Genomic DNA, 113,603 nt, shown 5'->3' with positions numbered 1-113,603 from the left:
CCTCCCCGATCTCGCCCCACAGCCCGAGCTGCAGCGCCCCCGCCGTGACCGTCTCCTCCGGCGTCAGCCGCAGCCACCGCACCGCCCCCGCGTTCCCGCGCGCGAGCCAGGCGTCGAGCTGCCAGCGGACGCGGTCGACGGTGCCGGAGGGGGTGAGCGGCTCGGCGCAGCGCCAGATGCGGTGCAGACGCACGTCGTCGCCCCGGGCGGAGATCCCGAGGCGGGTGCAGGACAGCCCGTGCCCGGCCAGTGCGGCGTGCAGCTGCTCGGCGAGCCCGCGGGCGGCGAACGCGGCGGCGTCGACGCGGTCGACCGGCGGGTCCAGCTCGATCTCGACGGCCAGTTCCTCGGGCGGGCGGCGGCGCAGCGGCGGGCGTGGGTCGAGGCCGCGGGCCAGGCGGTGGGCGAGCACGGCGTCGGCGCCGAACCGGGAGGCGACGTCGTCGGCGTCGAGCGCCCCGAACGCGCCGAGGCTGCGCAGGCCGAGGCGGCGCAGGAGATCGACGAGATCGGCGCGCCCGGCGTCGGGCTCGCGGTCGAGCTCCTCGACGCCGAGCGGGGCAAGGAACGGCGGCGTGTCGCCCGGGCCCACCGCGAGCCCGCGCCGGGCCGCGAGCACGGCGGCGAACAGCCCGTCGGCCACCCCGACCTGGCACTCGACGCCCGTGCGCGCGGCCACCTGGTCGACCAGCCGCTCCGCCGCGGCCTGCTCCCCGCCGAACCAGCCGACCGGCCCCTGCGCCGGCATCGCCAGCAGCCCCGGCCGGACGATCTCGACGCCCGGTGCCAGCTCCTCCACCGCGACGACGACGGGTTCGAACGCGCGCGCGTCGCGGTCGGGGTCGCGGGCCAGCACCACCAGTTCGGGGCAGCGGGACTGGGCCTCGCGACGTCCCAACCCGCGTCGGACCCCGTGCGCGCGGGCGACCGCCGAGCAGGCCAGCACCCGGTTGGCGGCCACCACCGCCGCGGGCCGGTGCGGCGCCACCCCCTCCGCGCGGGCGGCCGCGACGACCGGCCAGTCCGGCGACCACAGCGCGAGCACCCGCACCGGCGCGCTCATGATCGCCGGGAGTGGTGCGGAGGGTTCACGGGCGACACCTGTGGGCCGCCCCTGGCGATCATGAGCGGCAACCTTCCCGGATCCGCCCGCACACCCGGTCCCACCGCGCACCTCCCAGCGCCGCGCGCACCCTCGACCATGCGCGGAGCGACGGAAGGTGCGCGAGAGCCCTCATCCCGCCACCGCGGCGACCGGCGCCGGCACGACCATCTCGGGCGCGCCGCCCATGCCTCCACCGTCGGCCGGCAGCAGCAGCCGCCCACCCCTCCCCGGACCGAGCCCCTTCCCCCGCAGTTCCACCCGGAGCCGCCGCGCGCACAGCCGCCCGGCCCCGGTCCCCAGACCCTGCCACTGGGCGTCGGCGCAGCTCAGCTCGACGTCGGCACCCGGCCACTGCCCCAGCGCGACCAGCACCGCACCCCGCTGGCGGGCCCGGGCGACGAGCCGCTGCCGGTCGCCCGCGCGCACCCCACCTCCCGCCACCGCGACGACGTCCATCCCGTCGAGCAGGGCCACCGTGACGGCGAGCAGGTCGCGACCCGGCCGCGGCACCAGTGCCAGTCGGTCGAGCCGCACGCCCGCCTCGGACGCGGCGACCAGCCCGAGCTCCGGACGTCCGACGACCCCCACCCACGCCCCCTCCGCCGACGCCTCGGCGACCAGCGCCAACAGCAGCGAGGTGGACCCCGGACCGCCCAGCACCGACACCGCGGACCCCCGACGCAACCCGCCGGCCGGCAGCAACCGGGCCAACGGGCCGGACACCGGCAGTACGCGCCCGTCGGCCTCGGGACCCGCGACGGGCCGGACGCCGGCGGCCCGGTCCTCCAGGCCGCGCAGCACCCCGCGGGCCAGCTCCAACCGGCTCGCGGCGTCGGCCCGGGGAGGATCCCCGGGCATGCGTCGGACAGCGGCCTCGGCCACGACATGCCTCCCCGTCACGATGTAGCGGAACTCGCGCCGGGGGGAAGTCGGCGTGCTCGAACGTCTGTTCGAACAGTATCGAGAGATCGCACCTACTTCAAGTCCGGGTAGCGCACGCACGACGTAAGAACAAGTCTGGGAGTAGACCGAACAGCCGTACACAATGGACTGCATGGTTCAACGGGTCACGGCTCTCGTACCCGCGCACGACGAGGAACGCAGTCTGCCGGACACCCTCGCCTCGCTGCGGGCCCAGACCCCGCCACCCGACCGGGTCATCGTGATCGCCGACCGCTGCACCGACCGCACCGCCGCCGTGGCCGCCGCGGCGGGCGTCGAGGTCGTCACCACCGTCGACAACACCGACCGCAAGGCCGGCGCGCTCGACCAGGCCCTCGGGCCCCTGCTCCCGGTGACGACCGACGACGACCTCGTCCTGGTCGTCGACGCCGACTCCGCCCTGGTCCCCGGGTTCCTCGCCGCCGCCGTCACCCGACTGGCCGACGACCCCGGGATCGGGGCGGTCGGCGGGGTGTTCACCGGCCGCGACGGCGGCGGGCTCGTCGGCGCACTGCAGCGCAACGAGTACGCGCGCTACGCCCGCGAGGTCGGCCGCCGCCGGGGCGAGGCCCGGGTGCTCACCGGCACCGCGACCCTGTTCCGCACCCGGGTCCTGCGCGAGGTCGCCGACGCCCGCGGCCGGACGCTGCCGGGCCGCCCGGGCGCTGTGTACGACCCCGCCGCCCTCACCGAGGACAACGAGATCACCCTCGCGATCCGCACGCTCGGGCACCGCACCGTGTCGCCGCGCGAGTGCGTCGTCGTCACCGAGGTGATGACGACCTGGTCCGATCTGTGGCGCCAACGGCTGCGCTGGCAGCGCGGCGCGCTGGAGAACCTGCGCGCCTACGGGCTCACCCGCGTCACCGCGCCGTACGCCCTGCGACAGGCCGCGATGTACGCCGGGATCGTCGCCGTCGCGCTGTTCCTGCTGGCCACGACCCTGTTCGCGGCGCGCGGTGATCTGGGTCCGCCGCGCGGCCCGTGGCTCGTGATCACCGTGCTGTTCGTCGTCGAGCGGGTGGTGACGGTCCGCCGCCGCGGGGTGTGGGCGATGCTGCTCGCCGCGCCGGTCGTCGTCGAGTTCGGCTACGACCTGGTGCAGCAGGCCGTGTTCCTGCGCGCGGCCGTCGACCTGCTCGCCCGCCGTGCCGCGGGCTGGCACCACGGCGTCGCCCCGGTCCCGGCCGAGGCCTGAGCGTGTACGGCAAACTCGGCTCCACCGCGTTCCTCGCGCTCCCCGCCGGCGCGCTCGCGACCGACGGGCTCGGCACGCTCTGGTACGCCGTCGCCGCGTGCACGCTGCTGGCCGCGGGGTTCGCCGCGGTGCGCCTGATCCCCCGCCGGGAGCGCTGACCCGTCATCGAGCCGTCCGGTGCAGGGATGTCCGGTGCTCCGCGGTCAGGTCACGCGGCCGGACGCCGGTGACCGGGTCGGCCCGCCCGACGAGGTGCCGGGTCGGTGCCCCGGGTGTGACGAGTGCGGCGATGCGCCGGGTGAGGCGCTCGTCGACGAGGTGGTTCTGGCCGAGCTCGTGGCGGCCACCGGACGGGTGGGACCGGGACATGGGGTACCTGCTCCGCGTCGATCGGGAAGGGGATTCCGGATCGGACGTCGGGCACGGCGGAGGCCCGTGCGAGCGGGCGGATCAGCGGTGCGACGTCCGGGGGACGCGGCGCAGCCGTGTCGAGGCGCAACCCGTACCGACGACCCTAGGTGTTCTGTCCCGTGAGGTTGGGGACTCGGGTGGCGGGTGGGCCGCCGATCGCGGTGTGTCCGCGGTGATGGTTGTAGTAGTGCAGCCAGTCGGGCAAGGCGGCTCGTCGGGCGGTCTCGGTGCGGTAGGGCTGGGCGTAGGCCCATTCGTCGAGCAGGGTGCGGTTGAACCGCTCGACCTTGCCGTTGGTTTGGGGCCGGTAGGGGCGGGTCCGTTTGTGGACGGTGTCGGTGTTGTGCAGGGCTTGGGCGAAGTCGCGGGAGCGGTAGCAGGACCCGTTGTCGGTCAGGACGCGGGCGATGTTCTCGATGCCTTGTGCGTGGAACCAGGCCGCGGCGCGGGCCCAGAACTGTGCCGCGGTGGTCTTGCGCTCGTCGGGCAGGATCTCGGTGTAGGCCAGGCGTGAGTGGTCGTCCAGGGCGTTGTGCAGGTAGCTGTAGCCGATCTTTCGGCTACCTCTGTTGCGGCGGCCAGCGGCGCGGCCGAGGGTCTTGTGGCCGCCGCCGTCGGGGATGTTGCCCAGCTTCTTGATGTCGACGTGGACCAGGTCACCAGGCTGTTTGTGTTCGTAGCGGCGGACGGTCTGGCCGGTGGTGCGGTCGAGGTGGGCCAGACGGGCCATGCCGAAGCGGGTCAGGACCCGGTGCACGGTGGAGGAGGCGATGCCGAGCAGGAACCCGATCCGGGCCGGTCCCCAGCGGCGCAGGACCCGGACTTTGATGATGCGTCGCTCGGTGCGGGTCGGGGTTTGGTTCGGGCTGTGGTGCGGGCGGGAGGAACGGTCGACCATCCCGGCTGGGCCTTCGGTGCGGTAGCGGCTTGACCAACGCTTCGCGGTGCCGACTGAGACCTGGAACCGTTCCGCGGCGCGGCGCAGTGGCCACCCGTCCTCGACGACGCAGCGGGCGAGGCGGAGCCGGCCGGTCTCGGACAGCGGGGCGTTACGGTGGAGCACGAGGGCCTCCTTGGGTCGGGTGCAGATGTCGCTATCCACACCGGACCTGGAGGCCCTCCCTTACGCCAAGATCATCTGTCGCGTGTCGTTCTCAACCTCTGTGGGCAGTACACCTAGGGCGGCCGCCACCGGTTAACCGCGGCGCGCCAGCACGACGATCATGGGTAGGTCGATCGCCGTCATTGTGGGGGCCGCGGCGCTGGTCTGCACCGCCTGCTCCACGCCCACGGTCGCCGGGCGCCGGCGGCCGCAGCCACGCCGGCCACGTTCGACCCGGTCACCGTCCCGGGCCGCGAGGACGGGTGCGGGGTCGTCGTCGACGTCGCGCTCGCCGACGGTGCGCGGCTCGTCGGGCTGCAGGGGTCCGCCCCGGACACCGGGTTCCCGCGCGCGCTGCTCACCCGCGTCGTGCCCGGGGAGGGGCCGACACCGGTGGAGCCGGTCGAGTCCGCCTACGCCCAGGACGCCGCGTGCGGCGGGCAGACCTGCATCGTCACGTCCGGGGCGGGCGAGCAGTCCGTCGTCGCGGTGGCGGTGCGGGGCGGACCGGACGGCGCGAGGCGGGCGAGCAGGTGATCAGCGGCACCGGCGACCTCGACGGCGACGACTCACCCCGACGTCGCCCTGCGCCGGATCGCGGGCGAGGGCACCCCGACCACCCTGCTCACCGGCCCCTGCCCGACGGCCTGAGACCGGCGACTCACGAGCGGAAGAACAGCGACTCGCGGAGCGAGATCCCGCGAGTCGCTGTTTCCGGACCCGCGAGTCGCTGTTTCCGGACCCGCGAGTCGCTGTTTCCGGACCCGCGAGTCGCTGTTTCCGGACCCGCGAGTCGCTGTTTCCGGACCCGCGAGTCGCTGTGTTCAGTGCGCGAAGTGGCGCGTGCCCGTCAGATAGAGGGTGACGCCCGCGGCCTCCGCGGCTGCCGTGACCTCCGGGTCGCGCACCGAGCCGCCGGGCTGCACGACCGCCCGCACGCCCGCCTCCAGGAGCACCTCGAGCCCGTCCGGGAAGGGGAAGAATGCGTCGGACGCGGCCACCGAGCCCCGGGCCCGGTCGCCGGCGCGGGTCACCGCGAGGCGGGCCGCGTCGACCCGGTTGACCTGCCCCATCCCCACCCCGACGGCCGCGCCGCCCGCGGCGAGCAGGATCGCGTTGGACTTCACCGACCGGCACGCCCGCCAGGCGAACGCGAGATCGGCCAGCACCTCGGGGGATGCGGCGTCTCCGCACGCGAGGGTCCAGGACGCCGGGTCGTCACCGGGCGCGTCGAGGGCGTCGCGCTGCTGCAGCAGCAGCCCGCCGGTGATCGGCCGCAGCTCCGCACCGGTACGCGACGGGGCGGCCGGGAGGCGCAGCACGCGCACGTTCTTCTTGCGGGTCAGCACCTCCACCGCGCCGTCGGCGTAGGACGGGGCCAGGACGACCTCGGTGAAGATCTCCGCCACCTGCTCGGCCATCTCGACCGTGACCTCGACGTTGGCGGCGATCACCCCGCCGAACGCGCTGGTCGGGTCGGTGGCGTGCGCCTTGCGGTGCGCCTCGGCGACGTCGGCGCCGACCGCGATCCCGCACGGGTTCGCGTGCTTGATCACCGCGACGGTCGGGACGTCACCGTGGTCGTGCGCCGCACGCCAGGCCGCGTCGGCGTCGACGAAGTTGTTGTAGGACATCTCCTTGCCGTGCAGCTGCTCGGCCGCGGCGAGGCCGGGGCCGCCGGAGACGTAGAGCGCAGCGGCCTGGTGCGGGTTCTCGCCGTAGCGCAGCGTCGCCGCGCGCTCCCAGCTCGCGCCGACCCAGGACGGGAAGATGCCGCCGTCGGGGTCGGGGGCCAGCACGTTGCCCATCCAGGACGCCACGGCGACGTCGTAGGTGGCGGTGTGCCGGAACGCGTCGGCGGCGAGGAAGCGCCGGTCCTCCAGGGAGAACCCGCCGTCCTTCAGCTGCTCCAGCACCCACTCGTAGCGGGAGGGGTCGACGACGACGGCCACGCTGTCGTGGTTCTTCGCCGACGCGCGGACCATGGCGGGCCCGCCGATGTCGATCTGCTCGACGCACTCGGCCGGGGTCGCGCCCGAGGCGACCGTCTCGGTGAACGGGTAGAGGTTCGACACGAGCAGGTCGAACGGGGCGATCCCCAGCTCGGTGAGCTGCGCGAGGTGCTCGGGCTTGCGGGTGTCGGCGAGCAGGCCGGCGTGCACGCGCGGGTGCAGCGTCTTGACCCGCCCGTCGAGGCACTCCGGGAACCCCGTCAGCTGCTCGACGGGCGTGACCGGCACGCCGGCGTCGGCGATGCGCTGCGCGGTGGAGCCGGTGGACACGATCTCCACCCCGAGCGCGTGCAGCCCGGTGGCCAGTTCCAGCAGGCCCGCCTTGTCGTAGACGCTGATCAGAGCGCGTTTCACGGGCCTTCTCATCGAACGACCTCGCTGCGCTCGGTCGTCCCGCAGCGGGACGTCTCAGCGCAGAGTCGCTGCACTGATGGTTCGCTCGCAAGCTCGCTCACGGAATGGTCACCTCTCGTCCGGTCACGGTGGCCCCGTCTCGGGCCAGCGCGGCGACGGTGCCCACGAGCAACCGCCGCTCCTCGATCTTGATGCGTTCGTGCAGCGTGTCGACGGTGTCGCCGTCCTCGATCGGCACCGCGGCCTGGGCCAGCACCGGTCCGGTGTCCATACCCTCGTCGACGAGGTGGACCGTGGCACCGGTGACCTTCACGCCGTAGGCGAGCGCATCGGCGACCCCGTGGACCCCGGGGAACGACGGCAGCAGCGCGGGGTGCGTGTTGACGACCGGCACGCCGACGCCGGACAGGAAGCCCGGCCCGAGGATCTTCATGAACCCGGCGCTGACGACCAGGTCGGGGCGGTGCGCGACGACGGTCGTCGCGAGTGCGGTGTCCCACGCGGCGCGGTCGGGATGGTCGGCGACGCGCAGGACGAACGTCGGGACGCCTGCGCGCTCGGCGCGGGCGAGACCTTCGATGTCGGCCCGGTCGGCGCCGACGGCGACGACCTGGGTCCCGGCGTCGAGGAGGGCCTGCAGCAGGGTCCCGGACCCGGAGACCAGCACGACGACGCGGGCCGGATCCGGGATCTCGATCCTGCGTGGCGCAGAACTCGGCGACACGGACACGCAGGGGCTCCTCGCGGTTCGGCGGTGATCGGCGGGACCCGCCCAGCCTAGGCGGCGGCGCAGGTCACACCGATGCCGGAGCCCCCCGGCGTCAGCCCGCCGACCCGTCGCCCGACCCGTCGCGGGCCGCGCGCTCGGCGGCCTCCCGGGCCCGTTGGGCCACCAGTTCGCCGACCGTGCGCGGCGCCGGGCCCGTCGCGTCGGACGCCGCCGGGGACGTCGCGGGGGGCCGGGCGCGGTCGGGCACGGCGTTGTCGTCCCGGGCGGTGCCCCGCCCGCCGGTGTCCCCGCGGCGGTCGTCGCGTGCCGCAGCGCTGCGGCCACGGCCGAAGCGTCGGGTCGGCCGGGCCCGGCCGGGCCGTTCCGCGGCACCGGGCTGCTCCGTTCCGGACCGCCCCGCGCCGCGCCGCTCGGTATCGGACCGACCGGTGCCGGACCGACCGGTGCCGGGCTGCTCTTCGTCGGACCGATCCGGATCCGGGCCGGCCCCGGCCGGGGCCGGCTCGACCGTCCCGTCCTCCGTGCGGGCGGCGGTTCCGGACCGCTCGCGGATACCGCGGCGGTCGCGGACGGGGGGGCGCCGGCTGGTGATCCGGTCGACGGCCCGGCTCCGTACGGGGGCCTCGACGGGCGCCGCCTCCTCCGGGTCCGCCGCGGGGGTGACGTCCCGGCGACCCGAGGATCCGACTCCCCCGGCACGTGCCGCCGAAGGTGCGTCCGCCCCGCCCTTCTCCTCGGCCTCTGCGGCATCGGCGGTCGCGGCGTCCGCCACGTCACCGGACCCCACCACCTCGTCGGCCGGCTCGGCATCGACCGGCTGGGCATCGACCGGCTCGGCATCGACCGGCTGGGCATCGACCGGCTCGGCATCGACCGGCTCGGCATCGACCGGCTGGACATCGACCGGCTGGGCGACCCGCGAGCCCGTGACGGACGAATCGGCGACGGAAGAGGCAGCCGATGGGTCGGCGACCGACGGACCAGCCGGCGAGTCAAGGGCCGACGACTCCGGGGCCGGCCCGCCTCCGGCCTCCGAAACGGAGGACTCCGAAACGGAGGACCCCGGAACGGAGGACCCCGCGACGTCACCCGCTGCACCCTCGTCCTGCGACACGTCGCGCGACCCGGTGCCCGCCACGACTCGCACCCCGCCACCCCCGGCCGGCTCCCACACGAGGGCGTCGTCCCCGTAGTCGTCCTCGTAGTCGTCCTCGTACTCGTACGGGTCCTCCCCGGGCGCCCGGCCCTTCCCGAGGAACACCACCAGCAACGCGGGCACGCCGACCAGCAGCAGCACCGACGGCACCAGCAGCTCCACCGGGATCCGGACGGGGTCGTACGGTCCCGCCGCGAGCCGGCCACCGGCCAGCGCCCCCAGCAACCCGACGACGACGGTCGCGCCGGCGACCGCGACCCCGGCCACCGGCATCGCGTCGTCACCGGAGCGACGGGCGACGATCCCGGTCAGCACGCCGACGGCGATCGGTCCGGCGAGCACGAGCGCCGCCCACACCGGGGGCGATCCGGCGGGCAGTGCGGCGAGCAGCGGGAACACCGACGGCTCGCCCGCGGTCACCCCGAACGGCGACACCACGGCGGTCCCGACCGTGAAGCCGGGCCCCGCGACCCAGGACAGCCCGCCGATCACGGCGTTCGGCAGGTAGGCGAGCGCGAGCAGCGTGACCCCGACCCCGGCACCGAGGCCCGGAGCCAGGTCCGCGTAGGCCTCGCCGACGGCGGGGGCCCCGAGCAGGAGGGCGGCGAACAGGGCGAGCGCGCCGAGCGCGAGGAGCCCGGTGAGCGCGACGGCCCCCGACCGCAGGGCGTCGCCCGTCCACGCCGGTATCCGGTGGTCGCTGGGGCGGCCGCACACCCGCACGACACCGATCGTCGCGGCACCGCCGGCGACCAGCCCGGACGACACGAGGGCGGCCCACGGCGCCGCCGCCACCTCGGCGGCCCGGGGCAGCAGCGCGCTGCCCAGCACGGCGACGGCGGAGTGCGCCCCGGCGAACGTCGCGAGCACCGCGCCCGCGTCGGCCCGCCACCGCCCGCCGAGCCGGCGCACGGCCCAGCCGGCACCGGCGGCGACGACGCCGACCACGACCACGGTCGGGAGCAGCGGTAGCACGCTGAGCGGCTGGCCACCGAGCACCAGCGGGATCAGGTGGGCCGCGAGCCACAGCGGGATCGCCGCGGCGAACGCGCCGTCGATCGAGATCCCGGCCCCGGCGGTGAGCACCACGGCCGCCGCAGCGGGCACCAGCAGGGCGTAGCTGACGATGACCGTGCCCATCGCGCCGGCCATGAGGACGCGGAGCCGGTCGAACCCGTCGGCATCGGGCCGCGCGACGACGTCACCCGGTTCGTGATCGGGGGCGTCGAGGGTGCGAGTCACCCCAGCAGGGTCGCAGCGCGGCCCGCGCGGATCGAGCAGGCGCGCGGAGCGTCGGCCGGGTGATTCAGCTGGGCTTGGACTGCTCGCCCGGCGTGATGAAGCGCGTCTCCTCGACCCGGTCCTGACCGGGCTCAGCCGGCTGCTCGACGGTGGCGTGCGCCCCCTCGGACGGTGTGACGGGCGATCCGGACGCCGGCGTGCTGGCCGACGACGACACCTCGGGCGCACCCGACGGTGCGGCGGAACCGGTCCCGCTGTACCAGCCCTGACCCGCCTCGCCCGTGCCCGGAGCCGGGGTCGCCATCGACGTCGTGGCCTCCGAGGACCCCTGACCGGGGTCGGCCGGCTGCCCGGGCGCGCCGTACCCGGCCGGGTAGGCGGGGGCGCCGTAGGACTGGCCGTAGCCCTGGCCGTACGCGGGCTGGCCGGCCGGTTGGGCACCCGAGGGCTGTGCACCGGGCTGCTGTCCGTAGCCGGGTCCGTAGCCGGGCTGCTGGCCGTAACCGGTCTGCTGGCCGTAGCCGGGCTGCTGCTGCCCGTACGCCCCGTACTGGCCGCCGTAGCCGGGCTGCTGTCCGTAGCCGCCGTACTGCTGGCCGTAGCCGGGCGGCGTGGCCGGGCGGGGCGCCGGGGCCTTGATGATGCCGGCATCCATGAGCAGCGCGCCCACGGCCAGCGCCAGTGCGATGAACGACAGGACGAGGCCGACGATCAGGACCGCGCCCGGGCCGTCGCCGAACTCCTGGCCCGCAGTGCCGGTGACCGCCTGCAGCAGTTGCAGCGTGCCCGTCGCGAGCAGCACGACCGCCGGGACCAGCACGCGGCCGACCTTGGGCAGCACCGCGGCCCCGGCGAGCAGACCGCCGCCGATCACGAGCGCACCCGCCAGGCTGCCGGTGAACGTGAACTCGTCGAAGAAGCCGAGAATGTAGATCACCACCACGAGCGCGGCGGCGCCGAGCGCGAGCAGCCGCGCCGGTCCGGGTGCGAGCTGGTGGGTCTTCGGTGCGGCCGTCGTGCTCGACTCGGGCTGCTGCGTCATCGTCAGGTGCTCCCCTCCGTGCGGACTCCCGCGGTCCGGCGTACGGGCGTGCCGAACGCTAGACCATCGACCCCGGGCGCCCTCCCCTGACGCGGAGAGAGCCGCGCCCCGGATCGGGACGCGGCTCTCTCAGCGGAACGGGTGCGACTACAGGCCCGCGACGATCTCCCGCATCAGGTCGGCGGTCTCGCTCGGCGTCTTGCCGACCTTGACCCCGGCGGCCTCGAGGGCCTCCTTCTTCGCCTGCGCGGTGCCCGCCGAACCGGAGACGATGGCGCCGGCGTGGCCCATCGTCTTGCCCTCGGGGGCGGTGAAGCCCGCGACGTAGCCGACGACCGGCTTGGTCACGTGCTCCTTGATGTAGGCCGCCGCCCGCTCCTCCGCGTCGCCGCCGATCTCGCCGATCATGACGATCGCGGCGGTCTCGGGGTCGGCCTCGAAGGCCTCGAGCGCGTCGATGTGCGTGGTGCCGATGACCGGGTCGCCGCCGATGCCGATGGCGGTGGAGAAGCCGATCTCGCGCAGCTCGTACATCATCTGGTAGGTCAGCGTGCCCGACTTCGAGACGAGCCCGATCTTGCCGGGGCCCGCGATGTCGGCCGGGATGATGCCGGCGTTGGACTTCCCGGGGGAGATGATCCCGGGGCAGTTCGGGCCGATGATCCGGGTCTTGTTGCCCTTGGCCACCGCGTGCGCCCAGAAGTACGCGGAGTCGTGCACCGGCACGCCCTCGGTGATGATCACCAGCAGCGGGATCTCGGCGTCGATCGCCTCGATCACGGCGTCCTTGGTGAACTTCGGCGGCACGAAGGCAACGCTGACGTCGGCTCCGGTCTCCTTCATCGCCTCCTCGACGGTGCCGAACACCGGGAGGTTCTTCCCGCCGATCTCGACGGTCGTGCCGGCCTTGCGCGCGTTCACGCCGCCGACGATGTTCGTGCCCGCCGCGAGCATCTTGGTGGAGTGCTTGGTGCCCTCACCACCGGTGATGCCCTGCACGATCACCTTGCTGTTCTCGTTCAGGAAGATCGACATGTCTCAGGCCCCCGCCGCTGCGAGCTCGGCGGCCTTGTCGGCCGCGTTGTCCATCGTGTCCACCTGGGTGACCAGGGGGTGGTTGGCGTCGTCGAGGATCTTGCGGCCCTCGATGACGTTGTTGCCGTCCAGCCGGACGACGAGCGGCTTGGTCGCGCTGTCGCCCAGGATCTTCAGCGCCTCGACGATGCCGTTGGCCACCGCGTCGCACGCGGTGATGCCGCCGAAGACGTTGACGAAGACCGACTTGACGTCGGGGTCGCCGAGGATGACGTCGAGGCCGTCGGCCATGACCTGCGCCGACGCACCGCCGCCGATGTCGAGGAAGTTGGCGGGCTTGACGCCGCCGTGCTTCTCGCCCGCGTACGCGACGACGTCGAGGGTGCTCATCACGAGGCCCGCGCCGTTGCCGATGATGCCGACCTGGCCGTCGTCGAGCTTGACGTAGTTGAGGCCCTTCGCCTTGGCCTTGGCCTCGAGCGGGTTCTCGGCGCGCTGGTCGACCAGCGCCGCGTGCTCCGGGTGCCGGAAGCCGGCGTTCTCGTCGAGGGTGACCTTGCCGTCGAGCGCGATGACCTTGTCCTGCGGGTCGCGCACGAGCGGGTTGACCTCGACCAGCGTGGCGTCCTCGGAGACGAAGGTCTCCCAGAGCTTCACGATGACGTCGGCGGCCTCCTCGGCCACGACGGCCGGGTACTTCGCGGCCGCGACGATCTCGGCGGCCTTCGCGCGGTCGACGCCCGCGATCGCGTCGATCGGGATGCGCGCGAGCGCGTCGGGGCGCTCCACGGCGAGCTGCTCGATCTCCACGCCGCCCTCGGCGCTCGCCATGGCGAGGAAGGTGCGGTTGGAGCGGTCGAGCAGGAAGGAGAAGTAGTACTCCTCCGCGATGTCGCTGGCCTGTGCGACCAGGACGCGGTGCACGATGTGCCCCTTGATGTCGAGGCCGAGGATGTCGGTGGCCTTCTCGGCCGCCTCGTCCGGTGTGGCCGCGAGCTTGACGCCGCCGGCCTTGCCGCGCCCGCCGACCTTGACCTGGGCCTTGACGACGACCGCGGTGCCGATCTCGGCCGCCGCCGCCTTCGCGTCCTCGGCCGTCTCGACGGTCTTTCCCGGCAGCACCGGGACACCGTGGGCGGCGAAGAGGTCCCTCGCCTGGTACTCGTAGAGATCCATGGGCTGTCCCGCTCCCTCATCTGTCACGACGCTGTGCGTGCGAGCCGCTCTCCGGCTCGCGGAAACGCTGCTGCGACGACCCTAGCGACGCCGGCCGCAGGCGCCCTGACCTGCCCCGGTGACCGTTGTCACCCTGTCCCCCGTTCCACCGTGTCCCGTCCGTTCGGGGGGTCCGCGCCGTTCCCGACGGGCGTGTCGCCCGCGTCTCATCTACCGTCGGTCCATGGCGCTGGTCCGCACGGGACTCGACCGCCTGGCGACGGCCGCCGGGACGGTCGGTCGCACCGCGGCCGAGGTCGGCCGGGCGGGGGTCTACACCGCCCGCACCTTCGGAAGCCCCGCCGGACTGCGCGGCCTGGCCGTCGAGTGGGCCTGGCTCGCGGCGCACATGGCGGTCTACCCGGCCGGGCTCGTCCACGAGACGTTCGTGGCCACCGGCGACGGCTACCGCACCGACACGCTCCCGCCCGAGCGTCGCGGCCGTCTCGTCGCCGACGTGGAGGGCGCGGGCTACCCCGTCCTGCTGGTGCACGGGATCATGGACAACCGCTCGGTGTTCACGGTGTTCCGTCGCGCGCTGCGCCGTCGCGGGTTCGGCACGGTGCACGCGGTCAACTACAGCCTGTTCACCGGCGACGTCCGCACCGCGGCCCACGAGCTGCGCGGCCACGTCGAGCGGCTGCGCGAGCTCACCGGCGCCGAGCACGTCCACATCGTCGGCCACTCGCTCGGCGGGATGATCGCCCGCTACTACGTGCAGTGCCTCGGCGGCTCCGACGTCGTCGACACCCTGGTCACGCTGGGCAGCCCGCACACCGGCACGCTCAGCGCCTACCTCATGCCCACCCCGTTGGCCGCACAGCTGCGCCCGGGGTCGGACCTGCTCACGGAGCTCGCGGAGCCGGCGCCCGGCTGCCCCACCCGGTTCCTCGTGGTGTGGAGCCGCATGGACCAGATGATCGTGCCGCAGCGCAACGCCCGGCTCGCGCACGACGACCTGCATGTCGAACACCTGGAGTTGCGTGACGTCGGTCACCTCTCGCTCCCGATCGATCCCCGATCCGTGCACTGGGTGGTCAGCGCCCTCGCCCGTTCGGACCATCGACGTCACCCGTTCCGCCGAGGTCAGGCCGCCGATCGACGGCCGGTGACCACGTACGGCGAGCGGTCGTCGCCCGCGTCCTGAGTTCCGCAACTCGGATGCCGACACGCCGCCACCCGATTTGCCTACGGCGCGTGACCACCGCTACGTTTCGCCCGTCCGCATCACGGACCGGTCACGACGGCAGCAGGACATCCCCCGAGATGTCCGGCGGGTTCCCCAGCCCACGCCGACCGGGTCGCGGGGCGGGCGGACCACATCCGTCGAGAAGGGCAGGTCGTGGCGCGCCATCGCTCCCCCAGCGGCGCACCGGACCACCTCGCCGACGCGACCACGCCGTTGCGCGTGGTCGCCGTCGCAGGGGTGCACCGGTTGCCCTCGCCACCCACCGCGTCCATCCGTGGGCGGGTGACGGTCGCCGCCGTCGCCACCGGAGCCGTCGTAGCGGCAGGTCAGACCGCCGTCGCCCCCCTGCTCGAGGCCACCGAGGCCCCGCCCGTCGCGCTCAGCGCGCTACTCCCGGTCGCCGAGGTGAGCACCGCGACCTTCGCGGTCGACGCCATCGGCGGTGACCAGCTGCTCCCCGAGTCGCTGTCGGTCGCCGGGCTCGACGCCGAGTCCGCCGTCGACGTCGAGAACCTCACGAAGGCCGTGCAGATCGGTCAGGAGCTGGCCCGCCGCGACGCGATCCTGACCTCCGCGTTGTCCTTCGGTGCCCCGCTCGCCCACCTCGTCGGCGACCAGGCGTTCGTGCAGCCCGCGCTCGGCCGGTTCACCTCCGGGTTCGGTGGCCGCTGGGGCACCTCACATAACGGCATCGACATCGCCAACGCCATCGGCACTCCGATCTACGCGGTCACCGACGGCGTCGTCGAGAAGTCCGGCCCGGCGTCGGGATTCGGGCTCTGGGTCGTGCTGCGGCACGCCGACGGCACCAAGTCGGTCTACGGCCACATCAACCGCTCGCTCGTGCAGGTCGGCCAGGAGGTCTCCGCCGGCCAGCAGATCGCGGAGCTCGGCAACCGCGGCTTCTCCACCGGCCCGCACCTGCACTTCGAGATCCACGACGCGAACGACAATCCGATGAACCCGCGCCCCTGGCTCGACGAGCACGGCGTGGACGGCTACTGACCGTCCTGCACGATCACCGGGTGATCACGGGGTCGCGTCGCCGCCCCCGAACGACCGCGCCTCCCGGGCGTACGCGAGCCAGTCCTGCTCGGGCCCGAGTACGAGCCACGCGCGCAACGACCGCCCATGGCCGTTGTCGAACGGCGCCCCCACGCCATCGTCGATCAGCTCCGCCACGCGCGCGGCGTCGAGCTTGACGACGAAGCGCCCGTAGACGTCGAGCATCGCGAAGATCGACCCACCGGTGCGCAGCGCGTTCGACCCGAACCCACGGGCACCCGGCCGTGGTGGTTCGACGTGCGGGTCGCCGTCGAACGCCTCGACGACGGCGGCGTAGCGCGCGGCGGCGTCCGTGCCCACGTCTACAGCTTCTGCAACGGCACGCCGCCGATCAGCATGAGCCGCACGGTGCCCGAGCTGCCGAAGTCGATGGTGACGGTGGCGCGCGCCCCCGTGCCGTCGGACGCGGTGACGGTGCCGAGGCCGTACTTGTCGTGGTTGACGCGGTCGCCGACGTCGAGGCTCAGCGTGGGCGCCATCGACGCCTTCGGGACGTTCCAGCTGCCGCGGTCGGCGGCCCCGGAGCCGGCGGCGCCGCGACGACCGAAGCCGAACCGGCCCACCGGTGCCGAGCGCTCGGGCTCGGCGCGGCGCCAGTCGACCAGGGAGTCGGGCACCTCGGCGAGGAACCGCGACGCCGGGTTGGCGTTGGGCTGGCCGAACGAGGACCGGATCATCGCCCGGGACAGGTAGAGCCGCTGCCGCGCCCGCGTGATGCCGACGTAGGCGAGCCGCCGCTCCTCGGCCAGCTCCGCCGGGTCGCCCATGGCCCGCATGTGCGGGAACACACCGTCCTCCCAGCCGCTGAGGAACACGACGGGGAACTCGAGCCCCTTCGCCGTGTGCAGCGTCATCAGCGTGACCATGCCCTGGTCGTCGTCGGGGATCGAGTCGGCGTCGGCGACCAACGCCACCCGCTCCAGGAACGCGGCGAGCGACCCCGGGTCCGGGACGCCGGGCTCCGGCAGGCCGGTGTCGTACTCGGGAGCGACGGCGGCGTCGGCCACCGCTGCGTCGCCGGCGAACTCGCGCGCGACCGTGACCAGCTCGGCGAGGTTGTCGAGGCGCGAGCCGTCCTGCGGGTCCTCGCTGGCCTCGAGCTCCGCGGTGTAGCCGGTCTTCGCGTAGACGGCCTCCAGCAGCTCCGCGGTCTCCTCGCCGCGCTCCACCAGCTCGCCGAGCTCGTCGAGGATGCGGACGAACCCGGCGATGGCCCGCTGCGAGCGCGTGACCAGTCCGGGCACCCGCTCCGGCTGTTCGGCCGCGGTGCGCAGCGCCGAGGCGAAGGAGATCCGCTCGCGGTCGGCGTAGGACGCGACCATCTCCTCGGCGCGCTCCCCGATCCCGCGCTTGGGCACGTTGAGGATGCGGCGCAGGCTCACCGTGTCGTCGGGGTTGGACAGGACCCGCAGGTACGCGAGCGCGTCGCGCACCTCCATCCGCTCGTAGAACCGCACCCCGCCGACGATCTTGTACGCCATCCCGACGCGCGCGAACACGCCCTCGAAGACACGCGACTGGGAGTTGGTCCGGTAGAAGACGGCGATGTCGGAGTTGCGGAACTCCCCGGTGTCGACGAGCCGGTCGATCTCCTGCGCGACGAACGCGGCCTCGTCGTGCTCGTTGTCGGCGACGTAGCCGACGACCTTCTCGCCGTCGCCCGCCTCGGACCACAGGCGCTTGTCGCGCCGGTCGGGGTTGCGGGCGATGACGGTGTTGGCCGCGGTGAGGATCGTCTGCGTGGAGCGGTAGTTCTGTTCCAGCAGGATCGTGCGGGCGTCGGGGAAGTCCTTCTCGAACTCGACGATGTTGCGGATGTTGGCGCCGCGGAAGGCGTAGATGGACTGGTCGGAGTCGCCGACGACGCACAGCTCGGCCGGTGCCGCCCCCTCGACGGCCGGCGCCACCAGCGCCCGGACGAGCGCGTACTGCGCGTGGTTGGTGTCCTGGTACTCGTCGACGAGCACGTGCCGGAACCGGCGGCGGTAGTACTCCGCGACCGCGGGCAGCCGCTCCAGCAGCGAGACCGTCTCCATGATCAGGTCGTCGAAGTCGAACGCGTTGGCGGTGCGTAGCCGCGCCTGGTAGACGCCGTAGACCTCGGCGACCTTGCGCTCGTACTCGTTGGTGGCGCGCTCCGCGGCGTCGTCGGCGGAGAGCAGTTCGTTCTTGAGGTTGGAGATCTGGGCGCCGACCGCGCGCGGCGCGTACTTCTTGGGGTCCATCTCCAGGTCGCGCGTGACCATCCCGATCAGCCGACGCGTGTCGTCGGCGTCGTAGACCGAGAACGCGCTGCGCACGCCCAGGTGCTGGGCCTCGCGGCGCAGGATCCGCACGCACATCGAGTGGAACGTGGACACCCACATCGCGTTGCCGCGGCGCCCGACCAGCGCGTCGACCCGCTCCTTCATCTCGGCCGCGGCCTTGTTGGTGAAGGTGATCGACATGACCTCGCCCGGGTGCACGTCACGCTCGGCGAGCAGCCAGGCGATCCGGTGCGTGAGCACGCGAGTCTTGCCCGAGCCGGCCCCCGCGACGATCAGCAGCGGCGAGCCCGCGTGCACGACGGCGTCGCGCTGGCGCGGGTTGAGCCCCTCCAGCAGCGCCGCGCCCCGCTTCGTGCGGGGAGTGGTGACGGTGGTCTGGGGCAGTTCGAACAGCGCGCTCATCGTGTTCGAAGAGTACCGCCGCCCCCGGACAGCGCCCCGCTGTGGCACACTCCGACGGTGCGGTCGCAGAGCTCGCGATTTCCCTACGGGTGCCGGGTTCCGGTGCCCGTGGCAGCTCCGCGCTGAACGACCCACGAGCCCCGGTGTCCACGTGACCCGGGGCTTCTTCGTGTCTCGGGACCGAGCACCGGCGACGAGGAGGAGACCGTGACCATGAGCGTCGAACAGACCCCACCCCAGGACGACATCCCGGCCGAGGCCGAGATCCAGGAGCTGCGCAAGGAGATCGACCACCTCGACGCGGAGATCCTGCGGATGGTGATGCGCCGCAGCGAGGTGTCGCAGCGGATCGGCCGGGCCCGGATGGCCGCGGGCGGCCCGCGCATCGTCTACAACCGCGAGATGGCGGTGCTCGCCCGCTTCCGCGACCTCGGGGTCGAGGGGCGCGAGCTGGGCATGTTGCTGCTCCGGCTCGGACGCGGCCGGCTCGGCGGACGCTGACCCTGCCCGGCTCACCGTGGCACTCTGGACGCCATGGGTGATGTGTTCGGTCTGGTGGCGTTCCTCGTGGCCCTCGCCGGCCTGCTCGTCGCGCTCGGGCACGTCGGTTACCTCGCGATGCTCAACAGTGCGGCCACCAAGCGCGGCGTCGCGGGCGGAGCGACGTCCGACTACGTGTCGGGCCGCTGGAAGGTCGCGGGCGGCACGGCCGCGGCGGCCGCGTTCGGGCTCCTGCTCACCAGCGGCGGCCTGCCCCTCGACGTGCTCGGCCTGTTGGTCGCCGGCGGTGCCGGGGTGGTCGCGAAGGGGGCACTCGACCAGACCCGGGGCCGGTTCCGCGGGCAGTCCTGAACCCGGCAACAGGATGAACGGTCCGTCACATTCGACGAACGGCGCTGATCCGAACGAGTGAACGAGGACGAGCGGGTGAGTAGCACTTGGTCGATGGGTGCGGCATCCGGTAGACAGACCGCAACCCGTTCACTCCAAGGGAGGACGACGCCGCCGTGACCCAGATGGTGTCCCGCGCCGGAACCCTGACCCCGCCCACCGGCGTGGTCTCGGTCGCCGATCTGCTGAACCGCTACGCGCCGGACCCGCTGATCGAGGCGGAACCCTCCACCGGGCCCGTGTCCGTGGGCACGCTGCTCCGTCGCGAGGGCCGCGCCCCGCACGCCGTCGACCGCCCGGTCCGCGCCCGTGACGAGGACGACGAGCCCCGTCGCGGCTCCGGCGCACTCGTCCGACGCAGCGCGATCGCGGCCGGCACCCTGCTCGCCGCGGGTTCCGTGTTCGGCGCAGCCGTCATGACGGAGTCCGCGGTCACCGACACCGCCGACGACTCCCGTTCATCCGGTGAGTACGCGGGCGAGGGCCGTCTCGACCTCCTGCCGGGCCAGGGCCGCGCGATCCCCACCGTCGTCGACAACACCGCGCAGACGAACCCGCTCGACCCGGGCGAGGCCGCGCCGATGTCGTGGACCGGCGTCGCGTTCCCCGGCGCCGGGTCCGGCACCCCGGCCGCTCCCCCGGTCGCGTCCTCCTCGGCGCCGACGGGCGGCGGCGCACCTGCGGCCTCCTCCTCCGGTTCGACGAGCACCGACCGGGGCACCACCGGCGGCACCGGCACCCCCGTGGAGTCGCCCTCCGGCGGCGGTTCCGGCTCCGGCGACCAGGGTGGCGACGAGGACCCCGGGGCCTCCGACGAGCGCTCCGGCCTCGGCGGCGCCGTGCAGAACGTCGGCGACGCGGCGGGGGTCCCCCTCGTCGGCGACCTCGGCAGGGCCGTCAGCGGCGTCGGCGACGCGCTGGGTGGCGGCAGCCCCAGCGTCGTCGGCGGGCTGGCCGGCGGCCTGCTCTGAGCTGCACCAGCCGCCGGACCTACGCCCAACCCGACAGCTCGTAGCGGCCACGCCGCGGAAGCTGGACCAGCCGGCGGTCCGACGCCCAGCGCGACAGCTCGTAGCGGCCACGCCGCGGAAGCTAGACCAGCCGGCGGTCCGACGCCCAGCGCGACAGCTCGTAGCGGCCACGCCGCGGAAGCTAGACCAGCCGGCGGTCCGACGCCCAGCGCGACAGCTCGTAGCGGCCACGCCGCGGAAGCTAGACCAGCCGGCGGTCCGACGCCCAGCGCGACAGCTCGTAGCGGCCACGCCGCGGAAGCTAGACCAGCCGGCGGTCCGACGCCCAGCGCGACAGCTCGTAGCGGCCACGCCGCGGAAGCTAGACCAGCCGGCGGTCCGACGCCCAGCGCGACAGCTCGTAGCGGTTGGACAGCTGGGTCTTGCGCAGCACCGACGACACGTGTGTCTCCACCGTCTTCACCGAGATGAACAGCTCCCCGGCGATCTCCTTGTAGGCGTACCCACGGGCCAGCAGGCGCAGGACGTCGCGCTCGCGGCGGGTGAGCAGGTCGAGTTCCGGGTCGCCGGGCGGGGCCGCACCGGGCTTCTGCGAGAACACGTCGAGCACGAACCCGGCCAGCCGCGGCGAGAACACCGGGTCACCGGCGTGCACGCGGCGCACCGCGTCGGCCAGCTCGCGCCCGGAGATCGTCTTGGTGACGTACCCACGCGCGCCCGCGCGGATCACCGCGATGACGTCCTCAGCGGCGTCGGAGACCGACAGCGCCAGGAACACGACGTCCGGCAGCTCGGGCCGCAGCTGACGCAGCACCTCCGCACCGCCGCCGTCGGGCATGTGGACGTCGAGCAGCACGACGTCGGGTCGGTGGTGCCGGATCGCGGCCACCGCCTCGTCGACGGACCCGGCCTCGCCCACGACGGTGACGTCGGGGACCGCGCGGTCCAGCTCGGCGCGGACGCCGGAGCGGAACAGGGCGTGGTCGTCGACCAGGAAGACCTTGATGATCTTCTGATCGTCGGGCTCGGTCATGTCGCCGCCTCCTCGTGGGTGCGTACCCGCATCGCCAGGTGCACCTCGGTGCCCTCGCCCGGCGTGCTGCGCAGGCGGACGGTGCCGCCGTGCCGTTCCATCCTGCCGTGCACCGAGTCGGCGAGCCCGTGCCGGTCCTCGGGCACGTCGTCGGGGTCGAAGCCGGCCCCGCGGTCACGGACGAACAGGTTCACCTCGTCGTCCTCCACCTCGCAGTACACCGACACCTCGGCGACGCCCGCGTGCTTGGCCGCGTTGACCATCGCCTCGCGGCCGGCGAGCACGAGGGCGCGCAGGTGGTCGTCGAGGGGGCGGTCGGCGCCGACGACGACCGGCGCGACCGTCACGGCGTAGGTGTCCTCGACCTCGGCGGCCGCCGCGGCCAGAGCGGCGGTCAGCCCCTCGTCGAGCGCGGCGCCGGTGCTCCGGCCGTAGCCGCCCGCCCCGTAGAGCCAGGACCGAAGCTCCCGCTCCTGGCCGCGGGCCAGCCGGGCGACCTCGCGCGGCTGGTCGGACTGGCGCTGGATCAGCGCGAGGGTCTGCAGCACGGAGTCGTGCAGGTGCGCGGCGATCTCGGCGCGCTCGGTCTCCACGATCCGCTCGCGGCGCTCCTCGGTGAGCTCACGGACCAGCCGCACCCACCACGGCACCGTGAGCACCCCGACGCCGAGGAGCGTGACGAGCACGGCGAGCAGCGCGAACTGCACCTGCCCGAGCTGGAGCTGGCCGAACAGGAACACCGCGATCCCGGCGGCGACGAACACCGCGCCGGCGACGGTCCGCCACAGCGCGTTGCGCCCCCCGGTACCGGTCCAGCGGCGGCGCTGCGCCTCGTCGGCCTCGCGCCACACCACCGCGGCACCCACCGCGGCCACGCCGAGCGGCCCGACGATCCAGCCGATGAGGTCGTTGCCCAGCGCGGCGGCCGTCAGCGCGGCGGCGACCCCGAGCGCGGCGAGGCCGAGTGCCTGCTGCCGTTCCCGCTGCGGGGTGGTGCGCTCGACGTCGGCGGCCTCCTGCTTGACGAAGACCCAGAGCAGCCCGTAGGCCAGCGCGCCCGCCCACCACATCGCCGCGAGGGCGATGAAGGCGGCGCGGACCCAGGTGACCGGGAGGCCGAGATGGTCGGCCACCCCGCCCGCGACGCCCGCGACGAGCCGGCCGCTGCGACGGCGCGCGAGCGGAGGGGTCGGTGTGTTCACCGCACCATCGTCACACGCACCGAGCGGGTGGACATCGGGGAGAAGTCGGGGGTGGGCCGGGGTCATCCCTCATGCTTCAGGGGTCGCGGGGCGAGCAGGGTGGTGGACATGGACGGGACAGAGCTGCGGACGAGCCTCCGCGACATGTGGGACACGCGGCCGGCGAGGCCGCGGGAAGGCCGGCACGTCGCCGGCGTGGCTGCGGGGATCGCGCACCGCTACGACGTGGATCCGGTGCTGATCCGCGTGGCGTTCGTCGTCGCCGCGTTCTCCGGGGTCGGCGTCCTGCTCTACGTCGCGGGCTGGATCGCGCTGCCCGACGGCACGGACGTGCCGACCACGCGGAACCGGCCGCGCGGCGTCGCGCTGGTGGGGCTGGCGATCCTCGGCGCCATCGCGTTCGGATCGCTGTTCGACGACAACGGCTACGGGATCCTGCCGCTGGTCGTCGCATTCGGGCTGCTGTTCCTGCTGCACCGCAGCCGGGGCGGCCGCACCGCCGTGGCCCCGGCCGCCGCCGCTCCGGTGGACGAGCCGGGCACGGTCTCGCTCGTCAAGGGCACACCGCCCGCCTGGGACCCCCTCGGCGCCGCCCCCTTCGCGTGGGACCTGCCCGAACCCGGCGGTCCACCGCCCGTCCCGGCGCGGCGCCGCCCGCCGGTCACGGCCGTGACGCTCGGCGTCGCGCTGCTCGCGGGCGGGGCCACGGCGCTGCTGATGCTGGCGCTGGGCGTGCTGTCGTTCTCGAACGCCCCGGTGCTGTTCGGGGTGGTGCTCGCGGTGCTCGGCCTCGGGCTGCTCGTCGGGTCGTTCCTGCGGGCGGGGCGCGGGCTCGTCCCGGTCGCCGTGCTCGTCGGCCTGCTGACCTGGGGCTCCCTCGCGGCGTCGTCGTTCGAGTGGCCCGAGGGCGGCGTCGGTGACCTCACTCTCCGCCCGGCGACCGCGGCCCAGCTCCAGCCGCTGTACTCCCACGGCGCGGGGGATATCGACCTCGACCTGACCGTACTGGACCTGTCGGCACCCGGCGCCCCGCTGGTCACCGAGGTGGAGCTCGGCGTCGGCGACGTCACGATCACGGTCCCGCCGGACGCGGACCTGACCTTCACCGGCTCCACCGGGGTCGGTGCCGTGCGCGCCGGTGACGAGCGGCGCGACGGGATCGACGGCAGCCTGACCGTCACCGACCTGGGTGCGGACGGTGTCGCGGGCGGTCGCCCGCTGCAGATCACGGTGAACGCCGGTGCCGGTGACGTGGAGGTGCTCCGTGGCTGAGCTGGAGACGGGCCGCCACCGGCCCGACGCCCTGACGCTGGTGACCGGCGTCCTCGCACTCGTCCTGTCGGTGTTCGCCTTCGTCGGCGAACTGCCCGCGATCGACCCGCGCTGGCTGCTCGCCTGCGGCGCGGCGGCCGTCGGCCTGGTACTCCTGGTGGGGAGCCTGCGCAACCGGCGCGACTAGAACAGTCCGTCCCGGGAGCTGGGGAGCGTATCGGGGCGGGCAGCGGACGGCGGGCGGTCACGGGTCGGGGGACCCGTGACCGCCCGCCGTCATTCCCGTGTGTCCGTCATTCCCGTGTGTCCGTCATTCCCACTCGATCGTGCCCGGCGGCTTGCTCGTGACGTCGAGGACCACGCGGTTGACCTCGGCCACCTCGTTGGTGATGCGGGTGGAGATCCGCTCCAGCACCTCGTAGGGCAGGCGGGTCCAGTCGGCCGTCATCGCGTCCTCGGAGCTCACCGGCCGCAGCACGATCGGGTGCCCGTAGGTGCGCCCGTCGCCCTGCACGCCGACGCTGCGGACGTCGGCCAGCAACACCACCGGGCACTGCCAGATCGTGTCGTCGAGACCGGCCGCGGTGAGCTCCTCGCGGGCGATCGCGTCGGCGGCGCGCAGCGTCTCCAGCCGGTCGAAGGTGACCTCGCCGATGATCCGGATGCCCAGGCCCGGGCCGGGGAACGGCTGGCGCCCGACGATCCCCTCCGGCAGCCCCAGCTCGCGTCCGACGCGGCGGACCTCGTCCTTGAACAGCGCGCGCAGCGGCTCCACCAGCGCGAACTCGATGTCGTCGGGCAGCCCGCCGACGTTGTGGTGGCTCTTGATCACCGCGGTACCCGATCCCCCGCCGCTCTCCACCACGTCGGGGTAGAGCGTGCCCTGCACCAGGAACCCGACGTGCTCCTCCGCGGCCACCTCGGTGGTGGCGGCCTCGAACACCCGGATGAACTCCCGCCCGATGACCTTGCGCTTGGTCTCCGGATCCGTGACGCCCGCGAGCGCGGCGAGGAAGCGGTCGGCCACGTCGACGGTGTGCAGCTTCGCGCCCGTCGCGGCGACGAAGTCGCGCTCGACCTGCTCCCGCTCCCCGGACCGCAGCAGGCCGTGGTCGACGAACACGCAGGTCAGCTGGTCGCCGATGGCGCGCTGCACGAGGGCGGCGGCCACCGCGGAGTCGACGCCGCCCGACAGCCCGCAGATCGCGCGGCCGTCACCGACCTGCGCGCGGACCGCGGCGACGGTGTCGTCGATGATCGACGAGGTGGTCCAGCCCGGCGCGATGCCCGCGACCTCGTGCAGGAACCGGCTCAGCACCTGCTGCCCGTACGGCGAGTGCCCGACCTCGGGGTGGTACTGCACACCGGCCAGCCGCCGGTCGGTGTCCTCGAACGCCGCGACGGCCGCCCGCTCGCTCGACGCCGTGACCGTGAACCCCTCCGGCGCACGGACCACGGAGTCGCCGTGGCTCATCCACACGGGGTGGGTGGTCGGCAGCCCGCCGTGCAGCGCGCCCGGGTCGGTGACCGTCAGCTCGGTGCGCCCGTACTCCCGGGTGCCGTCCGGCGCGACCTCCCCGCCGAGTGCCCTGGCCATCGCCTGGAACCCGTAGCAGAGCCCGAGCACGGGGATGCCCGCGGTGAACAGACCCGGGTCGACGACGGGTGCGCCGTCGGCGTACACGCTCGACGGCCCGCCGGACAGGATCAGGGCGGCGGGCTTGCGCGCCACGATCTCCTCGACCGACGTGTCCCCAGGCACGATCTCGGAGTACACCTGCGCCTCCCGCACGCGGCGGGCGATGAGCTGGGCGTACTGGGCGCCGTAGTCGACGACGAGGACGGTCGGTGGCTGCACCCCACCAGGCTAGACGGCGGCGCCGACCACCCCGACGGGCCAGTGGAGCCGCTGCGTCGGCCCGCGTCCGGCCGATCGGCGAACCACCTGCCGGACGTACTCGCCGAACAGGACCGGAGCCGCGTCCGGCGTCTCGGCGACGCAGGGTGAGGAGACCCTCGGCGGCGGGCCCCGCGATCGACTCGTCGACGAACCGGCGCGCGACGGCACGGGCGAGCGCGACGGGCCGGCCGATCAGGCGGCGCGCCCGGGTCGGCTTGCGCTCGACACCGCGCCGGTCCGGGCCCCGCGCTGACAGGACGCCGACAGCTCCGGCTCCAGCTGCCGCACCGGGTCGGTCTCGGTTCGCTCGGCGATGGCGGCGGACCGGGCGCCGGCCGGCGCCCGGTCCGCTCTCGTAGGGCACCACCGACCCGACCGGAGCCGGGTTCCCGACGTCGAGCTCGTCCAGCAACCCGACCTCGAGGTCCCGGGCGCACTCCTCCCCCCGGCCGGTGCTGCCGGCGACCGTGAGGACCCGCACGTGGTGGCGCAGGCCGTCGTCGCACGGGTCACCACATCTCCCGCGCACGCCGCGGATGGCGCAGGATGGCCCGGTGACGACCCGTGCCGGCTGCCCGCGCCCGGGCCGGCCCGGGTGACCGTCGCCGCCGGCCGTGTCGCCGGCTACGAACCGGACGGGCACGACGAGATGCTCGACGGGCACGGAGCCGTCCGGGGCGCGTGGTCGTCACTCGCGGTGGAGCTGGACCGCGCGGGCCCGGCCGGTCGCGCCGCCCGCGACGTCGACACCCGCAGGCTCCTCGCGGAGGACGGCGTCGGCTACCGCCCGCCCGGTGCCGACGACGAGCGGCCCTGGGCCCTCGACCCCGTGCCGCTGCTGCTCACCGCCGACGAGTGGAGCGGGCTGGAACGGGGCGTCGCGCAGCGAGCCGAGCTGCTCGACCGGCTCCTCGCCGACCTCTACGGCCCGCGCCTCACGCTGCGCACCGGTCTGCTGCCGGTCGAGGTCGTGCTGGGCCACGAGGGCTACGTCCGCGGCTGGGCGCGCTCGCCGGGGGCGCCGCCGCGCCGCGAGCTGTTCCTCGCGGGCGTCGACCTCGCCCGTACCGCCGACGGGTGGCGGGTGTTCGGCGACCGCGTGCAGGCCCCGTCGGGCGCGGGGTACGCGATGGCCGGGCGCCGGGTCGTCGCACGGGTGCTGGCGCCGGTGCACCGCCGCTCCCGCATACGGCGCCTGCGCCCCTTCCTCGACGCCGTGCGCCGCGGACTGGAGGGGCTGCACACCGGGCCCGACGCGCCGCGCGTGGTGCTGCTCAGCCCCGGCCCGCAGAGCGAGACCGCCTTCGAGCAGGCGTTCCTGTCCTCGCAGCTCGGGTTCCCGCTGGTGCTCGGGTCGGAGCTGATGGTGCGCGAGGGCCGGGTCTGGCAGCGCACGCTCGGCCGCCCCGAGCCCGTCGACGTCATCCTGCGCCGCGTCGACGCCGCCTGGTGCGATCCGCTGGACCTGCGGGCGGGCTCGCAGCTCGGCGTCCCCGGGCTGCTCGAGGCGGCGCGGCGGGGCGCGGTGACCGTCGTCAACGGGTTGGGGAGCGGGGTCGCCGAGAACCCCGGCCTGCTCCCGTACCTGCCCGCGCTCGCGCAGGCACTGCTCGACGAGCCGCTCGCCCTCCCCGCCGCGCCGACCTGGTGGTGCGGTGACCCGGCCGGGCTCTCCCACGTGCTGGCGCGGCTGCCCGACCTGCTCGTCAAACCGATCGCGCGGGACGAGGACCGGCACACCATCACCGGGGCGGACCTGACGGCCGCGGAACGCACCGAGCTGGCCGCGCGGATCACGGCCGAGCCGCACGCGTGGACGGGCCAGGAGGTCCTGACGCCGAGCACCGTGCCGACGATCGGCCCGGGCGGGCGGCTCACCGCTCAGCCGGTCACGCTCCAGGCGTTCGCGGCGGCCGACGGTGGACGGTTCCAGGTACTCGCGGGTGGTCTCGCGCTGGCCGGTGACCGCGCCAAGGACGTCTGGGTCGTCGATCCCGGCACCCGGACGGCCCCGCGCACCTTCGACGGCCCGCCGCACGCCCCGGCCGGGGCGCTGAGCCCCCGAGTCGCCGCCGACCTGTTCTGGCTCGGCCGCTACGCGGAGCGCGCGGAGGACACCGCGCGCCTGCTGCGCGCCGTCGTGGACCGCCGGGCCGACTTCCAGGTCGGACCCGAGCCCGGCGGACGCCATGCCCTCGACGTGCTGCTCCGGGCCACCACCGCGGTGACGCTGACGGCTCCCGGTTTCCTCGGCGAGGGTGCCGTCGGCCGGCTCGCCGCCCCCGGCCCGGAGCTGCTGTCGCTGCTCACCGACCGCGACCGGCCCGGGTCGCTCGCCTACGCCGTGCACCGACTCACCGGTTCCGCGCAGGCGGTGCGCGAGCAGCTCTCCGCGGACACCTGGTTCGTGCTGGGCCGGCTGGAGTCGGTGCTCGGCGAGCTGGCCGCGTCCGGTGCCCCCGACGTCTCCGGTGCCCCCGACGTCTCCGGTGCCCCCGACGTCTCCGGTGCCCCCGACGTCTCCGGTGCACTGTCCCGCGTGCTGGAGGGCCTGCTCGCGATGGCCGGGCTCGCCGCGGAGAGCCACGTGCGTGACGCCGGCTGGTGCCTGCTCGACGCGGGCCGCCGCGTGGAGCGGGCCATCGGGGTCTGCGCACTGGTCGCCGCGACCCTGTGCGACCGCCCCCGCCCGGCCGCCGACGCGCTCGTGCTCGAGTCGGTGCTGATCGCCGCGGAGAGCGTGATCACCTACCGGCGGCTCCCCCGCACCGGCGTCGCGGCGGCGGTGGGGCTGCTGCTCACCGACCGGACCAACCCCCGTTCGGTCGCGCACCAGCTCGAGCGGCTCCGTGCCGACGTCGCCGGGGTCCCCGGGCCGGACGCCGGCGTCGAGGCGGCGCTGGAGGCCGTCGAGCGGCGGCTGGCCGACGGTCCGCCCCCGGTGCACCGCGGGCCCGCCGGCACCCGCGCCGAGCTGCGCGAGCTCGTCGTCGGGCTGGGCGACGACCTGGCCTGGTTCGCCGAGGTGCTCGAACGCGGCCGTTTCGCCCCCGGGGTGCCGCCGCGCCCGTTCGGGACGGTGGCCTGAGGTGCGGACCTACCGCGTCACCCACCGCACGTCCTACGTCTACCGCGGCGAGGTCTCCACCAGCTTCGGACGCGCCCACCTGCTGCCGTCCGACCGCCCGCGCCAGACCTGCGTCGACGCGGCCGTCATCGTCACCCCGCGCCCCGCCGAGCAGCACGAGCACACCGACGCCTTCGGCAACCGCTCCACCTACTTCGCCGTCACCTCCGCGCACCGCGAGCTGACCGTGCTCGCCGAGAGCACCGTCGCCGTCGCCCCCGCCGTCGCGCCGTCGCCCCGGGCGTGGGAGGACGTGCGCGACGGCCTGCGCACCGACCCCGACCACATCGACGCCCGCGGGTACGCCCTGCCCTCGCCCCGGCTCGGTCCCGACCCGGCCGTCACCGCGTACGCCCTCCCCTCCTTCCCGCCCGGGCGCGCGATCGCCGACGCCGCGCTCGACCTGTCCGCTCGCATCCACCGCGATTTCCGCTACGTCAGCGGCTCCAGCACCGTCCGCAGCTCGGTGGCCGACCTGTTCGCGAGCGGCGAGGGCGTCTGCCAGGACTTCGCGCACCTCGCCGTCGCCGGGCTGCGGTCGATGGGGCTGGCGGCGCGCTACGTCAGCGGCTACCTGGAGACGCGCCCGCCGCCGGGTCGTCCGAAGCTGGCGGGCGCGGACGCGTCGCACGCGTGGGTGTCGGTGTTCACCGGGGTGTCGGGGTCCACCGGGGTGTCGGGGTCCACCGGTGACGGCTGGTACGACGTCGACCCCACCAACGACCGCGCCGTCGACGACTCGTTCGTGGAGCTCGCGCACGGCCGCGACTACGCCGACGTGCCGCCGCTACGCGGGGTGATCTTCTCCAGCGGCGGGGCCGGGAGCGAGCTGACCGTCGCCGTCGACATGATCCGGCTCGACAACGGGTAGAGGGACCGGTGCGCTCCTTCTCCTGCCCGGTCTGCCGGCAGCTCGTGTTCTTCGAGAACTCCGCCTGCCTCAACTGCGGCACCGCGCTGGGGTTCGCCCGTGCGTCGCACGACCTCGTCGCGGTCGACGGGCTGGTCCGCTGCGCCAACGCCGGGATCGCCGGCTGCAACTGGCTGGTCGCGCCCGGCGAGGGGCTGTGCGGGAGCTGCGTGCTCACCCGCACGCGGCCCGCCGACTCCGACCACGACGGGATGCGCGCGTTCGGCCGCGCCGAGGCGGCGAAGCGCCGGCTCGTCTACCAGCTCGACGACCTCGCCCTGCCCACCTCCGGTGTCGTGTTCGACCTGCTCTCGGCCGGTCCGGTGGTCACCGGGCATGCCGACGGCGTCGTCACCATCGACCTGGCCGAGGGCGACGACGGGCACCGCGAGGCCCTGCGGGTGCAGCTCGCCGAGCCCTACCGCACCCTGCTCGGCCACCTGCGGCACGAGACCGGTCACTGGTACTGGACCGTCCTGGTCGAGCCGGCACCCGGGCCGTTCCGCGCCCTGTTCGGTGACGAGCGGGCCGACTACGCCGGCGCGCTGGACCGCCACTACGCCGGTGCCCCCGCACCGGGGTGGGAGTCCACGCACGTCAGCGCGTACGCCACGGCGCACCCGTGGGAGGACTGGGCCGAGTCGTTCGCCCACTACCTGCACATCCGCGACACCCTGCAGAGCGCCGCCGCCTTCGGCCTGGCCCTGCCCGGTGCCGTCCCGCAGCAGGACGGCACCGGCTTCGACGACCTGATCGCCACCTGGCTGCCGCTGACCTACGCCCTCAACGCCGTCAACCGGGCGATGGGCAAGGACGACCTCTACCCCTTCGTCCTGAGCCCGCGGGTGCTGGAGAAGCTCCGCTTCGTCCACGCCCTGGTCGATCGACGATGACCCCGGTCCGTGAGATGTCATCAGAACTGATGACGTGCGTCGCGGGACCGCTAACGGCCGGGACGAACCGGGCGATCCGGGAGGTGACACAGGCCCCGTCCAGCCCATCGGAGTGCGCGACATGACCCAGCCCTACCCGAACCCGCCGCAGCCCAGCCCCGGGGCGTGGCCGCCGGCCTGGGCGCCCGACGAGCAGACGGTCCGGATCCCGCACCAGCACCACCCCGCCGGACCGCCCGCCCCGTTCCCCGGACCGCCGCCCGCCCCGTTCGCCGGCCCGCCGAGGAAGCGGCGCCGCTGGCCGTGGGTCGTCGGTGGCCTGCTGGTGCTGCTGGTCGTCGGGTCCTCGATCGGCGGCCGCAGCACCCCCGCCCCGGCCCCGGCCCCGGCCCCGGCCGTTGCCGCCGTCCCGGCCGTCGAGGCGCCCATCGCCGCTGCTGCTCCCGCTGCCGCACCCGTGGTCGAGCTCCCGGCGCCCGTGACCGAGCCCCCGGCACCTGCCGAGCCCACGATGTCGGTCAGTCAGCAGAACGCCGTCGGCTCGGCCGAGAGCTACCTCGACTTCATGGCGTTCTCCCGGTCGGGGCTCATCAAGCAGCTGGAGTTCGAGGGGTTCTCGACGGCCGACGCCACGTTCGCCGTCGACACCGTGGACGTCGACTGGATGGTGCAGGCGGAGAAGTCGGCACAGAGCTACCTCGACTTCACCTCCTTCTCCCGGTCCGGCCTCATCGACCAGCTCGAGTTCGAGGGGTTCACCTCCGAGCAGGCCCGCCACGGTGCCGACTCCGTCGGTCTGTGACGGAGCAGGGCCTCAACCGCGGACGGTCAGCCCGACGCGCTGGAACTCCTTGAGGTCGGAGTAGCCGGTCTTCGCCATCGCCCGGCGCAGCGCACCGAACAGGTTGACCGTGCCGTACGGGCTCGACGCCGGACCGAACAGCACCTGCTCGAGGTTCCGGTCGCCCGGACCGAACCCGGTGACCTCCGAGCGGGGCAGCGACGGGTGGGCCACCGATGAGGTCCAGTAGAGCCCGTGACCGGGCGAGTCGGTGGCGTCGGCCAGCTGCTCGCCCAGCATGACGGCGTCGGCTCCGCAGGCGATGGCCTTGGCCAGGTCGCCGGAGCCGGTCATGCCGCCGTCGGCGATGACGTGGACGTAGCGGCCGCCGGTCTCGTCGAGGTAGTCGCGGCGGGCCGCGGCGGCGTCGACGATCGCGGTGGCCATCGGCACCCCGATCCCCAGCACCTCGTCGGTGGTGGTGGCGGTCGACTCCCCGTACCCGACGATGACGCCCGCCGCGCCGGTGCGCATGAGATGCATCGCGGTGCGGTAGTCGCCCACCCCGCCCGCGACGACGGGGACGTCGAGCGAGGCGATGAAGTCCTTGAGGTTCAACGGCTCGCCGTCGGAGACGTGCTCGGCGGAGATGATCGTGCCCTGGACGACGAGGATCTCGACACCGGCCGCGAGCAGGTCGGGGGTGAGCTCGCGGGCGCGCTGCGGGCTCACGCGCGCCGCGACAGTGACCCCGGCCTCGCGGACGGTGCGCAGTGCCTCGGCCAGCAGCGCCGGCTGGATCGGGGCGGCGTGCAGCTCCTGCAGCAGCCGGACGGCCGCGGCCGGGTCGTCGGACTCGGCGGCCTCGAGCACCCGGGCGAGCTCGCCGTCGGCGTCGGCGTGCCGGGCCCAGAGCCCCTCGGCGTTGAGCACCGCGAGCCCGCCGAGCTTCCCGACGGTCACCGCACTGGCCGGCGAGACCACCGCGTCGGTCGGATGGGTGATCAGCGGGATCTCGAAGCGGTACGCGTCGAGCTGCCAGGCGGTGGACACCTCCTGGGAGCTCCGCGTGCGCCGCGAGGGCACGATCTCGACCTGGCCCAGGTCGTAGCTCCGACGGGCCTCCCGGCCCATCCCGATCTCCACGTGGTCACGCACGGGCCAACCCTAGACAGTCAGCGCGCCGCGTAGTTCGGCGCCTCGACCGTCATCGTGATGTCGTGCGGATGGCTCTCCTTGAGGCCCGCCGCGGTGATGCGGACGAGCTGCGCCTGCTGCAGCTGCGGGATCGTGTTGGCGCCCGCGTAGCCCATGCCTGAGCGGAGCCCGCCGGTGAGCTGGTGGACGACCTGCGAGAGCGGCCCGCGGAACGGGATGCGCCCCTCGATGCCCTCCGGCACGAGCTTGTCCTCGCTGAGCACGTCGTCCTGGGCGTAGCGGTCCTTGGAGTAGGACTTGCTGCCCTCTCGCGCGCTCATCGCCCCGAGCGAACCCATGCCGCGGTAGGTCTTGTACTGCTTGCCGCCGACGAGGATGAGGTCGCCCGGCGACTCCGCGGTGCCCGCGAGCAGGCTGCCCAGCATCACGGTGGACGCGCCGGCCGCGATGGCCTTGGAGATGTCGCCGGAGTACTGGATGCCGCCGTCGCCGATCACCGGGACGCCGGACGCGGCGCAGGCCAGCGACGCCTCGTAGATCGCGGTGATCTGCGGCGCCCCCACCCCCGCGACGACGCGCGTGGTGCAGATCGAGCCCGGCCCGACCCCGACCTTGACGGCGTCCGCCCCGGCCTCGACGAGCGCTGCCGCCCCCGCGCGGGTGGCGACGTTGCCGCCGACGACGTCGACGTCACCGACCTCGGCGCGCAGCTTCGCCACCATCTCCAGCACGCGCCGCGAGTGCCCGTGCGCGGTGTCGACCATCAGCACGTCGACGCCGGCCTCGACCAGCCCCATCGCGCGGGCGTAGGACTCCTCGCCCACGCCCACCGCGGCCGCGACGACCAGCCGGCCGTCAGGGTCCTTCGTGGCCAGCGGGTACTTCTCGGTCTTGTTGAAGTCCTTGATCGTGATCAGCCCGCGCAGGATGCCGTCGTTGTCGAGGATCGGCAGCTTCTCCAGCTTGTGCCGGCGCAGCAGGCCCAGCGCGGCCTCCGCGGACACGCCGATCCGCGCGGTGATCAGCGGCGCGTGCGTCATGACCTCACGGACGGGCCGCGTGTGGTCCATCTCGAACCGCATGTCGCGGTTGGTGATGATCCCGACGAGCTTGCCGCCCGCGTCGGTGACCGGCACGCCGGAGATACGGAACTTCGCGCACAGCGCGTCCACGTCGGCGAGGGTGGCCTCGGGTGAGCACGTCACGGGATCGGTGACCATCCCCGCCTCGGACCGCTTCACGACCTCGACCTGTGCGGCCTGCTGCTCGGGCGAGAGGTTGCGGTGCAGGGTGCCCAGCCCGCCCGCGCGCGCCATGGCGATGGCCATGCGCGACTCGGTGACGGTGTCCATCGGCGACGACACGAGCGGCACCTTCAGCCGGACGCGGCGGGTGACCTGCGTCCCCGTGTCGACGGACGACGGCACCACGTCGGACTCGGCGGGCAACAGCAGCACGTCGTCGAAGGTCAGGCCCAGCATCGCGAACTTGGGCGGCAGACCGGCGGCCTCGCTCGTCATCGAATCCTCCGGCTCGTCATCGCAGAGAGCCATCGTATCCACGTCGGGACGCCGCGACGCGCGGGTCGCACGAGTGCCTGCCCACAGATTCCGTCACCCGTCCCGAGTACGATCGGGGACGTGCCACCTGACGCGCTGCCGCCGGACCCCTTCGCCGGGGATCCGCTCGACCCCGCGCTGTCGCTCGACGGCCCCGAGCCCGAGGAGGCGGAGGAGCTGAGCGACGCCGAGCGCGACGAGATCGTCGCCGACATCGCCGACCTCGCCGTGTACCAGGCGCTGCTGGAGGTCCGTGGGGTCCGCGGCATCGTGGTCGACTGCGGCGACTGCGGCGAGCAGCACTTCCACGAGTGGAGCCTGCTGCGCGCGAGCCTGCAGCAGCTGCTCGACGAGGGGCAGATGCGCCCGCACGAGCCGGCCTTCGATCCCGACCCCAGCAGCTACGTCACGTGGGAGTACTGCCGCGGCTACGCCGACGCGGTGCTCTCCGACTCCTGACCCCCGCCACGCCGAACGGCCCGGTCCCCTCACGGGGCCGGGCCGTTCGGCGTCGTACCGACTAGCTGGTGGTGGTCGGCTCCGACTCCGACCCCGCCGCGGTGGGCGTGCCCTCCTCGGTGGCCGTCGGGCCGAGGCCCTGACCGGAGGTGGTGGTGGTCGGGTCGGGGCTGCCCTCGCTGGTGGCGGACGAGGACCCGCCTTCGCTGGACGGGGTGGTGCCGGTGGTCGGCTCGACGCTCGGCGTGGCCGGCGACGGGGTCGCGTCGGCGCTGAGCGGGCTGACCGCCGGATCGGACGGCGACGTCGGAGCCGTCGTCGTGACTGCGCCGGACGGCGCCGGGGCGGGCGTCGTCGGGGCGCCCTCGGCGGCCGCGCGCGGCGGTACCGGACGGCGGGGGTCGGCGGCCAGCGGCGTGCCGGGCTGCACCGGCTTGCCCGGCGGGGTCTCGGCAGCCTTCGCCTCGAGGAAGCTCTGCACCTCGGCGAGCTCGGCGAGACCCTCCTCGGCACGGACGGCGACGAGGTCCTCCTCCGCCGCGGCGAGCGCGGCGGCGGCGACGTCGGGCTCACCGCGCGTCAGGGCGTCCTTGGCCTCGTTGATCCGGGACTCGACGCGCCCGGCGGCCTCGACCGACTCCGCCCGCTCGCTGTAGAGCACGCGGGAGACACCCCAGAGGGTGTCACCGGGCCGGGCGTCGGACGCACCGACGGACACACCACCGACGGTGAAGACGATCATCGCGGCGGCGGCCGCGAGCGGGAACAGGTGCCGGGCGCGCCGACCGGGGGGGCGGGATGCCGCCTGGATCGTGGCCATCGCCGTGTCGAGGTCGACGAGCTCGGGGAGCGGCTCGGAATCGACCTCCGCCCGCCAGGAGGCGAGCAGGGCGGCGACGTGGTCGTCGGCGTCGTACCCGCCGACACCGGGGGCCGAGACGGACATCCCGGCGGCGAGGGCGCTGATCAGCTCGTCGTCGGCCTGCACCGCGACGAGGTCGATCGGCTCCTCCGACACGTCCTTGAACGGGATCGGCTGCGTGCGCATCTTGTCCGGATGGAAGCCGTTGGTGCCGTTGGTGCGGCGGTGGCGAGGACTCGTCTCGCCGAAACCGCGTCGTTCGTCCTGCATCTAGACCACCTCCTCGGGCATCGACTTGCGGAGCCGGGCCAGGGCCCGGTGCTGTGCCACCCGGACCGCTCCGGGCGTGGAACCGACGGCCTCGGCCGTCTCCTCGGCCGACAGACCCACCACCACGCGCAGCACCAGGATCTCCCGCTGCTTCTCCGGGAGCTGTTCGAGGAGCCGCGCCATCTCGCCGGAGAGCTCCACGCGCAGGGCGCGCTGCTCCGGTCCGTCGGCGGTCTCGACCGAGTCCGGGAGATCCGCGAAGGGATCGGACTTGTTGCGGGTCGAGGCGCGGTGGGCATCGATCACCTTGTGTGACGCGATGCCGTAGACGAACGCGAGGAAGGGGCGCCCCTGGACCCGGTACCCGGGCAAGGCCGTCAGCACGGCCACACACACCTCCTGTGCGACGTCGTCCGCCGAGGCGAACGAACGCTCCCGACCCAGGCGCGCACGGCAGTAGCGCACGACCAAGGGCCGGATGATGGCGAGCACGTGCCCGACGGCGACTCGATCGCCCGCCATGGCGCGGGTGACGAGTTCGTCGGGAACGTCTGTCGTCTCACTCATCGCACTGTGTCGTCCGGGTGTTACGCAGCATCTTCGATCTCATCCGTTCGTGAGGGCGACCACGGAGAGTGTTCAACCGTGTCCTCAGTGCGGTCCACCGTAGCGAAGAGCCGGAGACCGCTGGAGCGGGTACCTCGACAGGGGGACGCACGGGAGCGGAGAAGGGTTGCCCGGATGTCGACACGGGCCGGACATGCAAACGGGTGCGTGGCCGCCGATACGGCGGCCACGCACCCGGACGTGCTGGTGGAGCTAGGAGACCAGACCGCGACGGAAGCCGTGCGCGACGGCCTGGGCCCGGTCACGCACGCCGAGCTTGCGGAACAGCCGGCGGGCGTGGGTCTTGACCGTGTCCTCGGACAGATAGAGCTCGCGCCCGATCTGGCCGTTGCTCTTGCCCTGGCTCATGCCCCGCAACACCTGGAGCTCGCGCTCCGTGAGCTGCACGCCGGGGTCCGTCGGGGCCCTCGGCGTGGGCACGGCCGTGCTCGCCAGAGTGTGGGCGAGTGCGGCCACCAGCTCGGGACGCGAGGCGTCCCAGCGCAGGTAACCGCGCGCGCCGCCCGCGATGGCCGCGGCGATGCTGCCCGCATCGTCGGGGGCTCCGAACACGATGACGTTGGCCTGGGGGTGTGCGGCGACCAGACGTCGCGTCGCCTCCACCCCGGTGGGCACCGCACGCTGGGTGCCTACCAGGACAACGTCGACCGGCTGCCGGGAGAACCGGGCCAGCAACTCGTCCCCGTGCGCAACGCAATCGATCCGGTGCACCCCCGGCACCGCGGACATCACGCGGGTCAGGCCTTCGCGGACGCTACGACGATCGTCGCAGATGAGTACCGTCGTCACGACGATTCCTTCCTGCAGCTTCCTGCAGCCGGGTGATGTGTCACCCCACGCATCGGCGGGTGACCGCTCCACCTTGACACGATCAGGGCCCTTTTGTGCCCTCCATTCGGGCGGGTTGCGCCGAGTGGCACTCGTCATGTGGGTGACGAAGTTCCGAATGGAGTAATTACATTACTGAGGTCCGTGCAGCACCCGACACCGGCTCCCCCGTCAGGCCCCTGCCCACGGGGTCACTGAGCTGGTAGAGGACGCTCGCCGTGAGTGTCGCGGCGTGTCGTCGGCGCGCCGGACCGCTCACCCTGCCGTTCGCCGCTTCGTGCGATCGATTCACCGCATCGTCGTTTGCGTTCGGTGTCGATCTGGTCACGGACGGCGACAGGTTGTCCCCCGACAGATCAGCTCCGGCCCATCGGGCGGGTACCGACAGGGGAAGCAGACCCGCGCGGTCGGCCGCCTCGGCCACCGCGTCCAGTTCAGTGAGAACTGCGCCGTTCGGGTGAGCAACGGCGCGGACGACCGCGAGCACGAGCCGGGACTTGACGACGTGCCGCACCGAGCCCGCCTCCCGGGCCCGGTCCAGCGCACGCCGTGCCGGATCCTCCCCGTCCGCCGCCCGGCCCGTGTACAGCGCCGACTCCGCCCGCACCCAGTCGATCCGCACCGCGGTCCGCCACGAGGGGTGCCGCAGCGCCTCTGCGGCGTCGAGCAGGCGGTCGGCCACCGGGTCGCCGACCCCGAGGGCGTCGGCGGCGAGCCCGACCAGCGCGTCGACCCCCGCCGCCGCGGCGTCGGTACCGTCCGGGCACGGCGGGTCGCCCGGCGCGATGGCGGCCAGTCGCAGTCCGCGCGCGTCGAGGGGTCGGGCGAGCGCGTGGCCACCCCGCTGCCTCAGGTGCGAGGCGAGCGTCACCGCGGCGTGCGAGGCGATCCCGACCGGCGTGCACGGGTCGGCCAGCAGTCGCTGCAACAGCGCCGCGGCCGCGGCGAAGCGGCCCTGCCCGCCGAGCACGACGGCAGCGCACCAGCGGTCGGCGGGCGTCGCGCCGGGACCGACGCGGACCGCCGCTCCCGGTGACGCACCGAACGCGGCGTCGCGGAGCCCGGCCGCCGCGGTCAGATCAGCACCGCCGCGGCGAGCTGTCGACCCGCGTCCGACAGCGAGACCAACGACCCGACGCGCGGGGGCAGCTCCGCCCCGGCCCAGCCCGGCCCGGCGACGTACGTGCGGAACCGCGGACGGGTGCGGGGCAACGACCGCAACAGCCCCAGGTCGGCACTCTGCGGGAGTTGCGACCAGAGGACGACGGCGGCCGGCGCGGTCCGTCGGATCGCGGCGACGAGCGCGTCGGAGGGCAGGTTGGAGCCCAGCGACCGGCACTCCACGTACCGGTCGGCCAGCGACGCGGCGAGTGCCGTCAGCGGCAGCGTGTGGTACTCCCCCGGCATCCCGGCGAGCAGCACCGGCCGGGGATTGCGCGCGGGGGCGGCCTCGGTGGCGTGCCGCCCGAACACCGCGATCACGCACTCGCTGATGAGGTGCTCGATCTCGATGCCGGCTCCGGTGTCGGCCCACCGCTGGGCCACCGCGGACAGCACGGGCCGGGCCACGGCGTCCCAGGTGTCCTCGACCCCGTCCGCCGCGATCGACTCCTCCAGCAGCTTCCGGATCGCCGCTGCGTCGAGGGCCAACGCCGCCCGGCCCAGCCCGCGGGCCCTACGACCCGCGCCCGGCAGCCGCAGCGCCCGGCCGCCTACCCGGACCCGGGTGGCGGCCCGACCGTCGCCGGTGTCGTCGGCGAGCAGCAGCGGCCCGCCCACGTCGGGCTCGTCCGCGTCGGGAGGGGTCCCGGACTCGGCCGGCAGCCGCCGGGGTCCGTCGGCGTCGGGGCGGGGCAGCCGGGCGGTGCGGGCGTACTCCGCGGCGTCGACGGGTGACGCCCCGCGCAGCAGCGCATGCTGCATCAGCTCCAGGCGCGCGACGTCGTCGGCCGCGTAGCGACGGTGACGGCCGGGCTCGTGCGCGCCGGGGCCGATGCCGTAGCGACGGTCCCAGGTGCGCAGCGTGGACGGGGCGATACCGAGCCGGCGGGCGACGGCGGCGACCGTGAGCTGCGGCACCCGCCCGTCCACCTCGGCCGCGACAGCGGACGCCGGCTCGTCGACCCGGGGGTCGTCCTGATCAGCGGTGACCGGCGGCGGGACCGGTGCGGCCGCCGTCGGCTCGGAGTGCATTGGACCATCGTGCGGGCCCGCTGCACGAAGGGCAACCGCATCCCCTACCTCCGCATACTTGAACAAGGTTTGAAGCGGTTCTACGATGGGGACTCCGACCTGGTAGACGGTCGTCGTTGAGGAGATGCAGTCGTGGCGGACATCAGAAGGCTCCCGGTCCCGGTGACCGACATCTGGGACTGGCAGATGCACGGATCGTGCCGCGGGATGGACAGCGGTTTCTTCTTCCACCCGGAGGGTGAACGGGGCCCGGCGCGGGTCAACCGCGAGGTGCGCGCCAAGCAGGTGTGCCTGACCTGTCCGGTCCTCGAACAGTGCCGGCGCCACGCGCTCACCGTCCACGAGCCGTACGGCGTGTGGGGCGGGCTCTCGGAGTCCGAGCGCGACGACATCATCCGCGGCCGGGAGCGCACGCTCAAGATGGCCGATCCCGCACCGGTGGTGCACGCACCCCGATGACGCCGGGTCCGGCGTCGCGTCAGGCCACGTCGGTTCCGTGAAGCAGAACGGGCCACCTCCTTCCGGAGGTGGCCCGTTCGTCGTGCGGGGTACTGCTAGTGACCGTGCCCGTGGCCGTGACCGCCACCGGCGGGGGCCGCCGGGGCGTCGGCGGGCTTGTCGACGACGGCACTCTCCGTGGTGAGCACCATGCGCGCGATCGACGCGGCGTTGACCACGGCGGAGCGCGTGACCTTCACCGGGTCGATGACGCCGTCGGCCAGTAGGTCGCCGAAGGTGAGGGTGGCGGCGTTGAAGCCGTGGCCCCACTCCTGCTCGGCGACCTTGTTGACGACGACCGAGCCCTCGAGGCCACCGTTGGCGGCGATCCAGAACAGCGGGGCCGACAGGGCCTTGCGGACGATCGAGACACCGGTGGCCTCGTCGCCGGTGAGGCCGAGGCCGCTCTCCAGCGTCTTGGCCGCCTGCACCAGCGCGGAACCGCCGCCGGGCACGATGCCCTCCTCGACCGCGGCGCGGGTGGCCGACACCGCGTCCTCGATGCGGTGCTTGCGCTCCTTGAGCGCGGTCTCGGTGGCCGCCCCGACCTTGATCACCGCGACGCCGCCGGCCAGCTTGGCCAGCCGCTCCTGCAGCTTCTCGGTGTCCCAGTCGGACGTGGCGTCCTTGATCTCGCGCTTGAGCAACGCGACGCGGTCGTCGACCGCGTCCTTGGAGCCGCCGCCCTCGACGAGGGTGGTGGCGTCCTTCGTGACGACGACGCGGCGCACCGTGCCCAGCAGGTCCAGCCCGGCCTCGGAGAGCTTGAGCCCGACCTCGGCGTTGATGACCGTGCCACCGGTGGCGATGGCCAGGTCCTCCATGAACCACTTGCGGCGGTCACCGAAGAACGGCGACTTGACCGCGGCGACCTTGACGGTCTTGCGGATCGAGTTGACGACCAGGGTCGAGAGCGCCTCGCCCTCGAGGTCCTCCGCGATGATGAGGAGGGGCTTGCCGTCGGCGAGCACCTTCTCCAGCAGCGGCAGCAGGTCGGCGATGGCACCGATCTTGTCGCGGTGCAGCAGGACGTAGGCGTTCTCCAGCACCGCCTCCATCGACTCCGAGTCCGTCACGAAGTACGGGGAGAGGTAGCCCTTGTCGAACTGCAGGCCCTCGGTGATCTCCAGCTCGGTGGCGAGCGTGGAGCCCTCCTCGATGGTGATCACGCCGTCCTTGCCGACGGCCTTGAGCGCCTCGCTGATCAGGTTGCCGATCTCCGCCTCGCGGGAGGCGATCGTGCCGACCTGGGCGATGTGCTCCTTGTCGTCGACGGGGACGGCCTTCTCCTTGAGGAAGGCGGCGACCGCGTCGGCGGCGGCGGAGATGCCCTTGCCCAGCGCCATCGGGTTCGCACCCGCGGCGACGTTGCGCAGGCCCGCGGCCACCATGGCCTGGGCGAGCACGGTGGCGGTGGTGGTGCCGTCGCCCGCGACATCGTTCGTGCGGGTGGCGACGGTCTTGGCGAGCTGGGCCCCGAGGTTCTCGAACGGGTCCTCGAGGTCGATCTCGCGGGCGATGGTGACCCCGTCGTTGGTGACGGTGGGACCACCGAACTTCTTGTCGATGACGACGTGCCTGCCACGCGGGCCGAGGGTGACCTTGACCGCGTCGGCGAGCTGGTTCACCCCGCGCTCCAGTGCGCGGCGGGTCTGCTCGTCGAAGCTGATCTGCTTCGGCATGTCCTGCCTCTCTGGGTTACTTCAAGAAATGCCGACGCCCCGGTGGCCCGCTCGGTCGAGGGACCACCGGGGCGGCGGTACTGCAGAACTACTGCGTCAGTTGACGACCGCGAGCACGTCGCGCGCGGAGAGGATGAGGTACTCCTCGCCGTTGTACTTGACCTCGGTGCCGCCGTACTTCGAGTAGATGACGACGTCGCCGACCGCTACGTCCAGCGGGACGCGGTTGCCGTTGTCGTCGATACGGCCGGGGCCGACCGCGAGGACCTTGCCCTCCTGGGGCTTCTCCTTGGCGGTGTCCGGGATGACGATGCCGGACGCGGTCGTGGTCTCCGCCTCGCTGGCCTGGACGACGATCTTGTCCTCGAGCGGCTTGATGTTCGCCACGACGATGACCTCCCCTTCGGGGTGTACGTGTATCGGCTCTGATCGGATACGACGCGAGACCGGTCGGGCTCCCCGCCGCCGCGGGTGCCGGGGTGCCGACGGTCGATCTCGGCGTGCGTTGGCACTCTACCCATGAGAGTGCCAATCCCTCAACGGTGGCCCGGCGTTCATCGGGTCGTGCCCTCCGGTCCACGCCGCGCACGGCCGGGTGACACACGCTGCCGGACGTGACCGTCGACGCGCGCACCTCCACCGACCGCCGATCCGTCCTGCTCGCCGGGGTCGCCGCCTCCGCCGTGCTGGCCGTCCCCACCGGCCTGCTGACGGCCGCGCCCGCCGCGGCGTCGGCCCGCCGGGGCGACCCGTTCACCCTCGGCGTCGCGTCCGGGGAGCCCGCGTCCGACGGGTTCGTGCTCTGGACCCGCCTCGCGGTCGACCCGTTGGCCGAGGACGGCCTCGGCGGGATGGGCGACCGGCACACCGACGTCGAGTGGGAGCTGGCCGAGGACGAGCGGTTCCGCCGGATCGTGCGCCGGGGCGTCGAGACCACCGGTCCGGGGCTGGGGCACAGCATCCACGTCGAGCTCGCCGGACTGCGTCCGGGCCGCGAGTACTTCTACCGCTTCCGTGCCGACGGAGCGGTGTCCCCGACCGGGCGCACCCGCACCGCGCCGCCGCCGTCGTCGATGGCCCCGCTGACGATGTGCTTCACCTCGTGCTCGCAGTTCGAGCACGGATTCTTCACCGCCTACGCGCGCCTGGCCGAGGACGAGCCGGACCTGGTGCTGCACCTGGGCGACTACCTCTACGAGTACGTCGCGAACGACTACGTGACCGAGCCGGGCAACGTGCGCGACCACGTCGGCCCGGAGACCTCGACGCTCGCGAACTACCGCCAGCGCCACGCGCAGTACAAGACCGACGCCGACCTGCGGACCGCGCACGCCGTCGCCCCGTGGCTGGTCGTGTTCGACGACCACGAGGTCGAGAACAACTGGGCCGACGACGTGCGCGAGCTGCCGCTCGACCCTCCGGGCGGCGACTTCGCCGACCGGAGGGCCGCGGCGTTCCGGGCGTACTGGGAGAACATGCCGCTGCGCGCCGCCCAGCGCCCCTCGGGCGTCGACATGCGGCTCTACCGGACCGTCGGCTGGGGTCGCACCGCCGCGTTCCACATGCTCGACACCCGCCAGTACCGCAGCGACCAGCCGTGCGACGACACGTTCCCGGCCACCTGCGACGCGCGGTCCGACGAGGCCGCGTCGCTGCCCGGTTCCGAGCAGGAGGCATGGCTCGCGGACCGCTTCGCGCAGTCGCGCGCCCGCTGGGACGTGCTCGGCCAGCAGGTGTTCTTCTCCCAGGTCGACTACGTACCCGGCGAGGCGCGGGGGTTCAACCCCGACGCGTGGGACGGCTACACCGCATCGCGCGACCGGGTCGTCGACTCGTGGGTGGAGGCGGGGTCGCGCAACGTCGTCGTCCTCACCGGGGACGTGCACGCGCACTGGGCCGCCGACGTCAAGCGACGCTTCGACGACCCCGGGTCGCCGGTGGTGGGCACCGAGCTGGTGTCGAGCTCGGTCACCTCGGGCGGCGACGGCTCGGAGACGAACGAGGAGACCGCGGGGCAGCTCGCCGACAACCCGCACATCCGGTTCTTCAACAACCGCCGCGGCTACGTCCGCACCCGGTTCACCGCCGACGAGCTGACGGCCGAGTTCCGCGTGCTGCCCTACGTCCAGCAAGCGGGGGCGCCGGTCGAGACGCGCGCGACGTTCGTGGTGGAGGACCGGCGGCCGGGGCTCAACCCCGCCTGAGGTGGCGTGCGCCCTAACCGCTCCCGCCGATCGCGGAGGAGGGTGCCGGAGCGGGCACCGGGGCCCGCCGGGAGGGGGCCCGATGACCGCGCTCGACGCCGTACTGATCCTGCTCGCCGGAACCGCGGCGGGGGCGATCAACGCCGCTGTGGGGTCCGGGTCGCTGATCACGTTCCCCACGCTCCTCGCGCTCGGCTTCCCGCCGGTGCTCGCGAACGTCTCCAACAACATCGGGCTAGTGCCCGGCGGGGCCGCGAGCGTGTGGGGATACCGTCGCGAGCTCGCCGACCAGCGACGGCGGCTGCTCGTGCTCGGGTCGATGTCGGTGGTCGGCGGCACCGCGGGGGCGGTGCTGCTGCTCGTGCTTCCCGCCACGGCGTTCCGGGCGGTGGTGCCGGTACTGATCGGGCTCGCGGTGCTGCTGGTCGCCGTGCACCCGTGGATCGCGCGGGCACTCGCGCGGCGGCCCGAGCGGGCCGGGCGGCGCGACGTCGGACCGGCGGCGCTGGTCGCCACCGCCGCGTGCGGTGTCTACGGCGGCTACTTCGGCGGCGCGCAGGGCATCCTGCTCGTCGGGCTGCTGGGCACGGTGATGACGGAGACCCTGCAGCGCCTCAACGCCCTCAAGAACGGGCTCGTGACCTGCGTCAACGCGGTCGCGGCCGTCACCTTCCTGATCGTCGCCCCCGATCGGGTCGACTGGCGGATCGTCGGGCTGATCGCCGTCGGGTCGTCGGTGGGCGGGCTGATCGGGTCCCGGATCGGTCGGCGGCTCCCCCAGCCGGTGCTGCGCGGCGTGATCGTCGTCGTCGGGGTCGTGGCGATCGTGAACCTGCTGCGCCCGGCGTAGCGTCGGCGGCATGGAGAGGATCGGTTCTCTGGAGGTGTCCCGGCTCTGCCTGGGCGCGAACGTGTTCGGGTGGACGGCCGACCGGGAAGCGTCGTTCGCGGTGCTCGACGGCTTCGTCGCGGCGGGCGGCACCGTGATCGACACGGCCGACTCCTACATGTGGCGGGTCCCCGGCAACTCCGGCGGCGAGTCCGAGACGATCATCGGCGACTGGATGGCCGAGCGCGGCAACCGCGACGAGGTCGTCATCGCGACGAAGGTGGGCTCGCTCCCGACCCGCCCGGGCCTGTCGGCGGCGAACATCCGCGCGGCGTGCGAGGACTCGCTGCGGCGGCTGCGCACCGACCGGATCGACCTGTACTGGGCCCACAAGGACGACCCCGACACCCCGCAGGAGGAGACCCTCGGAGCGTTCGACGCGCTCGTCCGCATCGGGTCGGTGCGCGAGATCGGCGCCTCCAACTTCTCCGCCGACCGGCTGCGCAGCGCACTCGACCTCTCCGCGGGTACCACGTCCTACGTCGCCGCCCAGCCGCACTACAACCTGATGGAGCGCGCGGAGTTCGAAGCCGGGCTGGCCCCGCTGCTGGCCGCCGAGGGGATCGCGTGCCTGCCGTACTACGCGCTGGCCAAGGGTTTCCTCACCGGCAAGTACCGGACCGGCGGGCCGGACGTCGCAAGCGTCCGGGCCGAGGGGGCGCTGGCCTACCTCGACGACCGCGGCACCGCGGTACTCGCCGCGCTCGACGAGATCGGCGTCGCGCACGACGTGCCGGTGGCGGCGGTCGCGCTGGCCTGGCTCGCGGCACAGCCGACGGTCGCCGCACCGATCGCGAGTGCCCGCACCCCGGAACAGCTCACCGCCCTGCTCCCGGCGCTGACCCTGGAGCTGGGTGCCGACGAGCTGGCCCGTCTCACCGCGGCCGGCGTCTAGCTACCCACCAGCACCTCGGTGACCGGCATCGACGAGTCGGCCGGGAGGTCCAGCGGACTGGCGGCCGCCCCGCCCGCGAGCAGGTGCGCCCCCAGTGCCGCGACCATCGCCCCGTTGTCGGTGCACAGGCCGGGGCGCGGCACGCGCAGGACGATGCCGGCGGCGTCGCAGCGCTCCTGGGCGAGCGCGCGGAGCCGCGAGTTGGCCGCGACTCCCCCGCCGAGCAGCAGCGTCTCCATACCCCGCTCACGGGCCGCGCGCACGGCCTTCGCGGTGAGCACGTCCACGACGGCCTCCTGGAAGCTCGCCGCGACGTCGGCCACCGGCACCGGGGTGCCCGCCCGCTCCAGCGCCTCGACGTGCCGCGCCACCGCGGTCTTGAGGCCGGAGAAGGAGAAGTCGAACGAGGCGTCGCGGGGGCCGGTGAGTCCGCGCGGGAACGCGACCGCGCGCGGGTCGCCGTCGCGGGCCACGCGGTCGACGTGCGGACCGCCGGGGAACGGCAGGCCCAGCAGGCGGGCGATCTTGTCGAACGCCTCCCCCGCCGCGTCGTCGATCGTGGCGCCGAGCGGGGTGACGGGCCCTGCGATGTCGGGCACGTCGAGCAGGCTGGAGTGCCCGCCGGAGACCAGCAGCGCGAGGCACGGCGGCAGCGGGCCGTGCTGCAGCGTATCGACGGCGACGTGCGCGGCGAGGTGGTTGACGCCGTAGAGCGGCACGTCCCAGGCGGTGGCGTAGGCCTTCGCGGCCGCCACCCCGACGAGCAGAGCGCCGGTGAGCCCCGGACCCGCCGTGACGGCCACGGCGTCGACGTCGCGGGCGGCGATCCCGGCCGCGGCGAGCGCACGGCGCACCGCGGGCACCATGGCCTGCAGGTGGGCGCGGGACGCGACCTCCGGCACCACCCCGCCGAAGCGCGCGTGCTCGTCGACCGAGGACGCAACCTCGTTGGCCAGCAGCGCGACCGCGCCGCCCTCGGTACGCACGATCCCGACGCCGGTCTCGTCGCACGAGGTCTCGATGCCCAGGACGATCATCGGGCGTCCCTCCGCATCGTGTGGGCGTCGGCCCCGCTGGGCCGGTAGTAGCGCCTGCGCAGGCCGACCACGGTGAAGCCCTCCGACTCGTAGAGCGTGCGCGCGGGCTCGTTGTCGGTGCGGACCTCCAGGAACACCGTGGCCCGCTCCGCGTCGGCCACCTCCAGCAGTTCGCGCAGCAACGTGCGGCCGATCCCGCGGCCCTGGTGCGACGGGTCGACGCCGATCGTGTGGATCTCGGCCTCGGCCTGCGGCGGCCCGGCGACGAAGGCGAGCCCGGCGTAGCCGACGAGCATGTCGCCGTCGCGCGCGGCGCGGTAGAGGTGCCCCATCCGCACCTCGTCGCGGAAGGCGCGCTCGCTCCACGGGTCGTCCTCGGGGAAGAGCAGCTTCTCCAGCTCGGCGCAGCGGGGGGCGTCGTCCTCGCGCAGCTCGTCGGTGGTCATCGGGCGCTCACCTTCTTGCGCGCTCCCGGCTCCTGGGCGTCGGGACGGCGCAGGTACAGCGGCTCCAACGGCCCGGGATCGACCCCCGACCGCACCGCCGCGGCGGCGGCGGCAACCAGCCCCCGCGGCGACGGCGCGGCGGGTTCGCGCACCGGCCACCCGAGCCCCGCGGCCGACCCGCCCGCCGCGGCGGTCACGGACAGACCGCGCCCGACCAGCGCCGCCGGGGACTCCACGTGCGGGCCGTCCACCCGCGCCCCGGACCCGTCGTAGGCGGCCCAGTAGACCTCGCGGCGCCGGGCGTCGGTGACGACGAGCAGCGACGCGGTGTCCGGAGCCGTGGCGTCGGCGGCGATCGCGTCGAGGGTGCACACCCCGTGCACGGGAACGGCGAGCGCGTCGCCCAGCGCGGCGGCGGTGACCATCCCGACCCGCAGCCCGGTGAACGGGCCCGGCCCGGTGCCGACGACGACCGCGTCGATCTCCTGCAGCGCGATCCCGGCGTCGGCACACGCGCCGAGCACGCCCGGCATGAGCAGCTCCGCGTGCTTGCGGGGATCGTCCACGACGCGCACCGACCGGGGCACGACCGCGTCGGGGGTCAGTTCGACGACGCCCGCCGTGACGGCGGTCGTCGCGGTGTCCAGGGCCAGCACGAGCACCCGCCCAGGCTACGAGCGTCGGTTCCGGCCCGTGCCGACGGGCCGCCGACCTGTGGACAACTCTCGTCGATGTGGACAACTCGCGATCGTGGTCGGGGCCCGTGCCGGGTCCTGTCGGGGCCCGGTCGGATCGTCGGCGCCATGACCGAGACACCCCGAACCGTCGCCCTGTCCACTGCCGTCGCCGCGGCCCGCGAGCGGCACCGCGAGCTGATCGACGCCGCGATCGCGTGGCAGTCCGGGCGTGAACGCCGGACCGATCCCGACCACTTCGCCCTCCTCTGTGCGGCCACCGAGCCCGATCCCGAGGCCACGACCAGGCGGTGGACCCGCACCGGCACCTACGGCGTCGTGCGCCGCGGCATCCCGAACCGGTGCTCGCGCAACCGGTGCCCGTGCCCGGCGGAGATCGTCGACGCCGTGTGGGACTGGTTCGACTTCCTGCACGCCACCGGGCGCCTGGATCCCGACAGCGATCCGCTCGCGGAGCTGCGCAAGCCCCTCATCTGCTTCGGAGGGCTCGACCAGGACGGCCGGGCGCTGCCCGACGGCGAACCGCGGCAGGTCGGGTGCGAGTGCTTCCTGCCCTACCGGGAGACCACGGAGCTGCTGGGCGAACTGGTGCAGCAGGCTGAGCGGTCCGGGGGTGATCCGCTCGATGCGCTGCGCCGCGCGGTGGGCCGGCCCCACCCCGGCCCAGGACCCGTGGGAGTGGGACGAACCCGACGACCGGCCGTACGGCTCGCCGTGGACGGCGTCCGGGCCGTGAGCGCCGCCTCACCAGTCGGCGAGCAGCTCCGGGAGGTCGGCGAGGCTCGCGATCACGCCGTCGGGGTGCACGTCCACCGGCACCTGCTGCACCGCCGGGATGTCGGAGTGCGGCACCAGCACCGCCTTCATCCCGACGCTCTTGGCACCGCTGATGTCGTCGTAGGGTCGGTCGCCGACGTACACGCAGCGCTCGGGGTGCGCCATGCCCAGCGCGTCCATCGCGGCGCGGAACGCCGTGGGATGCGGCTTGGTGTAGGCCAGGTCGCTGCTCCACACGCAGGCGTCGAAGAGGTCGAACACGCCGTCGCGGCTCAACCAGTCCTCGTGCCACTGCGCGGGCCAGGCCGTGGAGGAGAGCACGCCGAGCAGCAGGCCGCGTTCGCGCAGCTCGGTGAGCATCGGCGCGGCTTCGGGGTCGGTGCGCGTGGCCTGCACCCAGAACCCGCGGTACGCCTCCAGCGCCGACGGGTCGTGACCGGCCTCCGCGTCGGCGATCAGCTCCGCGGTGGTGAACGCGCGGTGGGAGTCGCGGACGGTGGCCCACCGGGCCGCCTCGGCCGTGGCGAGCGCCACCGCGAGCTCCGCCGCGCGCGCGTCGTCGTCCGCGTGCCGCGTGCTCACATAGGCGCGCCACGCGTCGTGCGGGTCCAGGGAGGTCCAGGGCGTCAGCGTGCCGCCCCAGTCGAAGATCACGGCCTCGATCGTCACGGGGCCTCCACCCGCACCACGGTCGCCACGCGCACGTCGTCGGGTCGGCGGTGCAGGCGCACGAGCAGGTGCCTCGCCGAGAGCCGCTCCGCCACGCCCTCGCCCCACTCCACGGCCACCACGGCGTCGGCGAGGTCGGTGTCGAGGTCGAGGTCGTCCAGCTCCGCGGCCACGTCGGCGGCCATCCCGAGGCGGTACGCGTCGACGTGCACCAGCGGCACCCCGCGCGGTCCGGCGCGGTGCTCACGGGCGATCACGAACGTCGGCGACGTCACCGGGCCGGTCACCCCGAGCCCGCGGGCGAGCCCCCGCACGAACGCCGTCTTGCCCGCGCCGAGCGGGCCCGACAGCACCACCAGGTCACCTGCCGTGAGCCCTGCGGCCAGGCGCTCGCCCAGCGCCTCGGTGTCGGCGACGTCGGGCAGCTCCAGGGCGGTGTCGACCGGCACCCCGGCCGCGCTCACGCCCGCCGCCGGAACCGCCGCGGCCTGCCCTGGCCGGTGTCGGTGGCCGACCCGTCGTCGATGCGGGCCGCACTGCGCTGCAGCAGCGCGATCAGCGCCTGGTCCATCACCTCGTGCCGCTCCAGCATCGGCAGGTGCCCCACGCCGGGGAAGCGCACCAGCGCCGCATCGGGCAGCTCGGCCGCGATCCGCTCGGAGTGCGCGAACGGGATCACGCGGTCGGCCTCGCCCGCGGCCACGAGCACCTCGCAGCCCGCGAGTGCGGGCAGTGCCGCCACCCGGTCGTGGGTGCCCACGGTGTCGACGAAGTCGGTGAGCGCGTCCACCGCGTTGGAGCTGATCATCGTGTCGACCAGGTCGACCAGCCAGGGGGCGACGCTGCGGTCGCCGTACGCGAAGCTGCGGGTGATCGCCCAGATCAGGTCGCCCGCCACGCCACGCACCACGTCCACGAGCGTGGGCTGCAGCCGGGCGAGCAGGCCGACACCGCGGGTCAGCGGGTTGCGCCGCGACAGCAGGGCCCCCTGCAGGCCGGCACTCGCCACCTCGCCCGCCGAGGTGGCGACGAGTGCCACCCCGAGCACGCGGTCGGTGAACAGCTCCGGGTGCTGCTCGGCCAGCGCCATGAGCGTCATCCCGCCCATGGAGTGCCCCACGAGCACCAGCGGGCCCTCCGGGGCCAGTGCGCGGATCACGGCGTCGAGGTCGTGGCCGAGCTGCTCGATCGTGCAACTCTCCCGCGAGGCGCGCTCGGAACGCCCGTGGCTGCGCTGGTCGTACAGGACCAGTCGCACGGCGGGGTCGGTGAGCTCGGCCAACGACCTGCGCTGGAAGTGCCAGGTGCGCCGGTCCAGTGCGAACCCGTGCACGAGCACGACGGTGAGCACGGGCGCGTCGTCGGGGCCCTCGGAGAGGTTGATCTCCTCGCACGACAGCCGCACGCCGTCGTCGGCCGTCACCGACGACGGTTCCCCCGGCGGCAGCACGCCCGGCTCGGAGCTGCCCTCCGACATCTGGGTGGCGAGCCTGCGCCGCGCCGTGGAGATCTGCTTGCGCTTGCGGGCGGCCGCGCCGACCGCCACACCCGTGGCGGCCGCGCCGACCACGCCGCCCGCCACACCGACGGTCTGCCAGACCCCGGGCCGCTTCACGGCGACCCCACCGGGGTGCGGGTCACGCGGTTGCCGTGCACGCCGGTGGCGATCTCGTAGTGGATCGTGTCGAGCTCGTCGGCCCAGTCCTGCGCGGTGGGTCCGCCGTCGTCGCCCGGCCCGAACAGCACCGCGTGGTCACCCGCCCGCACGTCGCTGTCGAGGCCGCAGTCGACCACCACCTGGTCCATGCAGACCCGTCCGACCACCGGCCGCAGCCGGCCCCCGAGCAGCACCTGCATCCGGGAGTTGCGGTTCAGCCGGCGCGGCACCCCGTCGGCGTAGCCCGCGGGGATCAGCGCCAGCGTCGTCTCCGCCGGGGTGGTCCATTCGTGGCCGTAGGACACGCCCTCCCCGGCGGGCACCCGCTTCACCAGTGCGACGCGGGCCCGCAGTGTCATCACCGGGCGCAGCGGACTCTCCTCGACGGGCCGGTCGAGCGGGTCGAGCCCGTACACGGCGATGCCCGGCCGGACGATGTCGAAGTGGAGGTCGGGGCGGGTGAGGGTGGCCGCGGAGTTCGCGAGGTGACGCAGTGGGGCGAGCCCGCGGTCCCGCGCGGCCTGCCAGGCCTCGTTCAGCCGGACGGCCTGCCGGTCCAGCGTCGGATGGTGCGGGGCGTCGGCGTGCGCGAGGTGCGACCAGACGGCCACCACCTCGCAGGTGCCGTCGGCGGAGGCCTTCGCGGCGTCGTCGAGCAGGTCGCCCCACTCCGCGGCGGGCGCACCGTTGCGGGAGAGCCCGGTGTCGATCTTGAGGTGCAGCCGCACCGGGCGACCGGCGGTCCGCGCCCCGGCCAGCACGGCGGCCAGGTGCTCGCGGGAGGCGACCGACAGGTCGACGTCGGCCGCGATCGCGGCCGCGAAGTCGTCGTCGGGCACGTGCAGCCACGACAGCAGCGGCGCCGTGACGCCCGCCGCCCGCAGCTCCAGCGCCTCCTCGATCGTGCAGACGCCCAGCCACGTCGCCCCGGCAGACAGTGCGGCCCGCGCTACCGGCACGGCTCCGTGGCCGTACCCGTCGGCCTTGACCACGGCCATGACCTGGGCATCCGCGGCTGCAGCGGTGAGCACCCCGATGTTGTGGCGCACGGCGTCGAGGTCGATCACCGCCTCGACCCGGGCCGTCCCCGACGAAGTCACGACGGCATCATCGCATCACCGGCCGGGGCCGGGGGTCCCCCGGAGGGCGTGCGCCGCCTCACTGCGCACGATCTTGGGCGGCGGACGTCCGGAACAGGGAGCGGACCGCCGCCGGGATGGCGGCCTGCAGCAGCGAGGCCGGGGCGGGCGCGCCGTCGGCGGCGAGCCCGGCGGCGCGGGCGTGCACGAACGCGGCACACCCCGCCGCCCACCACGGCTCCAGCCCGGCGGCGAGCAGCGCCCCGATGATCCCGGACAGCACGTCTCCCGACCCCGCCGTGGCCGCCCACGACGTCGTCGACGGGTGCACGAGCGCGCGCCCGTCCGGGGCCGCGACGACCGTCGCGTGGCCCTTGAGCAGCACCGTCACGCCGAGGTCGGCGGCCGCGCGCCGGGCCGCGCCGATCCGGTCGGCGCCCACATCCCCGGCCAGTCGGGCGAACTCGCGGTCGTGCGGGGTCACCACGACCGGTCTGCCGCGAACGGCGTCGCGCAGGTCGGCGTGCGCGGCGAGCAGGGTGATCGCGTCGGCGTCGAGGCACAGGGGCACGTCGCGGTCCAGGGCGGCGCGGACGGTGGCGCGCCCGGCGTCGTCGGTGCCCGAGCCGGGCCCGACCGTCCAGGCCTGGGTCCGCCCCGCCCCGTCGACGTCCGGGGTCGCCACGACCTCGGGCCACCGTGCGTGCACGGCCTCGGCCCCGGTGCCCGCGTAGCGCACCATCCCGCTGGTCGCGAGCACCGCGGCACCCGCCGCGAGCACGGCCGCCCCCGGGTAGACCGCCGAGCCGGCCGCGATTCCGACGACACCCTGTGTGTACTTGTCGTCGGCCGGGCCGGGGATCGGCCAGCGGGCGGCGACATCGGCGGCCTCGAGCACCTGCGCGTGCGGCTCGGGCAGGTGCGGTCCCAGCCCGAAGTCGACGAGGTGCACCGGCCCGCACGACGGTGCGGCCAGCGCGTGCACCGGCTTGCGGGCCCCGAAGGTCACGGTCGCGGTGGCGCGGACCGCGGGGTCGTGGACCTCGCCGGTGTCGGTGTCGACGCCGCTGGGCAGGTCCACGGCCACGACCGGCACGCCGGCCCGTGCGGCCGCGGCCACCAGCCCGGCCCCCGGTTCCCGCACCGCACCGCGTCCGGAGATCCCGACGATCCCGTCGACCACCAGGTCGGCCCGTCCCACCAGCTCCGCGGCCCCGACGACCCCGACGACCCGGCCCCCGACCCGCCGCAGCGCCGCCAGCCCCGGCTCGTACGCGCGGTCCGGCACGAGCAGCACCGCCGTCACCGCGACGCCACGGCGGCGCAGCTCGTACCCGGCCCACAGGGCGTCGCCGCCGTTGTGTCCCGCCCCGACGAGCAGCACCACGTGCCGGCCGGTGACGGCGGGCCCGAGCTCCACGCGCACCCGCACCGCGAGCCCGTACGCGGCGCGCCGCATGATCGTCTCGCCCGGGACCCGCCGCATCATCGACGCCTCGGCGTCCCGGATCTGGTCGGCCGTCCACACACCCCACATGGGGGCGACAGTAGGCGCGCCTGCGGGCGTCGGCCGGTCCCGTCGGGGGTCACCGCCGTCGACACGATCGGGTCACGCCCGTCCCGGACCGGCGACGAGCGGGCCGCGGTACTACGGTTCTGCGCTGTGACCCGGACCCGATCGTCCTCGCCCGACGCGGTGCACGCGCAGCTCTCCGGGCTGCGCGGCGGCAAGGACGCGCTCGACCAGCTCTCCCGCCCGGGGCCCCTCACCGCGCTGCGCGGCGATCTCGGCATGGTCGGCATCCCCGGCGTCGTCTTCGCGCCGGAGGAGGGCCTCGGCCTCGCCGCCGTCGCGTTCGGGCACGACTGGCTCCAGCCCGCCGACCGCTACGCCGACCTGCTGCGCCACCTCGCCACCTGGGGCATCGTCGCGGCCGCCCCGGGCAGCCACCGCGGTGCGCTGCCGAGCCACGCCGGGTTCGCCGCCGACCTGCGCACCACGCTCGACGTCTGCGCGGGGGTGCGGCTGGGTGACGGCCGGATCAGCGTCGACGCCCGCCGCACCGCGTTCGCCGGCCACGGCATCGGCGGCGGTGCTGCGATCCTCGCGGCCGCCGGGCACTCCCGCGTCCGGGCGGTCGTGTCGATCGCGATCGCGCAGACCCGCCCGTCGGCCCTCGACGCGGCCCGCACGGTCACGGTCCCGACGCTGCACCTCGCCGCGGGCAACGACACCGTCTCCCCCGCAACCGGCCACGCCGAGCCGGTCGCCATGGCCGCGGGCGGCCCGGTCGTGCTGCGGACGCTGAAGAAGGCCACCCACACCGGTTTCCTCGACGGCATCCACTGGAGCGACCTGCTCCTCTCCGGCAGCCCCGACGCGAAGACCCGCCGCCTCACCCGCGGCCTGGTCACCGCGTTCCTGCTGCGCGAGCTGTGCGACGAGACCGGTGCGCCGCTCGACGAACTGGTCGACGGCAAGGTCGCGGGCACCGAGGTCGTCGCCCGATCCTGATCCGGGCCGGGACGACCCGGCCACCGGGCAGGCGCCCACGGGGGGAGCCGGTCACCGCTCACGGCCCGTCATCGGAGAGCCGGGCGAGGTTCATCCCCCGCTCGTCGTCGACCCGGCGCGCGTCGGTGCCGCCCAACCGCGGTCCGGTGCCGGAACGCCGTGCGACGACCGCGCCGTCCCCCGGGGACACGTCCGGCGGCCGCCCTTCCGATGTCCGTCCGTCCGCCGCCCGTCCATCCGGCAGCAGACCGTCCGGCGACTGGTCGTCGGGCGGCCGACCGTCCGGCATGGCCACCAGCCGCTCCATCGCCGACGCCACGAGCCGCCCCGCGGCGAGCGCGGCGTCGGCCTCCCGGTCCAGCTCCCGCTGCACCAGCCCCGCCCGCTCCACCCACGCCCGGCCCGCATCGTCGAGCCAGTCGGACTCGACGTCGGCGATCACCCGGCCGAGCGCGGGCAGGGCGTTCTGCAGCCGGGCGGCGGTGACGGCGAGCAGCCCGGCCGCGGTCAGCAGTGCCTCCTCCGCGCTCACGGCCCGTCCGCGAGCGCGGACAGCCCGACCGCGGCTGCGGCGTCGGCCGCCGCGGCCGCGTACGCGGTGACGTGCAGCGCCGCGACCAGCCCGGCCAGCTCCCGGCCCGTCCGGTCGACGGCGGACGCGGCACGGTCGAGCTCGGCGAGCACCGCGGGCCCGCCCGGCGTCGTGACGAGCTCGGCACGGGTCGCCACATCGAGGGCGGGCGGGGGCACCAGGTCGGGCAGCAGCTCCGACAACCGCCACCCGTGCAGGTGCAGCCGGTCGGGATCGAGGTGCAGCTCGGGCGCCATGGCCAGATCCTGACCGACCGGCACCCCGCCGCGGGGCGGAACGGGTGAACTCAGCCCGCCGCGGCGACGACCTCGGCCAGCGCGGTGGCGGTGTCGCGGGCCTGCTCCTCGGTGGGGGCCTCGACCATCACCCGGACCAGCTGCTCGGTGCCCGACGGGCGCAGCAGCACCCGTCCGGTGCCGCCCAGCTCCACCTGGGCCGCCTCGACGGCGTCGCGCACGGCCGTGGACGCGGCCACCGCACCCTTGTCATTGACGACGACGTTCTGCAACACCTGCGGCAGCGGCGTGACGATCCCGGCCAGCTCGGCCAGCGAGGATCCGGTCCCGGCCATCCGGGCCATCAGCCGCAGCGCAGTGAGCAGCCCGTCGCCGGTGGTCGACCGCGTCGGCAGAACGACGTGCCCGGACTGCTCGCCGCCGAGGGTGAACCCGCCCGCCCGCAGCTCCTCGAGCACGTAGCGGTCGCCGACGGCGGTGGTGCGCACCGCGATCCCGGCCGCCTCCATCGCCAGGTGCAGGCCGAGGTTGCTCATCACCGTGGCGACCAGGGTGTCCTGCGCGAGCTCGCCCGCGTCCTTCATCGCGACGGCGAGCACGGCCATGATCTGGTCGCCGTCGACCACAGCCCCCGAGGCGTCGACGGCAAGGCACCGGTCGGCGTCGCCGTCGTGGGCGATGCCGAGGTCGGCCCCGTGCTCGCGGACCGCGGCCTGCAGCGGGCCGAGGTGCGTGGACCCGACACCGTCGTTGATGTTGAGCCCGTCCGGGTCGGCGTTCAGCGCGACGACCTCGGCACCGGCGCGCCGGTAGGCGTCGGGTGCGACCGTGGACGCGGCCCCGTGCGCGCAGTCGACGACCACACGGATCCCCGCCAACGACGGCGTGCCGTCGACGAGGTGGGCGGTGTAGCGCTCGGCGGCGTCGGGGAGGTCGCGGACGCGGCCGATCCCGGCGCCGGTGGGGCGCGGCCAGGGACCGCGCATCCCGTCCTCGACGGCGATCTCCAGCGCGTCGGCCAGCTTGTGCCCGCCGGAGGCGAACAGCTTGATGCCGTTGTCGGGCATCGGGTTGTGCGAGGCGGAGATCATCACGCCCAGGTCGGCACCCAGTGCGTCGACGAGGTGCGCCACAGCGGGCGTCGGCAGGACCCCGACGCGCACGGCGTCGGCCCCCGCCGACGTGAGCCCGGCGACGACGGCCGCCTCGAGCATCTCCCCGCTGGCGCGGGGGTCGCGCCCGACCACCGCGACCGGACGGTGGGTCCGGTCGCGCTCGGCGAGCACGCGCGCGGCGGACGCGGACAGCGCAACGGCGAGCTCCGGGGTGAGGAGCTCGCCGTTGGCCAGTCCGCGAACGCCGTCGGTACCGAAGAGACGTCGTTCGCCCATGCTCAGCGCTTGCTGTACTGGGGCGCCTTGCGGGCCTTCTTGAGGCCGTACTTCTTGCGCTCGATGACGCGCGGGTCACGCGTGAGGAAGCCGGCCTTCTTCAGCGGCGGGCGGTCCTCGGGGTCGACCTCGATCAGCGCGCGGGCGATCGCCAGGCGGAGCGCGCCGGCCTGCCCGGAGATCCCGCCACCGTGCAGGTTGGCGAAGATGTCGAAGCGCTCGGTCTTCTCCAGCAGCACGAGGGGCTCCCGGATCAGCTGCTGGTGCAGCTTGTTCGGGAAGTAGGTCTCGATGCTCTTGCCGTTGAGCGTGAAGTTGCCGGTGCCGGGCATGAGGCGGACGCGGACGACGGCCTCCTTGCGGCGGCCGACGGTCTGCACCGGGCGGTCGGAGAACACGGCGGCCGGCAGGTCGCCGGCCACGTCGACCTCGACGTCGGTGTCGTACTCGTCGTCGGCGGTGGCGTCGACCTCGGCGTCGTCGGCGACGGCGTCGTCGGCGACGGCGTCGACCTCGGCGACCTCGTCGGAGCTGGCCTCAGCCTCGACGGCCTCCGTCTCCGCGGGGGCCTCGACCTCGGGCTCGGGGCTGGTCACGGGCTGTCCTTCTTCCACTGACTCGGAGCTGGTCACTGTGCGACCTGGACGATCTCGAACGCGGCCGGCTGCTGCGCGGCGTGCGGGTGGTTCGGGCCGGCGTAGACCTTGAGCTTCTTGCCCATCGCCCGGCCGAGCTTGTTCTTCGGCAGCATGCCCTTGACGGCCTTCTCGACCAGGCGGTCGGGCTGCTTCTCGATCATCTCACCGACCGAGCGCTGGCGGAGGCCGCCCGGGAAGCCGGAGTGGCGGTAGATGAACTTGTCGTCGCGCTTGTTCCCGGACACGGAGATCTTCTCGGCGTTCACGATGACCACGAAGTCACCGGTGTCCATGTGCGGGGCGTACGTCGGCTTGTGCTTGCCGCGCAGGAGCGTGGCGGCGTGCGTGGCGAGGCGGCCGAGCACCACGTCCGTAGCATCGATCACGTGCCAGGCGCGGTTGATCTCGCCGGGCTTCGGGCTGTACGTGGACACGGACCTACCTCGTCGCTGTCTAGGCTCGTCGAACTGCGGGCTCGGGAGCTGCCTCTGGTGCGTCTGGTGCGGAGAAGGGCACCGGGCCCCGGAGGCGGAATGCACTCTGAAGAGCGCACGACCTTCCGCCGCACTATCGGTTGTCGAGGGTACCCGCCGGTCCGGAGGAGGGTCAAAACGCCCCCTCCGGACCGTCGCGCTCAGGTCCAGAGCGACCGGTTCCGGGCCTCGACCTGTTGGTAGTTCTCGTTCGCGGTGCCGACCGCACGGCCGATCTGGTCGAGCACCGCCGCGATGTCGACGGCCGCGGCGTTCCACTCCCGCTGCTTGTCCCGGTAGAACAGCGCCGCCTCCCCCTGCCAGGTCGCCGCGACCGGCCGGAGCGCGTCCTCGAGCTCCACGAGCCGGTCCTCCATCCGCTTCGTCGTGGCCCGGATGTCCTCCTGCGCCGTGGCCAGCGCACCGAACCCCACCTTGATCTGTGCCATGTCCCCGCCCCTCTCAGCCCAGTGCCGCGGTGATCGTGGTGAGCCCGTCGCGCGAGGCGTCCTCGGACGCCTGGTACCCGGTGCCCGACGTGCGGATCGCCTCGCCGATCGCGCCGAGCGCCTCGCCGAGCCGGTTGGCGTCGGTGTCCCAGCGGACCATGAGCTGCGCGAAGACGCGGTAGCTGTCGCTGGACCACGCGGACGCGAGCGGTGCGAGCCTGCCCTGCAGCGCCCGCAGGTCGGCCAGGATGGTGTCCCTCACCTCCATCGCCCGCGCACCGGCGGCCATCATGTCCTCGGTCGAGGTACCGAACCCGTCCATCGCACTCCCTCCTCCGTGCGGTGGCCCGCTGGCCACCTCCGTGCGGCGGACCGTGCCAGTTCCGGCGCTCCCCCGTGGCCGTTCGGGGGGACGGTGTGCTGCCGTGAACGCTCAGCCTCCGCCGCGGATCGTGGCCACCACCAGCGCGCAGGCATCCCGGACCGACGCCGTACCGGACGGGGTGTGCCGGCAGCCGACGCTGAGCTGGGTCCCGCCGTCGATGACGACGTACCAGGCCACCTCGGTGACGCCGTCACGCTCCCGGTACGCGGTGACGGCCCGCCCGCCGAAGCGCGCGACGGGGTCGTAGCCGGACAGGCCGGGACCCGCGGCGTCGAACTCCGCCCGGAGTTCGGCCGCGGCCCGCTGCGGCTCCGCGGACGCGTCGTAGCCCAGCGGCGTGGCCTCGACGGCGATGAGGTCGCTGCCCTCCGGGGCGCCCAGCGGCGTCAGCAGGCTGCGGCGGCGCTCGGGCAACCCGCCGGTGTGCGCCCAGCCCGGCGGCACCGCGAGACGGTAGCCGTACTGTGCGAGCAACCCGGCCGGTGGCGGCTCGGGACCGGGCCCGACGGCCCGGCCGAGCACGTGCAGCGATCCGAGCGCGACGACGGCCGCGGCGAGGACCAGCGCCACCCGCAGCGGACGCCGGGTCCGCGGCGGGGCGTCGGGAAGCCACCGCACAGCCGGGCCGACCGCACGCGGCGGCGCCGACGGGGCCCGCACCGCGAGTACCGCGGCCGCGTCCGGCCGGGCCGCCACCACGACGTCGCGGAACCCGGCCGCGTCGAGGTGCTCGGCCAGGTCGGGGGTGCGCGCCCCGCCCCCGATCAGCAGCACGGGCACCTCCGGCCGTCGGCCGACCGCCCGCACCGCGTCGACGACCTCGGCCCACGTCCCGGCCAGCGCGCCCCGCACCTCCGACGCCGTGACGGGGCCGTTCACCTCGTGCAGGGACGCCGCCTCCCGGAGGCCCCGGGCCCGGGGCCTGTCCGCGGTACCGAGCAGCGTCGCGACGGCCCGGTCCAGCCGGTCACCGCCCGGACCCCGCCGCCGGGCGGCGATCCGCCCGGCGCGGACGAGGGAGACCTCCGTGCCGGACGACCCGACGTCGACGACGACCACCTCCCGGCGACCGGCGGCGACCGACTCGGCGACGACCGGCCCGGTCACCAGCAACGGCTCCCCCTCGACGAGCCCGCGCAGCAGCACCGGCAGCGGCACGCCCGGCTCGACCGGCACCTCCACCACCCGCGGCGTCCCGTCGGGTCCGGGCCGCGCGACCCGGACGACCGTCGAACCGGGCTGGACCGCCGCCCTCACGGGGTGTCCGCGGGCGGGATCCAGGCCAGCTGGACCCGGCGGGCCCCGTGGCGGCGGTCGACGAGCGTGCCGCGCCCGGGCGGCAGCGGTGTCGCCTTGACCGTCTCGACGAGCACCCCCTCCTCCGGCCGCCCGTTCATCACGAGCCCCGGGGTGGACAGCTCGCGCAGCCGCCCGAGCACCGGGTCGAACATCGCCCGCCCGGCGCCGCCGCACCGCCGGGCCACCACCAGGTGCAGTCCGACGTCCTTGGCCTGGGGCAGGAACTCCAGGAGGGGCAGCAGCGGGTGTGCGCCGCCGCCGTGCCCCCCGGTGGGCGCGACGAGGTCGTAGTCGTCGACGAGGACGAACACCTCCGGACCGCTCCACCAGGACCGTTCCCGCAGCTCACGCGGGCCGACGTCGGGTCCGGGGAGCCGCCTGCGCAGGGAGGCCGCCACCTCCCGCACGGCGTCGGCGGTCGCGCCGGGTGTGCTGGTGTGGCCGATCAGGTGGCTCTCCGGCACGGCCCCCAGCAGCGTCCGCCGGTGGTCGACCACCACCACCCGCGCCTCGTCGGGCCGGAACCGCTCCACGATCCCGTGCGCCAGCAGCCGCAGCAGCGTGGTCTTGCCGCTCTCCGCGTCGGCGAAGCAGAGCAGGTGCGGCTCCGCGGCCACGTCGAGCTGCACGAGCGCGAGCCGGTCCTCGTCGACGCCGAGCGGCAGGCCTGCGGAGCCGGGCTCGGGATCGGGCAGGCGGTCGTGGTCGAGCCGGTCGGGCAGCTGGCGGACCGGGGCGAACCCGGCGTCCGGCCACCCCGCGGCCACGTCGGCGACGAGCGCGGCCGTGTCGGACCCGGTGAGCCGGGGCGCGGCGAGCACCATCGCCGCACCGTCCGGTGCCAGCCCGTGACCGGGCCGGGCGGGCACCGCGGCGGCCCGGCGGCGGTCGACCTCGGAGTCGGTGACGTCGCCGAGGCGCAACTCCAGCCGGCTGCCGAACAGGTCCTTGAACGCCGGCCGCAGCTCGCTCCAGCGGCCCGCGGTGACGGCCAGGTGCACCCCGAACGACAGGCCCTGCGCGGCGACGGGCAGCAACCGCGTCTCCAGGTCCTCGAAGTCGTGGCGCAACGTCAGGTACCCGTCGACGACGACCAGCACGTCGGTGGCGGGTTCGCCGCCGAACTCCCCCGCCGCCCGCCGTTCCCGGAACGCCTCGATCCCGGCGACCCCGGAGTCGCGGAAGAGCCGTTCCCGCCGTGCGAGCAGCGCGGCGACCTCCGCGACGGTGCGGCGCACCAGGTCGGTCTGGAGCCGGTCGGCGACCGTGCCGACGTGCGGCAGCCCGCCGAGCGGCGTGAGCGCGCCGCCGCCGAAGTCGAGCACGTGCACCCCCAGCTCGACGGGCGTGTGCGTGAGCGCGAGGCCCAGCACGGCGGTGAGCAGCGTCGTCGACTTCCCCGACCGCGGCCCACCCACCACCGCCAGGTGCCCCGCGGCACCGGAGACGTCGAGCAGCAGCGGGTCGCGGCGCTGCTGGTACGGCCGGTCGACGAGCGCGACCGGAACCCGCAGCGCTCCTCCGCGCCCGCCGGACGCGGCCAGCCCACGACCCGGCACCGGGCGCGGGGTGCCGACCAGCCCGTCGAGCGGCGGGGGGTCGCCCAGCGGCGGCAGCCAGACCCGGTGCGCGGGCGGGCCCTGGCCGGCGAGGGCGTCGAGGACGGTCTCCAGCACCGTCGGGCCGTCCTCGGGCTCGTCCGGCACCGGCTCGGCGGGCACCGCCACCGGGCGGACGCCGAACAGGTGGGCACGGCGATCGACCGGACCCCGCACCCGCCGCGCGACCCCGGCCGGCCCGGACACGTAGGCGGCCCGGAAGCGGACCAGCTCGTCGGTGCCGGTGGACAGGAACGCCGAGCCGGGCGCGGTCGGGAGCTGGTGGGCGTCGGGCACACCGAGCACGGCCCGCGACTCCGCGGCGGAGAACGTGCGCAGCGCGATCCGGTAGGACAGGTGCGACTCCAACCCGCGCAGCCGACCCTCCTCCAGCCGCTGCGAGGCGAGCAGCAGGTGCAGCCCGAGCGACCGGCCCAGCCGGCCGATCGTGACGAGCAGCTCCAGCAGCTCGGGGCGCTGGGCGAGCAGCTCGGAGAACTCGTCGACGACGACGAACAGCGCGGGCAGCGGCGGCAGGTCGGCCCCCGCGCGCCGGGCCGCCGCGTACTCCGCGACGCCGACGAGGTTGCCCGCGGCGCGCAGCAGCTCCTGGCGCCGGGTGACCTCCCCGGCCAGCGCGTCGGCCATGCGGTCGACCAGCGCCAGCTCGTCGGCCAGGTTGGTGATGACGGCCGAGACGTGCGGCAACGCCGAGAGCCCGAGGAACGTCGCCCCGCCCTTGAAGTCGACGAGGACCAGGTTGAGGTCCTCCGACGAGTGGGTCGCGGCGAGCCCGAGCACGAGCGTGCGCAGCAGCTCCGACTTCCCCGAGCCCGTCGCCCCGATGCACAGCCCGTGCGGGCCGCTGCCGCCCTGCGCGGACTCCTTGAGGTCGAGGTGCAGCGCGGCACCGCTCTCGTCGAGGCCGATCGGCACGCGCAGCCGGTCGGTCTCGGTGCGGCGCCAGCGGATCCGCAGCGCGGCCACCCCGTCGGGTCCGTCCGCCATCCCGAGCAGGGACGGCAGGCCCGCCGCGGCGCGCGGACCCCCGTCCGCCGGGCCCGCACCACCCGGCCGGTACCGGGCCAGCCTGCGCGCGAGAGCGCGGGCTGCGGTGACGCCGAGCGCATCGGGCCGACCGACCGGGTGCGGGCCGTCCCCGCCTCCGTCGTCCCCGCCGGTGCGCTCGACGACGGACGGCCCGACCAGCAGCCGCACCACCGACGGCGACGGTCGCCGACCCGGGGGCGGGCCGACCCGCAGTACCGTCACCCCGGCGACCGCGGCCCACGGCCCCGGCCCCTCGACGACCTCGTCGACGACCACGAGCAGGTGCGGCTCCCCGGCGCCCGGTCCCGCCGGCCGGCCGGCGAGCTCCGCGACCCACCAGCGGCGCACCTCGTCGGCGTCGGCGGTGAGCATGCGCAGCGGGCCGATCGCGTCACGACGGCGTGGGTGCGCTGTGTGCGGGAGCCACTTCGCCCACTCCCACTCCGCGGCCAGTGCGGGCGGGGCGACGACGGCGAGCAGGGCGTCGGCCGGGCTGTGCCACAGCGCGTACTGCGCCACCATCGCCCGGGCCAGGTCGCGGGCGGGCCGCAGGTCGGCGGAGCCCGCCGACGGCTCCAGCCACACCGTCGAACTGGACCGCAGCGCCAGCGCGACGGGCAGGTCGGGCACCACCGCGTGCCCGAGCAGGAACCGGCGCAGCGCCAGCGCCGTGATCGGCTCGATCCCCTCGACGGGCCCGGTCTGCGGCGCGACGAGCCGCGTCGCGAGCCGCTGCGGCCCGCGCCCGACGCGCAGGCGCCCGAAGTCGGGATCGGCGGGCCGCCGCTCCCACAACCGTCCCGACGCGAGCACCACCGGCCACGCCGCGGCCTCGGGATGGACGGTCTCGAGCGCGTCGCGCTGCTGCCCGGCGACGCCGCGGACCCGGCGGCGCAGCTGGGCGAGGTAGCGCAGGTAGTCGCGGCGGTCCTCGTCGACGGACGCCGACCGGTTGCCCCCGCCCCGGCCGCCCGACCCGGTGAGCACCATCCCCAGCGTCGAGACCATGAACATGCCCCCGAACAGCCACGACGTCGGGTTGCGCACGCCGAGCACCGCGATGAACCCGACGGACGCGAGCAGCATCGCCAGCGGCAGGAGCCGCGCCGGTACCCCGGCGGGGACGACCCGCTCGGGCTCCGGCGGGGGTTCGAGCACCAGCTCGCCCGCCGGGGTGCGCGGCACCGCGCGCTGCGGCCGGACCACGCCGATCGTACCCACGCACCCACCTCCACGAGTTCTCCGAAACGCCCACGGGACGGCCCCGGCGCGGCGGATAGTAGGCAGCCGAGCCCGCCCGGCGAGGCGATACGGAGAAACCCGATGAGCACGATCCGGCCCGACACGGCCCCCGCCTACACCCGGCTGACGGTGCTCGCGCCGCGCGCCCGGGTCGACGTCGCGCTGCCGGCCGACGTGCCGCTCGGCGAGCTGGTGCCGATGGTGCTGGAGCTGGTCGGCGAGCCCGGGCCGGGGCACCGCCCGCTGCCGTGGCGGCTGGTGGGGGCCACCGGCGGGCTGCTGCACCCGGCCGCCACGCTCGACGAGCTCGGTGTGCTCGACGGCGAGCTGCTGCGGATCGGTCCGGTCACCGCACCACCGCCGGCCCCGGTGTTCGACGACCCGGTCGACGCGCTGGCCGCGGGCGCGGGTCGCACCGCGGGTCCGTCGGCCGCCGCGGTGCGCCCCGCCGTCGCGCTCGTCCTCGCCGCCCTCGCCGCCGTCATCCTCGCCGGGATGCCGGCCGGGCCGGGGGCCGTCGTGGCCGCTCTGGTCGGCGGGATGGCGGCGGGGGCGGCGCTGGCCGCCGCACGCCGGCCGGGCGGGGATCACGACGGGAGGCACCCGGCGGCGCTCGCGGCCGTCCCCCTCGCCGCGGGTGCCGGGGCGGCGGCGCTCGCGGCGGCGCCCGGCTCCGCCCAGCTCCTGCTCGCCGTCACCGCGGCCGGGGTCGCCGCGGCCGTGGGCCAGGTGGTGCTGCGCGTCGTGTCGCCGGTACTGGTCGGCGTCGTCGTCGCGGCCGTCCCGGTGGGGGTCGCGACCGTGCTGCACCTGCGTCTGGGCCTGTCCCCGGCCGCACTCGCCGCGGGACTCGGAGCCGCCGCGCTGCTCGCCGGACCGTTCCTGCCCCGCGCCGCGCTGCGCCTGGCCGGCCTGCCGGGCCCGGTGGTCCCCGCCGACGCGGGCGAGCTGACCGACGCCGACGACGGGCCCGACGCCCTGCCGCCCGACGAGCTCACCGGGCGGGCCGACCTGGCCCGTGGGTACCTCGCCGGACTGGTCGGCGGCTGCGCGGTGGTGGCCGCCGCGGCGGTCGGCCCGGCCGCGGCCGGGGGCGGATGGACCGGCGCCGCGCTGGGCGCGGTCGTCGTCGCGGTACTCGCCCTGCGCTCCCGGGGCTTCGCCGACGCCGCGCCGGCCCGCACCCTGCTGGCCTGCGCGGTGGCCTCGGGCCTCGCGCTGGCCGCGCTCGTCGCCGCGGTCTCCGGCGGGCCGGGGCGGTTGGTGGTGGGGTGCCTCGCCCTCGCGGGGGCCGGCGTCGCGCTCACCGCGGGGCGCGGCGGGCGGGCGCCGTCGCCGGTCGCGCGCCGGGCCGTCGACGTCCTGGAGGGGGTCCTCGTCGCGTCGGCGGTACCGTTGGCGCTGGGCGCGACGGGCCTGTTCGCACTGGTCCGCGGCCTGTGAACGGCATCCGGACGGCCATGGCGCCTGCCGTGCTCGCCGTCCTGCTCGCCGTCCTGCCCGGGCCCGGCCCGGTCGGTGCGTCCGCGCTCCCGGCCGCCCTGGCCGGTGCCTCCGTCCCGGCCCCCGGTGACGACCTCCCGGCACCGCCCCCGGTGCGGGTCGCACCACCGGCGGGCGACACCCCGGGCCCCGCGCCCGGGCTGCGGTCCCCGCGATCCTGCGCGCCACCGCCGGCCGGGCCGTCCACGGTCACCGATCCGCCGCCGTCCCGTCGCCTCCAGCTCGCGGCCGCGCACCGCATCGCCACGGGGGCGGGGGTGCTGATCGCGGTGATCGACACCGGGGTCGCCCCCCACGCGCGGCTCGGCGACCGGCTGCGCGGCGGCGGCGACTACCTCACCGGGGGCGACGGGCTCGACGACTGCGACGGCCACGGCACCGCGGTCGCGGGGCTGCTGGCCGCGAGCCCGGCCGGCGACGACGAGGTGGTCGGGATCGCGCCGGGCGCTGAGGTGCTGTCGATCCGGCAGTCCAGCCCGTCGTTCTCGGTACCTGCCGCGGACGGGCGGCAGCGACCCGCCGGTGACGTCGCGACGCTCGCCGAGGCGGTCGTGCTGGCCGTGCGTTCCGGTGCCGACGTCGTCAACGTGTCCGAGGCGGTCTGCCTCCCACCGGAACAGGCCGCCGTCGAGGGCACGGAGCTGCACGCGGCGCTGCGCTACGCCGCCGACGCCGACGTCGTCGTCGTCGCGGCCGCGGGCAACACGGGCGTGGGGCTCTGCGCCGAGCCGGGCGTCGAGCAGGTCGCCCTCCCCGGCTGGTACGACGAGCCGGTCACGGTCGGCGCCACCGGCCCCGACGACGCCGCTGCCCCGTTCACCGTGGCCGGCCCCTGGGTCGACATCGCCGGTCCCGGCACGGGGATGCGCTCGCTGGCCGTCGGCGGCGGCGTCACGGCCGACCCGGTCACGGGCACGAGCTTCTCCGCACCGCTGGTCGCCGGGCTGGCCGCCCTGGTCCGCGAGCGGTTCCCGGAGCTGAGCGCGGCGCAGGTCGCCGACCGGATCCTGGCCACGGCCCGGCGCCCCGCGGGTGGCCACGACGAGGCCCTCGGCCTCGGCGTGCTCGACCCCCTCACCGCCCTCACCGCCGAGCCCGCCGTCCTGCGCGTCCCGGACGCCTCCGGCGAGGTGCCGACCGCCGTGCTCGCCGGCACCGCGCCGGGCCCCGGTTCCGCCGACGAGCCGCTGCCGCCGGTCGACCTGGCCGCGCCGGCCGCCCTGCTCGCCGCGGCCGCAGCCGTCGCGACCCGCCTCCGGAAGCGTCCGCCCGGTCGCTGATCGGGCGTCCGGTCAGCCCGGCAGCACGTCCACCGTCCGCTGCGCGTCGGCCAGGTCGAGCGTCCCGCCCACCGGGAGCAGCCGCACCGCCCACTCCGGCGCGGGCTCGGCCGTCGTGACCCCGAGTGCCTCGGCGGTCGCCGAGTCCGCCACCCCATAGGCGACACCGGACGCGGACACCAGCCACAGGGGTCCGGACCCGCCCGCCCGGCCCGGCCCGGTGGCGCGCACCGTCCCGCCACCGCCCGGGGACAGCACGACGGCGTCGGCGAGCTCGCCCGCGCCGTCGGCCTGCGCGAGGTCGACGCCCGCGGTGCCCGGCGGTACCGGGAGTGCTGACCCGACGAGCATCCCGGCCCCGTCCTGGACCGACCACACCGCGCACACGACGGGCGTATCGGTCACCTCCCGGACCGGCGGCACCGCGTCCGGCCAGCCCGCGACGTCGAGCCCCTCGGCCGACCCCAGCGCCGTCAGCACCGCGGGCTCGACCTCGACCAGCCGCGCCCCCGCCGCGCGCAGGGTCTGCGCGACGAGGGGCGGGACCGCCTGGGCGCCCCCGGCGAGCACCACGTGGTGCGTCGGCGGGCCGTCCCCGGCGGGCCGCCCGACCAGGACGTCGCCCACCCGGACCGATCCGGAGCGCGTACCGGCCCCGGCGATCCGCGGTGTGCGCAGCGGTGCCCCTTCCGGCAGCGCGTTGAGCAGTGCGGCCGACGCCGCGCGGGGCTCCCGCCCGTCCAGACCCAGTGTGCCGACGACCGCTCGGTCGGCGAGGTCGATCCGGTGCCGCACACCCCCACTGACCAGCCACGTGTCCCCGCCACGGACGGCGAGCAGCACCGCATCGGCAGACGGCCCCACCGGCTCCGCCCCGCCGACGACCGTCGTACGCGGATCGCGGCCGGAGTCCGGGTCGACGGCGTCGCACACCGCCCAGCGCGGCCCGATCACCGCGCCGCCCAGGCGCACGGCGGTGGCGCCCGGGACCGCCGCGGTGGGGGTGCGCGGCACCGCGTCGAGGTCGGCGTCGTCGACGAGCACGGGCACGGCCGCCGCGGGATCGGCCCCGCCCGCACCGCCGTGACGCAGCGCGGCGAGGACCAGCCGTCCGGCGGGGAGGTTGGCGACCGGGACGAGCCGGTCGGGCTCGTGCGCCACGACGTACATCGCCCCCGACGACGAGCCGACGACCACGTCCTGCTGCGACCACGTCGGCCGTGGCGCGATCTGCGCCCAGATCGCGACCCCGCCCACCGCGAGCATCCCGACCAGCGCCCCGGCGACCGCGGCCCGGCGTTGCGACCGCAGTTGCTCGTGCAGCGGCACCGGGTCGCCGCGGACGAGTGCGGTCTCCATCCGGCGCAGGCCGAAGCGGTAGGCGTCGACCTGGTCGCGGGTGGCGGGGCCCCTCGTGGACACCCCGGGACGCTATCCCCGCGACCCGCGCGCCCGTGGGTGTTCCGGGGAAGTCAGCCGACCGAGATCGCGTCCAGGCGCTCCTGCAGGAACGGCGCCGACACCACCGGCTCCAGGTCGGTGCGCCGCCCGATCGGCGGGGCCAGCGGGGTGACGAGCGCGTCGTGGTCGAGCTCGAAGAAGAAGACCAGGGAGATCAGTTCCTCGTGCGGCGTCCCGGCCTGCGGTGGCAGCACCCGGTGCCGCCCGGAGCGCCAGCGCATCCCGGTCCAGTGGGCCAGGAGATCGCCGACGTTGACGGTGAACGCGTCCGGGTCGTACGGGGCGTCCTCCCAGCCGCGCGCGTCGGTGTGGACCTGCAGGCCGCCCGCACCGGGCTCCCGGTCGAGCACGGTGACGGTGCCGAAGTCGGTGTGCGGCCCGATCCGGAACTGTCCGGGCGCGGGCTCGCCCACCTCCGTCAGCGGCGGGTAGCGGTTGATGTTGAACGTCCAGGTCGGGATCGACGTCGTCAGCGGGTCGACGCCCAGCGCGGCCCCGCACAGGTCCAGCAACTCGCCGGACACGCGGGTCATCTCGGCCAGGTACCGCGCGGCCGCGGCCTCCAGCGCGGGAACCTCGGCCGGCCAGACGTTCGGCGGGAACCACACGTCGTCGACGGACGCGTCACCGGTCGGGGTCTCCGGCCCGATCGCGAACGACTCCTTGAGGTCCGGAGGATGCTCCCCTCCCTCGACGCCCGCGTTCGCCTCCACGCCCGGCGGGAGCCAACCCCGCCCACCGACCCGGACCGCGTAGGCCTGCTTGGTCGTCCCGGGCAACGCGAAGAAGCGGCGGGCCGCCGCACGCAGGTCGGCGCGTAGCCCGGGATCGACGCCGTGCCCGGTCACCAGCAGGAACCCGGCCTCCTGCAGCCCTGCGTCGACCGCGGCAGGGTCGGGGTCGCGCAGGTCGACGGTCGCGATCACGGAACCTCCCCGATGTCCTCGAACCACAGCTCCGGACGGGCCGCGACGAAGTCGGTCATCAGCCCGACGCAGCGCTCGTCACCCAGCACCGTGACCTCGACGCCGTGCTCGGCCAGCCAGTCGTGCCCTCCGGAGAACGTCTGCGCCTCACCGACGAGCACCGCGCCGATCCCGAACTGGCGCACCAGCCCGGAGCAGTACCAGCACGGCGACAGCGTCGTCACCATGATCGTCTTCCGGTAGTCGCGCTGGCGCCCCGCGGCCCTGAAGGCGGCCGTCTCGGCGTGCATCGACGGGTCACCGTCCTGCACGCGGCGGTTGTGGCCGCGACCGAGCAGTGTGCCGTCGCTCGCGAAGAGCGCCGCGCCGATCGGGATGCCGCCCTCGGCCAGCCCGGCCCGGGCCTCGGCGACGGCGACGTCCAGCATCTCGGGGTTCACCCGGCCATGCTCCGGCGGAACAGCGCGGCGTACAAGCCCGCCGACACCGCGATCCCCACGAGGAACGTCACGTCGCCGACGCCGGGCAGCACCTGCGGCACCAGACCGGTGAACAGCGCCTGGTTGGCGAACAGCCCCACCGAGACGACGATGCCCGCGACCAGCGCGATCAGGCCCGCCGGGTTGCGGAAGGAACGGTCGTAGAACGTCTCGACCGGCACGGTCCCCCGCCGCAGGTACTGGTCGGTCAGCACCACCCCGAGCCACGGCCCCACCCAGTAGACGATCACCAGAAGGAAGCCCTCGTACCCCGCCGCCGCGTCACCGAGCGCCACGAGCGCGATGAGGAAGCCGACGATCCCGAACGCCACTGCGACCACGGCCCGCGCCCGTTCCAGCCTGATCGGGAAGCCCATCGCCAGGAACGCCATCGCCCCGGAGTAGACGTTGAGGACGTTGGCCGCCACCGCACCCAACGCGATCGCCACCAGCGTCAGCCCGGCCAGCGCACCGGGCAGGATGCCGACGTAGGCACTCGTCGGGTTCTCCGACACGCTCCCGGCCGCGACCGCCGCGCTCACCGACGCCGCCCCGACCACCATCAGCAGCGACGTCGACGCGAACAGCCCGCCGCCCGCCGCGAGCCCGACGGGCAGCCGCGGGCTGTCGGCCGGGAGGTAGCGGGCGTAGTCGGCGGCGTACGGGCTCCAGCCCGCGGTGTAGCCGAACACCGCGCCGAGCGTCAGCAGGAAGCCGCCGATCCCGCCGGTGCCGCCGTCGACGGGAACGAACGACGGGTCCGACGACGTCAGCACGATCACCGCGCCGATCCCGAGCACCACCGCGAGCACCGGGAACGCCACCCGCTCGAACGCCTGCACCAGGTTGTGCCCGAAGAACGCGACCCCGACCTGTACCAGCACCACGACCACCAGCCAGAACGGCGCGGGCAGCCCGGTCAGGGAGTTCAACGCGAACGACGCGCTGACGCTGTTGACCGCGAACCAGCCGAAGCCCGACGTGATCGTCATGAGCCCGGCGGGCAGGATGTTGCCGCGATGGCCGAACGCGAGGCGGCCCAGCACCATCTGCGGCACCCCGGCGGACGGGGCGCGGGCCGACAGCACGCCGTGCGCGATCCCGGCCATCCCGTTGCCGAGCAGGATCGCCGCGACGGCCTGCCCGAACGTCAACCCGAACACCTGCACGGACAGCACGCCGACGAAGATCGTGGCGAACTCGAGGTTCGGCGAGGTCCAGGTCCAGAACAGCTGCCGGGGCCGGCCGTGACGCTCGGAGGCGGCGACGGGCCCGTTGCTGCCCGGTTCGACCGCGACGATCCTCGAGCCGTACGCGGGGGCGAGATCGGGTGTGGGTTCGGCGGTCATCGGGAGTCCCTCCGCAGGTCGGTGGCCCGACGCTACGACCGCACCGACCTCCGCAGACCTCCCCGACGGCATCGGTAACCCAGAGTTGACGCCCGCGGCCGACCTGCGGCGACTCGCGGGCGCGAATCCAGCGACTCGCGGGCGCGAATCCAGCGACTCGCGGGCGGAGTTGCCGCGACTCGCGGGCGTGGGAACAGCGACTCGCGGGCGTGGAGTGGGGAACTCGCGCGGCGTCAGGTCTGGCCGGGCACCCGGATCCGACGGGTCCGCTCGGCCCGGGCCTCCAGGTCGGCGTCGGCGGGGTAGTCCACCGCCACCAGCGTGAGGCCGTGGGCGGGCGCCACCGGCACCTCGCTGGCCCGTTCCCCGCGCAGCAGCAGTGCTGCGGGCCAGTCCACCGACCGCCGCCCGCGCCCCACGTCGAGCAGCGCACCGACCAGGCTGCGCACCATCGAGTGGCAGAACGCGTCGGCCGCCACCGCCGCGGTGACGACGCCGTCGGCGTCCGGCGTCCAGTGCAGCTCCTGCAGCGCCCGCACCGTGGTGGCGCCGTCGCGGCGCTTGCAGAACGCAGCGAAGTCGTGCTCGCCGAGCAGCAGCGCGGACGCCGCGTTCACGGCGTCGACGTCGACCGGGTGCGGCCAGGAGACGGTGTCGCGGGCGCGCAGCGGGTCGGCCCCGTGCGCGGCGGTCGCAATGCGGTAGCGGTAGTGCCGGCGCAGCGCCCCGAACCGGGCGTCGAACGCCGGGGGTACGGGCGTGACGGCTCGGACCCGCACGTCGGGGGGCAGTAGCCGGGCGAGGCGGCGCACCAGCCACGCGGTGTCGGGGTCGGCGGGGAGGTCGGCGTGCGCGACCTGTCCGGTGGCGTGCACCCCGGCGTCGGTGCGCCCCGCCACCGTGACCGCGACGGGCTCGCGCAGCACCGTCGAGAGCGCGTCGACCAGCACCCCGCAGACGGTCCGCAGCCCGGGCTGCATCGCCCACCCGGAGAAGTCGGTGCCGTCGTAGGACAGGTCCAGCCTGAAACGACCGAGCCCGCCGTCCGGACGGACGGCGGGCTCGGTCGTGTGGAGCGGGTGGCTCAGGACTCGTCCTTCTGCTGCGACTTCGGCAGGGAGAACCCGGCGGCCTCCGCGGCCTCGGCGCTGGCGAACCAGACCTCGGCGACGGTGTTGTCGTAGAACCGCGTACCCGGGAGGTGGTAGAGCATCGAGTCGGCGTTGCCCTTGACGTCGAAGCCCTCCGGTGCCTCCTGCGCGTCGGCCAGCGGGGCGTGGCTGCCCTCGCCGTACGGCGCGTCGACGGAGTCGGCGGCGTCCTGGGCGGCCTCGGCCGCCTCGAGCGCCTTCTCCTGGGTCTCGCTGCCCTCGGGGGCCTCGGCGGCGGCGTCGAGCGCCTTCTCCGAAGCCTCCTCGGCCGCCTCTCCGGCCGGCGAGGTGGCCGTCTCCTGCGAGTCGGCCGGCGCCTCGGACGCGGCCTGCTGCGAGGCCGCGGCCCGGCGGGCGCGGTTCGCCTCGTCGGTGACCGTCTTCTGCTGGACCAGCTCGATCACGGCCATGGGGGCGTTGTCGCCCTTGCGCGGCAGTGTCTTGGTGATCCGGGTGTACCCGCCCTGACGGTCGGCGAAGAACGGGCCGATGTCGGCGAGCAGGCGGTGCACGATGGTCTTGTCGCGGATGACCTTCTGGATCTCGCGACGGTTGTGCAGGTCACCGACCTTGGCCTTGGTGATCAGACGCTCGGCGTACGGGCGCAGCTTGCGCGCCTTGGCCTCGGTCGTCGTGATCTTGCCGTGCTCGAACAGCGATGTGGCCAGGTTCGCCAGGATGTGCCGCTGGTGCGCGGGCGAGCCGCCGAGGCGGGCCCCCTTGGTGGGCTGAGGCATCGCTACAGCTGCTCCGTTTCTGCGTAGTCCTGGCCGTCGTCGCCGAACGGCTGGTCGGCGTCGTAGGTGTCGGAGCCGTACTCGGCGGCCGCGGCCGACGGGTCGAATCCGGGCGGGCTGTCCTTGAGCGCGAGCCCGAGGCCGACGAGCTTCATCTTGACCTCGTCGATCGACTTGGCCCCGAAGTTGCGGATGTCGAGCAGGTCGGCCTCGGACCGGCCCACCAGCTCACCCACGGTGTGGATGCCCTCGCGCTTGAGACAGTTGTAGGAGCGGACCGTGAGGTCGAGCTCCTCGATCGGCATCGCGAAGGCCGCGATGGTGTCGGCCTCCTGCGGCGAGGGGCCGATCTCGATGCCCTCGGCGTCGACGTTCAGCTCGCGGGCGAGCCCGAACAGCTCGACGAGCGTCTTGCCGGCCGAGGCCAGCGCGTCGCGAGGGGTGATCGAGGGCTTCGTCTCGACGTCGAGCACCAGCTTGTCGAAGTCGGTGCGCTGCTCGACACGGGTGGCCTCGACCTTGTAGGTCACCTTGAGGACCGGCGAGTAGATCGAGTCGACCGGGATGCGGCCGATCTCGGCGCCGGTGGCCTTGTTCTGCATGGCCGGGACGTAGCCACGACCCCGCTCGACGACGAGCTCCACCTCGAGGCGGCCCTTGTCGTTGAGCGTGGCGATGTGCAGGTCCGGGTTGTGCACGGTGACGCCCGCGGGCGGGACGATGTCACCGGCGGTGACCGGGCCGGGCCCCTGCTTGCGCAGGTACATCGTGACCGGCTCGTCCTCCTCGGAGGACACGACCAGCTCCTTGAGGTTCAGGATGATGTCGGTGACGTCCTCCTTCACCCCCGGGACGGTGGTGAACTCGTGCAGGACGCCGTCGATGCGGATGCTGGTGACGGCCGCGCCCGGGATGGACGACAGCAGCGTGCGCCGGAGCGAGTTGCCCAGCGTGTAGCCGAATCCGGGCTCCAGCGGCTCGATGACGAACCGGGAGCGGGTGTCGACGACCGAGTCCTCGGCCAGGGTGGGGCGCTGAGAGATCAGCATGGGTGTTGTGCCTCCTTAGGGCGCCACGGCAACCGCTATTTGATGCCGCGGAGAGCCCCCGGCCCCACCCTTCGGGGCCGGGGGGTGTCGAGCGTCTACCTGCTACTTGGAGTAGAGCTCGACGATCAGCTGCTCGGTGACCTGCGTGTCGATCTGCGCACGCTCGGGCACCTGGTGGACCAGGATGCGCAGGCTCGAGGGAACCACCTGCAGCCAGGCCGGAACCGGACGGTCGCCGAGGAGCTCCCGGGCGATGACGAACGGGTCCGTGTTGACCGACTTCGGCTTGACGTCGATCACGTCGTACTGCGAGACGCGGAAGCTCGGGATGTCGACCTTCTGGCCGTTGACCAGGAAGTGACCGTGGTTCACGAGCTGACGGGCCATGCGCCGCGTGCGGGCGAGGCCCGCGCGGTACACGACGTTGTCGAGGCGGGTCTCGAGGATCTGCAGCAGGTTGTCGCCGGTCTTGCCCTGGCGACGGTTGGCCTCTTCGTAGTAGCGGCGGAACTGCTTCTCCAGCACGCCGTACGCGAAACGGGCCTTCTGCTTCTCCTGCATCTGCAGGAGGTACTCGGTCTCCTTGATCCGGATCCGGCCGTGCTGGCCGGGCGGGTAGGGACGACGCTCGAACGCCTGGTCGCCGCCGACGAGGTCGACCTTGAGCCGGCGGGACTTGCGGGTCATGGGTCCGGTGTAACGAGCCATGTTCTGTTACTCCCTTTCCCTAGACCCGGCGCCGCTTGGGCGGCCGGCAGCCGTTGTGCGGCTGGGGGGTGACGTCGGAGATGGTGCCCACCTCGAGGCCGGCGGCCTGGAGGGAACGGATCGCGGTCTCGCGGCCGGAGCCGGGACCCTTGACGAACACGTCGACCTTCTTCATGCCGTGCTCGGCGGCCTTGCGGGCGCAGCTCTCCGCGGCCATCTGGGCGGCGAACGGCGTGGACTTGCGCGAGCCCTTGAAACCGACGTGGCCTGCGGAGGCCCACGCGATCACGGCACCGGTCGGGTCGGTGATCGACACGATGGTGTTGTTGAAGGTGCTCTTGATGTGCGCATGCCCGTGCGCGACGTTCTTCTTCTCCTTGCGACGGACCTTCTTGGGTCCGGCCTGCTGGCGAGTGCGGGGCGGCATTACTTCTTACCTGCCTTCTTCTTGCCGGCGACCGTCTTCTTCGGTCCCTTGCGGCCGCGGGCGTTGGTCTTGGTGCGCTGGCCACGCACCGGCAGACCCCGGCGGTGCCGGATCCCCTGGTAGCAGCCGATCTCGATCTTGCGGCGGATGTCGGCCTGCACCTCGCGGCGCAGGTCACCCTCGACCCGCAGGTTCTCCTCGATGTACGTGCGGAGCTTGGTGAGATCGTCGTCGGTCAGGTCCTTCGAGCGCAGGTCGCGGTCGATGCCCGTGGCGGCGAGGATCTCCAGGGAACGGGTGCGACCGATCCCGAAGATGTAGGTGAGCGCGATCTCCATCCGCTTGTCGCGGGGGAGGTCGACGCCGGAAAGACGTGCCATGCGGCGGCTTCTCCTGTCGATGCCTGTTCCAGGTCTGCCCGACACCCGTCCCAGTCCTGTGGAGGCTGGGCCCCGGCCTGGTTCCGGGGGTGGGTTGCGCCCGTGTGGCGCGGTAGGTGTGCCGGGTTCCTCTGTGTTGCTGCGTCCTGGGACGAAGAACTGCGGGTGATCAGCCCTGACGCTGCTTGTGGCGCAGGTTCTCGCAGATCACCATGACCCGCCCGTGACGGCGGATCACCTTGCACTTGTCGCAGATCTTCTTGACGCTCGGCTGGACCTTCACGTCCGTCGCTCTCTCGTTGAGTCGGTCACTTGTAGCGGTAGACGATGCGGCCGCGGGTGAGGTCGTACGGAGACAGCTCCACGACGACCCGGTCCTCGGGGAGGATCCGGATGTAGTGCTGCCGCATCTTGCCGCTGATGTGGGCGAGGACCCGGTGCCCGTTCTCCAGCTCCACGCGGAACATCGCGTTCGGCAGGGGTTCGACGACCCGGCCCTCGACTTCGATCGCCCCGTCCTTCTTGGCCATGTCCTCCGCGATCCGTGACAGGTGTGTGCGTACTCTGGAACTTCGTGCAGGAGCGCCACAGGCCCGGGACCGCAAGGCCCTCTCAGGCGTGACGGAACCGGCGCAGGGGCGCGCCGAAACACCAGTGTACGACGGTTGCGGAGGCCCCTGCGCATGGGGTACAAGCCGGGCCGCGGATCGGCCGTTCAGTGCTGGAGCACCAGGACCAGCGCCGCGGGGCCGAGGAGCAGGACACCCACCGGTTCGCGGACCCGGGCCCCCACGACGCGTTCTTCCCCACCGCCACGAGCGCGGCCGGCCCGGCCGTCGGCAGCAGGCTGTGCAGCCCGGCCGTGAGCATCACCAGCATCAGCGCCCAGCAGCAGCCGACGCAGAACCGCCCGTGGGCCGCGCCGAGGCGGAGCGCGTCGAGCGGCGGCCGGCCCCCGCGCCAGCGGGCGAACAGGAACATCCGCGGGGTGCGGCACTTCTCCAGGCAGCGCAGCTTCATCGGCACGAACCGGTACGCACCGGCCAGGGCCACCGCCCCGCCGACGCACCGCGGGCGATCTCGCCGAGCACCACGGTCTCGCCGCGGTGCGCCGGCAGGCGGCCGCCGAGCTGGCGCGGCTCCCCGAGCCGGCGACCGCGCAGCCGGACGCTGGGCTCAGCACCCGTGAGCTGGAGGTGCTGCGGTTGCTGGCCCGCGGCCTGACCAACCGCGAGGTGGGGCTGCGCCTGATGATCAGTCAGCAGCATCCTCACCAAGTCCGGCTGCGCCAACCGGACCGAGGTCGTGGGCTGGGCCCTGCGTGCGGGTCTCGTCGGGGGTCCCCCACATCGCCGGTGTGAGGGGCGGCGGTCAGGGCAGGGGCGCCCCGGCCGCGACGTCCTCGGCGGTGGGCTCGAGGTCGTCGGCGCAACTGCGTTCGACCAGGAGAAGCGGCCTCACGGGGCTCATCGCGGTGGTCCGACCGGCTGCACCGACGATAGCCCGTCGAGGCCCCGACCGGGACTTTCTCGGTTGACTCCGCCCCAGGGGGAGGTGGTGGGCTGGCACCGTGAGCATCGAGCAGCCCGGCGCCCGTGTGCCGCGCACCCTGCCCCGCCCGCTGCGTCCGTTCCGGCACCGCGACTACCGCCTGCTCGCCACGTCGATGGGCTTCTCGCTGTTCGCCAGCGGCCTGTGGCTGGTCGCGATCGTCTACCAGGTGATCGCGCTGGGCGGCGGGCCGTCGGAGCTGTCGTTGGTGGCCGCCGCGGCCGGCCTCGGACTGGTGCTGAGCGTGCTGGTCGGCGGCGTCGCTGCCGACCGGCTGCCCCGACAGCTCGTGCTGATCGCAGTGGAGACGGTGCGGATCGTGGCGGCGGGCACCGCGGCCTGGCTCGCGCTCGCCGGGATGATGCAGCTGTGGCACCTGGCCGTGATCGCGTTCGTGGTGGGCGCGGCCGAGGCGTTCTTCTTCCCCGCCTACTCCGCCGTGCTCCCCACGATGCTCCCCGCCGACGAACTGCTGGCCGCCAACGGGGTGGAGGGCATGCTGCGCCCCATCACGCAGCAGGCGCTCGGCCCGGCGCTCGCGGGCCTGCTCGTCGGCGCGTTCGTGCCCGGCACGGCGCTGCTCGGTGCCGCGGTCGGCTACGTGCTGGCACTGCTCCCGCTGCTCCCGATCCGGCTGCTCCCGACCGCCCCGGGTGACGGGACCGGCTCCGTGCTCGGCGACCTGCGCGAGGGCTTCGCCTACTTCCTGCGCACCGGCTGGCTGTTCGCGACCCTCGCGTTCGCGATCCTGCTGGTGCTGGTGATCATCGGGCCGATCGAGGTGCTGGTGCCGTTCGCCGTGCGCGACCAGACCGGCGCCGGCCCCTCCGGGTACGCCTTCGTGCTCGCCGCGTACGGCATCGGTGGCGTGCTCGGTTCGCTGGTGGCGTCCGCGGGGCGGCTCCCCCGCCGCTACCTCACGTGGATGCTGCTGCTGTGGGGCGCGGGATCGGCCCCGCTCGCCGTGATCGGTCTGACCGACCGGCTCTGGGTCATGGGTGCGGCCGCGTTCGTCGTCGGGGTGACGGGGGGTGTCGCCCAGGTCATCTGGGGCACCCTGCTGCAGCGTCGGGTGCCGCCGCACCTGCTGGGCCGGGTGTCGAGTCTCGACTTCTTCGTCTCGCTCGCCCTGATGCCGGTGTCGATGGCGCTCGCGGGCCCCGTCGGCGACGCGCTGGGCCTGCCGGTCACGTTCGTGCTGGTCGGGGCGATCCCGGTGTTCCTCGCGATCGCCGCGATCCTCGGGTGGCGCCTCTATCGCGACGAGATCGCCCACCCCCTGGACACCCCCGTCAGTGCAGCTCCGGCATCGTGAACCACAGCATCGGGTTGCGGGTCGTCCCGCGCGCCCCGGTGAGCCCGAGCTCCGCGCGCACCGCCGCGAGCCGCGCGAACGCGTCGGGGGCCCGCCGCCGCGAGGCGGTGAAGCCCTCGACGCCGCGCTCGCGCATCCACCGCAGCAGCACCGCGCCCTCGGTGAAGGGGAGCACCCGCCGCCCGTGGTGCACGTCGTGCACGCTCACCGGGATGCCCGCGGGCACGAGCGGGAACAGCTCCGCGAGGAACCACCGTGCGAACGACGCCGTGTGCGCCGCGTCGACGAACAGGTAGCCGGCGTCGCGCGGCACGTCCGCCAGCCGCGCGCGCACGTCGCCGTGCACGAACGTCCACCGGTCCGCGGCCAGCTCCGCTGGGACGGTGTACCGCACGTTGTCGATGCGGTCGAAGGAGTGCAGGTGCCCGGATCCGTTGTCACGCAGCGCCTGCAGGATCCAGCTCGTCGACCAGCCGTGGAACGTGCCCAGCTCCATCACGTGCGCCGGGCGGGTGTCGCGCAGCAGCAGGTAGGTGATCTCGGCTTCCACGTCGTCGAGCTGCGGGGTCATCGACGGCGTGGCCTCGCGGAACGCGCGCTGGCGCGCGACCACGGCCGACAGGTCGGCGGCGTGGGTGCGGTAGAGCGACTCCACCCGTTCGATCATGGGATCAACGGTAGCCGGTGACGTCGACGTCCTTCGGGTGCTCCACCCCGTACCGGACGGAGAGCTCCCAGCGGCCGCCCGGCGGGATCCGCGCGACCCACTCGCACCGGCCCAGGTCGTCGCGTTCGGCGGGCTCGGGCACCAGCTCGACCTCGACGACCTTCACCTCGGCGGCACGCGACACCGGCAGCCGGTCGCGCACCACCACCCGCGCCTGCGCGGGACGGCGGTTGGTGACCGTGGTCCGCCAGCGCTGCACCGCGCCCCGCTGCGCACCGAACCGCGCCTTGTGGACCGTGCGCGACTCCAGCGCGCGCTCCACCACCACCCGGTCGTCGACGCCCAGCGCGAGCTCGATCTCCCCGTCCGGCGCGGTGGTCTCCAGCGCCGTGGTGCCGACGTAGGCGTCGGCGAGGAACGTGGAGACCGGTCCGGCGGGCAGCACGTGCCCGCTGGTGTTGACGACGGTGGCCCGCAGGTGCACGTCCGGGCCGAGCACCGGGACCACGAGGTGGTCGAGCTGCGCCTGCGCCTGCACGATCGTGACCGTCGTGCGGTGCGGGGCGCCGTCGGCCGCGACGGCCGTGGGTCGGGCGAGCCGCCAGGTGCCGGCCGCGAGCCCCTCCTCGGGGACGGCCTCCACCGCCCTGCCCCGCAGCAGCGGGGCGGCGGGCGCCGACGCCGGCGCCACAGCGCCCGCCATCGCCGTCTCGGGCTGCGGGCGCGCGATGTCGATCCACCACGGCTGCAGCTCGGGCAACGTCGTCGTGACCGCGGGCCGGGCCGTCGACAGCGTCAGCTCGCACTCGGGCCAGTCCTCGCCGGTCTCCTGGACGACCATCCCGAACCAGGTGAGCGTGACGCCGCCGTCGTCGTCGAGGCGGGCGTCGTAGGCCGACGTCCAACCGGCGTCGTTCGCCACGTAGGTCAGCTCGACGTCGACCTCGCCCGCCGCGTCGGCCTCGATACCGATCACGGCCTCGTGCCGGGTACGCCCGGAGCCGCGGAGGCGGTCGAGCTCGGCGCGGGCGGCGGTGAGCCGGTGCTCGGCGTCGACCCGGGCCTCGGCGTGGGCACGGCGGGACGCCGCCACCTCGGTGATCTGCGCGGCCAGCGCGGCCCCGATCTCCCCCGCCCTGGCCGGCTCGGCGGATCCGTCGGCCAGCACCGCGGCGAGCCGGTCGCCGCTGCGCAGCGCGAGGCGGCGCAGCAGGTCCTCGCGCGCGGCCTCACCCGCGTCGGCGCCGTCGACGGCCGCGAGTGCCCGCTCGGCGTCGCGCACCGCGGCCTCCGCGGCCCGCACCCGGCCGTCGGGAACCTCGGCGAGGTCGCGGCGGAGCACGTCGACGCCGACCACCCGGGCCCCGCCCGCCACCACGCGCACCGAGTCCTGCAACAGCGTCCGCGTGAGGTCGGCGACGACGAGGTCGGACCGGCCCGCCGGGACGGCCACCCGCGCACGCCGCGTCACACGGGCGCGGCGCAGGTACACGGTGACGGCGACGATCGGTGCCTGCAGCTCCATGGACCGCACCGTAGCGCCGTCGGTGACGACGACGTCAGCGACGCAGGCGACGGGCGAGCAGCCCCGCGGCGACGCCCGCCGCCACCCACCCCGGCCACCGCCGGGAGACCGACGGCTCCTCGGCGGCGGGCTCGTCGAGCAGCGTGACCGTGCCGGCGTCCCCGTCGACCCGCACCTCCTGCCCCGTGCGGATCCGGCCGGTCGCCGATCCCGTCCCCAGGACGGCCGGGATCCCGTACTCCCGCGCGACGATCGAGCCGTGGCTCAGCGGGCCACCGATGTCGGTGACGACCGCGGCGGCCATCGCGAACAGCGGCGTCCACGCGGGGGTGGTGATGCGGGCGACGAGGACCTCGCCCGGCACCAGCGCGGCGAAGTCGGCCGGGCCGTCGAGGACGCGCGCGCGGGCCGTCACCTGCCCCGCGCTCGCTCCGGTCCCGCGGACGACCGGGCCGGACTGCGCGCCCTCGTGACCCGGCATCACCGACCCGAGCAGCCGGCTCATCCACGGTCGCTCCGGAAGCAGCTGCGGCGGGGTGGCGCGGCGCTGCCCGCGCCAGAGCATCCGCCGCGCGTCGACGTCGGCGCGGCGGTCGGGGCGGACCCCGTCGACGTACCCGCGCAGCTCCGCGCGACGCAGCCAGAACACGTCGTCGGCGTGCGCCACCACCCCGTCCTCGACGAGCCGGCGGCCCAGTTCACGCAGCATCCGGCGCATCGCGGGCCAGGCCAGGCCGACGTCGGCCAGCGCGTCCTCGCGCACCGGCCCGGTGCTCTGCGCGGCGGCGAGCAGCCGGTCGAACAGGGTCCGCCGCAGCGGGTCGAGGCGGGCGCGGGTGACACGGGTCAGCTCGTCGCGTAGCGCGGCCGTGCGCCGTTGCCGCTCGTGCGGGTCGGCGCCACCGCCCTCGGCGAAGAACCGGATCGTCGCGTGCAGCGGGCCGGGGTCGTCGGCGGGCACCGGGCTCGCGAAGTCGAGGTTGTAGACGGTGTGGCCGAACTCCGCGAGGTGCCGGCGGAACCGCTCGTCCCACGCGGCGTCGCGCGGCGCGTGCGCGAGGTCGTAGAGCGACTTCTCGGCCTGCAACGGCCGGCTGTCGAAGCCCACGAGGAACGTCTGCGCGGCCGGGTCGCCCGCCCGACGCACCAGCCGGTCGTGGAACGCGGCGAAGACGATCTCCGAGCCCGCCGCGAGCGGGATGATCGACTGCACGGCGGTGTAGTAGCGCGTGCCCGCGTCGAGCAGCGCACCGACGCCGTCGAGGATCTCGGTGCCGGTCAGGGCGGCCGGGTCGCGGTCGGCCCACTCCCGGACCTCGGCGACGTACGCGGGATGCGACCGCTCCCGCCACCCGTCGACGCCGCCGCGCAGCTCACCGGCGTCGTGGCCGAGCAGCGCCCGCACCGCCTGCGGCGTGCGCAGCAGCATCCGGGCGAGCCCGGCGTTGCGGTAGAAGTAGTACGCGTAGCCGTTGACGGTGGGGAACGCCAGGTCCCCGTCGCGCAGCGGGCTGCCGAACGCGGTGGCCATGAGCGCGCCGAGCGAGCGGCTCACCGACCCGTCGACCAGGTCGGCGAACAGCGGTGTGAGCGGGTCCGGCAGCTGCTCCACGATGCTCGCGCGGAAGTACGTGCCCCCCGGGAACGGCACCGGCCAGCTCGTCGGGGCGTCTCCGGTCGGCTCCGGCAGCGCCGTGATCGGCCGGGCCTGGACGACGTGGAACGCCCCGCCCGCGTCGCGCGCCCACTCGACGTCCTGGGGCGACCCGAAGAGCTCCGCGATCCGGACGCCGAGCGCGACGAGCTCCGCGGCCGCGGCGTCGTCGAGCACCGCGGCCCGTCGCCGTTCGTCGGGCACCGGCTCCTCGCGCGTCCCGGTGGGGGTGGCGACGGTCATCACCGCCTTGTCCGCGACGGTCCGGCCGACGACCGCACCGGTGGCCGGGTCGACGACCAGGTCGTCCGTGCTCACCGTCCCACCGACGACCGACTCCCCCAGCCCCCACGCCGCGCTCACCGCGGCCCGGTCGCGGCGTCCGCTCGCGGGGTCGGCGGTGAACAGGACGCCCGAGGAACGCGCCGCGACCATCGCCTGCACGACGACGGCGAGGCTCACGTCCTCCGGGTCGATGCCCTCGCGGGCGCGGTAGGCGATCGCCCGGTCGGTCCACAGCGACGCCCAGCAGTCGCGGACGGCCGCGAGCACGGCGTCGGCCCCGATGACGTGCAGGTAGGTGTCCTGCTGCCCGGCGAAGCTGGCGCCTGCGAGGTCCTCCGCCGTGGCCGACGAGCGGACGGCGACCGGGCCGCCCAGCGCCAGATAGGACCGCGTGATCGCCCTGGCCCAATCCCCGGCCGGCACGTGCGCGGCGAACAACGCACCGATCAGCTCTGTGGACTCCGGCCATCCGGAACGGGCCAGCGACACGATCTCCGGGCCGATCCCGGCCTGCTCCACGAACGCGTCGTAGGCAGCGGTGGGGATCACGAAACCGGGAGGGACCGGCAACCCGGCCCGGACGAGTTCTCCGAGGTTCGCGCCCTTCCCGCCGGCCACCGCGACGTCGGCACGTCCGACGCCGGAGAGGGCGAGCACGGTCACCACGGGGGCGACCGTACTCCCCTCCGGCGCTACAGGGCCTTGAGTTCTTCCGTGACCTCCGCGACCGACTTCTTCGCGTCCCCGAACAGCATCGAGGTGTTGTCGGCGTAGAACAGCGGGTTGTCGATGCCCGCGAAGCCGCTGCTCATCGAACGCTTGAGCACGATGACCGAGTGGCTCTGGTCGACGTTGAGGATCGGCATCCCGTAGATCGGGCTCGACGGGTCCGACCGCGCCGCCGGGTTCGTGACGTCGTTCGCCCCGATCACCAGCGTGACGTCGGTGCGGGAGAACTCGTCGTTGATGTCGTCCATCTCCTTGAGCGCGTCGTAGGAGACGTCGGCCTCGGCGAGCAGGACGTTCATGTGCCCCGGCATGCGCCCGGCGACCGGGTGGATCGCGTACTTGACCTCCACACCCTTCGCCTCGAGCAGCTTCGCCATGTCCTTGACCGCATGCTGCGCCTGCGCGACGGCGAGCCCGTACCCGGGCACCACGATCACCGACGACGCATAGGCCATCTGGACCGCGGCGTCGGCCGCGGACGTCGACTTCACCGTGCGGTCGATGCCGTCGTCGGCGCCCGGCACAAGCGTCGTGCCGCCGAACCCGCCCGCGACGATCGCCGGGATCGTGCGGTTCATCGCCACGGCCATCTGGTTGGTCAGGATCGAGCCCGACGCCCCGACGATCATGCCCGCGACGATCATCGCGGTGTTGTCGAGCGCGAGGCCCGCGGCCGCCGCCGACAGGCCGGTGAGCGCGTTGAGCAGCGAGATGACGACCGGCATGTCGGCGCCGCCGATGGGCAGCACCACCAGCACGCCGAGCACGGCCGCGATCACCAGCAGCCCGATGATCCAGATCTCGGCGGCCCCGCCCAGACCCGCCACGACGGCGCACGCGATCGCGCCGGCCAGCAGCAGGAGGTTGACGAACTGCTGCGCGCGACCCAGGCCGATCGGGCGCCCGGGGAGGATCTCCTGCAGCTTGCCGTAGGCGATGATCGAGCCCCAGAACGAGACCGAGCCGATGATCGCCGCGAACAGCGACGCGACGATCACGTACGTCGGCTCGCCGGAGAACGACTCGGTGGTGCGGAACTCCGACCACGCGATCAGCGCCACCGCACCACCGCCGACGCCGTTGAACAGCGCGACCATCTGCGGGACGGCCGTCATCTGCACCTTCTGGGCCGACGGCACGCCCAGGATCGTGCCGATCACGAGCCCGACGATGATCAGGATCCAGTTGTGGGTGACGTCGAGCAGCGTGGCGAGCACGGCGATCGCCATGCCGACCGCGGCGATCTTGTTGCCGCGCACGGCCGTCTTCGGGCCGGTGAGCCCCATCAGGCCGTAGATGAACAGGCCGAACGCGATGATGTAGAGGACCGGGATCAGCACGTCCATCAGGAGTCGCCCTTCTTCGGCGCGGGCTTGGCCTTGAACATGCCGAGCATCCGGTCGGTGACCAGGAACCCGCCGATCACGTTGATCATGCCGAAGGCGATCGCGATGACCAGGATGATCGCGTCACCGACCGACGGGTTCTCCAAGCGGCCGAGCACGATCAGCCCGCCCAGCAGCACGATGCCGTGGATGGCGTTCGTGCCCGACATCAGCGGCGTGTGCAGCGTGTTGGGCACCTTCGAGATGACCGCGAAGCCGACGAAGCCGGCGAGCACCAGGATCGCGATGTTGGCGAGCAGGCCCGAGGAGCCCGCCTCCGCCGCGTCGGCGGCGAGGATGGAGACGTTCATCAGGCGTCCTCCCGGGTGACGCAGGACTTCGCGAGCACCTCGTCGTCGAAGTCGGGCGCGAGCGCGCCCTCCTTGTCGAGCATCAGCTCGAGCAGGGAGGAGACGTTGCGCGCGTAGAGCTCCGAGGCGTGCTCGGGCATCGTGGCGGGCAGGTTGAGCGGCGAGGCGATCGTGACGTCGTGCTTGACGACGACCTCGCCGGGCTCGGTGAGCTCGCAGTTGCCGCCGCTCTCCCCCGCCATGTCGACGACGACGCTGCCCGGGCGCATGCCCTCCACGGCCTTCGCGGTGACCAGCGTCGGCGCCTTGCGACCCGGCACGTTCGCGGTGGTGATCACGACGTCGAAACCGGTGATCGCCTCCTCGAGGCGCTTCTGCTGCTCGGTGCGCTCGTCGTCGGTGAGCTCGCGGGCGTACCCACCCTCACCGACCGCCTCGATCCCCAGGTCGAGCCACTGCGCGCCGAGGGACTTCACCTGGTCGGCGACCTCGGGACGCACGTCGTAGCCGGTGGTGCGGGCGCCGAGGCGCTTCGCGGTGGCCAGGGCCTGGAGCCCGGCGACGCCGACTCCCAGGATCAGCGCCTGGGCGGGCTTCACCGTGCCCGCAGCCGTCGTGAGCATGGGGAAGAAGCGGGTGGAGCGCTCCGCCGCGAGCAGCACGGCCTTGTAGCCGGCGACGTTGCCCTGCGAGGAGAGCGCGTCCATCGACTGGGCGCGGGAGATCCGCGGGATCGCCTCCATCGCGAACCCCACCACCCCGGCGGCCTTGAGCGTGGCCAGCGACTCGGGTGCGGTGCGCGGGGCGAGGAAACCGATGAGGGTGGCACCCGACCGGAGCTTCCCGATCTCCTCGGTGCTCGGCGGCGCGACCTTGACGACGACGTCGCAGGACCACGGGTCACCGATCGTGGCGCCTGCCGCGACGTAGAGGTCGTCGGGGATCAGGGCCCCGAGTCCGGCCCCGGACTCGACGACGATCCCGACGCCCCTGGCGACGAGCTTCTCCACGACCTTGGGGACCAGCGCGACCCGGCGCTCCCCCACTCCGGACTCGCGGGGCACACCAACGGTGGTGCCCCCGTGTGCTGCAGTCATGGCCGGAACCTAGCCCAGCACCCCGACAACCGGACCCGCCGTGTGATCAGTGTTCGGTCACGACCGTGCCTCTACCGATTCAGAGCGGCGTCGGGCGGCTCAGGGGAGCGTGAGGATCTGCGGGCCGTCGTCGGTGATCGCGACGCTGTGCTCCCAGTGCACCGCGCGACTCCCGTCGGCCGTGACGACGGTCCAGCCGTCGGGGAGCTCAAGGGTCTCCGGGTCGCCGCCGGTGAGCATCGGCTCCACCGCCAGCGCCATGCCGGCGCGCAGGCGGGGGCCCTGGCCGGGATCGCCGTGGTTGGGCAGGAACGGGTCCATGTGCATCGACGTGCCGATCCCGTGCCCGCCGTACTCGGCGACGATCCCGTAGTCGACGCCGTCGCGGCTCCCGGCCTCCTCGCACGCCTTCTGCACCGCGTGCGAGATGTCGGAGAGCCGCCCGCCGGGGACCACCGCGGCGATCCCGGCGTGCAGGGCGGCCTCGCAGGCCGCCGACAGCTTGAGGTCGGCCTCGCTGACCGAGCCCACCGCGATCGTCACCGCGGCGTCGCCGTGCCAGCCGTCGAGGATCGCGCCGCAGTCGACGGAGATCAGGTCGCCGTCGGCGAGCACGGTGCCCGCGGACGGGATGCCGTGCACGATCTGCTCGTTCACCGACGCGCAGATCGACGCCGGGAAACCGTGGTAGCCGAGGAAGGAGGGCACGGCGCCGCCGTCGCGGATGGTCTGCTCGGCCAGCGCGTCGAGCTCGCCGGTGCTGACGCCCGGCTTCGCCAGCAGGGCGACGGCCGAGAGAGTGCGGGCGACGAGCGCACCCGAAGCCCGCATGGCCTCCAGCTCGCCCGGCGACTTCAGCTCGATGTCCCGGCCCCGCAACCTCGCCACCAGCCCACGGACGCCGCCGCGCCCCCGCGTCACGACGTCGGGAGCGCGTCGAAGACCCGGTCGGTGATCTCCTCGACCGACCCGACGGCGTCGACGCTGACCAGGCGGTCGGCGTAGTACTCGAGCAGCGGGGCGGTGTCGTCGCGGTAGACCTGCTGGCGACGCCGGATGACGTCCTCGGTGTCGTCGCTGCGACCGCGGCCGAGCAGCCGCTGCACGACGACCTCGTCGGAGACGGAGAACTCCACGACCGCGTCGAGCTCCAGGCCCTGGTCGGAGAGCAGCCCGGCCAGCGAGGCCGCCTGCGGCGCGGTACGCGGGAAACCGTCGAGGATGAACCCCTTGGCGGCGTCGGACTCGGTGAGGCGCTCGCGGACCATCGCGACCGTCACCTCGTCGGGCACCAGGTCCCCGGCGTCCATGTAGCGCTTCGCCTCGATGCCGAGCGGGGTCTCCTCCTTGAGGTTCGCCCGGAACAGGTCACCGGTGGAGATGTGCGGAACGTCGAGGCGTTCTGCCATCCGCTCCGCCTGAGTGCCCTTGCCCGCGCCAGGCGGACCGACCAGAACGAGTCGCACGCGAGCCCGCCTTCCCCAGTTGTTCTACAGGTTGTCGATGCGACGTTAGCGCAGGAAACCCTCGTAGTTGCGCTGCATGAGCTGGCTCTCGATCTGTTTCACGGTGTCCAGACCCACCCCGACCATGATCAGCACCGCCGTGCCGCCGAACGGGAAGTTCTGGTTCTGGCCCGAACCGGTGATGCCGAGGAAGAAGTTCGGGAGCACCGCGATCAGGCCGAGATAGAGCGATCCCGGCAGCGTAATGCGGGAGAGCACGAAGTTCAGGTACTCCGCCGTGGGCCGTCCCGGGCGGATGCCGGGGATGAAGCCACCGAACTTCTTCATCTCGTCGGCCCGCTCGTCGGGGTTGAACGTGATGCCGACGTAGAAGTACGTGAAGAAGATGATCAGTGCGACGTACAGCAGGATGTGCACCGGATTGGACTGGTCGACCAGGTAGGTCTGGACGAACTGCTGGACCGCACCGGACTCCGTGCCGACGAGCTGCGAGATCAGCTGCGGCAGGTACAGCAGCGACGATCCGAAGATGACCGGGATGACGCCGGCCTGGTTGACCTTGAGAGGCAGGTAGGTGGACGTGCCGCCGTACATCCGGCGTCCGACCATCCGCTTGGCGTACTGCACCGGGATGCGGCGCTGCCCCTGCTCGACGAACACGACGCTCGCGATGATCGCCAGACCGAAGACGCAGACGCCCGTGAAGATCAGGGGGCCGCCCTCGGGGTTGTTCAGGATGTTGGCGCCCTCGGCCGGGATCCGGGCCGCGATCGAGGCGAAGATCAGCAGCGACATGCCGTTGCCGACACCCCGCTCGGTGACCTGCTCACCCAGCCACATGATCACCGCGGTGCCCGCGGTCATCACGATGACGATCAGGCCGAGGTCGAAGACGCTGTCGCCGGGGATGATGTCCTGCGTGCAGCCCGCGAACAGCTGACCGCGGTCGGCCAGCGCGACGATGCCGGTGGCCTGCAGGATGCCCAGCGCGATCGTCAGGTAGCGGGTGTACTGGGTCAGCTTGGCCTGACCCGACTGCCCTTCCTTCTTCAGCTGCTCGAACCGCGGGATGACGACGGTGAGCAACTGCACGATGATGCTGGACGTGATGTAGGGCATGATGCCCAGCGCGAAGATCGAGAGCTGGAGCAGTGCCCCGCCGGAGAACAGGTTGATCAGCGAGTAGACGCTGGAGCTCTCGCCGCTGGACACGTCCGCGATGCACTGCTGCACGGCCGGGTACGACACCCCCGGGGAGGGGATGGTGGCACCGAGCCGGTAGACCGCGACGATCCCGAGAGTGAAGAGGATCTTCTTCCGGAGATCCGGCGTGGTCAGTGCCGACCGGAAAGCGCTGAGCACTGGTGTGATCCTCCTGTACTGGTGGCCCCCGCGTCGCGGGCTGCCGCGGCGGCACTGGGCCGGCCGCGCAGAACCCTAACAGCGGCTGTGCCGCCCCCACGGCACGGACCGGCGCACGATGGCGCCGGTCCGCACCGAACGGGAGTCACAGCTCGGTGACGGACCCGCCTGCGGCCGCGATCTTGTCGCGTGCACTGCCGGAGAACGCGTGCGCACTCACGGTGAGCTTCACGCCGTCCAGGTCGCCGTTGCCCAGCACCTTGACGGGCTGGTTGCGGCGCACGGCACCGATCTCGACGAGCTCGTCGGGACCGACGGTGCCGCCCTGCGGGAACAGGGTGGCCAGGTCGCCGACGTTCACGACCTGGAACTCCACGCGGAAGCGGTTCTTGAACCCCTTCAGCTTGGGCAGCCGCATGTGCAGCGGCATCTGCCCACCCTCGAAGCCCGCGGGCACGCCCTTACGGGCGCGCGTGCCCTTGGTACCGCGACCGGCGGTCTTGCCGCCCTTGCCGCCCTCACCGCGTCCGACACGGGTCTTGGCGGTCTTCGCACCCGGCGCGGGGCGCAGGTGGTGGATCTTGATGGTGGACTCGCTCACGAGGTCACCTCCTCAACCGTCACGAGGTGCCGGACGGTGTGGACCATGCCCCGGATCTGCGGGGTGTCGTCCTTCTCCACCGTCTGGCGGATCTTGCGCAGCCCGAGCGAGAGCATCGTGGCGCGCTGGTTGGCCTTGGCGCCGATGACGCTCTTGCGCTGGGTGATGATCAGCTTCGTCATCAGGCCCTCGCCGCCTGCGCGGCTTCCGCACGCGCCCGCATCATCTGGGCCGGGGCGACGTCCTCGAGCGGCAGGCCACGGCGGGCCGCCACCTCCTCGGGGCGCTGGATCATCTTCAACGCGGCGATCGTGGCGTGCACGACGTTGATCGCGTTGTCGGAGCCCAGGCTCTTGGAGAGGATGTCGTGGATCCCGGCGCACTCCAGCACGGCGCGCACCGGACCACCGGCGATGACGCCGGTACCCGGGCTGGCCGGGCGGAGGAGGACGACGCCGGCTGCGGCCTCGCCCTGCACCCGGTGCACGATCGTGCCGCCGATGCGGGGGACGCGGAAGAAGTTCTTCTTCGCCTCCTCCACACCCTTGGCGATCGCCGCGGGCACCTCCTTGGCCTTGCCGTAGCCGACGCCCACCAGGCCGTCGCCGTCACCGACGATCATCAGCGCGGTGAAACTGAAACGCCGACCGCCCTTGACGACCTTGGCGACGCGGTTGATCGTGACCAGCCGCTCGATGTACGGGGTCTTGTCCTGGGCGCCGCCCCGGCCGCCGCTGTCGCGACGGTCCCGGCCACCACCCGAGTTGCTGCGCTCGCCACCGGGCCCGCTGTTGGGCCCACCGGACCCACCGGGTCCTCCGCCGTCGCGCCGTGCACGTCCCGGCATCAGTGGTTTCCTTCCATGTTGTTCACCATCAGAACTCCAGGCCACCCTCGCGGGCGGCGTCGGCCAGCGCCGCGATCCGGCCGTGGTAGCCGAAGCCACCACGGTCGAACACGACGGCGGTGACGCCGGCCTCGCGGGCACGGGCGGCGACGAGCTCGCCGACCTTGGCCGCACGGGCCTTCTTGTCGCCGTCGAACGCGCGGACGTCGGCCTCCATCGTGGACGCCGAGGCCAGCGTGCGGCCGGCGAGGTCGTCGATGAGCTGCACGACGATGTGCCGCGAGCTGCGCTTGACCGCGAGGCGCGGACGCTCCGGGCTGCCGCTGACCTTCTTGCGGAGCCGGGCGTGCCGGCGCGTGACTGCGGTGCGGCGCTTGGCCGACACCTGGGAGGCGGTCCGCTTCTTGGCGGCCGCACTGATCGTCTCGGCCATTACTTACCCGTCTTCCCGACCTTGCGGCGCACGTTCTCGCCGGCGTACCGCACGCCCTTGCCCTTGTAGGGCTCCGGCTTCCTGATCTTGCGGATGTTGGCGGCGGTCTCGCCGACCAGCTGCTTGTCGATCCCCTGGACCGCGAACTTGTTCGGGGTCTCGACGACGAAGGTGATGCCCTCCGGCGGCTGGACGACGACGGGGTGGCTGAACCCGAGAGCGAACTCCAGGTTGCCGCCCTTGAGGACGACGCGGTAACCGACGCCGACGATCTCGAGCTTCTTCTCGTAGCCGGCGGTGACGCCGAGCATGAGGTTGTTGACCAGCGTGCGCGACAGGCCGTGGTAGGCCTTGCTGCGACGCTCGTCGTCCGGGCGCTTGACGACAACGGTGCCGTCGTCGTCGCGCTCGACCGTGATGGGCTCGATGACGGTGTGCGTCAGGGTCCCCTTGGGGCCCTTGACGGTCACCGTTCGGCCGTCGATCTTGACATCCACACCGGACGGCACGGTGATGGGCAGCTTCCCGATTCGGGACATGGTGTTACCCCCTCACCAGACGTAGGCGAGGACTTCTCCGCCCACGCCGTTCTTGTGTGCTTGCCGCTCGGTCTGGAGACCGGCGGACGTGGAGATGATGGCCACGCCCAGACCGCCGAGAACGCGCGGCAGGTTCGTGGACTTGGCGTAGACGCGCAGACCGGGCTTGGAGACCCGGCGCAGGCCGGCGATGCTCCGCTCGCGGTTGCGTCCGTACTTCAGCTCGATGACCAGGGACTTGCCGACCTCGGCGTCCTCGACGGAGTGCGACGCGATGTAACCCTCGCGCTGGAGGATCTCGGCGATCGACACCTTGAGCTTGGAGTGCGGCATGACCACGCGGTCGTGGTACGCCGAGTTGGCGTTGCGGAGACGCGTGAGCATGTCCGCGATGGGATCGGTCATCGTCATGGTGACGTCACTGCTTTCCCGCCTGGTTCCCCCGGGCTCTCACCCGGGGGCCTGTGACGATCTGGAGGAAGGAAGAACTACCAGGAGGACTTGCTCACGCCCGGCAGCTCGCCGGCGTGGGCCATCTCGCGGACGCAGATCCGGCAGAGGCCGAACTTGCGCAGCACGGCACGGGGCCGTCCGCACTTCTGGCAGCGGGTGTAACCGCGGACCTTGAACTTCGGGACGGCCGCGGCCTTGATGCGGAGCGCCTTCTTGGCCATGTCTCATGCCTCCTTGAACGGGAAGCCGAGCTTGCGGAGCAGCGCACGGCCTTCGTCGTCGGTCGTCGCCGTGGTGACGACCGTGATGTCCATGCCGCGCGGACGGTCGATCGAGTCCGGGTCGATCTCGTGGAACATCGACTGCTCGTTCAGGCCGAACGTGTAGTTGCCCCGGCCGTCGAACTGCGTGCTCGACAGGCCGCGGAAGTCGCGGATACGCGGCAGTGCGATCGTCAGCAGCCGGTCCAGGAACTCCCACATCCGGTCGCTGCGGAGGGTGACCTTCGCGCCGATCGGCATGCCCTCGCGCAGCTTGAACTGCGCGATGGACTTGGTCGCCCGCCGCATCTGCGGCTTCTGACCGGTGATGGTGGCGAGATCGCGCATGGCGCCGTCGATCAGCTTCGCGTCACGGGCGGCGTCGCCGACACCCATGTTCACGACGACCTTCACGACACCCGGGATCTGCATGACGTTCGCGTACTCGAACTGCTCACGCAGCTGCGGTGCGATCTCGTCGCGGTACCGCTGCTTGAGCCGCGGGATGGTCTTCTCTTCGGTGCTCGTCATCTCAGATCTCCTTCCCGGTGCTCCGGGAGACCCGAACGCTGGACCGCTTGCCGTCCTCGTCGCGGGTGACCTGGCGACCGACACGAGTCGGCTTGCCCTCGGAGTCGACGATCATCACGTTCGAGACGTGGATCGCGGCCTCCTGCGTGACGATGCCGCCGGACTGGGCGCCGCGCTGGTTCTGGCTGACCCGGGTGTGCTTCTTGATCCGGTTCACGCCCTCGACCAGGATGCGGTCGCGCTCGGGGTAGGCCTGGATGACCTTCCCCTTCGCTCCCTTGTCCTTGCCGGCGATCACCACGACGGTGTCGCCCTTCTTGATCTTCATGGTTACAGCACCTCCGGCGCGAGGGAGATGATCTTCATGAACTTCTTGTCGCGGAGTTCGCGACCGACCGGTCCGAAGATGCGGGTCCCCCGCGGCTCGCCGTCGGGCTTGATCAGCACGGCGGCGTTCTCGTCGAAACGGATGTAGGAACCATCCGGGCGGCGACGCTCCTTGACGGTGCGCACGATGACCGCCTTGACGACGTCACCGCGCTTCACCCCCGCTCCGGGGATGGCGTCCTTCACCGTGGCGACGATGGTGTCGCCGATCCCCGCGTAGCGCCGGGCCGAACCGCCCAGCACCCGGATGCACAGGATCTCCTTGGCACCGGTGTTGTCGGCGACGCGCAGCCGCGACTCCTGCTGGATCACTTCGCCTTCTCCAGGATCTCCACCAGGCGCCAGCGCTTGGTGGCCGACAGCGGGCGGGTCTCCATCAGCCGGACGCGGTCGCCGACGCCGGCCGTGTTGGCCTCGTCGTGCGCCTTGATCTTCGTCGTCCGGCGGATGACCTTGCCGTACATCCGGTGCTTCACGCGGTCCTCGACGACGACGACGATCGTCTTCGCCATCTTGTCGGAGACCACGAGGCCCTCACGGACCTTGCGCTCGTTCCGCTCCACCTCGGTGGGCGGCGTCTTCGCTGTGTCGCTCATGCCGCGCCCTCATTCTCGTCCGGGGCGGCAGAGAGGCCCAGCTCGCGCTCGCGCATGATCGTGTAGATCCGCGCGATGTCGTGCCGGACGGTACGCAGCCGCCGGTTGTTGTCCAGCTGCCCGGTGGCCATCTGGAAGCGGAGGTTGAACAGCTCCTCCTTGGCCTCACGCACGCGGAGCACGAGCTCCTCGTCGGTGAGCTCACGCAGCTCGGCTGCGGTCGTCGTCGACGCGGCCATCAGATGTCACCACCCTCACGGGTCACGATCCGGCACTTCATGGGCAGCTTGTGGATCGCTCGGCGCAGGGCCTCGCGAGCGAGCTGCTCGTTGGGGTAGCTCATCTCGAACAGGACCCGGCCCGGCTTCACGTTGGACACCCACTTCTCGGGGGAGCCCTTACCGGAACCCATGCGGGTCTCCGCCGGCTTCTTCGTCAGCGGGCGGTCCGGGAAGATGTTGATCCAGACCTTGCCGCCACGCTTGATGTGCCGGTTGATGGCGATACGAGCGGACTCGATCTGCCGGTTGGTGACGTAGGCGGGCTCGAGAGCCTGGATGCCGTACTCACCGAAGGTGACGCGGGTGCCGCCCGAGGCCGCACCGGTGCGGTGCGGGCGGTGCTGCTTGCGGTGCTTGACCCTGCGGGGGATCAGCATGGTCAGGCCTCCCCACCGGTCGACGGGGCGTCGGTCGCCGGAGCCTCGACGGTCGCGGTGGCGGTGCCACCGGCCGACGACTCGGCAGCGGCGCGGCCGGCCTCGGTGCCGGAGCCCGTGGTGCCCGAGGCACCCGAACGACGGCGGGCCGGACGCTCGCGACGCGGGCCGCGGTCGCCACCGGGAGCCGCGGCCGCAGCCGGAGCACCCTCGCGACGGCCACCGACGACGTCACCCTTGTAGATCCACACCTTGACGCCGATGCGACCGAACGTGGTACGGGCCTCGAACAGGCCGTAGTCGATGTCGGCGCGCAGCGTGTGCAGCGGGACGCGACCCTCGCGGTAGAACTCCGAGCGCGACATCTCCGCGCCGCCGAGTCGACCCGAGCACTGCACCCGGATCCCCTTGACCTGCGGGGAGCGCATGGCCGACTGGATGGCCTTGCGCATCGCGCGACGGAACGCCACGCGGTTGGACAGCTGCTCGGCCACGCCCTGCGCGACGAGCTGTGCGTCCGACTCGGAGTTCTTGACCTCGAGGATGTTGAGCTGGACCTGCTTCTTGGTCAGCTTCTCGAGGTTGCCGCGGATGCGGTCGGCCTCGGCGCCGCGGCGGCCGATGACGATGCCGGGACGCGCGGTGAAGATGTCGACGCGGACCCGGTCCCGGGTGCGCTCGATCTCGACCTTGGAGATGCCGGCCCGCTCCATGCCCTTGGAGAGCATCTTGCGGATGGCGACGTCCTCACCCACGTACTCGGCGTACTGCTTGTCTGCGTACCAGCGGGACTTCCAGTCGGTGGTGATACCGAGGCGGAAGCCGTGCGGGTTGATCTTCTGACCCATTAGCGGGTCCTCCCCTTCGCACCACGAGCGCCGCGCCCGTTCTTGGCGGGCTGCGACTCGACCTCGACGGTGATGTGGCTCGTGCGCTTGCGGATCCGGTACGCGCGGCCCTGGGCCCGCGGACGGATGCGCTTGAGCGTCGGGCCCTCGTCGGCCATGGCCACCGCCACCACGAGGGTGTCGGGGTCCAGGTCGAGGTTGTTCTGGGCGTTGGCCGCCGCGCTGGCGACCACCTTGTACAGGGGCTCACAGGCAGCCTGCGGCGAGAACCGCAGGATGTCGAGGGCGTCCTGGACCGGCCGGCCCTTGATCAGCGCGATGACGCGCCGGACCTTGGTCGGCGACATGTGTACGTGCCGCGCGATCGCGCGCGCCCGGACGGGCGCAGCGGTCGTGCTCTCAGCTGTTTCAGCCATGGTCACTTCCTCCTGCTCCGTCTCAGCGCCTGCGCGACTTGCGGTCGTCCTTGATGTGGCCCCGGAAGGTGCGCGTGGGCGCGAACTCCCCCAGCTTGTGGCCGACCATCGAGTCCGACACGAACACCGGCACATGCTTGCGGCCGTCGTGCACCGCGATCGTGTGCCCGATCATGTCGGGGATGATGGTCGACCGTCGGGACCAGGTACGGATGACGGTCTTCTTGCCCGACTCGTTGAGGACGTCCACCTTCTTGAGCAGGTGGTCATCCACGAACGGGCCCTTCTTCAGGCTGCGTGGCATCTTTTACCTCCCTGCTCAGCGCTTGTTCTTGCCGGTGCGACGGCGGCGGACGATCAACTTGTCCGACGGCTTGGTGCGGCGGGTGCGCCCCTCGGGCTTGCCCGCGGGGTTGACCGGGTGGCGACCACCGGAGGTCTTGCCCTCACCACCACCGTGCGGGTGGTCGACCGGGTTCATGGCGACACCGCGGACGGTCGGGCGCTTGCCCTTCCACCGCATGCGGCCCGCCTTGCCCCAGTTGATGTTGGAGTGGTCACCGTTGCCGACCTCGCCGATCGTGGCGCGGCAGCGGACGTCGACGTTGCGGATCTCGCCCGAGGGCAGCCGGAGCTGCGCGTACGGGCCGTCCTTGGCGACCAGCTGCACCTTCACACCGGCCGACCGCGCCATCTTCGCGCCGCCACCGGGGCGGAGCTCGATGGCGTGGATCACGGTGCCGGTGGGGATGTTGCGCAGCGGCAGGTTGTTGCCGACCTTGATGTCGGCACGGGGGCCGGCCTCGACGCGGTCGCCCTGCTTCAGCTTCTCCGGCGCGATGATGTAGCGCTTCTCGCCGTCGGCGTAGTGCAGGAGCGCGATCCGCGAGGTGCGGTTCGGGTCGTACTCGATCTCGGCGACCCGGGCCGGCACGCCGTCCTTGTCGTTCCGGCGGAAGTCGATCAGCCGGTACGCGCGCTTGTGGCCACCGCCCTGGTGCCGGGTGGTGATGCGCCCGTGCGCGTTGCGGCCGCCCTTGGAGTGCAGCGGACGGATCAGCGACTTCTCGGGCGTGGACCGCGTGATCTCGGCGAAGTCCGAGACGCTGGAGCCACGGCGACCGGGGGTCGTCGGCTTGTACTTGCGGATACCCATGACTCAGGCCCCTGCCCTTCCACCGAACACGTCGATGGTGCGGCTCTCCTCGGAGAGCGTCACGATCGCGCGCTTGGTGTCGCGACGCTTGCCGAAGCCGGTGCGGGAGCGCTTGCGCTTCCCGTTGCGGTTCAGGGTGTTCACGGAGAGCACCTTGACGCCGAACACCTTCTCGACCGCGATCTTGATCTCGGTCTTGTTCGCGTCCGGCTTCACGAGGAAGGTGTACTGGCGCTCCTCGAGCAGCCCGTAGCTCTTCTCCGACACCACCGGCGCGAGCAGAATGTCGCGCGGATCGGGGATCACTTGTCCTCCTCCTTGCGCTGCGACGGCGGCAGCTGGAACCCGGCCGCCTCGGCCGCGTCGGCGGTGGTGAACCAGACCTCGGCCACGGTGCGGGCGTAGAACGAGCTACCCGGCACGTGGTAGAGCATCGAGTCCGCGTTGCCCTTGACGGGGAAACCCTCGGGCTGTCCACCGTCGGCGAGCGGGGCGTGGCTCTGCGCGCCGTGGGGGGCATCGGCCGCGGGAGCGGCGGGCTTCTTGACCAGACCCTGCGGCGCGTCCGCTGCCGCAGCGGCGGACTTCCGCGTCGGCACCGCGATGGGGCCGGCGAGGAACGACTCGAGCGATTCCTCGGTGAACAGCACGACGTCGTTGACGAGCACGTCGTAGGTGTTCAGCTGGTCGGGCGCGATCAGGTGCACGTCCGGCAGGTTGCGCAGGCTGAGCTGGCTGACGACGTCCTCGCGGCCGACGACGGCGAGCACGCGGTGCCCGGCGTCGCTCACCAGCGACTCGATCGTCTTGCGGGCGGCCTTGGTCGAGGGCGCCTCGCTGGTGACCAGCGAGTCGACCACGATGACGCGGCCGGCGCGGGCCCGGTCGGAGAGGGCACCGCGCAGGGCGGCGGCCTTCATCTTCTTGGGCGTCTTCTGCGTGTAGTCGCGCGGGGTCGGGCCGTGGACGACGCCACCGCCGGCGAACTGCGGCGCGCGGGTCGAACCCTGGCGCGCGCGGCCGGTGCCCTTCTGGCGGTACGGCTTCTTGCCGCCACCGCGAACCTCGCCACGCGTCTTCGTGTCGTGCGTGCCCTGGCGGGCGGCGGCCAGCTGGGCCACCACCACCTGGTGCATCAGGGGCACGTTCGCGGTGACGTCGAAGACGTGCGCGGGAAGATCTGCCTTCACGGTCGTGGTCATGCCTTCACACCACCCTTCGCGGCGCTCTTGACCAGCAGCAGTCCGCCGCGGGGTCCGGGGACGGCGCCCTTGATCAGCAGCAGGCCTCGCTCCGCGTCCACCCGGTACACCGTGAGGTTCTGGGTGGTGACGCGCGCGACGCCCATGCGGCCGGCCATCTTGATGCCCTTGAAGACGCGGCCGGGGGTCGCACAGCCGCCGATGGAGCCGGGCGAGCGGTGCTTGCGCTGCACACCGTGGCTGGCGCCGAGGCCGTGGAAGCCGTGGCGCTTCATGACGCCCGCGGTGCCCTTGCCCTTGGAGGTGCCGACCACGTCGACGGCGGCGCCGTTCTCGAACACCTCCGCGGTGATCTCCTGGCCGAGCGAGTACTCGCCGGCGTCGGAGGTGCGCAGCTCGACCAGGTGGCGACGCGGCGTGGTGCCCGCCTTGCCGAAGTGGCCGGTGCGCGGCTTGTTCACCTTGCGCGGGTCGATGGCGCCGTACGCCAGCTGGACGGCGACGTAGCCGTCCTTCTCGGTGGTGCGGACCTGGGTCACCACGTTGGGGCCCGCCTGGACCACGGTGACCGGGACCACCCGGTTGTTCTCGTCGAAGACCTGGGTCATCCCGAGCTTGGTGCCCAGGATCCCGGTGATCTGTCGTTCGCTCATGATGTCCGTCAGCCCTACTGAATGTTCACGTCGACGGACGCCGGCAGGTCGATGCGCATGAGCGCGTCGACCGTCTTGGGCGTCGGGTCGAGGATGTCGATCAGCCGCTTGTGGGTGCGCATCTCGAAGTGCTCGCGCGAGTCCTTGTACTTGTGCGGCGAGCGGATGACGCAGTAGATGTTCTTCTCCGTCGGCAGTGGCACCGGCCCGACGACCCGAGCTCCCGTGCGCGTGACCGTCTCGACGATCTTGCGCGCGGAGGCGTCGATGGCCTCGTGGTCGTAGGCCTTCAGCCTGATGCGGATCTTCTGTCCCGCCATGGTCGTCGGTCGTCCTTCTCTGTCCTGCCGCGTGAACGGGTGGTCCGGGTCGGGCCCGGCCCGTGGACCGGCGCAGCGCGCGGTGGCGCTGTCGGTTCGCACGGTCTGGGCTCCGGTCCACGAGGTCGGGCGTGTCGCCGTCTTTCGCGATCCGGTCCCCGGGATCACCCGCGGCCCCGGGGGGTCGCTGTGCTCGGGGGGCTGGCGCCGGGCCCGGCACGCGCGGAGACGAACTCCGCGCATGCCGGCGCCCTACGCGCAACCCGTCAAGGATGCCACACGGAAGTGCGGCACCCTTGACCGGGGGTGGTGCGGTACTACTTGTTGATCTTGATGACCTGGCCGGCGCCGACGGTCCGGCCACCCTCGCGGATGGCGAACTGCAGGCCCTCCTCCATGGCGATCGGCTGGATCAGCTTGACCTCCATGGTGGTGTTGTCGCCGGGCATGACCATCTCGGTGCCACTGGGCAGCGTGACCACGCCGGTGACGTCCGTCGTCCGGAAGTAGAACTGCGGACGGTAGTTGTTGAAGAACGGCGTGTGCCGGCCGCCCTCGTCCTTGGACAGGATGTAGACCTGGCCCTCGAACTCGGTGTGCGGCGTGGTGGTGCCGGGCTTCACGATGACCATGCCGCGCTCGACCTGCTCGCGCTTGATGCCGCGGAGCAGCAGCGCCGCGTTGTCGCCGGCGCGACCCTCGTCGAGGAACTTCTTGAACATCTCGATGGAGGTGGTGGTGGTCTTGAACGACTTCTCGCGGATGCCGACGACCTCCACCTCCTCGTTCACCTTGACGATGCCGCGCTCGATGCGACCGGTGACGACGGTGCCACGACCGGAGATCGTGAAGACGTCCTCGACCGGCATCAGGAACGGACGGTCGACGTCGCGCTCGGGCTCCGGGATCGACTCGTCGACGGCGTCCATGAGCTCGAGGAGCTTCTCGGCCCACACGGGGTCGCCCTCGAGCGCCTTGAGCGCCGAGACGCGGACGATCGGGAGGTCGTCGCCGGGGTACTCCTGAGCCGAGAGCAGCTCACGGACCTCGAGCTCGACGAGCTCCATGATCTCCTCGTCGTCCACCATGTCGGCCTTGTTCAGCGCGACGACGATGTACGGCACGCCGACCTGGCGGGCGAGCAGCACGTGCTCGCGCGTCTGCGGCATGGGGCCGTCGGTGGCGGCGACCACGAGGATGGCGCCGTCCATCTGGGCCGCACCGGTGATCATGTTCTTGATGTAGTCGGCGTGCCCGGGGCAGTCGACGTGCGCGTAGTGGCGCTTCTCGGTCTGGTACTCGACGTGCGCGATCGAGATCGTGATGCCGCGCTGGCGCTCCTCGGGAGCCTTGTCGATCTGGTCGAACGCCGACGCCGCGTTGAGCGTCGGGAACTTGTCGTGCAGAACCTTGGTGATGGCCGCCGTCAGCGTGGTCTTACCGTGGTCGATGTGACCGATGGTGCCGATGTTGACGTGCGGCTTGGTCCGCTCGAACTTCGCCTTCGCCACTGGGGAATCCTCCTGGACTGAGTGACTTCATCCGCCGTGCTGACGGGGGGTCTGTGGGTGTAACGGGGTCCGGCGGGCCCAGGGAGGGCCCGCCGGGGACGATCTCTTACTCGCCCGTGGCCTTGGCGATGATCTCCTTGGCCACGTTGGTCGGGACCTCCGCGTAGGAGTCGAAGACCATGGTGTAGTTCGCCCGGCCCTGGGTCCGCGACCGGAGGTCACCGACGTAGCCGAACATCTCGGACAGCGGGACCAGCGCCTTGACGACGCGGGCACCCGCCCGCTCCTCCATGGCCTGGATCTGGCCGCGGCGGGAGTTGAGGTCGCCGATCACTTCACCCATGTAGTCCTCGGGCGTGGTGACCTCGACGGCCATCATCGGCTCGAGCAGCGCCGGGCTGGCCTGACGTGCGGCCTCCTTGAGCGCGATCGAGCCGGCGACCTTGAACGCCATCTCGGACGAGTCGACCTCGTGGTACGCACCGTCGACGAGGGTCAGCTTGACCCCGACGAGCGGGAAGCCGGCGAGGATGCCGTACTGCATGGCGTCCTGCGCGCCGGCGTCGACCGACGGGATGTACTCCCGCGGGATGCGACCACCGGTGACCTTGTTGTCGAACTCGTACAGCGCACCGTCGGCGGTGTCCAGGGGCTCGATGGTGATGATCACCTTGGCGAACTGGCCCGAGCCGCCGGTCTGCTTCTTGTGCGTGTAGCTGTACTTCTCGACCGCCCGGCGGATGGTCTCGCGGTACGCGACCTGGGGCTTGCCGATGTTCGCCTCGACCTTGTAATCGGTCTTCATGCGGTTCACCAGCACCTCGAGGTGCAGCTCACCCATGCCGGCGAGGATGGTCTGGCCGGACTCCTCGTCCTGCGTGACCTGGAAGGTGGGGTCCTCCTCGGCCAGCTTCTGGATCGCGACGCCCAGCTTCTCCTGGTCGGCCTTGGTCTTCGGCTCGACCGCGACCTGGATCACCGGGTCCGGGAACGACATCGACTCGAGCACGATGGGGTGCTGCGGGTCGCACAGGGTCTCCCCCGTGGTCGTGTCCTTCAGCCCGATGACCGCGTAGATGTGGCCGGCCTGGGCCTCGTCGACCGGGTTCTCCTTGTTGGCCTGCATCTGGAACATCTTCCCGATGCGCTCCTTGCGGTCCTTGGTCGAGTTGATGACCTGGGAGCCCGCAGCGAGCCGGCCGGAGTAGACCCGGATGTAGGTGAGCTTGCCGAAGAACGGGTGCGCGGCGATCTTGAACGCGAGGGCCGAGAACGGCTCGTTCACGTCCGGCTTGCGCGTCACGGCGGTCTCGCCGTCCTGCAGCGTGCCCTCGACGGGCGGCACGTCGAACGGGGACGGGAGGTAGGCGATGACCGCGTCGAGCATGGGCTGGACGCCCTTGTTCTTGTACGCGGAACCGCACAGCACCGGGTACGCGGTCCGGTCGGTCACGATCTTGCGGATGCCGAGCTTGATCTGCTCGACGGAGAGCTCCTCGCCGCCGAGATAGAGCTCCATCAGCTCGTCGTCGGTCTCGGCGACCGCCTCGATGAGGGCCGTGCGGTACTCCGCGGCCTTCTCGGCGAGATCCGCCGGGATCTCCTCGACGGTGTAGTCGTCACCGATCTTGACCTCGCCGCGCCACGTGAGCGCGCGCATCTCGACCAGGTCGACCACGCCGATGAAATCGTTCTCGGAGCCGATCGGCAGCTGCAGCGGCAGCGGCGTGGCGCCGAGGCGCTCCTTGATCGTCCGCACGGTGAAGTAGAAGTCGGCGCCGAGCTTGTCCATCTTGTTGACGAAGCAGATGCGCGGGACGTCGTACTTGGTGGCCTGCCGCCAGACCTGCTCGGACTGCGGCTCGACACCTTCCTTGCCGTCGAAGACCGCGACCGCGCCGTCGAGCACCCGCAGGGACCGCTCCACCTCGACGGTGAAGTCGACGTGCCCGGGGGTGTCGATGATGTTGATCTGGTGGTCTTTCCAGAAGCAGGTGATCGCGGCGGACGTGATCGTGATGCCGCGCTTCTGCTCCTCCTCCATCCAGTCCATCGTGGCCGCACCGTCGTGAACCTCACCGATCTTGTAGTTCAGACCGGTGTAGTACAGGATCCGCTCGGTGGTCGTGGTCTTGCCGGCGTCGATGTGGGCCATGATGCCGATGTTGCGGACCTTGCCCAGGTCCGTCAGCACGTCGCGTGCCACAGCTATCTCGCTTCCCTCAAGAGGTTGGCGCGGACGATCGGCCCGTCACCAGCGGTAATGGGCGAAGGCCTTGTTGGACTCCGCCATCTTGTGCATGTCCTCGCGCCGCTTCACGGCAGCGCCCAGACCGTTGCTCGCGTCGAGGAGCTCGTTCATGAGCCGCTCGACCATGGTCTTCTCGCGACGCGCACCGGCGTAGGACACCAGCCAGCGCAGGCCCAGCGTGGTCTGCCGGACGGCACGCACCTCGACGGGCACCTGGTAGGTGGCGCCACCGACGCGACGGCTGCGCACCTCCAGGGCGGGCTTGACGTTGTCGAGCGCGCGCTTGAGCGTGACGACGGGGTCGGCGCCGGTCTTCTCGCGCGTGCCCTCCAGGGCCGCGTAGACGATCCGCTCGGCGAGACTGCGCTTGCCGTCCTGGAGCACCTTGTTCACCAGCTGGGTGACCAGCGGCGAGCTGTAGACCGGGTCGGAGACCAGCGGTCGCTTCGGAGCAGGGCCCTTGCGAGGCATCAGCTCTTCTCCTTCTTCGCGCCGTAACGGCTGCGAGCCTGCTTGCGGTTCTTGACGCCCTGCGTGTCCAGCGAGCCACGGACGATCTTGTAGCGAACACCCGGGAGGTCCTTCACGCGGCCACCGCGGACGAGGACGATCGAGTGCTCCTGGAGGTTGTGGCCCTCACCGGGGATGTAGGCCGTGATCTCCATGTTGCTGGTGAGCCGCACACGAGCGACCTTGCGGAGCGCCGAGTTCGGCTTCTTCGGGGTGGTCGTGTAGACGCGCGTGCAGACGCCGCGGCGCTGGGGACTCCCCTTGAGCGCGGCCGTCTTCGTCTTGGTGGCCTTGTCCTGACGGCCCTTACGGACCAGCTGCTGGATCGTGGGCATGAACCGTCTGCTTCTTCCCGTCGGTGGTGCTGTGCTCTAACTGGATGTCGTGCCGGGGAGGCCGGTAGCACCGGCCGCCCTCCCCCGAGGTCGGGCGTGTCGCACCGAGGAACACCGTGCGAATGAAGTCGGGGAACCTCACCGGGTGGCCATCGGCCCTGCGCACTGCGGACGCGATCACGAGCCGGAGCCTGCGATCAGCGGCCCACGGGCGCGCAGATCGGCCCGACCTAGGTCGAGCGCAAGCACCAAGAGTACCCGCCCCGCTGAGAGGGGGTCAAAACGGGTCCTGGTCAGCGTCTGCCGGTCCGGCCAGAGTGCCGCACGTCGTGGCGCGGTGCAAGCAGACTCGCCCGCTCGCCGCCTCCCGACACCCGCTCGTCGCAGACGGACCCGCACTCACCGTGACCTCGACCGTGGCCCGTTCGTGCACGTCCTGGCCCCGGCGAGCCGTTCCGGACGGCGGGCCGGGATGGATACCGTCCGGTATGGCCCTTCCGCGTGCCGCCGTCCGGCTGCTCACCCGGGGCGTCGTCGCCCCGCTCCTCTCCCCGCTCCTGCCGCTGCCGGTCAGCCGGCGCCTGCTCGACGCCACGGGGTACGTCCTACCGGTGCCGCTCGGGACCCGCCGCACCGCCACGACGCTCGGCGGCGTGTCGACCGAGCGGGTGGTGGCGCCGGGTGCGGACGGGCCGCACCAGGTGTTCTACCTCCACGGCGGCGGCTACAAGACGGGCTCCCCCACCTCCCACCGCGCGCTGACCGCCCACCTGAGCCGGGCCTGCGGCGCGCCGGTGCACGTACCGGCCTACCGGCTGGCCCCCGAGCACCCGTTCCCCGCCGCCGTCGACGACGCGGAAGCCGCGTGGCGGGCGCTGCGCGCGGCCGGGCATGCGGCACGACACATCGCGGTGCTCGGCGACTCCGCGGGCGGCGGGCTCGCGATGGCCCTGGTGCTGCGGCTCCGCGCCGCGGGCGAGGAGCTCCCCGGCTCCCTCGGGTTGATCTCGCCGTGGCTCGACCTCGACCTGCGCTCGCCCTGGGTCTCGGCCAACGCCTCCCGCGACGCCATGCTCGACGCGGCCACCCTCGGCCCGGCCGCCGAGGAGTACCGGCGGGATGCCGACGCCCCAGAGCTCGTGCCGCTGGCCGCCGACCTCGCGGGCTTCCCGCCGCTGCACGTCGTCGCCGGGGCCGACGAGATCCTCGTAGGGGACGCCGACGCGCTCGTCGAGCGGGCGCGGGCGGCGGGTGTGCCCGTCACCTACACGCGGGCGGCCGGACTGTGGCACGCGTACCCGGTGTTCGCGGGCCTGCTCGCCGAGGCCGACGCCGCCGTCGCGGAGCTGGGCGCAGCCGTGCGGGGCGACTGCGCGGGCTCCCGGGTACGGGTCGCCGTGGTCGGGGCCGGGTTCGGGGGCATCGGCCTCGGCGCCGTCCTGAGCGGCTCCGACACCGCGGAGGTGACGATCCTGGACAAGGCCGACGGCGTCGGTGGGGTCTGGCGCGCCAACACCTACCCCGGCGCCGCGTGCGACGTGCCGTCGCACCTCTACTCGTTCTCCTTCGCCCCCGGGCGGGAGTGGACCCGCCGGTTCGCCCCGCAGCCCGACATCCTCCGCTACCTGGAGCGCGTGGCCGCCGAGCACCGGCTGGAGCCGCGGCTGGGCACCGAGGTCACCGAGGCCCACTGGGACGAGGGCCGTGGCGCGTGGCGGCTGGACCTCTCCGACGGCGACTCGATCGAGGCCGACGTCCTGGTGCCGGCGTGCGGCCAGCTCTCCCGGCCCGCCGCCCCGCGGATCCCCGGACTCGAGACGTTCGGCGGCCCGGTCTTCCACTCCGCGGAGTGGGACCACGACGTCGACCTCACCGGGAAGCGGGTCGCGGTGGTCGGCACGGGTGCGAGCGCGATCCAGTTCGTGCCCGCGATCGTCGAGCGGGTGGCCGCCTTGACGGTCTTCCAGCGCTCGGCGCCCTGGCTCATCCCCAAGCCGGACCGCCCCTACGGCCGGCTCGCCCGTGCACTGCAGCGCCTGGTCCCGGCCGGGCGGCTCCCCGCCCGCGGCTTCTGGGCGCTGTTCTTCGAGACCGGCGCGCTGGGCTTCACCCGGTTCCCACTACTGACGCCGCCGTTCCGCTGGGCCCACGGCGCGATGCTGCGCCGCCAGGTCCCCGACGCCGCCCTGCGCGCGAAGCTGCAGCCCGACTACCCCGTCGGCTGCAAGCGCGTCGGCATCTCCTCGGACTGGTTCCCGGCACTGGCCCGCCCGCACGTCGACGTCGTCACCGACGCGATCGCGGCCGTGACACCCACCGGCGTCCGGACCGCCGACCGCACCGAGCACCCCGCCGACGTGATCGTCCTCGGCACCGGGTTCGCCACCAGCGACTTCCTCGCCCCGATGAAGGTCTTCGGCCCCGGCGGCGCCGAGCTGTCCGACCGCTGGCGCGAGGGTGCCCGCGCCCACCTCGGCATCGCGGTGCCCGGCTTCCCCAACCTGTTCCTGCTCTACGGCCCCAACACCAACGTCGGCTCCGGGTCGATCGTGCACATGCTGGAGAGCCAGATCGCCTACGTGCGGCAGGCCATCGCCGCGATCGCGGGCGGCGCGGGCCCGCTGTCGGTGCGCCCGGAGGTCGAGAGCCGCTTCGACACCGAGATGCAGGACCGCCTGGGCCGAAGCGTCTGGACCGGCTGTCAGAGCTGGTACCGCACCGAGACCGGTCGGATCGTCAACAACTGGCCGGGCCTGATGCGCGAGTACCGCAGGCGCACCGCGCGGTTCGACGCGGAGGAGTACGAGCGCCCCTGACCCGACGCGCGCCCCGCACTCCCGCGCGCACCGCCGAGCACGTGCGGGGAGGACGAGGGTGCGCGTCGGGCGGTAGGTGGGACTCACCCACCGCCGCGGCCCGCGCGCACCTCCGTCCCCCGCACGCACGCTCGACTGTGCGCGCGGCGGGGCCACGTGCGCGCAGGCTCGGATCCCTGCGGACCCCGCAACGACGAACGGGGCCGGAGACCGCCACGGGAGAGCGGTGTCCGGCCCCGTCCGGGACCTCCTCGGACCCGCCCCTCCACCGTCGCGGAGGGGCGGGTGCGGCTACCTAGCGGTAGTCGCGGCCGAAGTCGTAGTCGTCCAGCGGCACCGCGGCACCGGTGCCCGTGCCGAACACGTCGGGGCTGTAGTAGCCGTCGTCGTAGCTCGGCAGCGCGTAGGCGGCCGCGCGGGCCTCCTCCGTGGGCTGGACCTGGATGTCGCGGTAGCGGGCGATGCCCGTGCCCGCCGGGATCAGCTTGCCGATGATCACGTTCTCCTTGAGCCCGACGAGCTTGTCGCGCTTTCCGTTGATCGCGGCATCGGTGAGGATCCGGGTGGTCTCCTGGAACGAGGCCGCGGACAGCCACGACTCCGTGGCCAGCGAGGCCTTCGTGATCCCCATCAGGACCGGGCGGCCGGACGCGGGCTCGTTGCCCTCGGCCACGACGCGCCGGTTCTGGGTCTCGAAGTCGGCCCGCTCGGCGAGTGCGCCGGGCAGGAACTCCGTGGACCCCGAGTCGATGATCGTGACCCGGCGCAGCATCTGCCGGATGATCACCTCGATGTGCTTGTCGTGGATGTCCACGCTCTGCGTGCGGTACACCTTCTGCACCTCACGCACGAGGTGCAGCTGCACCTCACGCGGACCCATGACGCGCAGCACCTCGTGCGGGTCGGCCGTGCCCTCGAGGAGCAGCTGGCCCACGTGCACGTGGTCGCCGTCGGCCAGCGGACGCTCCTGGCCGTCGACCGTCGTCATCGCGAGCCACTGCCGCTTCGACAGCTTCTCGTAGATGATCTCCTCGCCACCGTCGTCCGGGGTGAGGGTGATCTTCCAGAAGCGCTCACCGTCCTCGATCGCGATGCGACCGTCGACGTCGGCGATCGGGGCCTTGCCCTTGGGGACACGGGCCTCGAACAGCTCCTGGACACGCGGCAGACCCGTGGTGATGTCGTCACCCGCCACACCACCGGTGTGGAACGTGCGCATCGTCAGCTGGGTGCCGGGCTCACCGATCGACTGCGCCGCGACGATGCCGACCGCCTCGCCGACGTCGACCAGCTTGCCGGTGGCCATCGAGCGGCCGTAGCACATGGCGCAGATGCCGGTGGCCGACATGCAGGTGAGCGGGCTGCGCACCTTGATCGTCTTGATGCCGGCCGCGACCAGCACCTCGAGCGCCGGGTCACCGAGGTCGTCGCCCCGGCCGACCACGATCGCACCGTCGGCGCCCGTGACGTCCTCGCCCGACGTGCGGGCGTAGACGGCGGTGCGCAGGTAGCGGTGCGGGATCACGCGGCCGTCGGAGGTCTCCTCCGTGACGGCCATCGAGACGCCCCGCTCGGTGCCGCAGTCGACCTCGCGGACGATGACGTCCTGCGACACGTCCACCAGACGACGGGTCAGGTAACCCGAGTCGGCGGTGCGCAGCGCGGTGTCCGCGAGGCCCTTGCGGGTGCCGTGCGTGGAGATGAAGTACTCCAGGACCGACAGGCCCTCGCGGAAGTTGGACTTGATCGGACGGGGGATGTACTCGCCCTTGGGGTTGGCCACCAGACCACGCATACCGGCGAGCTGCCGGACCTGGGTCATGTTGCCCGCCGCGCCCGACTTGACGATCGTCGGGATCGGGTTGTCCTCGGGGAAGTTGGCCTCCATGGCCCGGGCGACCTCTTCGGACGCCTGGGTCCAGATCTTGACCATCTCGTCGTTGCGCTCCTGGTGGGACAGGGCCCCACGCAGGTAGCGCTTGTTGACCTGCTCGGCCTTGACCTCGTAGCCGTCGAGGATCTCCTGCTTGTTCGGCGGCACGATGACGTCGGAGACGGCCATCGTGACCCCGGAGCGCGTGGCCCAGTAGAAGCCGGCGTCCTTGAGGCGGTCGAGGCACTGCGCGACCTCGGTCATCGAGTACCGCTCGGCCAGATCGTTGACGATCATGGCCTGGCGCTTCTTCGGCAGGATCTCGTTGACGTACGGGTAGTCGGACGGGAGCAGCTCGTTGAACAGCACCCGACCCAGCGTGGTGTCGGCCAGCCACGGGTCGCCCTCGGACCAGCCGATGGACTCGACGATCGTGGCGGGCGGGGTGACCCCGTGCAGGCGGATCTTCATCGGTGCCTGCAGGTGGAGCACCTTGCGGTCGTACGCCATGATCGCCTCGGCGACCGAGGAGTAGATCCCGCCCTCGCCGTGTGCGCCCTCGCGCAGCCGGCTCAGGTGGTAGATGCCCGTGACCATGTCCAGGCGCGGCATGGCGAGCGGACGGCCCGACGCCGGCGACAGGATGTTGTTCGACGAGAGCATCAGGACGCGCGCCTCGGACTGCGCCTCGGCCGACAGCGGCAGGTGCACCGCCATCTGGTCACCGTCGAAGTCGGCGTTGAACGCCTCGCAGACCAGCGGGTGGAGCTGGATGGCCTTGCCCTCGACCAGCTGCGGCTCGAAGGCCTGGATGCCCAGGCGGTGCAGGGTCGGTGCGCGGTTGAGCAGCACCGGGTGCTCGGAGATGACCTCTTCGAGCACGTCCCACACCTGCGAGCGACCCCGCTCGACCATGCGCTTCGCGGACTTGATGTTCTGCGCGTGGTTGAGGTCGACCAGCCGCTTCATGACGAACGGCTTGAACAGCTCCAGCGCCATCTGCTTGGGCAGACCGCACTGGTGCAGCTTGAGCTGCGGGCCGACGACGATGACCGAACGGCCCGAGTAGTCGACGCGCTTGCCGAGCAGGTTCTGGCGGAACCGGCCCTGCTTGCCCTTGAGCAGGTCGGACAGCGACTTGAGCGGCCGGTTGCCCGGGCCCGTCACCGGCCGGCCGCGGCGGCCGTTGTCGAACAGCGCGTCGACGGCCTCCTGTAGCATCCGCTTCTCGTTGTTGACGATGATCTCGGGCGCGCCGAGGTCGATCAGTCGCTTGAGGCGGTTGTTGCGGTTGATGACCCGGCGGTACAGGTCGTTGAGGTCGGACGTGGCGAAGCGGCCACCGTCGAGCTGCACCATCGGGCGCAGGTCCGGCGGGATGACCGGGACGCAGTCGAGCACCATGCCCATCGGCGAGTTGCCGGTGGTCTGGAACGCCGCGACGACCTTGAGGCGCTTGAGGGCGCGGAGCTTCTTCTGCCCCTTGCCGCTGCGGATGGTCTCCCGCAGGTTCTCGGCCTCGGCCGGGATGTCGAAGTTCTGCAGCAGCGTCTGGATCGCCTCGGCGCCCATGGCGCCGGTGAAGTAGTCGCCGTACCGGTCGTAGAGCTCCCGGTAGATCGACTCGTCGGCGATGAGCTGCTGCACGTCGAGCTTGGTGAACGCGGTCCAGATCTCGTCGAGCCGGTCGAGCTCGCGCTGCGCGCGGTCACGGAGCTGGCGCATCTCGCGCTCGCCACCGTCCTTGACCTTGCGCCGGACGTCGCCCTTCGCGCCCTCGGCCTCGAGCTCGGCCAGGTCGGCCTCGAGCTTCTGGGCCCGATCCTCGAGGTCGGTGTCGCGCCGGTTCTCGACCCGCTTGCGCTCCACGCTCATCTCGGTCTCGAGCGTGGACAGGTCGTTGTGGCGCAGCTCCTTGTTGACCGACGTGATCACGTAGGCCGCGAAGTAGATGATCTTCTCGAGATCCTTGGGCGCCAGGTCGAGCAGGTAGCCCAGCCGGCTCGGCACACCCTTGAAGTACCAGATGTGCGTGACCGGGGCGGCCAGCTCGATGTGGCCCATCCGCTCACGACGCACCTTGGCGCGCGTGACCTCCACGCCGCAGCGCTCGCAGATGATGCCCTTGAACCGGACGCGCTTGTACTTGCCGCAGTAGCACTCCCAGTCCCGGGTCGGGCCGAAGATCTTCTCGCAGAAGAGTCCGTCCTTCTCGGGCTTGAGCGTGCGGTAGTTGATCGTCTCGGGCTTCTTGACCTCGCCGTGGGACCACTCACGGATGTGCTCCGCGGTGGCCAGACCGATGCGCAGTTCGTCGAAGAAGTTGACGTCGAGCACTATTCGCCTCAGTTCCTTCTGTATATCTGGCTCGGACAGGCGGTCAGTTGACGACGTCGTCGACGGTCATCGACTCGGAACCGGGGCGGCTGGACAGGTTGATGCCCAGGTTCGCCGCGGCCCGCTCGAGGTCCTCGTCGTCGGTGTCGCGCATCTCGATCGCCTGGCCGTCGCTGGAGAGCACCTCGACGTTCAGGCAGAGCGACTGGAGCTCCTTGAGGAGCACCTTGAACGACTCCGGGATGCCGGGCTCCGGAATGTTCTCGCCCTTGACGATCGCCTCGTAGACCTTCACGCGGCCCGCGACGTCGTCGGACTTGATCGTGAGCAGCTCCTGCAGCGTGTAGGCCGCGCCGTAGGCCTGCATCGCCCAGCACTCCATCTCACCGAAGCGCTGGCCACCGAACTGCGCCTTACCACCCAGCGGCTGCTGCGTGATCATCGAGTACGGGCCGGTGGAGCGGGCGTGGATCTTGTCGTCCACCAGGTGCAGCAGCTTCAGGATGTACATGTAGCCGACCGCGACCGGGAACGGGAAGGGCTCCCCGGAACGACCGTCCATCAGCACGGCCTTGCCGTCGGACTTGACCATCCGCTCACCGTCGCGGTTGGGCAGTGTGCACCCGAGCAGACCGGTGATCTCGTGCTCCTTGGCACCGTCGAACACCGGGGTGGCGGTCTTGGTGCCGGCGGGAGCGGTGTGCAGGCTCTCCGGGATCTGCTTGGCCCAGTCGAGGCCGTTCTCGTTCTCGCCGCCGTCGATGTCCCAGCCGGTCTTGGCGATCCACCCGAGGTGGGTCTCCAGCACCTGGCCGATGTTCATCCGTCGCGGCACACCGTGCGTGTTCAGGATGATGTCGATCGGCGTGCCGTCGGGCAGGAAGGGCATGTCCTCGGCGGGGAGGATCTTGCCGATGACGCCCTTGTTGCCGTGCCGGCCGGCGAGCTTGTCGCCGTCCTGGATCTTGCGCTTCTGGGCCACGTAGACGCGGACCAGCTCGTTGACGCCGGGCGCCAGCTCGTCCTCGTCGTCGCGGGAGAAGACCCGGATGCCGATGACCTTGCCGGTCTCGCCGTGGGGCACCTTGAGCGAGGTGTCGCGGACCTCGCGCGCCTTCTCACCGAAGATCGCGCGGAGCAGGCGCTCCTCCGGCGTCAGCTCGGTCTCGCCCTTGGGCGTGACCTTGCCGACCAGGATGTCGCCCGGCTGGACCTCGGCGCCGATGCGGATGATGCCGCGCTCGTCGAGGTCGGCGAGGACCTCCTCGGAGACGTTCGGGATGTCCCGGGTGATCTCCTCGGCGCCCAGCTTGGTGTCGCGGGCGTCGATCTCGTGCTCCTCGATGTGGATCGACGTGAGCACGTCGTCCTGCACCAGGCGCTGCGAGAGGATGATCGCGTCCTCGTAGTTGTGGCCCTCCCACGGCATGATCGCCACGAGCAGGTTCTTGCCCAGGGCCATCTCGCCGTTCTCGGTGCACGGCCCGTCGGCCAGTACCTGTCCGACCTCGACCCGCGCGCCCTCGAGGACGATCGGCTTCTGGTTGGTGCAGGTGCCCTGGTTGCTCCGGCGGAACTTGTGCAGCCGGTACGTGCGGCGGGTGCCGTCGTCGGCCATCACCGTGATGAAGTCGGCGCACAGCTCCTCGACGACGCCGGCCTTCTCGGCCACGACCACGTCGCCCGCGTCGACCGCGGCGCGCAGCTCCATGCCGGTGCCGACGAGCGGCGAGTCGGAACGGAGCAGCGGCACCGACTGGCGCTGCATGTTGGCACCCATCAGGGCGCGGTTGGCGTCGTCGTGCTCGAGGAACGGGATCATCGCGGTGGCGACCGAGACCATCTGGCGCGGCGAGACGTCGATGTAGTCGACGCCCTTCGGCGAGATGTAGTCGACGTCGCCGCCCTTGCGGCGCACCAGCACGCGGTCGCCGACGAAGTTGCCGTCCTCGTCGAGCGGCTCGTTGGCCTGCGCGATGATGAAGCGGTCTTCCTCGTCGGCCGTGAGGTAGTCGATCTGGTCGCCCGCGCGGCCGTCGGTGACCTTCCGGTACGGCGACTGGATGAAGCCGAACGGGTTGACCTGCGCGAAGCTGGCCAGCGACCCGATCAGGCCGATGTTCGGGCCCTCCGGGGTCTCGATCGGGCACATGCGGCCGTAGTGGGACGGGTGCACGTCGCGCACCTCGAAGCCGGCGCGCTCACGCGACAGTCCACCCGGACCCAGCGCGGAGAGGCGACGCTTGTGCGTCAGACCCGCGAGGGGGTTGGTCTGGTCCATGAACTGCGACAGCTGCGACGTGCCGAAGAACTCCTTGATCGCGGCCACGACGGGCCGGATGTTGATCAGGGTCTGCGGCGTGATCGCCTCGACGTCCTGCGTGGTCATCCGCTCGCGGACGACCCGCTCCATGCGCGAGAGGCCGACCCGGATCTGGTTCTGGATCAGCTCGCCCACGGTGCGCAGGCGACGGTTGCCGAAGTGGTCGATGTCGTCGGTCTCGACGGGGATCTCGACACCCGAGCCCTCCTCGCCCTCGACCGCGTCGGACACCATCGAGGTGTCGCCCGCGTGCAGCCGGACGAGGTACTCGATGGTCGTCGCGATGTCCTCCTCGGTCAGCGTGCCGACCGGGTTGGGCGTGGACAGGCCGAGCTTCTTGTTGACCTTGTAGCGGCCCACCTTGGCGAGGTCGTAGCGCTTGTCCTTGAAGAACAGGTTCTCCAGGAGCGTCTGCGCGCTCTCGCGGGTGGGGGGTTCGCCGGGGCGCAGCTTGCGGTAGATGTCGAGCAGCGCCTCGTCCTGGCCGGCCGTGTGGTCCTTCTCCAGGGTGGCGAGCATCGTCTCGGAGAAGCCGAAGCGCTTCGAGATCTGCTCGGCGTCCCAGCCGAGTGCCTTGAGCAGCACGGTGACCGGCTGGCGGCGCTTGCGGTCGATGCGGACGCCGACCGTGTCGCGCTTGTCGACGTCGAACTCCAGCCACGCACCGCGGCTGGGGATGACCTTGACCGAGTAGACGTCCTTCTCGGTCGTCTTGTCGATGTTGTGGTCGAAGTAGACGCCCGGCGAGCGGACGAGCTGCGATACGACGACACGCTCGGTGCCGTTGATGATGAACGTGCCCTTCGACGTCATCACGGGGAAGTCCCCCATGAAGACCGTCTGGCTCTTGATCTCACCCGTGGTGTTGTTCGTGAACTCCGCGGTGACGAACAGCGGAGCCGCGTACGTCATGTCCTTGTCCTTGCACTCCTCCTCCGAGGCCTTGACCTCGTCGAAGCGAGGGTCGGAGAAGGACAGGGACATCGACCCGGAGAAGTCCTCGATCGGCGAGATCTCGGTGAGGATCTCCTCGAGACCGCCCACCGGGTTCTCGTCCCCGGCATCGATCCGCCGCTGGAACCACGCCTCGTCGCCGACCAGCCACTCGAACGACTGCGTCTGCAGGTCGAGCAGGTCGGGGACCCGGAGCG

115 protein-coding genes and 1 pseudogene (2 of these 116 running past the window's edge) are annotated in these 113,603 nt (G+C 73.1%); 26 read left to right on the top strand and 90 right to left on the bottom strand.

Annotated elements, in window-relative coordinates; all coding sequences use genetic code 11:
- Both I4I81_RS31705 and imuA' read right to left on the bottom strand, forming a co-directional pair.
- Positions 1–1,063: the 5' portion of a Y-family DNA polymerase gene (locus I4I81_RS31705; protein ID WP_218616462.1), read on the bottom strand. 860 nt of this gene lie to the left of the window's left edge; only the first 1,063 of its 1,923 coding nucleotides appear in the window; its start codon is at positions 1,061–1,063; its stop codon lies beyond the left edge, outside the window.
- A gap of 171 nt (positions 1,064–1,234) precedes the next feature.
- The gene (gene imuA', locus I4I81_RS28720) at positions 1,235–1,963 is read right to left on the bottom strand and encodes a DnaE2-dependent mutagenesis accessory factor ImuA' (RefSeq protein WP_218616461.1); all 729 of its coding nucleotides are present in this window, start codon (positions 1,961–1,963) and stop codon (positions 1,235–1,237) included.
- 196 nt (positions 1,964–2,159) lie between these two features.
- Between imuA' and I4I81_RS28715 the strand changes: the two genes are divergently transcribed.
- Both I4I81_RS28715 and I4I81_RS28710 read left to right on the top strand, forming a co-directional pair.
- Positions 2,160–3,245 carry a glycosyltransferase family 2 protein gene (locus I4I81_RS28715; RefSeq protein WP_225924720.1) on the top strand — a complete coding sequence of 362 codons (1,086 nt, stop codon included), beginning with the start codon at positions 2,160–2,162 and terminating at the stop codon, positions 3,243–3,245.
- Between the two features lie 2 nt (positions 3,246–3,247).
- The gene (locus I4I81_RS28710) at positions 3,248–3,403 is read left to right on the top strand and encodes a hypothetical protein (RefSeq protein WP_218606320.1); all 156 of its coding nucleotides are present in this window, start codon (positions 3,248–3,250) and stop codon (positions 3,401–3,403) included.
- A gap of 4 nt (positions 3,404–3,407) precedes the next feature.
- Here the strand turns inward: I4I81_RS28710 and I4I81_RS28705 are convergent, their stop codons facing one another.
- Together I4I81_RS28705 and I4I81_RS28700 are read right to left on the bottom strand one after the other, a co-directional pair.
- The gene (locus I4I81_RS28705) at positions 3,408–3,614 is read right to left on the bottom strand and encodes a hypothetical protein (RefSeq protein ID WP_218606319.1); all 207 of its coding nucleotides are present in this window, start codon (positions 3,612–3,614) and stop codon (positions 3,408–3,410) included.
- A 145-nt stretch (positions 3,615–3,759) separates the two neighbouring features.
- Complete coding sequence (locus I4I81_RS28700) at positions 3,760–4,719, bottom strand: IS481 family transposase (RefSeq protein WP_218616460.1); 960 nt, start codon at positions 4,717–4,719, stop codon at positions 3,760–3,762.
- Between the two features lie 432 nt (positions 4,720–5,151).
- On the opposite strand from I4I81_RS28700, the gene I4I81_RS28695 reads away from it, so the two are divergent.
- On the top strand, positions 5,152–5,295 hold the full coding sequence (locus I4I81_RS28695) for a hypothetical protein (protein WP_218605860.1): 144 nt from the start codon (positions 5,152–5,154) through the stop codon (positions 5,293–5,295).
- A 287-nt stretch (positions 5,296–5,582) separates the two neighbouring features.
- On the opposite strand, the gene purH is transcribed toward I4I81_RS28695, so the two are convergent.
- The 6 genes from purH to sucC form a co-directional block, all read right to left on the bottom strand.
- A complete protein-coding gene (gene purH, locus I4I81_RS28690) occupies positions 5,583–7,136 on the bottom strand; it encodes a bifunctional phosphoribosylaminoimidazolecarboxamide formyltransferase/IMP cyclohydrolase (RefSeq protein ID WP_218605861.1) in 1,554 nt (517 codons plus the stop codon).
- Between the two features lie 85 nt (positions 7,137–7,221).
- Complete coding sequence (gene purN / locus I4I81_RS28685; RefSeq protein WP_372453704.1) at positions 7,222–7,848, bottom strand: phosphoribosylglycinamide formyltransferase; 627 nt, start codon at positions 7,846–7,848, stop codon at positions 7,222–7,224.
- Positions 7,849–7,945: 97 nt separating this feature from the next.
- Positions 7,946–10,252, bottom strand: coding sequence for a cell division protein PerM (locus I4I81_RS28680; RefSeq protein ID WP_226363616.1), 2,307 nt, complete (start codon positions 10,250–10,252; stop codon positions 7,946–7,948).
- Between the two features lie 64 nt (positions 10,253–10,316).
- The gene (locus I4I81_RS28675) at positions 10,317–11,294 is read right to left on the bottom strand and encodes a DUF5336 domain-containing protein (protein WP_218603414.1); all 978 of its coding nucleotides are present in this window, start codon (positions 11,292–11,294) and stop codon (positions 10,317–10,319) included.
- A 147-nt stretch (positions 11,295–11,441) separates the two neighbouring features.
- Positions 11,442–12,329 carry a succinate--CoA ligase subunit alpha gene (gene sucD, locus I4I81_RS28670; protein ID WP_218603413.1) on the bottom strand — a complete coding sequence of 296 codons (888 nt, stop codon included), beginning with the start codon at positions 12,327–12,329 and terminating at the stop codon, positions 11,442–11,444.
- Between the two features lie 3 nt (positions 12,330–12,332).
- Positions 12,333–13,505: an ADP-forming succinate--CoA ligase subunit beta gene (gene sucC, locus I4I81_RS28665; protein WP_218603412.1), complete on the bottom strand. Its 1,173-nt coding sequence runs from the start codon at positions 13,503–13,505 to the stop codon at positions 12,333–12,335.
- 223 nt (positions 13,506–13,728) lie between these two features.
- Here sucC and I4I81_RS28660 point away from each other — a divergent pair, with 223 nt between their 5' ends.
- Complete coding sequence (locus I4I81_RS28660) at positions 13,729–14,691, top strand: alpha/beta fold hydrolase (protein ID WP_218603411.1); 963 nt, start codon at positions 13,729–13,731, stop codon at positions 14,689–14,691.
- Between the two features lie 195 nt (positions 14,692–14,886).
- Positions 14,887–15,738 carry a M23 family metallopeptidase gene (locus tag I4I81_RS28655; RefSeq protein ID WP_226363615.1) on the top strand — a complete coding sequence of 284 codons (852 nt, stop codon included), beginning with the start codon at positions 14,887–14,889 and terminating at the stop codon, positions 15,736–15,738.
- Between the two features lie 24 nt (positions 15,739–15,762).
- On the opposite strand, the gene I4I81_RS28650 is transcribed toward I4I81_RS28655, so the two are convergent.
- Entirely contained in the window at positions 15,763–16,098 is a 336-nt protein-coding gene (locus tag I4I81_RS28650; RefSeq protein WP_218603410.1) for a hypothetical protein, read from the bottom strand.
- Positions 16,099–16,100: 2 nt separating this feature from the next.
- Positions 16,101–18,467, bottom strand: coding sequence for a DNA helicase PcrA (pcrA, locus tag I4I81_RS28645; RefSeq protein WP_218603409.1), 2,367 nt, complete (start codon positions 18,465–18,467; stop codon positions 16,101–16,103).
- A 213-nt stretch (positions 18,468–18,680) separates the two neighbouring features.
- Between pcrA and I4I81_RS28640 the strand changes: the two genes are divergently transcribed.
- From I4I81_RS28640 to I4I81_RS28630, 3 genes are all read left to right on the top strand, one after another.
- The gene (locus I4I81_RS28640) at positions 18,681–18,968 is read left to right on the top strand and encodes a chorismate mutase (protein WP_218603408.1); all 288 of its coding nucleotides are present in this window, start codon (positions 18,681–18,683) and stop codon (positions 18,966–18,968) included.
- Positions 18,969–19,001: 33 nt separating this feature from the next.
- Complete coding sequence (locus I4I81_RS28635) at positions 19,002–19,319, top strand: hypothetical protein (protein ID WP_218603407.1); 318 nt, start codon at positions 19,002–19,004, stop codon at positions 19,317–19,319.
- 155 nt (positions 19,320–19,474) lie between these two features.
- Positions 19,475–20,329 (top strand): hypothetical protein, encoded by an 855-nt coding sequence (locus tag I4I81_RS28630; protein WP_218603406.1) that lies wholly within the window; start codon positions 19,475–19,477, stop codon positions 20,327–20,329.
- 361 nt (positions 20,330–20,690) lie between these two features.
- Here I4I81_RS28630 and I4I81_RS28625 read toward each other — a convergent pair whose 3' ends face one another.
- A complete protein-coding gene (locus I4I81_RS28625; protein WP_218603405.1) occupies positions 20,691–21,362 on the bottom strand; it encodes a response regulator in 672 nt (223 codons plus the stop codon).
- Positions 21,359–22,564: an ATP-binding protein gene (locus tag I4I81_RS28620; RefSeq protein WP_226363614.1), complete on the bottom strand. Its 1,206-nt coding sequence runs from the start codon at positions 22,562–22,564 to the stop codon at positions 21,359–21,361. Before I4I81_RS28620 ends, I4I81_RS28625 begins: the two co-directional genes overlap by 4 nt.
- Positions 22,565–22,672: 108 nt before the next feature.
- On the opposite strand from I4I81_RS28620, the gene I4I81_RS28615 reads away from it, so the two are divergent.
- On the top strand, positions 22,673–23,836 hold the full coding sequence (locus I4I81_RS28615) for a PspC domain-containing protein (protein WP_218616458.1): 1,164 nt from the start codon (positions 22,673–22,675) through the stop codon (positions 23,834–23,836).
- Positions 23,829–24,023: a hypothetical protein gene (locus tag I4I81_RS28610; RefSeq protein ID WP_218606464.1), complete on the top strand. Its 195-nt coding sequence runs from the start codon at positions 23,829–23,831 to the stop codon at positions 24,021–24,023. The genes I4I81_RS28615 and I4I81_RS28610 overlap by 8 nt, the downstream gene beginning before the upstream one ends.
- A gap of 123 nt (positions 24,024–24,146) precedes the next feature.
- Here the strand turns inward: I4I81_RS28610 and guaA are convergent, their stop codons facing one another.
- Positions 24,147–25,694, bottom strand: a complete 1,548-nt coding sequence (guaA, locus tag I4I81_RS28605) for a glutamine-hydrolyzing GMP synthase (RefSeq protein WP_218605619.1) — start codon at positions 25,692–25,694, stop codon at positions 24,147–24,149.
- Between the two features lie 523 nt (positions 25,695–26,217).
- Between guaA and I4I81_RS28600 the strand changes: the two genes are divergently transcribed.
- The 4 genes from I4I81_RS28600 (at position 26,218) to I4I81_RS28585 (ending at position 31,468) form a co-directional block, all read left to right on the top strand.
- The gene (locus I4I81_RS28600; RefSeq protein ID WP_218605618.1) at positions 26,218–28,824 is read left to right on the top strand and encodes a circularly permuted type 2 ATP-grasp protein; all 2,607 of its coding nucleotides are present in this window, start codon (positions 26,218–26,220) and stop codon (positions 28,822–28,824) included.
- 1 nt (position 28,825) lies between these two features.
- Complete coding sequence (locus tag I4I81_RS28595) at positions 28,826–29,734, top strand: transglutaminase family protein (protein WP_218616457.1); 909 nt, start codon at positions 28,826–28,828, stop codon at positions 29,732–29,734.
- A gap of 8 nt (positions 29,735–29,742) precedes the next feature.
- The gene (locus I4I81_RS28590) at positions 29,743–30,666 is read left to right on the top strand and encodes a zinc-binding metallopeptidase family protein (RefSeq protein WP_218606447.1); all 924 of its coding nucleotides are present in this window, start codon (positions 29,743–29,745) and stop codon (positions 30,664–30,666) included.
- Between the two features lie 121 nt (positions 30,667–30,787).
- Entirely contained in the window at positions 30,788–31,468 is a 681-nt protein-coding gene (locus I4I81_RS28585) for an Ltp family lipoprotein (protein ID WP_218616456.1), read from the top strand.
- 12 nt (positions 31,469–31,480) lie between these two features.
- Here I4I81_RS28585 and I4I81_RS28580 read toward each other — a convergent pair whose 3' ends face one another.
- A complete protein-coding gene (locus I4I81_RS28580) occupies positions 31,481–32,605 on the bottom strand; it encodes a GuaB3 family IMP dehydrogenase-related protein (protein WP_218606384.1) in 1,125 nt (374 codons plus the stop codon).
- A gap of 17 nt (positions 32,606–32,622) precedes the next feature.
- Positions 32,623–34,125 carry an IMP dehydrogenase gene (gene guaB / locus I4I81_RS28575; protein WP_218616455.1) on the bottom strand — a complete coding sequence of 501 codons (1,503 nt, stop codon included), beginning with the start codon at positions 34,123–34,125 and terminating at the stop codon, positions 32,623–32,625.
- A 111-nt stretch (positions 34,126–34,236) separates the two neighbouring features.
- Here guaB and I4I81_RS28570 point away from each other — a divergent pair, with 111 nt between their 5' ends.
- The gene (locus I4I81_RS28570) at positions 34,237–34,623 is read left to right on the top strand and encodes a DUF5319 domain-containing protein (protein ID WP_218602415.1); all 387 of its coding nucleotides are present in this window, start codon (positions 34,237–34,239) and stop codon (positions 34,621–34,623) included.
- Positions 34,624–34,684: 61 nt separating this feature from the next.
- Here I4I81_RS28570 and I4I81_RS28565 read toward each other — a convergent pair whose 3' ends face one another.
- From I4I81_RS28565 to I4I81_RS28545, 5 genes are all read right to left on the bottom strand, one after another.
- On the bottom strand, positions 34,685–35,755 hold the full coding sequence (locus I4I81_RS28565; protein ID WP_218602402.1) for an anti-sigma-D factor RsdA: 1,071 nt from the start codon (positions 35,753–35,755) through the stop codon (positions 34,685–34,687).
- Positions 35,756–36,322 carry a sigma-70 family RNA polymerase sigma factor gene (locus I4I81_RS28560; protein WP_218602403.1) on the bottom strand — a complete coding sequence of 189 codons (567 nt, stop codon included), beginning with the start codon at positions 36,320–36,322 and terminating at the stop codon, positions 35,756–35,758.
- 252 nt (positions 36,323–36,574) lie between these two features.
- On the bottom strand, positions 36,575–37,171 hold the full coding sequence (locus tag I4I81_RS28555) for a response regulator transcription factor (protein WP_075942692.1): 597 nt from the start codon (positions 37,169–37,171) through the stop codon (positions 36,575–36,577).
- A gap of 166 nt (positions 37,172–37,337) precedes the next feature.
- Entirely contained in the window at positions 37,338–38,180 is an 843-nt protein-coding gene (locus tag I4I81_RS28550) for a hypothetical protein (protein ID WP_218602404.1), read from the bottom strand.
- A 104-nt stretch (positions 38,181–38,284) separates the two neighbouring features.
- Complete coding sequence (locus I4I81_RS28545; protein ID WP_218602405.1) at positions 38,285–39,403, bottom strand: MerR family transcriptional regulator; 1,119 nt, start codon at positions 39,401–39,403, stop codon at positions 38,285–38,287.
- Between the two features lie 132 nt (positions 39,404–39,535).
- On the opposite strand from I4I81_RS28545, the gene I4I81_RS28540 reads away from it, so the two are divergent.
- Positions 39,536–39,862, top strand: a complete 327-nt coding sequence (locus I4I81_RS28540) for a WhiB family transcriptional regulator (RefSeq protein ID WP_275967493.1) — start codon at positions 39,536–39,538, stop codon at positions 39,860–39,862.
- A gap of 95 nt (positions 39,863–39,957) precedes the next feature.
- Here the strand turns inward: I4I81_RS28540 and groL are convergent, their stop codons facing one another.
- Both groL and groES read right to left on the bottom strand, forming a co-directional pair.
- Positions 39,958–41,583, bottom strand: coding sequence for a chaperonin GroEL (groL, locus tag I4I81_RS28535; protein WP_218602406.1), 1,626 nt, complete (start codon positions 41,581–41,583; stop codon positions 39,958–39,960).
- 96 nt (positions 41,584–41,679) lie between these two features.
- A complete protein-coding gene (gene groES / locus I4I81_RS28530; RefSeq protein ID WP_013677399.1) occupies positions 41,680–41,970 on the bottom strand; it encodes a co-chaperone GroES in 291 nt (96 codons plus the stop codon).
- Positions 41,971–42,188: 218 nt separating this feature from the next.
- Between groES and I4I81_RS28525 the strand changes: the two genes are divergently transcribed.
- The 3 genes from I4I81_RS28525 to I4I81_RS28515 all read left to right on the top strand — a co-directional run bounded on the left by I4I81_RS28525 (position 42,189) and on the right by I4I81_RS28515 (position 45,571).
- The gene (locus tag I4I81_RS28525) at positions 42,189–43,787 is read left to right on the top strand and encodes an alkaline phosphatase D family protein (protein WP_218602417.1); all 1,599 of its coding nucleotides are present in this window, start codon (positions 42,189–42,191) and stop codon (positions 43,785–43,787) included.
- 82 nt (positions 43,788–43,869) lie between these two features.
- Complete coding sequence (locus I4I81_RS28520; RefSeq protein ID WP_218602407.1) at positions 43,870–44,637, top strand: sulfite exporter TauE/SafE family protein; 768 nt, start codon at positions 43,870–43,872, stop codon at positions 44,635–44,637.
- A 10-nt stretch (positions 44,638–44,647) separates the two neighbouring features.
- Positions 44,648–45,571: an aldo/keto reductase gene (locus I4I81_RS28515; RefSeq protein WP_218602408.1), complete on the top strand. Its 924-nt coding sequence runs from the start codon at positions 44,648–44,650 to the stop codon at positions 45,569–45,571.
- On the opposite strand, the gene tsaD is transcribed toward I4I81_RS28515, so the two are convergent.
- The 3 genes from tsaD to tsaB are packed head-to-tail and all read right to left on the bottom strand — an operon-like array spanning position 45,568 to position 47,716.
- Complete coding sequence (gene tsaD / locus I4I81_RS28510) at positions 45,568–46,608, bottom strand: tRNA (adenosine(37)-N6)-threonylcarbamoyltransferase complex transferase subunit TsaD (RefSeq protein WP_218602409.1); 1,041 nt, start codon at positions 46,606–46,608, stop codon at positions 45,568–45,570. The two genes, I4I81_RS28515 and tsaD, sit on opposite strands and share 4 nt — an antisense overlap.
- The gene (rimI, locus tag I4I81_RS28505) at positions 46,605–47,054 is read right to left on the bottom strand and encodes a ribosomal protein S18-alanine N-acetyltransferase (RefSeq protein WP_218602410.1); all 450 of its coding nucleotides are present in this window, start codon (positions 47,052–47,054) and stop codon (positions 46,605–46,607) included. Before rimI ends, tsaD begins: the two co-directional genes overlap by 4 nt.
- Positions 47,051–47,716, bottom strand: a complete 666-nt coding sequence (gene tsaB / locus I4I81_RS28500) for a tRNA (adenosine(37)-N6)-threonylcarbamoyltransferase complex dimerization subunit type 1 TsaB (protein ID WP_218602411.1) — start codon at positions 47,714–47,716, stop codon at positions 47,051–47,053. The genes rimI and tsaB overlap by 4 nt, the downstream gene beginning before the upstream one ends.
- A 646-nt stretch (positions 47,717–48,362) precedes the next feature.
- Between tsaB and I4I81_RS31295 the strand changes: the two genes are divergently transcribed.
- The gene (locus I4I81_RS31295) at positions 48,363–48,485 is read left to right on the top strand and encodes a hypothetical protein (RefSeq protein ID WP_267460807.1); all 123 of its coding nucleotides are present in this window, start codon (positions 48,363–48,365) and stop codon (positions 48,483–48,485) included.
- Between the two features lie 8 nt (positions 48,486–48,493).
- Here I4I81_RS31295 and I4I81_RS28495 read toward each other — a convergent pair whose 3' ends face one another.
- From I4I81_RS28495 to I4I81_RS28475, 5 genes are read right to left on the bottom strand one after another with little or no spacing between them, the layout of a single operon-like run.
- On the bottom strand, positions 48,494–49,195 hold the full coding sequence (locus I4I81_RS28495; protein ID WP_226363612.1) for an HAD family hydrolase: 702 nt from the start codon (positions 49,193–49,195) through the stop codon (positions 48,494–48,496).
- Positions 49,192–49,659: a tRNA (adenosine(37)-N6)-threonylcarbamoyltransferase complex ATPase subunit type 1 TsaE gene (gene tsaE / locus I4I81_RS28490; protein ID WP_226363611.1), complete on the bottom strand. Its 468-nt coding sequence runs from the start codon at positions 49,657–49,659 to the stop codon at positions 49,192–49,194. The genes I4I81_RS28495 and tsaE overlap by 4 nt, the downstream gene beginning before the upstream one ends.
- Positions 49,656–50,810 carry an alpha/beta fold hydrolase gene (locus tag I4I81_RS28485; RefSeq protein WP_218602412.1) on the bottom strand — a complete coding sequence of 385 codons (1,155 nt, stop codon included), beginning with the start codon at positions 50,808–50,810 and terminating at the stop codon, positions 49,656–49,658. Before I4I81_RS28485 ends, tsaE begins: the two co-directional genes overlap by 4 nt.
- Positions 50,807–51,952: an alanine racemase gene (alr, locus tag I4I81_RS28480; RefSeq protein ID WP_218602413.1), complete on the bottom strand. Its 1,146-nt coding sequence runs from the start codon at positions 51,950–51,952 to the stop codon at positions 50,807–50,809. The genes I4I81_RS28485 and alr overlap by 4 nt, the downstream gene beginning before the upstream one ends.
- Before the next feature lie 58 nt (positions 51,953–52,010).
- Positions 52,011–53,468, bottom strand: coding sequence for an NAD(P)H-hydrate dehydratase (locus tag I4I81_RS28475; protein ID WP_218616454.1), 1,458 nt, complete (start codon positions 53,466–53,468; stop codon positions 52,011–52,013).
- Between the two features lie 126 nt (positions 53,469–53,594).
- Here I4I81_RS28475 and I4I81_RS28470 point away from each other — a divergent pair, with 126 nt between their 5' ends.
- A complete protein-coding gene (locus tag I4I81_RS28470; protein ID WP_226363610.1) occupies positions 53,595–54,446 on the top strand; it encodes a dienelactone hydrolase family protein in 852 nt (283 codons plus the stop codon).
- 58 nt (positions 54,447–54,504) lie between these two features.
- On the opposite strand, the gene I4I81_RS28465 is transcribed toward I4I81_RS28470, so the two are convergent.
- From I4I81_RS28465 to eccCa, 9 genes are all read right to left on the bottom strand, one after another.
- Positions 54,505–54,978: a hypothetical protein gene (locus tag I4I81_RS28465; RefSeq protein WP_218604874.1), complete on the bottom strand. Its 474-nt coding sequence runs from the start codon at positions 54,976–54,978 to the stop codon at positions 54,505–54,507.
- Positions 54,975–55,274 (bottom strand): hypothetical protein, encoded by a 300-nt coding sequence (locus tag I4I81_RS28460; protein ID WP_218604875.1) that lies wholly within the window; start codon positions 55,272–55,274, stop codon positions 54,975–54,977. The genes I4I81_RS28465 and I4I81_RS28460 overlap by 4 nt, the downstream gene beginning before the upstream one ends.
- A gap of 50 nt (positions 55,275–55,324) precedes the next feature.
- Complete coding sequence (glmM, locus tag I4I81_RS28455) at positions 55,325–56,665, bottom strand: phosphoglucosamine mutase (protein ID WP_218604876.1); 1,341 nt, start codon at positions 56,663–56,665, stop codon at positions 55,325–55,327.
- 2 nt (positions 56,666–56,667) lie between these two features.
- Positions 56,668–57,261 (bottom strand): 30S ribosomal protein S9, encoded by a 594-nt coding sequence (rpsI, locus tag I4I81_RS28450; RefSeq protein ID WP_226363609.1) that lies wholly within the window; start codon positions 57,259–57,261, stop codon positions 56,668–56,670.
- Positions 57,262–57,293: 32 nt separating this feature from the next.
- Positions 57,294–57,737, bottom strand: a complete 444-nt coding sequence (gene rplM / locus I4I81_RS28445; protein ID WP_218604877.1) for a 50S ribosomal protein L13 — start codon at positions 57,735–57,737, stop codon at positions 57,294–57,296.
- A 200-nt stretch (positions 57,738–57,937) separates the two neighbouring features.
- Positions 57,938–58,225 (bottom strand): WXG100 family type VII secretion target, encoded by a 288-nt coding sequence (locus I4I81_RS28440; protein WP_218604878.1) that lies wholly within the window; start codon positions 58,223–58,225, stop codon positions 57,938–57,940.
- Between the two features lie 13 nt (positions 58,226–58,238).
- Positions 58,239–58,547: a WXG100 family type VII secretion target gene (locus tag I4I81_RS28435; RefSeq protein WP_218604879.1), complete on the bottom strand. Its 309-nt coding sequence runs from the start codon at positions 58,545–58,547 to the stop codon at positions 58,239–58,241.
- 111 nt (positions 58,548–58,658) lie between these two features.
- Positions 58,659–59,867: a type VII secretion-associated protein gene (locus tag I4I81_RS28430; RefSeq protein WP_218604880.1), complete on the bottom strand. Its 1,209-nt coding sequence runs from the start codon at positions 59,865–59,867 to the stop codon at positions 58,659–58,661.
- On the bottom strand, positions 59,864–63,778 hold the full coding sequence (gene eccCa / locus I4I81_RS28425; protein ID WP_218616453.1) for a type VII secretion protein EccCa: 3,915 nt from the start codon (positions 63,776–63,778) through the stop codon (positions 59,864–59,866). The genes I4I81_RS28430 and eccCa overlap by 4 nt, the downstream gene beginning before the upstream one ends.
- 102 nt (positions 63,779–63,880) lie before the next feature.
- Between eccCa and eccD the strand changes: the two genes are divergently transcribed.
- Both eccD and mycP read left to right on the top strand, forming a co-directional pair.
- Positions 63,881–65,242 (top strand): type VII secretion integral membrane protein EccD, encoded by a 1,362-nt coding sequence (gene eccD, locus I4I81_RS28420; RefSeq protein WP_218616452.1) that lies wholly within the window; start codon positions 63,881–63,883, stop codon positions 65,240–65,242.
- A gap of 17 nt (positions 65,243–65,259) precedes the next feature.
- Positions 65,260–66,582 (top strand): type VII secretion-associated serine protease mycosin, encoded by a 1,323-nt coding sequence (gene mycP / locus I4I81_RS28415; protein WP_218616451.1) that lies wholly within the window; start codon positions 65,260–65,262, stop codon positions 66,580–66,582.
- 12 nt (positions 66,583–66,594) lie between these two features.
- On the opposite strand, the gene eccB is transcribed toward mycP, so the two are convergent.
- From eccB to I4I81_RS28350, 13 genes and pseudogenes are all read right to left on the bottom strand, one after another.
- The gene (eccB, locus tag I4I81_RS28410) at positions 66,595–68,004 is read right to left on the bottom strand and encodes a type VII secretion protein EccB (protein ID WP_218616450.1); all 1,410 of its coding nucleotides are present in this window, start codon (positions 68,002–68,004) and stop codon (positions 66,595–66,597) included.
- Between the two features lie 50 nt (positions 68,005–68,054).
- Positions 68,055–68,969, bottom strand: coding sequence for an isopenicillin N synthase family dioxygenase (locus I4I81_RS28405; RefSeq protein WP_226363608.1), 915 nt, complete (start codon positions 68,967–68,969; stop codon positions 68,055–68,057).
- Positions 68,966–69,397, bottom strand: a complete 432-nt coding sequence (locus tag I4I81_RS28400; RefSeq protein WP_218601023.1) for a nucleoside deaminase — start codon at positions 69,395–69,397, stop codon at positions 68,966–68,968. Before I4I81_RS28400 ends, I4I81_RS28405 begins: the two co-directional genes overlap by 4 nt.
- 8 nt (positions 69,398–69,405) lie before the next feature.
- Positions 69,406–70,797, bottom strand: coding sequence for a purine-cytosine permease family protein (locus I4I81_RS28395; protein WP_218601017.1), 1,392 nt, complete (start codon positions 70,795–70,797; stop codon positions 69,406–69,408).
- A gap of 233 nt (positions 70,798–71,030) precedes the next feature.
- A complete protein-coding gene (gene truA / locus I4I81_RS28390; protein WP_218601022.1) occupies positions 71,031–71,819 on the bottom strand; it encodes a tRNA pseudouridine(38-40) synthase TruA in 789 nt (262 codons plus the stop codon).
- A 62-nt stretch (positions 71,820–71,881) separates the two neighbouring features.
- Complete coding sequence (gene rplQ, locus I4I81_RS28385) at positions 71,882–72,685, bottom strand: 50S ribosomal protein L17 (RefSeq protein WP_218601016.1); 804 nt, start codon at positions 72,683–72,685, stop codon at positions 71,882–71,884.
- Between the two features lie 2 nt (positions 72,686–72,687).
- Positions 72,688–73,734 (bottom strand): DNA-directed RNA polymerase subunit alpha, encoded by a 1,047-nt coding sequence (locus I4I81_RS28380; RefSeq protein ID WP_141278894.1) that lies wholly within the window; start codon positions 73,732–73,734, stop codon positions 72,688–72,690.
- 102 nt (positions 73,735–73,836) lie between these two features.
- Positions 73,837–74,442, bottom strand: coding sequence for a 30S ribosomal protein S4 (gene rpsD / locus I4I81_RS28375; protein WP_218601015.1), 606 nt, complete (start codon positions 74,440–74,442; stop codon positions 73,837–73,839).
- A 19-nt stretch (positions 74,443–74,461) separates the two neighbouring features.
- Positions 74,462–74,869, bottom strand: coding sequence for a 30S ribosomal protein S11 (gene rpsK / locus I4I81_RS28370; protein ID WP_141278890.1), 408 nt, complete (start codon positions 74,867–74,869; stop codon positions 74,462–74,464).
- Entirely contained in the window at positions 74,869–75,249 is a 381-nt protein-coding gene (rpsM, locus tag I4I81_RS28365) for a 30S ribosomal protein S13 (protein WP_218601014.1), read from the bottom strand. Before rpsM ends, rpsK begins: the two co-directional genes overlap by 1 nt.
- A 169-nt stretch (positions 75,250–75,418) precedes the next feature.
- Positions 75,419–75,532 (bottom strand): 50S ribosomal protein L36, encoded by a 114-nt coding sequence (gene rpmJ / locus I4I81_RS28360; RefSeq protein WP_010148647.1) that lies wholly within the window; start codon positions 75,530–75,532, stop codon positions 75,419–75,421.
- Between the two features lie 25 nt (positions 75,533–75,557).
- Positions 75,558–75,779 carry a translation initiation factor IF-1 gene (infA, locus tag I4I81_RS28355; RefSeq protein ID WP_028929190.1) on the bottom strand — a complete coding sequence of 74 codons (222 nt, stop codon included), beginning with the start codon at positions 75,777–75,779 and terminating at the stop codon, positions 75,558–75,560.
- 82 nt (positions 75,780–75,861) lie between these two features.
- A pseudogene (locus I4I81_RS28350) lies at positions 75,862–76,311 on the bottom strand (DUF2182 domain-containing protein); the annotation flags it as partial.
- A 44-nt stretch (positions 76,312–76,355) separates the two neighbouring features.
- Here I4I81_RS28350 and I4I81_RS28345 point away from each other — a divergent pair.
- Together I4I81_RS28345 and I4I81_RS28340 are read left to right on the top strand one after the other, a co-directional pair.
- Positions 76,356–76,610: a LuxR C-terminal-related transcriptional regulator gene (locus I4I81_RS28345; RefSeq protein ID WP_218601012.1), complete on the top strand. Its 255-nt coding sequence runs from the start codon at positions 76,356–76,358 to the stop codon at positions 76,608–76,610.
- Positions 76,611–76,825: 215 nt separating this feature from the next.
- Complete coding sequence (locus I4I81_RS28340) at positions 76,826–78,115, top strand: MFS transporter (RefSeq protein WP_372453515.1); 1,290 nt, start codon at positions 76,826–76,828, stop codon at positions 78,113–78,115.
- Here I4I81_RS28340 and I4I81_RS28335 read toward each other — a convergent pair.
- The 34 genes from I4I81_RS28335 to rpsL all read right to left on the bottom strand — a co-directional run bounded on the left by I4I81_RS28335 (position 78,093) and on the right by rpsL (position 103,103).
- A complete protein-coding gene (locus I4I81_RS28335; protein ID WP_218601010.1) occupies positions 78,093–78,782 on the bottom strand; it encodes a class I SAM-dependent methyltransferase in 690 nt (229 codons plus the stop codon). The two genes, I4I81_RS28340 and I4I81_RS28335, sit on opposite strands and share 23 nt — an antisense overlap.
- 4 nt (positions 78,783–78,786) lie before the next feature.
- Positions 78,787–80,307: a DUF4139 domain-containing protein gene (locus tag I4I81_RS28330; RefSeq protein WP_218601009.1), complete on the bottom strand. Its 1,521-nt coding sequence runs from the start codon at positions 80,305–80,307 to the stop codon at positions 78,787–78,789.
- A gap of 34 nt (positions 80,308–80,341) precedes the next feature.
- On the bottom strand, positions 80,342–82,912 hold the full coding sequence (locus I4I81_RS28325; RefSeq protein WP_218601008.1) for a PEP/pyruvate-binding domain-containing protein: 2,571 nt from the start codon (positions 82,910–82,912) through the stop codon (positions 80,342–80,344).
- Positions 82,913–82,938: 26 nt separating this feature from the next.
- Complete coding sequence (locus tag I4I81_RS28320) at positions 82,939–84,321, bottom strand: NAD(P)(+) transhydrogenase (Re/Si-specific) subunit beta (RefSeq protein ID WP_218601007.1); 1,383 nt, start codon at positions 84,319–84,321, stop codon at positions 82,939–82,941.
- A complete protein-coding gene (locus tag I4I81_RS28315; RefSeq protein WP_218601006.1) occupies positions 84,321–84,671 on the bottom strand; it encodes an NAD(P) transhydrogenase subunit alpha part 2 in 351 nt (116 codons plus the stop codon). The genes I4I81_RS28320 and I4I81_RS28315 overlap by 1 nt, the downstream gene beginning before the upstream one ends.
- Positions 84,671–85,768, bottom strand: a complete 1,098-nt coding sequence (locus I4I81_RS28310; RefSeq protein ID WP_218601005.1) for a Re/Si-specific NAD(P)(+) transhydrogenase subunit alpha — start codon at positions 85,766–85,768, stop codon at positions 84,671–84,673. The genes I4I81_RS28315 and I4I81_RS28310 overlap by 1 nt, the downstream gene beginning before the upstream one ends.
- Before the next feature lie 99 nt (positions 85,769–85,867).
- Positions 85,868–86,656: a type I methionyl aminopeptidase gene (gene map / locus I4I81_RS28305; RefSeq protein WP_372453514.1), complete on the bottom strand. Its 789-nt coding sequence runs from the start codon at positions 86,654–86,656 to the stop codon at positions 85,868–85,870.
- Between the two features lie 29 nt (positions 86,657–86,685).
- The gene (locus tag I4I81_RS28300; RefSeq protein WP_218601004.1) at positions 86,686–87,234 is read right to left on the bottom strand and encodes an adenylate kinase; all 549 of its coding nucleotides are present in this window, start codon (positions 87,232–87,234) and stop codon (positions 86,686–86,688) included.
- Between the two features lie 45 nt (positions 87,235–87,279).
- Positions 87,280–88,596, bottom strand: coding sequence for a preprotein translocase subunit SecY (gene secY / locus I4I81_RS28295; protein WP_218601003.1), 1,317 nt, complete (start codon positions 88,594–88,596; stop codon positions 87,280–87,282).
- Between the two features lie 145 nt (positions 88,597–88,741).
- Positions 88,742–89,197 (bottom strand): 50S ribosomal protein L15, encoded by a 456-nt coding sequence (rplO, locus tag I4I81_RS28290; RefSeq protein WP_218601002.1) that lies wholly within the window; start codon positions 89,195–89,197, stop codon positions 88,742–88,744.
- Complete coding sequence (gene rpmD, locus I4I81_RS28285; RefSeq protein WP_218601001.1) at positions 89,194–89,379, bottom strand: 50S ribosomal protein L30; 186 nt, start codon at positions 89,377–89,379, stop codon at positions 89,194–89,196. Before rpmD ends, rplO begins: the two co-directional genes overlap by 4 nt.
- Entirely contained in the window at positions 89,379–90,044 is a 666-nt protein-coding gene (rpsE, locus tag I4I81_RS28280; protein WP_185721391.1) for a 30S ribosomal protein S5, read from the bottom strand. The genes rpmD and rpsE overlap by 1 nt, the downstream gene beginning before the upstream one ends.
- A gap of 28 nt (positions 90,045–90,072) precedes the next feature.
- Positions 90,073–90,477: a 50S ribosomal protein L18 gene (gene rplR, locus I4I81_RS28275; protein WP_218601000.1), complete on the bottom strand. Its 405-nt coding sequence runs from the start codon at positions 90,475–90,477 to the stop codon at positions 90,073–90,075.
- Positions 90,477–91,016 carry a 50S ribosomal protein L6 gene (rplF, locus tag I4I81_RS28270; protein WP_218600999.1) on the bottom strand — a complete coding sequence of 180 codons (540 nt, stop codon included), beginning with the start codon at positions 91,014–91,016 and terminating at the stop codon, positions 90,477–90,479. The genes rplR and rplF overlap by 1 nt, the downstream gene beginning before the upstream one ends.
- Positions 91,017–91,028: 12 nt before the next feature.
- Positions 91,029–91,427 carry a 30S ribosomal protein S8 gene (gene rpsH, locus I4I81_RS28265; RefSeq protein WP_141278869.1) on the bottom strand — a complete coding sequence of 133 codons (399 nt, stop codon included), beginning with the start codon at positions 91,425–91,427 and terminating at the stop codon, positions 91,029–91,031.
- A 77-nt stretch (positions 91,428–91,504) separates the two neighbouring features.
- A complete protein-coding gene (locus tag I4I81_RS28260) occupies positions 91,505–91,690 on the bottom strand; it encodes a type Z 30S ribosomal protein S14 (RefSeq protein ID WP_141278868.1) in 186 nt (61 codons plus the stop codon).
- Between the two features lie 3 nt (positions 91,691–91,693).
- Positions 91,694–92,260 (bottom strand): 50S ribosomal protein L5, encoded by a 567-nt coding sequence (gene rplE, locus I4I81_RS28255; RefSeq protein ID WP_218600998.1) that lies wholly within the window; start codon positions 92,258–92,260, stop codon positions 91,694–91,696.
- Between the two features lies 1 nt (position 92,261).
- Complete coding sequence (gene rplX / locus I4I81_RS28250) at positions 92,262–92,588, bottom strand: 50S ribosomal protein L24 (protein ID WP_218600997.1); 327 nt, start codon at positions 92,586–92,588, stop codon at positions 92,262–92,264.
- Between the two features lie 2 nt (positions 92,589–92,590).
- Positions 92,591–92,959, bottom strand: a complete 369-nt coding sequence (rplN, locus tag I4I81_RS28245; RefSeq protein ID WP_172157780.1) for a 50S ribosomal protein L14 — start codon at positions 92,957–92,959, stop codon at positions 92,591–92,593.
- The gene (gene rpsQ / locus I4I81_RS28240; RefSeq protein ID WP_185721387.1) at positions 92,956–93,243 is read right to left on the bottom strand and encodes a 30S ribosomal protein S17; all 288 of its coding nucleotides are present in this window, start codon (positions 93,241–93,243) and stop codon (positions 92,956–92,958) included. Before rpsQ ends, rplN begins: the two co-directional genes overlap by 4 nt.
- Positions 93,240–93,482, bottom strand: coding sequence for a 50S ribosomal protein L29 (gene rpmC, locus I4I81_RS28235; RefSeq protein ID WP_141278863.1), 243 nt, complete (start codon positions 93,480–93,482; stop codon positions 93,240–93,242). The genes rpsQ and rpmC overlap by 4 nt, the downstream gene beginning before the upstream one ends.
- Entirely contained in the window at positions 93,482–93,901 is a 420-nt protein-coding gene (rplP, locus tag I4I81_RS28230; RefSeq protein ID WP_141278862.1) for a 50S ribosomal protein L16, read from the bottom strand. The genes rpmC and rplP overlap by 1 nt, the downstream gene beginning before the upstream one ends.
- 2 nt (positions 93,902–93,903) lie before the next feature.
- Positions 93,904–94,749 (bottom strand): 30S ribosomal protein S3, encoded by an 846-nt coding sequence (gene rpsC, locus I4I81_RS28225; RefSeq protein ID WP_218600996.1) that lies wholly within the window; start codon positions 94,747–94,749, stop codon positions 93,904–93,906.
- Positions 94,749–95,165 (bottom strand): 50S ribosomal protein L22, encoded by a 417-nt coding sequence (gene rplV, locus I4I81_RS28220; protein ID WP_141278860.1) that lies wholly within the window; start codon positions 95,163–95,165, stop codon positions 94,749–94,751. The genes rpsC and rplV overlap by 1 nt, the downstream gene beginning before the upstream one ends.
- 22 nt (positions 95,166–95,187) lie before the next feature.
- Positions 95,188–95,469, bottom strand: a complete 282-nt coding sequence (gene rpsS, locus I4I81_RS28215) for a 30S ribosomal protein S19 (RefSeq protein ID WP_141278859.1) — start codon at positions 95,467–95,469, stop codon at positions 95,188–95,190.
- Between the two features lie 15 nt (positions 95,470–95,484).
- Positions 95,485–96,321 (bottom strand): 50S ribosomal protein L2, encoded by an 837-nt coding sequence (gene rplB / locus I4I81_RS28210; RefSeq protein WP_218600995.1) that lies wholly within the window; start codon positions 96,319–96,321, stop codon positions 95,485–95,487.
- Between the two features lie 3 nt (positions 96,322–96,324).
- Positions 96,325–96,627, bottom strand: a complete 303-nt coding sequence (gene rplW / locus I4I81_RS28205; protein ID WP_185721383.1) for a 50S ribosomal protein L23 — start codon at positions 96,625–96,627, stop codon at positions 96,325–96,327.
- Positions 96,624–97,523 carry a 50S ribosomal protein L4, sunset domain variant gene (gene rplD, locus I4I81_RS28200; protein WP_218600994.1) on the bottom strand — a complete coding sequence of 300 codons (900 nt, stop codon included), beginning with the start codon at positions 97,521–97,523 and terminating at the stop codon, positions 96,624–96,626. Before rplD ends, rplW begins: the two co-directional genes overlap by 4 nt.
- Entirely contained in the window at positions 97,520–98,176 is a 657-nt protein-coding gene (gene rplC / locus I4I81_RS28195; RefSeq protein WP_218600993.1) for a 50S ribosomal protein L3, read from the bottom strand. Before rplC ends, rplD begins: the two co-directional genes overlap by 4 nt.
- 14 nt (positions 98,177–98,190) lie before the next feature.
- Positions 98,191–98,496 carry a 30S ribosomal protein S10 gene (gene rpsJ, locus I4I81_RS28190; protein ID WP_040804197.1) on the bottom strand — a complete coding sequence of 102 codons (306 nt, stop codon included), beginning with the start codon at positions 98,494–98,496 and terminating at the stop codon, positions 98,191–98,193.
- A 317-nt stretch (positions 98,497–98,813) separates the two neighbouring features.
- Positions 98,814–100,007, bottom strand: a complete 1,194-nt coding sequence (gene tuf / locus I4I81_RS28185; RefSeq protein ID WP_185721380.1) for an elongation factor Tu — start codon at positions 100,005–100,007, stop codon at positions 98,814–98,816.
- 106 nt (positions 100,008–100,113) lie between these two features.
- A complete protein-coding gene (gene fusA, locus I4I81_RS28180) occupies positions 100,114–102,213 on the bottom strand; it encodes an elongation factor G (RefSeq protein ID WP_218600992.1) in 2,100 nt (699 codons plus the stop codon).
- Between the two features lie 45 nt (positions 102,214–102,258).
- Positions 102,259–102,729 (bottom strand): 30S ribosomal protein S7, encoded by a 471-nt coding sequence (gene rpsG, locus I4I81_RS28175; RefSeq protein WP_141278852.1) that lies wholly within the window; start codon positions 102,727–102,729, stop codon positions 102,259–102,261.
- Positions 102,729–103,103: a 30S ribosomal protein S12 gene (rpsL, locus tag I4I81_RS28170; protein WP_185721377.1), complete on the bottom strand. Its 375-nt coding sequence runs from the start codon at positions 103,101–103,103 to the stop codon at positions 102,729–102,731. The genes rpsG and rpsL overlap by 1 nt, the downstream gene beginning before the upstream one ends.
- A gap of 488 nt (positions 103,104–103,591) precedes the next feature.
- Here rpsL and I4I81_RS28160 point away from each other — a divergent pair, with 488 nt between their 5' ends.
- Entirely contained in the window at positions 103,592–105,919 is a 2,328-nt protein-coding gene (locus I4I81_RS28160; protein ID WP_275957355.1) for an alpha/beta hydrolase fold domain-containing protein, read from the top strand.
- A gap of 295 nt (positions 105,920–106,214) precedes the next feature.
- On the opposite strand, the gene I4I81_RS28155 is transcribed toward I4I81_RS28160, so the two are convergent.
- Entirely contained in the window at positions 106,215–110,129 is a 3,915-nt protein-coding gene (locus I4I81_RS28155) for a DNA-directed RNA polymerase subunit beta' (protein WP_218616449.1), read from the bottom strand.
- 43 nt (positions 110,130–110,172) lie between these two features.
- Positions 110,173–113,603 carry the 3' portion of a DNA-directed RNA polymerase subunit beta gene (rpoB, locus tag I4I81_RS28150; protein WP_372478327.1) on the bottom strand. 100 nt of this gene lie beyond the right edge of the window, so the window shows 3,431 of its 3,531 coding nt (coding positions 101–3,531); its start codon lies beyond the right edge, outside the window — the gene reads right to left on this strand; it ends in the stop codon at positions 110,173–110,175.

Origin of the sequence: Pseudonocardia abyssalis (assembly GCF_019263705.2) — a bacterium.
GTDB lineage: Bacteria > Actinomycetota > Actinomycetes > Mycobacteriales > Pseudonocardiaceae > Pseudonocardia > Pseudonocardia abyssalis.
Note: the sequence above shows the minus strand (reverse complement) of the source record. Positions and strands in the feature narration are given on the sequence as shown.

Coding starts and splice junctions, on each gene's coding strand:
- imuA' (WP_218616461.1), bottom strand. CDS start 1,963: ATGCCCGGGGATCCTCCCCGGGCCGACGCCGCGAGCCGGTTGGAGCTG.
- I4I81_RS28715 (WP_225924720.1), top strand. CDS start 2,160: ATGGTTCAACGGGTCACGGCTCTCGTACCCGCGCACGACGAGGAACGC.
- I4I81_RS28705 (WP_218606319.1), bottom strand. CDS start 3,614: ATGTCCCGGTCCCACCCGTCCGGTGGCCGCCACGAGCTCGGCCAGAAC.
- purH (WP_218605861.1), bottom strand. CDS start 7,136: ATGAGAAGGCCCGTGAAACGCGCTCTGATCAGCGTCTACGACAAGGCG.
- I4I81_RS28675 (WP_218603414.1), bottom strand. CDS start 11,294: ATGACGCAGCAGCCCGAGTCGAGCACGACGGCCGCACCGAAGACCCAC.
- sucD (WP_218603413.1), bottom strand. CDS start 12,329: ATGTCGATCTTCCTGAACGAGAACAGCAAGGTGATCGTGCAGGGCATC.
- sucC (WP_218603412.1), bottom strand. CDS start 13,505: ATGGATCTCTACGAGTACCAGGCGAGGGACCTCTTCGCCGCCCACGGT.
- I4I81_RS28660 (WP_218603411.1), top strand. CDS start 13,729: ATGGCGCTGGTCCGCACGGGACTCGACCGCCTGGCGACGGCCGCCGGG.
- pcrA (WP_218603409.1), bottom strand. CDS start 18,467: ATGAGCGCGCTGTTCGAACTGCCCCAGACCACCGTCACCACTCCCCGC.
- I4I81_RS28640 (WP_218603408.1), top strand. CDS start 18,681: ATGAGCGTCGAACAGACCCCACCCCAGGACGACATCCCGGCCGAGGCC.
- I4I81_RS28635 (WP_218603407.1), top strand. CDS start 19,002: ATGGGTGATGTGTTCGGTCTGGTGGCGTTCCTCGTGGCCCTCGCCGGC.
- I4I81_RS28625 (WP_218603405.1), bottom strand. CDS start 21,362: ATGACCGAGCCCGACGATCAGAAGATCATCAAGGTCTTCCTGGTCGAC.
- I4I81_RS28615 (WP_218616458.1), top strand. CDS start 22,673: ATGGACGGGACAGAGCTGCGGACGAGCCTCCGCGACATGTGGGACACG.
- I4I81_RS28585 (WP_218616456.1), top strand. CDS start 30,788: ATGACCCAGCCCTACCCGAACCCGCCGCAGCCCAGCCCCGGGGCGTGG.
- guaB (WP_218616455.1), bottom strand. CDS start 34,125: ATGACGAGCGAGGCCGCCGGTCTGCCGCCCAAGTTCGCGATGCTGGGC.
- I4I81_RS28565 (WP_218602402.1), bottom strand. CDS start 35,755: ATGCAGGACGAACGACGCGGTTTCGGCGAGACGAGTCCTCGCCACCGC.
- I4I81_RS28560 (WP_218602403.1), bottom strand. CDS start 36,322: ATGAGTGAGACGACAGACGTTCCCGACGAACTCGTCACCCGCGCCATG.
- I4I81_RS28545 (WP_218602405.1), bottom strand. CDS start 39,403: ATGCACTCCGAGCCGACGGCGGCCGCACCGGTCCCGCCGCCGGTCACC.
- groL (WP_218602406.1), bottom strand. CDS start 41,583: ATGCCGAAGCAGATCAGCTTCGACGAGCAGACCCGCCGCGCACTGGAG.
- I4I81_RS28520 (WP_218602407.1), top strand. CDS start 43,870: ATGACCGCGCTCGACGCCGTACTGATCCTGCTCGCCGGAACCGCGGCG.
- I4I81_RS28515 (WP_218602408.1), top strand. CDS start 44,648: ATGGAGAGGATCGGTTCTCTGGAGGTGTCCCGGCTCTGCCTGGGCGCG.
- tsaD (WP_218602409.1), bottom strand. CDS start 46,608: ATGATCGTCCTGGGCATCGAGACCTCGTGCGACGAGACCGGCGTCGGG.
- rimI (WP_218602410.1), bottom strand. CDS start 47,054: ATGACCACCGACGAGCTGCGCGAGGACGACGCCCCCCGCTGCGCCGAG.
- I4I81_RS28475 (WP_218616454.1), bottom strand. CDS start 53,468: ATGTGGGGTGTGTGGACGGCCGACCAGATCCGGGACGCCGAGGCGTCG.
- I4I81_RS28460 (WP_218604875.1), bottom strand. CDS start 55,274: ATGGCGCCCGAGCTGCACCTCGATCCCGACCGGCTGCACCTGCACGGG.
- glmM (WP_218604876.1), bottom strand. CDS start 56,665: ATGGGCGAACGACGTCTCTTCGGTACCGACGGCGTTCGCGGACTGGCC.
- I4I81_RS28440 (WP_218604878.1), bottom strand. CDS start 58,225: ATGGCACAGATCAAGGTGGGGTTCGGTGCGCTGGCCACGGCGCAGGAG.
- I4I81_RS28435 (WP_218604879.1), bottom strand. CDS start 58,547: ATGGACGGGTTCGGTACCTCGACCGAGGACATGATGGCCGCCGGTGCG.
- eccD (WP_218616452.1), top strand. CDS start 63,881: ATGAGCACGATCCGGCCCGACACGGCCCCCGCCTACACCCGGCTGACG.
- mycP (WP_218616451.1), top strand. CDS start 65,260: ATGGCGCCTGCCGTGCTCGCCGTCCTGCTCGCCGTCCTGCCCGGGCCC.
- I4I81_RS28400 (WP_218601023.1), bottom strand. CDS start 69,397: ATGCTGGACGTCGCCGTCGCCGAGGCCCGGGCCGGGCTGGCCGAGGGC.
- I4I81_RS28395 (WP_218601017.1), bottom strand. CDS start 70,797: ATGACCGCCGAACCCACACCCGATCTCGCCCCCGCGTACGGCTCGAGG.
- rplQ (WP_218601016.1), bottom strand. CDS start 72,685: ATGCCTCAGCCCACCAAGGGGGCCCGCCTCGGCGGCTCGCCCGCGCAC.
- I4I81_RS28380 (WP_141278894.1), bottom strand. CDS start 73,734: ATGCTGATCTCTCAGCGCCCCACCCTGGCCGAGGACTCGGTCGTCGAC.
- rpsD (WP_218601015.1), bottom strand. CDS start 74,442: ATGGCTCGTTACACCGGACCCATGACCCGCAAGTCCCGCCGGCTCAAG.
- rpsK (WP_141278890.1), bottom strand. CDS start 74,869: ATGCCGCCCCGCACTCGCCAGCAGGCCGGACCCAAGAAGGTCCGTCGC.
- rpsM (WP_218601014.1), bottom strand. CDS start 75,249: ATGGCACGTCTTTCCGGCGTCGACCTCCCCCGCGACAAGCGGATGGAG.
- infA (WP_028929190.1), bottom strand. CDS start 75,779: ATGGCCAAGAAGGACGGGGCGATCGAAGTCGAGGGCCGGGTCGTCGAA.
- I4I81_RS28335 (WP_218601010.1), bottom strand. CDS start 78,782: ATGATCGAACGGGTGGAGTCGCTCTACCGCACCCACGCCGCCGACCTG.
- I4I81_RS28330 (WP_218601009.1), bottom strand. CDS start 80,307: ATGGAGCTGCAGGCACCGATCGTCGCCGTCACCGTGTACCTGCGCCGC.
- I4I81_RS28320 (WP_218601007.1), bottom strand. CDS start 84,321: ATGGACGTGCTGATCCCGGTCCTCTACATCATCGCGTTCGGCCTGTTC.
- I4I81_RS28315 (WP_218601006.1), bottom strand. CDS start 84,671: ATGAACGTCTCCATCCTCGCCGCCGACGCGGCGGAGGCGGGCTCCTCG.
- I4I81_RS28310 (WP_218601005.1), bottom strand. CDS start 85,768: ATGACTGCAGCACACGGGGGCACCACCGTTGGTGTGCCCCGCGAGTCC.
- rpmD (WP_218601001.1), bottom strand. CDS start 89,379: ATGACGAAGCTGATCATCACCCAGCGCAAGAGCGTCATCGGCGCCAAG.
- rpsE (WP_185721391.1), bottom strand. CDS start 90,044: ATGCCGGGACGTGCACGGCGCGACGGCGGAGGACCCGGTGGGTCCGGT.
- rplR (WP_218601000.1), bottom strand. CDS start 90,477: ATGGCCGAGACGATCAGTGCGGCCGCCAAGAAGCGGACCGCCTCCCAG.
- rplF (WP_218600999.1), bottom strand. CDS start 91,016: ATGTCCCGAATCGGGAAGCTGCCCATCACCGTGCCGTCCGGTGTGGAT.
- rpsH (WP_141278869.1), bottom strand. CDS start 91,427: ATGACGATGACCGATCCCATCGCGGACATGCTCACGCGTCTCCGCAAC.
- I4I81_RS28260 (WP_141278868.1), bottom strand. CDS start 91,690: ATGGCCAAGAAGGCGCTCCGCATCAAGGCCGCGGCCGTCCCGAAGTTC.
- rplE (WP_218600998.1), bottom strand. CDS start 92,260: ATGACGAGCACCGAAGAGAAGACCATCCCGCGGCTCAAGCAGCGGTAC.
- rplX (WP_218600997.1), bottom strand. CDS start 92,588: ATGAAGATCAAGAAGGGCGACACCGTCGTGGTGATCGCCGGCAAGGAC.
- rpsQ (WP_185721387.1), bottom strand. CDS start 93,243: ATGAGCGACACAGCGAAGACGCCGCCCACCGAGGTGGAGCGGAACGAG.
- rpmC (WP_141278863.1), bottom strand. CDS start 93,482: ATGGCCGCGTCGACGACGACCGCAGCCGAGCTGCGTGAGCTCACCGAC.
- rplP (WP_141278862.1), bottom strand. CDS start 93,901: ATGCTGATCCCCCGCAGGGTCAAGCACCGCAAGCAGCACCGCCCGCAC.
- rpsC (WP_218600996.1), bottom strand. CDS start 94,749: ATGGGTCAGAAGATCAACCCGCACGGCTTCCGCCTCGGTATCACCACC.
- rplV (WP_141278860.1), bottom strand. CDS start 95,165: ATGGCTGAAACAGCTGAGAGCACGACCGCTGCGCCCGTCCGGGCGCGC.
- rpsS (WP_141278859.1), bottom strand. CDS start 95,469: ATGCCACGCAGCCTGAAGAAGGGCCCGTTCGTGGATGACCACCTGCTC.
- rplB (WP_218600995.1), bottom strand. CDS start 96,321: ATGGGTATCCGCAAGTACAAGCCGACGACCCCCGGTCGCCGTGGCTCC.
- rplD (WP_218600994.1), bottom strand. CDS start 97,523: ATGACCACGACCGTGAAGGCAGATCTTCCCGCGCACGTCTTCGACGTC.
- rplC (WP_218600993.1), bottom strand. CDS start 98,176: ATGAGCGAACGACAGATCACCGGGATCCTGGGCACCAAGCTCGGGATG.
- rpsJ (WP_040804197.1), bottom strand. CDS start 98,496: ATGGCGGGACAGAAGATCCGCATCAGGCTGAAGGCCTACGACCACGAG.
- rpsG (WP_141278852.1), bottom strand. CDS start 102,729: ATGCCTCGCAAGGGCCCTGCTCCGAAGCGACCGCTGGTCTCCGACCCG.
- rpsL (WP_185721377.1), bottom strand. CDS start 103,103: ATGCCCACGATCCAGCAGCTGGTCCGTAAGGGCCGTCAGGACAAGGCC.
- I4I81_RS28160 (WP_275957355.1), top strand. CDS start 103,592: ATGGCCCTTCCGCGTGCCGCCGTCCGGCTGCTCACCCGGGGCGTCGTC.